This is a genomic window from Agrobacterium leguminum, from assembly GCF_005144435.2.
GTDB lineage: Bacteria > Pseudomonadota > Alphaproteobacteria > Rhizobiales > Rhizobiaceae > Agrobacterium > Agrobacterium leguminum.
On sequence record NZ_CP120212.1, the window covers coordinates 1,951,015 to 2,064,219 of the forward strand.

The 113,205-nt window shown below is 60.8% G+C and carries 102 protein-coding genes (1 of these 102 only partly in view); 57 read left to right on the top strand and 45 right to left on the bottom strand.

Features of this window, described 5'->3' with window-relative positions; genetic code table 11:
• Positions 1 to 123: 123 nt before the first annotated feature.
• The 14 genes from CFBP4996_RS23480 to CFBP4996_RS23545 all read left to right on the top strand — a co-directional run bounded on the left by CFBP4996_RS23480 (position 124) and on the right by CFBP4996_RS23545 (position 14,806).
• Positions 124 to 831, top strand: a complete 708-nt coding sequence (locus CFBP4996_RS23480; protein ID WP_080853601.1) for a phosphoribosyltransferase — start codon at positions 124 to 126, stop codon at positions 829 to 831.
• 207 nt (positions 832 to 1,038) lie between these two features.
• Positions 1,039 to 2,094, top strand: coding sequence for a dipeptidase (locus CFBP4996_RS23485; protein WP_035263351.1), 1,056 nt, complete (start codon positions 1,039 to 1,041; stop codon positions 2,092 to 2,094).
• A gap of 49 nt (positions 2,095 to 2,143) precedes the next feature.
• The gene (locus CFBP4996_RS23490; protein ID WP_003523144.1) at positions 2,144 to 3,784 is read left to right on the top strand and encodes an ABC transporter substrate-binding protein; all 1,641 of its coding nucleotides are present in this window, start codon (positions 2,144 to 2,146) and stop codon (positions 3,782 to 3,784) included.
• An 18-nt stretch (positions 3,785 to 3,802) separates the two neighbouring features.
• On the top strand, positions 3,803 to 4,870 hold the full coding sequence (locus CFBP4996_RS23495) for an ABC transporter permease (protein ID WP_080853600.1): 1,068 nt from the start codon (positions 3,803 to 3,805) through the stop codon (positions 4,868 to 4,870).
• Complete coding sequence (locus CFBP4996_RS23500; RefSeq protein ID WP_065117720.1) at positions 4,867 to 5,799, top strand: ABC transporter permease; 933 nt, start codon at positions 4,867 to 4,869, stop codon at positions 5,797 to 5,799. The genes CFBP4996_RS23495 and CFBP4996_RS23500 overlap by 4 nt, the downstream gene beginning before the upstream one ends.
• The gene (locus CFBP4996_RS23505; protein WP_080853599.1) at positions 5,796 to 6,632 is read left to right on the top strand and encodes an ABC transporter ATP-binding protein; all 837 of its coding nucleotides are present in this window, start codon (positions 5,796 to 5,798) and stop codon (positions 6,630 to 6,632) included. Before CFBP4996_RS23500 ends, CFBP4996_RS23505 begins: the two co-directional genes overlap by 4 nt.
• On the top strand, positions 6,629 to 7,378 hold the full coding sequence (locus CFBP4996_RS23510; RefSeq protein WP_080853598.1) for an ABC transporter ATP-binding protein: 750 nt from the start codon (positions 6,629 to 6,631) through the stop codon (positions 7,376 to 7,378). The genes CFBP4996_RS23505 and CFBP4996_RS23510 overlap by 4 nt, the downstream gene beginning before the upstream one ends.
• A gap of 258 nt (positions 7,379 to 7,636) precedes the next feature.
• On the top strand, positions 7,637 to 8,539 hold the full coding sequence (locus CFBP4996_RS23515; protein WP_080853597.1) for a LysR family transcriptional regulator: 903 nt from the start codon (positions 7,637 to 7,639) through the stop codon (positions 8,537 to 8,539).
• A 180-nt stretch (positions 8,540 to 8,719) separates the two neighbouring features.
• Positions 8,720 to 10,255, top strand: coding sequence for an ABC transporter substrate-binding protein (locus CFBP4996_RS23520; protein ID WP_080854796.1), 1,536 nt, complete (start codon positions 8,720 to 8,722; stop codon positions 10,253 to 10,255).
• 246 nt (positions 10,256 to 10,501) lie between these two features.
• The gene (locus CFBP4996_RS23525) at positions 10,502 to 11,452 is read left to right on the top strand and encodes an ABC transporter permease (RefSeq protein ID WP_080853596.1); all 951 of its coding nucleotides are present in this window, start codon (positions 10,502 to 10,504) and stop codon (positions 11,450 to 11,452) included.
• The gene (locus tag CFBP4996_RS23530; protein WP_003499034.1) at positions 11,449 to 12,270 is read left to right on the top strand and encodes an ABC transporter permease; all 822 of its coding nucleotides are present in this window, start codon (positions 11,449 to 11,451) and stop codon (positions 12,268 to 12,270) included. The genes CFBP4996_RS23525 and CFBP4996_RS23530 overlap by 4 nt, the downstream gene beginning before the upstream one ends.
• A gap of 53 nt (positions 12,271 to 12,323) precedes the next feature.
• Positions 12,324 to 13,721 (top strand): amidase, encoded by a 1,398-nt coding sequence (locus CFBP4996_RS23535; protein ID WP_080853595.1) that lies wholly within the window; start codon positions 12,324 to 12,326, stop codon positions 13,719 to 13,721.
• A 97-nt stretch (positions 13,722 to 13,818) separates the two neighbouring features.
• Complete coding sequence (locus tag CFBP4996_RS23540; RefSeq protein ID WP_162936027.1) at positions 13,819 to 14,385, top strand: DJ-1/PfpI family protein; 567 nt, start codon at positions 13,819 to 13,821, stop codon at positions 14,383 to 14,385.
• A 70-nt stretch (positions 14,386 to 14,455) separates the two neighbouring features.
• Positions 14,456 to 14,806 carry a ribbon-helix-helix domain-containing protein gene (locus CFBP4996_RS23545; RefSeq protein ID WP_080853594.1) on the top strand — a complete coding sequence of 117 codons (351 nt, stop codon included), beginning with the start codon at positions 14,456 to 14,458 and terminating at the stop codon, positions 14,804 to 14,806.
• 162 nt (positions 14,807 to 14,968) lie between these two features.
• Here the strand turns inward: CFBP4996_RS23545 and CFBP4996_RS23550 are convergent, their stop codons facing one another.
• The 3 genes from CFBP4996_RS23550 to CFBP4996_RS23560 form a co-directional block, all read right to left on the bottom strand.
• Positions 14,969 to 15,889, bottom strand: coding sequence for an ABC transporter permease (locus CFBP4996_RS23550; RefSeq protein ID WP_080853593.1), 921 nt, complete (start codon positions 15,887 to 15,889; stop codon positions 14,969 to 14,971).
• Positions 15,882 to 16,892, bottom strand: coding sequence for an ABC transporter permease (locus CFBP4996_RS23555; RefSeq protein WP_020813216.1), 1,011 nt, complete (start codon positions 16,890 to 16,892; stop codon positions 15,882 to 15,884). Before CFBP4996_RS23555 ends, CFBP4996_RS23550 begins: the two co-directional genes overlap by 8 nt.
• 143 nt (positions 16,893 to 17,035) lie before the next feature.
• Positions 17,036 to 18,745 (bottom strand): peptide ABC transporter substrate-binding protein, encoded by a 1,710-nt coding sequence (locus CFBP4996_RS23560; RefSeq protein WP_080853592.1) that lies wholly within the window; start codon positions 18,743 to 18,745, stop codon positions 17,036 to 17,038.
• A gap of 305 nt (positions 18,746 to 19,050) precedes the next feature.
• Between CFBP4996_RS23560 and CFBP4996_RS23565 the strand changes: the two genes are divergently transcribed.
• From CFBP4996_RS23565 to CFBP4996_RS23615, 11 genes are all read left to right on the top strand, one after another.
• Positions 19,051 to 20,214, top strand: a complete 1,164-nt coding sequence (locus CFBP4996_RS23565; protein WP_080853591.1) for a M20 aminoacylase family protein — start codon at positions 19,051 to 19,053, stop codon at positions 20,212 to 20,214.
• A gap of 48 nt (positions 20,215 to 20,262) precedes the next feature.
• On the top strand, positions 20,263 to 22,113 hold the full coding sequence (locus tag CFBP4996_RS23570; RefSeq protein WP_065655299.1) for an ABC transporter ATP-binding protein: 1,851 nt from the start codon (positions 20,263 to 20,265) through the stop codon (positions 22,111 to 22,113).
• A gap of 306 nt (positions 22,114 to 22,419) precedes the next feature.
• Positions 22,420 to 23,373, top strand: a complete 954-nt coding sequence (locus tag CFBP4996_RS23575) for a sugar-binding transcriptional regulator (protein ID WP_003524928.1) — start codon at positions 22,420 to 22,422, stop codon at positions 23,371 to 23,373.
• Positions 23,374 to 23,517: 144 nt separating this feature from the next.
• Positions 23,518 to 24,831, top strand: a complete 1,314-nt coding sequence (locus CFBP4996_RS23580) for an ABC transporter substrate-binding protein (protein ID WP_003524929.1) — start codon at positions 23,518 to 23,520, stop codon at positions 24,829 to 24,831.
• 174 nt (positions 24,832 to 25,005) lie between these two features.
• A complete protein-coding gene (locus CFBP4996_RS23585; protein WP_046800893.1) occupies positions 25,006 to 25,878 on the top strand; it encodes a carbohydrate ABC transporter permease in 873 nt (290 codons plus the stop codon).
• Between the two features lie 12 nt (positions 25,879 to 25,890).
• Positions 25,891 to 26,715: a carbohydrate ABC transporter permease gene (locus CFBP4996_RS23590; RefSeq protein ID WP_080853590.1), complete on the top strand. Its 825-nt coding sequence runs from the start codon at positions 25,891 to 25,893 to the stop codon at positions 26,713 to 26,715.
• A 12-nt stretch (positions 26,716 to 26,727) separates the two neighbouring features.
• Positions 26,728 to 27,726 (top strand): ABC transporter ATP-binding protein, encoded by a 999-nt coding sequence (locus tag CFBP4996_RS23595; RefSeq protein ID WP_080853589.1) that lies wholly within the window; start codon positions 26,728 to 26,730, stop codon positions 27,724 to 27,726.
• Positions 27,723 to 28,499, top strand: coding sequence for an L-iditol 2-dehydrogenase (locus CFBP4996_RS23600; protein WP_080853588.1), 777 nt, complete (start codon positions 27,723 to 27,725; stop codon positions 28,497 to 28,499). Before CFBP4996_RS23595 ends, CFBP4996_RS23600 begins: the two co-directional genes overlap by 4 nt.
• A gap of 61 nt (positions 28,500 to 28,560) precedes the next feature.
• Positions 28,561 to 30,045: a mannitol dehydrogenase family protein gene (locus CFBP4996_RS23605; protein ID WP_080853587.1), complete on the top strand. Its 1,485-nt coding sequence runs from the start codon at positions 28,561 to 28,563 to the stop codon at positions 30,043 to 30,045.
• Positions 30,046 to 30,052: 7 nt separating this feature from the next.
• Positions 30,053 to 30,772, top strand: a complete 720-nt coding sequence (locus CFBP4996_RS23610; RefSeq protein WP_080853586.1) for an HAD family hydrolase — start codon at positions 30,053 to 30,055, stop codon at positions 30,770 to 30,772.
• Positions 30,773 to 30,832: 60 nt separating this feature from the next.
• On the top strand, positions 30,833 to 32,407 hold the full coding sequence (locus tag CFBP4996_RS23615; protein ID WP_162936026.1) for an FGGY-family carbohydrate kinase: 1,575 nt from the start codon (positions 30,833 to 30,835) through the stop codon (positions 32,405 to 32,407).
• 213 nt (positions 32,408 to 32,620) lie between these two features.
• Here CFBP4996_RS23615 and CFBP4996_RS23620 read toward each other — a convergent pair whose 3' ends face one another.
• Positions 32,621 to 33,454 (bottom strand): MurR/RpiR family transcriptional regulator, encoded by an 834-nt coding sequence (locus CFBP4996_RS23620; RefSeq protein WP_080853584.1) that lies wholly within the window; start codon positions 33,452 to 33,454, stop codon positions 32,621 to 32,623.
• 298 nt (positions 33,455 to 33,752) lie between these two features.
• Between CFBP4996_RS23620 and CFBP4996_RS23625 the strand changes: the two genes are divergently transcribed.
• Positions 33,753 to 34,490 (top strand): sulfate transporter family protein, encoded by a 738-nt coding sequence (locus CFBP4996_RS23625; protein WP_080853583.1) that lies wholly within the window; start codon positions 33,753 to 33,755, stop codon positions 34,488 to 34,490.
• Here the strand turns inward: CFBP4996_RS23625 and nth are convergent.
• Positions 34,452 to 35,234: an endonuclease III gene (gene nth / locus CFBP4996_RS23630; protein ID WP_080853582.1), complete on the bottom strand. Its 783-nt coding sequence runs from the start codon at positions 35,232 to 35,234 to the stop codon at positions 34,452 to 34,454. The two genes, CFBP4996_RS23625 and nth, sit on opposite strands and share 39 nt — an antisense overlap.
• A gap of 37 nt (positions 35,235 to 35,271) precedes the next feature.
• On the opposite strand from nth, the gene CFBP4996_RS23635 reads away from it, so the two are divergent.
• Together CFBP4996_RS23635 and CFBP4996_RS23640 are read left to right on the top strand one after the other, a co-directional pair.
• A complete protein-coding gene (locus CFBP4996_RS23635) occupies positions 35,272 to 35,754 on the top strand; it encodes a DUF2244 domain-containing protein (protein WP_003523126.1) in 483 nt (160 codons plus the stop codon).
• A 267-nt stretch (positions 35,755 to 36,021) separates the two neighbouring features.
• Entirely contained in the window at positions 36,022 to 36,894 is an 873-nt protein-coding gene (locus CFBP4996_RS23640; protein ID WP_080839795.1) for a methylated-DNA--[protein]-cysteine S-methyltransferase, read from the top strand.
• A 152-nt stretch (positions 36,895 to 37,046) separates the two neighbouring features.
• Here the strand turns inward: CFBP4996_RS23640 and CFBP4996_RS23645 are convergent, their stop codons facing one another.
• A complete protein-coding gene (locus tag CFBP4996_RS23645) occupies positions 37,047 to 38,045 on the bottom strand; it encodes a sugar-binding transcriptional regulator (RefSeq protein WP_080853581.1) in 999 nt (332 codons plus the stop codon).
• Between the two features lie 194 nt (positions 38,046 to 38,239).
• Here CFBP4996_RS23645 and tal point away from each other — a divergent pair, with 194 nt between their 5' ends.
• The gene (gene tal, locus CFBP4996_RS23650; protein WP_003523123.1) at positions 38,240 to 39,205 is read left to right on the top strand and encodes a transaldolase; all 966 of its coding nucleotides are present in this window, start codon (positions 38,240 to 38,242) and stop codon (positions 39,203 to 39,205) included.
• A 105-nt stretch (positions 39,206 to 39,310) separates the two neighbouring features.
• Here tal and CFBP4996_RS23655 read toward each other — a convergent pair whose 3' ends face one another.
• A complete protein-coding gene (locus CFBP4996_RS23655) occupies positions 39,311 to 40,084 on the bottom strand; it encodes an IclR family transcriptional regulator (protein WP_080853580.1) in 774 nt (257 codons plus the stop codon).
• A 199-nt stretch (positions 40,085 to 40,283) separates the two neighbouring features.
• Here CFBP4996_RS23655 and CFBP4996_RS23660 point away from each other — a divergent pair, with 199 nt between their 5' ends.
• A complete protein-coding gene (locus CFBP4996_RS23660; protein WP_080820621.1) occupies positions 40,284 to 41,015 on the top strand; it encodes an SDR family oxidoreductase in 732 nt (243 codons plus the stop codon).
• Between the two features lie 57 nt (positions 41,016 to 41,072).
• On the opposite strand, the gene CFBP4996_RS23665 is transcribed toward CFBP4996_RS23660, so the two are convergent.
• The 5 genes from CFBP4996_RS23665 to CFBP4996_RS23685 all read right to left on the bottom strand — a co-directional run bounded on the left by CFBP4996_RS23665 (position 41,073) and on the right by CFBP4996_RS23685 (position 44,945).
• A complete protein-coding gene (locus CFBP4996_RS23665; RefSeq protein ID WP_003499086.1) occupies positions 41,073 to 41,246 on the bottom strand; it encodes a DUF1328 domain-containing protein in 174 nt (57 codons plus the stop codon).
• Between the two features lie 211 nt (positions 41,247 to 41,457).
• On the bottom strand, positions 41,458 to 42,312 hold the full coding sequence (locus CFBP4996_RS23670; RefSeq protein ID WP_080853579.1) for a metal ABC transporter permease: 855 nt from the start codon (positions 42,310 to 42,312) through the stop codon (positions 41,458 to 41,460).
• On the bottom strand, positions 42,309 to 43,169 hold the full coding sequence (locus tag CFBP4996_RS23675; RefSeq protein WP_035260059.1) for a metal ABC transporter permease: 861 nt from the start codon (positions 43,167 to 43,169) through the stop codon (positions 42,309 to 42,311). The genes CFBP4996_RS23670 and CFBP4996_RS23675 overlap by 4 nt, the downstream gene beginning before the upstream one ends.
• Positions 43,150 to 44,058: a manganese/iron ABC transporter ATP-binding protein gene (locus CFBP4996_RS23680; protein WP_003523118.1), complete on the bottom strand. Its 909-nt coding sequence runs from the start codon at positions 44,056 to 44,058 to the stop codon at positions 43,150 to 43,152. The genes CFBP4996_RS23675 and CFBP4996_RS23680 overlap by 20 nt, the downstream gene beginning before the upstream one ends.
• Positions 44,055 to 44,945 carry a metal ABC transporter substrate-binding protein gene (locus CFBP4996_RS23685; RefSeq protein ID WP_162936025.1) on the bottom strand — a complete coding sequence of 297 codons (891 nt, stop codon included), beginning with the start codon at positions 44,943 to 44,945 and terminating at the stop codon, positions 44,055 to 44,057. The genes CFBP4996_RS23680 and CFBP4996_RS23685 overlap by 4 nt, the downstream gene beginning before the upstream one ends.
• A 284-nt stretch (positions 44,946 to 45,229) precedes the next feature.
• Between CFBP4996_RS23685 and CFBP4996_RS23690 the strand changes: the two genes are divergently transcribed.
• On the top strand, positions 45,230 to 46,162 hold the full coding sequence (locus CFBP4996_RS23690) for a hypothetical protein (RefSeq protein ID WP_233283610.1): 933 nt from the start codon (positions 45,230 to 45,232) through the stop codon (positions 46,160 to 46,162).
• A gap of 54 nt (positions 46,163 to 46,216) precedes the next feature.
• Here the strand turns inward: CFBP4996_RS23690 and CFBP4996_RS23695 are convergent, their stop codons facing one another.
• The 7 genes from CFBP4996_RS23695 to CFBP4996_RS23730 form a co-directional block, all read right to left on the bottom strand.
• Positions 46,217 to 47,956 carry a patatin-like phospholipase family protein gene (locus CFBP4996_RS23695; protein WP_080853577.1) on the bottom strand — a complete coding sequence of 580 codons (1,740 nt, stop codon included), beginning with the start codon at positions 47,954 to 47,956 and terminating at the stop codon, positions 46,217 to 46,219.
• A 306-nt stretch (positions 47,957 to 48,262) separates the two neighbouring features.
• Positions 48,263 to 49,762 carry a lysine--tRNA ligase gene (gene lysS / locus CFBP4996_RS23700; RefSeq protein WP_059759522.1) on the bottom strand — a complete coding sequence of 500 codons (1,500 nt, stop codon included), beginning with the start codon at positions 49,760 to 49,762 and terminating at the stop codon, positions 48,263 to 48,265.
• 251 nt (positions 49,763 to 50,013) lie between these two features.
• The gene (gene gltX / locus CFBP4996_RS23710; protein WP_080854793.1) at positions 50,014 to 51,471 is read right to left on the bottom strand and encodes a glutamate--tRNA ligase; all 1,458 of its coding nucleotides are present in this window, start codon (positions 51,469 to 51,471) and stop codon (positions 50,014 to 50,016) included.
• 212 nt (positions 51,472 to 51,683) lie between these two features.
• Positions 51,684 to 53,456: an SLC13 family permease gene (locus CFBP4996_RS23715; RefSeq protein ID WP_080853576.1), complete on the bottom strand. Its 1,773-nt coding sequence runs from the start codon at positions 53,454 to 53,456 to the stop codon at positions 51,684 to 51,686.
• Positions 53,457 to 53,570: 114 nt separating this feature from the next.
• On the bottom strand, positions 53,571 to 54,059 hold the full coding sequence (locus tag CFBP4996_RS23720; protein WP_233283609.1) for a hypothetical protein: 489 nt from the start codon (positions 54,057 to 54,059) through the stop codon (positions 53,571 to 53,573).
• A 29-nt stretch (positions 54,060 to 54,088) separates the two neighbouring features.
• Positions 54,089 to 54,835, bottom strand: a complete 747-nt coding sequence (locus tag CFBP4996_RS23725; protein ID WP_080853574.1) for a TerC family protein — start codon at positions 54,833 to 54,835, stop codon at positions 54,089 to 54,091.
• Positions 54,836 to 54,998: 163 nt separating this feature from the next.
• Complete coding sequence (locus CFBP4996_RS23730; protein ID WP_059758536.1) at positions 54,999 to 55,685, bottom strand: TetR/AcrR family transcriptional regulator; 687 nt, start codon at positions 55,683 to 55,685, stop codon at positions 54,999 to 55,001.
• A gap of 160 nt (positions 55,686 to 55,845) precedes the next feature.
• Between CFBP4996_RS23730 and CFBP4996_RS23735 the strand changes: the two genes are divergently transcribed.
• The 11 genes from CFBP4996_RS23735 to CFBP4996_RS23785 all read left to right on the top strand — a co-directional run bounded on the left by CFBP4996_RS23735 (position 55,846) and on the right by CFBP4996_RS23785 (position 71,590).
• A complete protein-coding gene (locus CFBP4996_RS23735; RefSeq protein WP_080853573.1) occupies positions 55,846 to 57,060 on the top strand; it encodes an HlyD family secretion protein in 1,215 nt (404 codons plus the stop codon).
• 34 nt (positions 57,061 to 57,094) lie between these two features.
• Positions 57,095 to 58,678, top strand: coding sequence for a DHA2 family efflux MFS transporter permease subunit (locus CFBP4996_RS23740; protein WP_003520997.1), 1,584 nt, complete (start codon positions 57,095 to 57,097; stop codon positions 58,676 to 58,678).
• Positions 58,679 to 59,019: 341 nt separating this feature from the next.
• The gene (locus tag CFBP4996_RS23745) at positions 59,020 to 60,042 is read left to right on the top strand and encodes a LacI family DNA-binding transcriptional regulator (protein WP_020812145.1); all 1,023 of its coding nucleotides are present in this window, start codon (positions 59,020 to 59,022) and stop codon (positions 60,040 to 60,042) included.
• 104 nt (positions 60,043 to 60,146) lie between these two features.
• On the top strand, positions 60,147 to 61,601 hold the full coding sequence (gene xylB, locus CFBP4996_RS23750; RefSeq protein ID WP_080853572.1) for a xylulokinase: 1,455 nt from the start codon (positions 60,147 to 60,149) through the stop codon (positions 61,599 to 61,601).
• Positions 61,602 to 61,805: 204 nt separating this feature from the next.
• The gene (xylA, locus tag CFBP4996_RS23755) at positions 61,806 to 63,116 is read left to right on the top strand and encodes a xylose isomerase (protein ID WP_080853571.1); all 1,311 of its coding nucleotides are present in this window, start codon (positions 61,806 to 61,808) and stop codon (positions 63,114 to 63,116) included.
• Between the two features lie 725 nt (positions 63,117 to 63,841).
• Positions 63,842 to 65,221, top strand: coding sequence for a GH1 family beta-glucosidase (locus CFBP4996_RS23760; protein WP_080853570.1), 1,380 nt, complete (start codon positions 63,842 to 63,844; stop codon positions 65,219 to 65,221).
• A gap of 368 nt (positions 65,222 to 65,589) precedes the next feature.
• Entirely contained in the window at positions 65,590 to 66,219 is a 630-nt protein-coding gene (locus CFBP4996_RS23765; protein WP_080853569.1) for an NAD(P)H-dependent oxidoreductase, read from the top strand.
• A gap of 367 nt (positions 66,220 to 66,586) precedes the next feature.
• Complete coding sequence (locus CFBP4996_RS23770) at positions 66,587 to 67,627, top strand: methionine ABC transporter ATP-binding protein (protein ID WP_004433400.1); 1,041 nt, start codon at positions 66,587 to 66,589, stop codon at positions 67,625 to 67,627.
• Positions 67,617 to 68,285, top strand: a complete 669-nt coding sequence (locus tag CFBP4996_RS23775; RefSeq protein WP_004433403.1) for a methionine ABC transporter permease — start codon at positions 67,617 to 67,619, stop codon at positions 68,283 to 68,285. The genes CFBP4996_RS23770 and CFBP4996_RS23775 overlap by 11 nt, the downstream gene beginning before the upstream one ends.
• A 33-nt stretch (positions 68,286 to 68,318) precedes the next feature.
• A complete protein-coding gene (locus CFBP4996_RS23780) occupies positions 68,319 to 69,098 on the top strand; it encodes a MetQ/NlpA family ABC transporter substrate-binding protein (RefSeq protein ID WP_080853568.1) in 780 nt (259 codons plus the stop codon).
• Positions 69,099 to 69,346: 248 nt separating this feature from the next.
• The gene (locus tag CFBP4996_RS23785; RefSeq protein ID WP_020812150.1) at positions 69,347 to 71,590 is read left to right on the top strand and encodes a putative bifunctional diguanylate cyclase/phosphodiesterase; all 2,244 of its coding nucleotides are present in this window, start codon (positions 69,347 to 69,349) and stop codon (positions 71,588 to 71,590) included.
• A 131-nt stretch (positions 71,591 to 71,721) separates the two neighbouring features.
• Here the strand turns inward: CFBP4996_RS23785 and trhO are convergent, their stop codons facing one another.
• The 3 genes from trhO to CFBP4996_RS23800 all read right to left on the bottom strand — a co-directional run bounded on the left by trhO (position 71,722) and on the right by CFBP4996_RS23800 (position 74,336).
• Positions 71,722 to 72,666, bottom strand: a complete 945-nt coding sequence (gene trhO / locus CFBP4996_RS23790) for an oxygen-dependent tRNA uridine(34) hydroxylase TrhO (RefSeq protein ID WP_080853567.1) — start codon at positions 72,664 to 72,666, stop codon at positions 71,722 to 71,724.
• Positions 72,667 to 72,940: 274 nt separating this feature from the next.
• A complete protein-coding gene (locus CFBP4996_RS23795; RefSeq protein ID WP_080853566.1) occupies positions 72,941 to 73,849 on the bottom strand; it encodes a CHAD domain-containing protein in 909 nt (302 codons plus the stop codon).
• Positions 73,833 to 74,336, bottom strand: a complete 504-nt coding sequence (locus tag CFBP4996_RS23800) for a CYTH domain-containing protein (RefSeq protein WP_080853565.1) — start codon at positions 74,334 to 74,336, stop codon at positions 73,833 to 73,835. The genes CFBP4996_RS23795 and CFBP4996_RS23800 overlap by 17 nt, the downstream gene beginning before the upstream one ends.
• 171 nt (positions 74,337 to 74,507) lie before the next feature.
• On the opposite strand from CFBP4996_RS23800, the gene CFBP4996_RS23805 reads away from it, so the two are divergent.
• From CFBP4996_RS23805 to CFBP4996_RS23820, 4 genes are all read left to right on the top strand, one after another.
• On the top strand, positions 74,508 to 75,146 hold the full coding sequence (locus CFBP4996_RS23805) for a 2-dehydro-3-deoxy-phosphogluconate aldolase (RefSeq protein WP_080853564.1): 639 nt from the start codon (positions 74,508 to 74,510) through the stop codon (positions 75,144 to 75,146).
• A gap of 108 nt (positions 75,147 to 75,254) precedes the next feature.
• Entirely contained in the window at positions 75,255 to 75,950 is a 696-nt protein-coding gene (locus tag CFBP4996_RS23810; protein WP_080853563.1) for a tellurite resistance TerB family protein, read from the top strand.
• Between the two features lie 274 nt (positions 75,951 to 76,224).
• Positions 76,225 to 76,917: a GNAT family N-acetyltransferase gene (locus CFBP4996_RS23815; RefSeq protein ID WP_065655370.1), complete on the top strand. Its 693-nt coding sequence runs from the start codon at positions 76,225 to 76,227 to the stop codon at positions 76,915 to 76,917.
• Complete coding sequence (locus CFBP4996_RS23820) at positions 76,904 to 77,164, top strand: hypothetical protein (RefSeq protein WP_080853562.1); 261 nt, start codon at positions 76,904 to 76,906, stop codon at positions 77,162 to 77,164. The genes CFBP4996_RS23815 and CFBP4996_RS23820 overlap by 14 nt, the downstream gene beginning before the upstream one ends.
• Here CFBP4996_RS23820 and CFBP4996_RS23825 read toward each other — a convergent pair.
• The 3 genes from CFBP4996_RS23825 to CFBP4996_RS23835 all read right to left on the bottom strand — a co-directional run bounded on the left by CFBP4996_RS23825 (position 77,161) and on the right by CFBP4996_RS23835 (position 80,131).
• Positions 77,161 to 78,210: a nickel/cobalt transporter gene (locus CFBP4996_RS23825; protein WP_080853561.1), complete on the bottom strand. Its 1,050-nt coding sequence runs from the start codon at positions 78,208 to 78,210 to the stop codon at positions 77,161 to 77,163. The two genes, CFBP4996_RS23820 and CFBP4996_RS23825, sit on opposite strands and share 4 nt — an antisense overlap.
• Entirely contained in the window at positions 78,204 to 78,845 is a 642-nt protein-coding gene (locus CFBP4996_RS23830) for a DUF1007 family protein (RefSeq protein ID WP_161987894.1), read from the bottom strand. The genes CFBP4996_RS23825 and CFBP4996_RS23830 overlap by 7 nt, the downstream gene beginning before the upstream one ends.
• A 107-nt stretch (positions 78,846 to 78,952) precedes the next feature.
• Positions 78,953 to 80,131, bottom strand: a complete 1,179-nt coding sequence (locus CFBP4996_RS23835) for a hypothetical protein (RefSeq protein WP_080853559.1) — start codon at positions 80,129 to 80,131, stop codon at positions 78,953 to 78,955.
• A gap of 270 nt (positions 80,132 to 80,401) precedes the next feature.
• Between CFBP4996_RS23835 and CFBP4996_RS23840 the strand changes: the two genes are divergently transcribed.
• The 4 genes from CFBP4996_RS23840 to CFBP4996_RS23855 all read left to right on the top strand — a co-directional run bounded on the left by CFBP4996_RS23840 (position 80,402) and on the right by CFBP4996_RS23855 (position 83,946).
• Complete coding sequence (locus tag CFBP4996_RS23840) at positions 80,402 to 80,689, top strand: hypothetical protein (RefSeq protein WP_004433441.1); 288 nt, start codon at positions 80,402 to 80,404, stop codon at positions 80,687 to 80,689.
• A 524-nt stretch (positions 80,690 to 81,213) separates the two neighbouring features.
• Positions 81,214 to 81,861 carry an outer membrane protein gene (locus tag CFBP4996_RS23845; protein ID WP_080853558.1) on the top strand — a complete coding sequence of 216 codons (648 nt, stop codon included), beginning with the start codon at positions 81,214 to 81,216 and terminating at the stop codon, positions 81,859 to 81,861.
• Between the two features lie 327 nt (positions 81,862 to 82,188).
• On the top strand, positions 82,189 to 83,370 hold the full coding sequence (locus tag CFBP4996_RS23850; protein WP_080853557.1) for an MFS transporter: 1,182 nt from the start codon (positions 82,189 to 82,191) through the stop codon (positions 83,368 to 83,370).
• A 150-nt stretch (positions 83,371 to 83,520) separates the two neighbouring features.
• Complete coding sequence (locus CFBP4996_RS23855) at positions 83,521 to 83,946, top strand: DUF7674 family protein (protein WP_080853556.1); 426 nt, start codon at positions 83,521 to 83,523, stop codon at positions 83,944 to 83,946.
• A gap of 60 nt (positions 83,947 to 84,006) precedes the next feature.
• On the opposite strand, the gene CFBP4996_RS23860 is transcribed toward CFBP4996_RS23855, so the two are convergent.
• The 3 genes from CFBP4996_RS23860 to CFBP4996_RS23870 all read right to left on the bottom strand — a co-directional run bounded on the left by CFBP4996_RS23860 (position 84,007) and on the right by CFBP4996_RS23870 (position 87,312).
• Positions 84,007 to 84,999 carry a WD40 repeat domain-containing protein gene (locus CFBP4996_RS23860; RefSeq protein ID WP_080853555.1) on the bottom strand — a complete coding sequence of 331 codons (993 nt, stop codon included), beginning with the start codon at positions 84,997 to 84,999 and terminating at the stop codon, positions 84,007 to 84,009.
• Between the two features lie 280 nt (positions 85,000 to 85,279).
• Complete coding sequence (locus tag CFBP4996_RS23865; protein WP_137396293.1) at positions 85,280 to 86,398, bottom strand: CobW family GTP-binding protein; 1,119 nt, start codon at positions 86,396 to 86,398, stop codon at positions 85,280 to 85,282.
• Between the two features lie 113 nt (positions 86,399 to 86,511).
• Positions 86,512 to 87,312, bottom strand: a complete 801-nt coding sequence (locus CFBP4996_RS23870) for a creatininase family protein (RefSeq protein ID WP_080853554.1) — start codon at positions 87,310 to 87,312, stop codon at positions 86,512 to 86,514.
• A 79-nt stretch (positions 87,313 to 87,391) separates the two neighbouring features.
• Here CFBP4996_RS23870 and CFBP4996_RS23875 point away from each other — a divergent pair, with 79 nt between their 5' ends.
• The 3 genes from CFBP4996_RS23875 (at position 87,392) to CFBP4996_RS23885 (ending at position 90,377) form a co-directional block, all read left to right on the top strand.
• On the top strand, positions 87,392 to 87,901 hold the full coding sequence (locus CFBP4996_RS23875) for a MarR family winged helix-turn-helix transcriptional regulator (RefSeq protein WP_035263256.1): 510 nt from the start codon (positions 87,392 to 87,394) through the stop codon (positions 87,899 to 87,901).
• Between the two features lie 134 nt (positions 87,902 to 88,035).
• The gene (locus CFBP4996_RS23880) at positions 88,036 to 89,058 is read left to right on the top strand and encodes a LacI family DNA-binding transcriptional regulator (RefSeq protein ID WP_003505469.1); all 1,023 of its coding nucleotides are present in this window, start codon (positions 88,036 to 88,038) and stop codon (positions 89,056 to 89,058) included.
• Between the two features lie 356 nt (positions 89,059 to 89,414).
• Positions 89,415 to 90,377: a 2-hydroxyacid dehydrogenase gene (locus CFBP4996_RS23885; protein WP_080853553.1), complete on the top strand. Its 963-nt coding sequence runs from the start codon at positions 89,415 to 89,417 to the stop codon at positions 90,375 to 90,377.
• A gap of 161 nt (positions 90,378 to 90,538) precedes the next feature.
• Here the strand turns inward: CFBP4996_RS23885 and CFBP4996_RS23890 are convergent, their stop codons facing one another.
• From CFBP4996_RS23890 to CFBP4996_RS23915, 6 genes are all read right to left on the bottom strand, one after another.
• Positions 90,539 to 91,666, bottom strand: coding sequence for a Gfo/Idh/MocA family protein (locus CFBP4996_RS23890; RefSeq protein ID WP_080853552.1), 1,128 nt, complete (start codon positions 91,664 to 91,666; stop codon positions 90,539 to 90,541).
• A gap of 189 nt (positions 91,667 to 91,855) precedes the next feature.
• Entirely contained in the window at positions 91,856 to 92,668 is an 813-nt protein-coding gene (gene iolB, locus CFBP4996_RS23895; protein WP_080853551.1) for a 5-deoxy-glucuronate isomerase, read from the bottom strand.
• A 229-nt stretch (positions 92,669 to 92,897) separates the two neighbouring features.
• Positions 92,898 to 93,806 carry a myo-inosose-2 dehydratase gene (gene iolE / locus CFBP4996_RS23900; protein WP_065116994.1) on the bottom strand — a complete coding sequence of 303 codons (909 nt, stop codon included), beginning with the start codon at positions 93,804 to 93,806 and terminating at the stop codon, positions 92,898 to 92,900.
• Between the two features lies 1 nt (position 93,807).
• Positions 93,808 to 95,634, bottom strand: coding sequence for a 3D-(3,5/4)-trihydroxycyclohexane-1,2-dione acylhydrolase (decyclizing) (iolD, locus tag CFBP4996_RS23905; protein ID WP_080853550.1), 1,827 nt, complete (start codon positions 95,632 to 95,634; stop codon positions 93,808 to 93,810).
• A complete protein-coding gene (locus tag CFBP4996_RS23910) occupies positions 95,631 to 97,547 on the bottom strand; it encodes a bifunctional 5-dehydro-2-deoxygluconokinase/5-dehydro-2-deoxyphosphogluconate aldolase (RefSeq protein WP_080853549.1) in 1,917 nt (638 codons plus the stop codon). Before CFBP4996_RS23910 ends, iolD begins: the two co-directional genes overlap by 4 nt.
• A gap of 208 nt (positions 97,548 to 97,755) precedes the next feature.
• Positions 97,756 to 98,571, bottom strand: coding sequence for a MurR/RpiR family transcriptional regulator (locus tag CFBP4996_RS23915; protein ID WP_003519830.1), 816 nt, complete (start codon positions 98,569 to 98,571; stop codon positions 97,756 to 97,758).
• Positions 98,572 to 98,882: 311 nt separating this feature from the next.
• On the opposite strand from CFBP4996_RS23915, the gene CFBP4996_RS23920 reads away from it, so the two are divergent.
• The gene (locus CFBP4996_RS23920; RefSeq protein ID WP_080853548.1) at positions 98,883 to 99,173 is read left to right on the top strand and encodes a GIY-YIG nuclease family protein; all 291 of its coding nucleotides are present in this window, start codon (positions 98,883 to 98,885) and stop codon (positions 99,171 to 99,173) included.
• A gap of 173 nt (positions 99,174 to 99,346) precedes the next feature.
• On the opposite strand, the gene CFBP4996_RS23925 is transcribed toward CFBP4996_RS23920, so the two are convergent.
• The 5 genes from CFBP4996_RS23925 to CFBP4996_RS23945 all read right to left on the bottom strand — a co-directional run bounded on the left by CFBP4996_RS23925 (position 99,347) and on the right by CFBP4996_RS23945 (position 103,938).
• Positions 99,347 to 100,063 (bottom strand): ABC transporter ATP-binding protein, encoded by a 717-nt coding sequence (locus tag CFBP4996_RS23925; RefSeq protein WP_080853547.1) that lies wholly within the window; start codon positions 100,061 to 100,063, stop codon positions 99,347 to 99,349.
• Positions 100,044 to 100,808: an ABC transporter ATP-binding protein gene (locus CFBP4996_RS23930; RefSeq protein ID WP_080853546.1), complete on the bottom strand. Its 765-nt coding sequence runs from the start codon at positions 100,806 to 100,808 to the stop codon at positions 100,044 to 100,046. The genes CFBP4996_RS23925 and CFBP4996_RS23930 overlap by 20 nt, the downstream gene beginning before the upstream one ends.
• Entirely contained in the window at positions 100,805 to 101,812 is a 1,008-nt protein-coding gene (locus CFBP4996_RS23935; RefSeq protein ID WP_020809644.1) for a branched-chain amino acid ABC transporter permease, read from the bottom strand. The genes CFBP4996_RS23930 and CFBP4996_RS23935 overlap by 4 nt, the downstream gene beginning before the upstream one ends.
• A 1-nt stretch (position 101,813) precedes the next feature.
• Complete coding sequence (locus tag CFBP4996_RS23940; RefSeq protein ID WP_003519826.1) at positions 101,814 to 102,677, bottom strand: branched-chain amino acid ABC transporter permease; 864 nt, start codon at positions 102,675 to 102,677, stop codon at positions 101,814 to 101,816.
• A gap of 88 nt (positions 102,678 to 102,765) precedes the next feature.
• Positions 102,766 to 103,938 carry an ABC transporter substrate-binding protein gene (locus tag CFBP4996_RS23945; protein ID WP_080853545.1) on the bottom strand — a complete coding sequence of 391 codons (1,173 nt, stop codon included), beginning with the start codon at positions 103,936 to 103,938 and terminating at the stop codon, positions 102,766 to 102,768.
• 377 nt (positions 103,939 to 104,315) lie between these two features.
• On the opposite strand from CFBP4996_RS23945, the gene CFBP4996_RS23950 reads away from it, so the two are divergent.
• Positions 104,316 to 104,687 (top strand): hypothetical protein, encoded by a 372-nt coding sequence (locus CFBP4996_RS23950; protein WP_035263262.1) that lies wholly within the window; start codon positions 104,316 to 104,318, stop codon positions 104,685 to 104,687.
• A gap of 27 nt (positions 104,688 to 104,714) precedes the next feature.
• Here CFBP4996_RS23950 and CFBP4996_RS23955 read toward each other — a convergent pair whose 3' ends face one another.
• From CFBP4996_RS23955 to CFBP4996_RS23975, 5 genes are all read right to left on the bottom strand, one after another.
• A complete protein-coding gene (locus tag CFBP4996_RS23955; RefSeq protein WP_080853544.1) occupies positions 104,715 to 106,448 on the bottom strand; it encodes a M14 family metallopeptidase in 1,734 nt (577 codons plus the stop codon).
• 5 nt (positions 106,449 to 106,453) lie between these two features.
• Positions 106,454 to 107,302: an ABC transporter permease gene (locus tag CFBP4996_RS23960; RefSeq protein ID WP_020811984.1), complete on the bottom strand. Its 849-nt coding sequence runs from the start codon at positions 107,300 to 107,302 to the stop codon at positions 106,454 to 106,456.
• 6 nt (positions 107,303 to 107,308) lie between these two features.
• Positions 107,309 to 108,232 (bottom strand): ABC transporter permease, encoded by a 924-nt coding sequence (locus CFBP4996_RS23965; protein ID WP_035263266.1) that lies wholly within the window; start codon positions 108,230 to 108,232, stop codon positions 107,309 to 107,311.
• A gap of 76 nt (positions 108,233 to 108,308) precedes the next feature.
• Positions 108,309 to 109,844, bottom strand: coding sequence for an ABC transporter substrate-binding protein (locus CFBP4996_RS23970; protein ID WP_080853543.1), 1,536 nt, complete (start codon positions 109,842 to 109,844; stop codon positions 108,309 to 108,311).
• Positions 109,845 to 109,885: 41 nt separating this feature from the next.
• On the bottom strand, positions 109,886 to 111,706 hold the full coding sequence (locus CFBP4996_RS23975; protein ID WP_137396292.1) for an ABC transporter ATP-binding protein: 1,821 nt from the start codon (positions 111,704 to 111,706) through the stop codon (positions 109,886 to 109,888).
• A gap of 15 nt (positions 111,707 to 111,721) precedes the next feature.
• Here CFBP4996_RS23975 and CFBP4996_RS23980 point away from each other — a divergent pair, with 15 nt between their 5' ends.
• Together CFBP4996_RS23980 and CFBP4996_RS23985 are read left to right on the top strand one after the other, a co-directional pair.
• Positions 111,722 to 112,132: a hypothetical protein gene (locus tag CFBP4996_RS23980; protein WP_162936022.1), complete on the top strand. Its 411-nt coding sequence runs from the start codon at positions 111,722 to 111,724 to the stop codon at positions 112,130 to 112,132.
• Positions 112,133 to 112,192: 60 nt separating this feature from the next.
• The gene (locus CFBP4996_RS23985; protein ID WP_080853542.1) at positions 112,193 to 112,495 is read left to right on the top strand and encodes a putative quinol monooxygenase; all 303 of its coding nucleotides are present in this window, start codon (positions 112,193 to 112,195) and stop codon (positions 112,493 to 112,495) included.
• A 63-nt stretch (positions 112,496 to 112,558) separates the two neighbouring features.
• Here CFBP4996_RS23985 and CFBP4996_RS23990 read toward each other — a convergent pair whose 3' ends face one another.
• Positions 112,559 to 113,205, bottom strand: the 3' portion of a protein-coding gene (locus CFBP4996_RS23990) for a bifunctional sugar phosphate isomerase/epimerase/4-hydroxyphenylpyruvate dioxygenase family protein (protein ID WP_080854792.1). Its footprint extends 1,255 nt past the window's final position; only the last 647 of its 1,902 coding nucleotides appear in the window; the start codon falls outside the window, past its right edge; it ends in the stop codon at positions 112,559 to 112,561.

A 113,205-nucleotide genomic window follows, 5' to 3' on the forward strand; every position in this document is an offset into this window, starting at 1 on the left:
AAGCCAATGAAATGAACCCGCAGCGTCTCTGTGGTTGCTAAAATGACTGATCTGCCGAACGGGATTGGCATGGCCGAAAACCGCCTCCGCCTTGCGCCATCCCGGTTCTGAAAGGAAAAACCGATGCCGTCATCCGCATCGCCTGCCGCCCATTCCCCCGCCGCGCCGCATGAGTTCTGGCAGGAGATCCATCCGCGCCGCAGCTTCGAAACGGCAGGCCCGCATTCCGCCTTCTTTCCGGCGGAGCTGGATGACGGAAGGCAGATATGTCTGCCGATAAGGCCGCTGGCGGATGGCGAACATGCGCTCGCCTCGCTCATCGTCAATCAGGCCTCTTTTGAGGTGCTCGAGGCGCTGGCGGCCGACCTTGCCGCACAGCTTCTTCCCTTCAAGCCCGATGTCGTCATCGGCCTGCCGACGCTGGGGCTGACGCTCGCCGCCGCCGTCGCCCGGCATCTCGGCCATTCCCGTTACGTGCCGCTCGGCACCTCGCGCAAATTCTGGTATCTGGAGGAATTGTCGGTGCCGATGTCCTCCATCACCACAAGGCAGGAAAAACGGCTCTATATCGATCCGCGCATGCTGCCGCTCATCGAGAACCGTCGGGTGGCGCTGGTGGATGACGTGATCTCCAGCGGCAGCTCAATCATATCGGGTCTTTCGCTTCTCGCCGCCTCCGGCATTCGGCCCGCCGTCATCGGCGCGGCCATGCTGCAATCGGATCGCTGGCGGGAAAAAATCGCCGCTTTCGGGCCGGAATGGCCGGAGCGGGTGAGGGGTGTTTTTTCAACGCCGCTGCTCACGAAAGCGGAAGGCGGCTGGCGCGCCTGACGAAGCGCAAATTCCGGCAAAAGGCAAGTGGTGATAATTTCACCGCTGCCTAATTTGTGTCTTGCGAAGCTCGAAGAGATCGTCCTAAGATCGCCTCCGACAGACAATAGCGGTCGGCAAACAATGCGCCGGTTTGCTTTCGCGCGGTGTCATCCCGGCGTCTGCCCGCCCCCGTTTTGTTCTTTCCGATGACTGGAATTTCTTCCCATGCACGCAGTGTTCGACGGTCATAATGATGTGCTGCTTCGGTTGTGGCGCAACAGCAAGGCCGGTGCCGATCCGGTGGCCGAATTCAGGAACGGTACACGGGAAGGCCATATAGACGGTCCGCGTGCGAGGGCAGGCGGTCTCGGCGGCGGCATCTGCGCGATCTATATTCCCTCCGGCGATCTCATCCTTCAGGAACCGGATGAAAGCGGCCATTACAACACGCCGCTCGCCTCCCCACTGGAGCGCCAGCCTTCGCTCGATATCGCCATGGAAAAGGCGGCGATTGCGCTGAGGCTCGACCGCGCCGGCGCGTGGCGGCTTTGCCGCTCCACGGCCGATATCCGCAAGGCCTTTGCCGAGGATATCTTCGCCGCCGTGCTGCATATGGAAGGCTGTGAGGCGATCGGGGCCGATCTCGATGCGCTGGAGGTGTTTTACGCCGCCGGCCTGCGCTCGCTCGGCCCGGTCTGGAGCCGGCACAATATCTTCGGTCACGGCGTTCCGTTCTCTTATCCCATGTCTCCCGATACGGCGCCCGGCCTCACCGACGCCGGTTTTGCGCTGGTGAAGGAATGCAACAGGCTCGGCATTCTCATCGATCTCGCGCATATCACCGAAAAAGGCTTCTGGGATGTGGCGAAGACCACCAACCAGCCGCTGATCGCCAGCCATTCCAATGCGCATGCGCTTACCCCCGTGGCCCGCAATCTCACCGACAGGCAGATGGATGCCATCAAGGAGAGCGGCGGGCTGGTGGGTCTCAATTACGCTGTCACCATGCTGCGCGCGGATGCGCGCGACATTGCCGATACGCCGCTTTCCGACATGGTGCGCCATATCGATTACATGGTGGAGCGCATGGGCATCGATTGCGTGGCGCTGGGATCGGACTTCGACGGTGCGACGATACCCGTCGGCGTTGCCGATGCGAGCGGCAATCACAATCTGGTTGCGGCGCTGAAATCGGCGGGCTACGGTGATGGAGAACTTGCTAAAATATGCCGGGAAAACTGGCTGCGTGTTTTGTCTGAGGCCTGGCACGAGGCGGCCTGAGAAGAGCTGAAGCGAACCAAATCAAGCTTATAACAAAAGGGGAGATCCTATGATCAAATCGCTCAACAAATCCATGCGTATTCTCAGCACCAGCGCCGCTTTGTCGCTGATGATGCTGGCGGCGCCCCATGCTTTTGCCGCAACGCCGGCCGATACGCTGGTCGAAGGTTTCGCCATCGACGACATCATCACGCTCGATCCGGGCGAGGCTTTCGAACTTTCCGCCGCCGAAGTCACCGGCAATACCTACAGCAAGCTGGTTTCCATCGATCTCAACGACACGTCCAAGGTGATCGGCGATCTGGCCGAAAGCTGGACGACGTCCGAGGACGGCCTGACTTATACGTTCAAGCTGAAATCCGGCCTGAAATTCGCGTCGGGCAATCCGGTCACGGCCGATGATGTGGCCTTCTCCTTCGAACGTGCCGTGAAGCTCGACAAGTCGCCGGCATTCCTGCTGACGCAGTTCGGCCTCAGCGGTGATAACGTCACCGAAAAGGCGAAGGCTGCGGATGCGAACACCTTCGTTCTGACGGTCGACAAGCCCTATGCGCCGAGCTTCGTGCTGAACGTGCTGACCGCAACCGTCGCTTCGGTGGTCGACAAGAAATTCGTGACGGAAAAGGCCAAGTCGGTCACGCCGAGCGCCGATTACAAATACGACACGGATTTCGGCAACGAGTTCCTGAAGACCGGTTATGCCGGTTCCGGCCCCTACAAGATCCTCGGCTGGAAGGCCAACGAGGCGGTGATCCTCGAAGCCAACCCGAATTATTACGGCGAGAAGCCGAAGCTGAAGCGTGTGGTCTATCGCCACATGAAGGAAAGCTCGGGCCAGCGCCTGGCACTTGAGAACGGCGATATCGACGTTGCCCGCAACCTTGAGCCGGGCGACATGGAAGCCGTTTCCAAGAAGGAAGGCCTTGCCGTCACTTCCGCGCCGAAGGGCACCGTCTATTATTTCAGCCTCAACCAGAAGAACGAGAACCTGAAGAAGCCCGAGGTCATCGAAGCCTTCAAATATCTCGTGGACTACGACGCCATCGGCGCGACGATCATCAAGGGCATCGGCGAAGTTCACCAGACCTTCCTGCCGAAGGGCCAGCTCGGCGCGCTTGACGAGAACCCCTATAAGCTCGACGTCGCCAAGGCGAAGGAGCTTCTGGCCAAGGCCGGCCTGAAGGACGGCTTTACTGTGTCCATGGATGTGCGCAACACCCAGCCGGTGACCGGCATTGCCGAAAGCGTGCAGCAGACGCTGGCGCAGGCCGGCATCAAGCTGGAAATCATTCCCGGCGACGGCAAGCAGACGCTGACCAAATATCGCGCCCGCACGCATGATATCTATATCGGTCAGTGGGGTTCGGACTATTTCGACCCGAACTCGAATGCGGAAACCTTCACCATCAACTACGACAATTCCGATGAGGGCAAGAACAAGACGCTCGCCTGGCGCAATGCCTGGGACGTTCCTGATCTGACCAAGGAAACCCAGTCGGCGCTTCTGGAGAAGGACAGCGCCAAGCGCGCCGCCATCTATGAAAACCTGCAGAAGGAAGTTTTGGCGAAGGGTCCCTTCGTCATCATCTTCCAGCAGACGGAAGTGGCGGGATATTCCGCCAAGCTGAAGGGCCTGAAGCTCGGACCGAGCTTCGACACCAACTTCGTCTACACCATTTCCAAGGAATGATCCGGAAGGATCGGTCTCTTGAGCATGGTTGAAACCAACAGCAGGGCGAGGCACGGCAAACGCCGTGCCAATGCCCGCGTGAAAGCCGTTCTCGGCTTCGCCGTCACCGTCATCACCACCTTTCTGGGGCTGATGGCGGTCACATTCTTCATTGGCCGCGTCGTGCCGATCGATCCCGCGCTGGCGATCGTCGGCGACCGTGCGCCTGCGCATGTGGTCGAGCGGGTGCGTGAGCAGCTCGGCCTCAACCTGCCGCTCTGGCAGCAGTTCTTCCTTTATCTGAAACAGGCGCTATCGGGCGATTTCGGCACCTCCGTCCTCACCACCAATCCGGTGATGGAGGATATCAAGCGGGTGTTTCCGGCGACGATAGAACTCGCCACGCTCGGCACCATCATCGGCGCCGTCTTCGGCATTCCCCTCGGCGTGCTTGCCGCCGTCAAGCGTGGCAGCTTTGCCGACCAGGTCGTGCGCGTCATCGGCCTCATCGGTTATTCCGTGCCGATCTTCTGGCTCGGCCTTCTGGCGCTGCTGGTGTTTTACGCCCGGCTGCAATGGGTCGCTTATCCCGGCCGCATGGATATCGTTTATGAATTCACCTTCACGCCGGTCACGGGCTTCTTCCTGCTCGACGCGATCTGGCAGCGGCAATGGGACGTGTTGTGGGATCTCTTCCGCCACATCATCCTGCCCGCCTGTCTGCTCGGCTATTTTTCGCTGGCCTATATCAGCCGCATGACGCGCTCCTTCATGCTGAACGAGCTTAGCCAGGAATATATCGTCGCGGCCCGTGCCAAGGGGCTTTCGGAAACTCGCATCATCTGGTTCCACGCGCTGCGCAACGCCGCCGTGCCGCTGGTGACCGTGATTGCACTCTCTTATGCCGGTCTGCTCGAAGGTTCGGTGCTGACCGAAACCATCTTCGCCTGGCCGGGGCTCGGCCTCTACATCACCAATTCCCTGCAGAATGCGGATATGAACGCCGTTCTTGGCGGCACGATCGTGATCGGCGCCATCTTCGTCGGCATCAATCTCTTCTCCGATCTGCTTTACCGGACGCTCGATCCAAGGACGCGCAGCCGATGACCCTTTCGACCGATACGATCAAACCCTATAGCCGCGAATGGCTGCTCTCCGACCGGCCGGCCTCGCGCAAGCAGGCGCGGCTTGGCCGCGCCTATGTCATCTGGCGGCGCTTTTCGGAAAACCGTCTGGCGCTGCTTGGGCTCGGTATCATCATCGCGCTGCTGTTCGTGGCGCTGTTTGCCGATGTTCTGGCCCCGCATAACCCGGTGCAGGGCGATCTGCGCAATGCCCGGCTTTTGCCGCCCGGCACGGAAGGTTATCTGCTTGGCACCGACGATCAGGGCCGCGATATTCTCTCGCGCCTCATCCACGGTTCGAGGCTGACGCTTTTCGTCGTGCTTCTGGTCGCCATCATCGCAGCCCCCGTCGGCCTCATCGTCGGCACGGTTTCCGGTTATGCCGGCGGCTGGGTGGATGCGGTTTTGATGCGCATCACCGATATCTTCCTTGCCTTTCCGAAGCTCGTCCTGGCGCTGGCGCTGGTCGCGGCGCTTGGGCCGGGCATCGAAAACGCGGTGCTCGCCATCGCGCTTACCTCATGGCCGCCCTATGCGCGCATCGCACGCGCCGAAACCATGACCTTCCGCAATTCCGATTTCATCGCGGCGGTCAAACTCATGGGTGCGTCGCCCTTCCGCATCGTGCTGAAACACGTTATGCCGCTCTGCCTGTCGTCGCTCATCGTGCGCGTGACGCTGGATATGGCCGGCATCATCCTCACTGCCGCCGGTCTCGGCTTCCTCGGTCTTGGCGCACAGCCGCCGCTGCCGGAATGGGGTGCGATGATCGCTTCCGGCCGCCGCTTCATCCTCGATCAATGGTGGGTCGCGGCCATGCCCGGCGTGGCGATCCTCATCGTCAGCCTCGGTTTTAATCTTCTGGGCGATGGCCTGCGCGATGCGCTCGATCCCAAGGAGGCGGGCCAATGAGCGCGCCGCTTCTGACCGTAGAGAACCTGCGCGTCTCCTTTCCCACCCGCACCGGGCTGGTGGAGGCGGTGCGCGGTGTTTCTTTCACACTCGGCCGCGAGCGTCTCGGCATCGTCGGCGAATCCGGCTCGGGCAAATCGCAGACCGGCCGTGCCATCATGGGGCTGACCCCGAAAAACGCGCGCATCGAGGCCGATGCGCTGCGCTTCGGCGATATCGATCTGCTGCGGGCTTCGGCAAAAGAGCGGCGGATCATGCGCGGCAAGCGCATGGCCATGATCCTGCAGGACCCGAAATATTCGCTGAACCCGGTCATGCCGATCGGTCGCCAGATCATGGAAACGCTGCGCACCCATGAAAATATCGGCTCCAGCGAGGCGCGCCAGCGCACGCTCGCCATGCTCGAAGCCGTGCAGATACGCGATCCCGGGCGCGTCTTCGATCTTTACCCGCACGAGGTTTCGGGCGGCATGGGCCAGCGTGTGATGATCGCCATGATGCTGGTCTGCGGCCCGGAACTGCTGATCGCCGATGAGCCGACTTCGGCGCTCGATGTGACGGTTCAGCTCGAAGTGCTCGACATCCTCGACAAGCTGGTGCGCGACCGTGGCATGGGGCTGATCTTCGTCAGCCACGATCTGCGGCTGGTATCGTCTTTCTGCGACCGTGTTCTCGTCATGTATGCCGGCAAGGTGGTGGAAGAGCTGTCTTCCGCCAATCTGAAGGAAGCGAAACATCCCTATACGCAGGGCCTGCTGAACTGCCTGCCCGAAATCGGCGGCCACCGGCATCCGCTGCCGGTTCTGGAACGCAAGCCGGAGTGGCGCGCATGAGTTCAGTTCTTTCCGTTCGCGACATGGTGGTCGATTTCGACGGTTACATCGCGCTCGACAGCGTCAGCATCGATGTGGCCGAGGGTGAATCCTTCGGCATTGTCGGCGAATCCGGTTCCGGCAAGTCGACGCTGCTGCGCGCCATTGCCGGCCTCAACCATTTCGATGAAGGCTCCTTGATGGTGGCCGGGCGCTCCTATTCCGGCAAGCGCCGCGACAAGAGCTTTTATAGCGATGTGCAGATGGTGTTTCAGGACCCCTATGGCTCGCTTCACCCGCGCCAGACGGTGGATGCGCTGCTGCTCGAACCGCTGGTCATCCACGGTCTGGATAATCGCGAGCAGCGCATTGCCCGGGCATTGGACGAGGTGGGCCTCGGCACCGGCTTCCGCTTCCGTTATTCGCACCAGCTTTCCGGCGGCCAGCGCCAGCGCATCGCCATTGCGCGTGCGCTGATCGTCGAGCCGAAAATCCTGCTGCTGGATGAGCCGACTTCGGCCCTCGACGCCTCCATTCAGGCGGAAATCCTCAACCTGCTGGAACAGGCGCGCAAGGACCGTAACCTGACCTTCGTCATGGTCAGCCACGATCTCGGTGTCATCAGCCATATGTGCGATCGCCTTGCGGTGATGAAAAGCGGCAAGGTGGTGGAAATGTTGCAGGCGGAGGCGCTGGAAAGCCGGGAATTCAGCGCGGATTATACAAGGCAGCTGCTGGTGGCGAGCGAGGGCTTCAAGCGCGCGTGATGGCGCGAGGGTGCCTCCTTTTTCTTCTCCCCGAGGGGGAGAAGATGGCCCGAAGGGGCAGATGAGGGGGCAAGCTCTCCGCATATCTCTGCCGTCGCCCCCTCATCCCGCTGCCGCGGACTTCTCCCCGGCGGGAAGAAGAAACAAGCGGCGAGCTTTGCTTTCTCGAGCGATCTTCCCGCGTGAAGTATTTTCTCGCGACGCTGCGATGATATGGTGAGCCCCCACACCGGCCCATCCGAACAAGGTACCCACCCCATGCAACTGCGCGCATTGATGTATTTCGACGAACTGGTCCGCACCAATTCCATGCGCGCCGCGGCGGAAAACCTGAATGTTGCGCCGACAGCGGTGAGCCGCCAGATCGAAAACCTCGAATATTATTTCGGCTCGCCACTGGTGGAGCGTTCCAGCCGCGGCGTGAAGCTCACGGCGGCAGGTGAATTGCTCGCCGCCCGCGCCGGCAAGACGCTGCGGGAACTCGACCATGTGCACCAGCTCATTGACGACCTAAAGGGCCTGCAGCGCGGCCGCGTCACGGTCTATGCCAATGGCGCGACGGTGGCGAACCTTCTGGCGCCGGTGCTGGCGCAGTTCAGCCTGAAATATCCGAAACTACGTTTCGAGGTGCATATTACCAGCGCCCGGCAGGCAATGGAGGCGCTGGGTGCTGCGGAAGCCGATCTGGTCGTCAGCCTGTTCGCGCCGAAGGTTTCCGGCGTAAAAGTGCGCTCCCGCACCCGTATCAGCTACGACGCGATCTTTCCGGCCGGCCATGCGCTTGCCGGGCAGACGGAAGTCTCGCTCAAAGAACTGGCCAGCCTGCCGCTCGCCCTGCCGGACAAGAGTTTTGCCGCGCGTCAGGCTTTCGACACGCTGTTTGCCGATGCGGGCATCGAGCTTGATCCCGTCTTCATCACCAGCTCTTTGGAAATGCTGAAGGAACTGGTGCTGGGCCACGCCGCCGCCACGCTTCTGCCGGCGCTTTCGGTGGCGCGGGAAATCCGCAGCGGGCAGATGGTCGCCGTTCCGCTTGCCGGCAAGAAGGGTATCCATACCCAGATCGATCTCTGCGTTGCGCCCGACCGGCAATTGTCCTTCGCCGCCTCCAAGCTCGCCGATTTCATCGAGCGCTTCATGCGCGAGGCGACGGCGGGGTAAGCGAGACGGTTGGCAATCTGCCCGGAAGGTTGATTTCCATCCGCATTTCCGTGTAGCCATTTTAGCTACACGGAGCACACAAAAATCGAGATTGTGTGTGCGCCTGCAACATGACACTCTTTTTGCAACGGGCGGTCTTCCGAGGGCAAAAATGCCCCGGCCGCCAGACAGGGGACAATGATGCCACGCACTTATCTTTCGCAGGCGGCAACGCTTTCGCGCCGTACCGCGCTCTGCCTCGCAATGGGCACGGCGCTCTGGCTGCCGCTTTCGGCAACGGTTGCCGAAGCCGCGCCGAAAACCGCGCTGACGCTTGGCATGGCCGTCGAGCCGGCCGGTCTCGATCCGACCATTGCCGCCCCCGTCGCCATCGGCCAGGTCGCCTGGCAGAATGTCTTCGAAGGTCTGGTGAAGATCGACCGAGAAGGCAAGGTGAAGCCGCAGCTTGCCGAAAGCTGGGAGATTTCTGCTGATGGGAAGACCTATACGTTCAAGCTGCGCAAGGGCGTGACCTTCCATGATGGCGAGGCTTTCGATTCCTCTGTCGCGAAATTTTCGCTGGATCGGGCGCGTGGCGAAAGCTCGGTCAATCCGCAAAAACGCTTCTTTGCCGCCATCGACAGTATCGAGACGCCGGATGCAACAACGCTGGTGCTGAAGCTAAAGCAACCGGCCGGCAGCCTTCTCTACTGGCTGGGCTGGCCGGCCTCCGTGATGGTTGCGCCGAAAAGCGCGGAGAATAACCGCACCACTCCTGTCGGCACCGGCCCATTTAAATTCGTGAACTGGGCCAAGGGCGACAAGGTCGAGCTGCAGAGGAACGACGCCTATTGGGACAAGGCCGTGGCGGTGAAGCTCGACAAGGCGACCTTCCGTTTCGTCTCCGATCCGCAGGCGCAGGCCGCCGCACTGAAATCCGGCGATATCGATGCCTTCCCAGAATTCGGCGCGCCGGAACTGATGACCTCCTTCGATGGCGACGCGCGCCTCGGCACCTTCGTCGGCAATACCGAGTTGAAGGTCGTGGCCGGCATGAACAATGCCCGCAAGCCCTTCGATGACAAGCGCGTGCGTCAGGCGCTGATGATGGCTGTGGATCGCGGCACTGTCATTGAAGGCGCCTGGTCCGGCTTCGGCACGGCCATCGGCAGCCATTACACCCCGAATGACCGCGGCTATATCGATACGACCGGGGTACATCCTTACGATATCGACAAGGCCAAGGCGCTGCTTGCCGAAGCCGGTTATCCGGATGGTTTCAGCTTCACCATCAAAGCCCCGCAAATGGCCTATGCCCAGCGCACCTCGCAAATCCTGCAGGCGATGTTTGCCGAAATCGGCGTGACCATGACCATCGAGACCACCGAGTTTCCGGCGAAATGGGTGGCGGATGTTCTTAAAGGCGCGGATTACGACATGACCATCGTTGCCCATGCCGAGCCGATGGATATCGATATCTACGCGCGCGACCCCTATTATTTCAATTACAAGAACCCGACCTTCAACGAGGTCGTGGCGAATGTCGAAAAGACGGCGGATGCCGGCGAGCAGGAAAAGCTCTATGGCGAAGCCCAGAAAATCCTCGCGGAAGATGTACCCGCCCTTTATCTTTTCGTCATGCCGAAACTCGGCGTCTGGGACAGGAAGGTGAAGGGGCTTTGGGAAAACGAGCCCATTCCCTCGAATGTGCTGACGGATGTGCATTGGGAAGAATAGGGTTTGTTGTGAGGGGTAGGGCGCAGTTTCCCCATCCACCTCATTCCTGTGCTTGTCACAGGAATCCAGCCAGCCCAAGTCCTTGGGCTGAAAGGAGTCTCTCCGCCGCGCGGACGCGCGTCGGCTGGATCCCTGTGACATCCTCGGGCTTGTTCCGGGGAACAGGGATGAGGGAAGAGTGTGCGGGATGATAACAAATCTCTCCACGATATCCGGCTACAAAACAAAGCAAGGAGAAGATGCCAGATGTTAGCCGTCCTCATCCGGCGTCTTTTAAGCCTCGTCATCACCCTGTTTGCCGTTTCCCTCATCATCTATGTCGTCATGGGCCTGCTGCCGGGCGATCCGGCGGCCATCATGCTTGGAACCTCGGCGAGCCCCGATACGCTGGCCGCCCTGCAGAAGCAGATGGGCCTCGATCAGCCGCTGCCGCTGCGTTATCTCCACTGGCTGGCCGGCGTGTTTCATGGCGATCTCGGGCAATCCTATACCTATGGCGTGCCGGTGGCGGGCCTGATCCTGGAGCGGCTGGCCGTTACCCTGCCGCTTGCGCTGCTGGCCGTCTGCCTGTCTGTCACTATTGCCATTCCGCTCGGCGTGGCGGCGGCGCGGAGCCGCAACGGGGCGCTGGATTTTGCAGCCGGGCTGTTTTCGCATGTGGGCATTGCCGTGCCCGGTTTCTGGGTCGGGCTGCTGCTCATCATCGTCTTTTCCACCACGCTCGGCTGGATGCCGGCCGGCGGTTTTCCCGGCTGGACGCCGAGCTTTTCAGCGGGTCTCACGGCGCTCATCCTTCCGGCGGTGGCGCTGGCGCTGTCGCAGGCCGGTGTTCTCACCCGCGTTTGCCGCTCCGCCGTGCTGGAAGTGATGAACGAGGATTTCGTGCGCACCGCGCGGGCCAAGGGCCTGAGCGAGCGGGTGGCGCTGTGGCGGCATGCGGTGCCGAATGCGATGATACCTGTCGTCACCATGATCGGCCTGCAATTCACCTTCCTCATTGCCGGCGCGGTGCTGGTGGAAAATGTCTTCAACCTGCCGGGTCTCGGGCGGCTTGCCTATCAGGCGCTCACCCAGCGCGATATCGTCGTCATGCAATCCGTCGTGCTGTTTTTCTCGGCGCTGGTGATCGTCATGAATTTCGTGGTCGATATCGCCTATCTCTTCATCGATCCGAGACTGCGGGCAGGTGCGCGATGATGCGATTGATCCGCCGCCGCCCCGCCTTTGCCGTCGGCATCGCCGTCACGGTCTTTCTGGTCGCAGTCGCCCTGCTGTCGCTGGTCTGGACGCCGGTGTCCCCCACCAAGATGCAGATCGTCCAGAAGCTGAAATCGCCCTTCGTTTATGGCGGCCTCGGCACGGATCATTTCGGCCGCGACGTGTTGTCGATGCTGATGGCCGGTGCGTGGAACTCGCTGTCCACCTCCATCGCCGCCGTCGCCATCGGTGCATTTATCGGCACGACCATCGGCGTTGCGGTTGCGGCGCTGCGCGGTTTCACCGAAACCGTGGTCATGCGCATCTGCGACATCATCTTCGCCGTGCCGCCCATCCTGTCGGCGATGATGCTCGGCGCTTTCATCGGCACGGGCCGTTTCACCGCCATCATCGCCATCGCCACCTTCATGGTGCCGGTCTTTGCCCGGCTGACGCTGGGGGCGGCGTTGCAGATATGGTCGCGGGAATATGTCACCGCCGCCACCAGCATCGGCCAGAACCGCGCCAAGATCACGCTTTTCCACATCGTGCCGAATATTTCCAACCAGATCATCGTGCAGGTGACGATCCAGCTCGGTCTTGCGATATTGACGGAAGCAGGCCTTTCTTTCCTCGGTCTCGGCATGCCGCCGCCCGCCGCCACCTGGGGGCGGATGCTGGCCGATGCCCAGACCTACCTTGGCACAGCACCCTGGCTCGCCATCATGCCCGGCCTTGCGATTGCGCTCGCCGTTTTCGGCCTCAATCTTCTGGGCGATGGCCTGCGCGACCTGCTGGACCCGCGCGATACCAGCTGACCGTTTCAAGCCGATATCGCCCTTATTTCCTGTTTTTCTGACGAGACGATGCCATGACCGATCTCATAGACCTCAACACGCTTGAAATCCTGGCGCTTTACCGGGACAGGAAGCTTTCGCCATCGGAATATTGGCAGGCGGTGGAGGCGCGTATCGATGCTTTCGAACCGGTGGTGAACGCGCTTTACGCCTATGATCCGGAAGATGCACGCAGGCAGGCGCTGGCCTCGACGGAACGTTGGCAAAAGGGCGAAACGCTCGGGGCTCTCGATGGCATTCCGGTCTCGCTGAAGGAATTGATCGCCACGAAAGGCCATCCCGTGCCGCTTGGCACCAAAGCGGTGGAACTGGTGCCTGCGGTTGAGGACGCGCCGGTGGCCGCCCGCTGCCGGGAGGATGGCGCGATTATTTACGCTAAGACCACCTGCCCGGATTACGGCATGCTTTCCTCCGGCCTTTCCAGTTTCCACAAGCTCAGCCGCAATCCGTGGGACCCCACCCAGAACCCCGGCGGCTCCAGCGCCGGCGCGGCTTCGGCAGGCGCTGCGGGTTACGGCACGCTGCATATCGGCACGGATATTGGCGGCTCGGTGCGGTTGCCGGCGGGCTGGACCGGCCTGTTCGGTTTCAAGCCAAGCCAGGGCCGCATCCCGGTCGATCCCTATTATACCGGCCGCTGCGCCGGACCGATGACCCGCACCGTTGCCGACGCCGCCTATGCCATGGCGACGCTTTCCCGTCCCGACTGGCGCGATGGCACATCGCTGCCGCCCAACGATATCAACTGGATGAACCTCGATATTAATGTAAAGGGCCTGAAAATCGGCCTGATGCTGGATGCTGGCTGCGGCCTGCCGCTGGACGAAGAGGTGCGCGACGCCGTGCTCTCCGCCGCGAAACTGTTCGAGGCGGCTGGCGCCATCGTCATCCCGGTCGAGCCGGTGCTGACACGCGAGATGCTGGACGGGCTGGACGATTTCTGGCGGGCGAAGTTCTGGGGCGACATGGCGGCGCTGAGCGCGGACCGCCGTGCCGCGATCCTTCCCTATATTCATGAATGGGCACAGAAGGGGGCGGATATTTCCGGCGCGCGCGCCGTTTTCGGTTTCAACCAGACCATGGAAATGCGTAAGGCTTGCGGGCACTTGATGCAGTCCGTTGATGCGGTGATTTCACCCGTCAATCCCATCGTGTCCTATCCGGCCGACTGGGCCTCGCCCACCAATGATCCCGAACTTCCCTTCGAACATATCGCCTTCACGGTGCCGTGGAACATGTCGGAACAGCCGGCCTCCTCGATCAATTGCGGCTTCTCCAGATCGGGAATGCCCATCGGCTTGCAGATCGTCGGGCCGCGTTACGAGGATCTGTTCGTGCTGAAGCTTTCAAAGACCTTCGAGAACTGGGGCGGCGGTGTGAGACGCTGGCCGCAGCCGCCGCAGGCCCGCTGATTCCAGCTTTATCGACCCTGTAGTATTGCCATAATACCCGCATCTCGATCCCGCCTGTTAGGGTGCCCAAAGGCATTCGAAAACGGGAGGAGCAGACATGCCGAAGAAGATTTTGATGATCGCCGGCGATTTCGCCGAGGACTATGAGACCATGGTGCCGTTCCAGACACTGCTCGCGGTCGGCCACACGGTGCACGCCGTCTGCCCGGGCAAGAAGGCGGGCCAGACCATTGCCACGGCCATCCATGATTTCGAGGGCGACCAGACCTATTCGGAAAAACGCGGCCATAATTTCGCGCTCAACGCCACCTTCGCCGATATCAAGGTTGCGGATTACGATGCGCTGGTTATTCCGGGCGGCCGTGCGCCGGAATATCTGCGGCTCAACGCGGATGTGCTTTCGGCGGTGAAACATTTCTTCGAGGCCAACAAGCCGGTGGCCGCCGTCTGCCATGGCGCGCAATTGCTCGCGGCTGCGGGCGTCTTGAAGGGCCGCACCTGCTCGGCCTATCCCGCCTGCCGCCCGGAGGTGGAACTGGCGGGCGGCACCTATGCCGATATCGCCATCGATGCGGCGGTTACCGACGGCAAGCTGGTGACGGCGCCCGCATGGCCGGCGCATCCGGCCTGGCTTTCGCAATTCATGGCCGTGCTCGGCAAATAAGACCTGCGAAACGGGGCTTTTTCCGGCCCCGTTTTCCGCCTATCTTTCAGGCGTGGTGAGGGAGGAAACCATGTGCAAGCTTTTCATCAAGGCAGACCCGACGCTTTGGGAAAGCCATACGCGGTCGCTCAGGATCGATGGCATGGTCACCAGCGTGCGGCTTGAAAACTTCTTCTGGTCGACGCTGGACGAGATCGCGCGGCGCGACGGCATGAACAGCGTGCAGCTCATCGCCAAGCTCTATAATGAATCGATCGATGCCGGGCACGATCTCGGCAATTTCACCTCGTTCCTGCGGGTCTGCTGCGGGCGTTATCTGGCGCTTCAGCTTTCCGGCGATATTCCGGCACGCAGCGATATTCCGATTGCGGCGCTGGATGCGGACAGCATTCTCGATGCGGAAAAGGTGAATTATCACTAGGGCGCGTCCCGCTTTTTGCGCCGCGATACCCTCAACCTCATTCCTGTGCTTGTCACAGGAATCCAGCCGACGCGCGTCCGCGCGGCGGGAAGAGTCCTTTCAGCCCAAGGACTTGGGCTGGCTGGATCCCTGTGACGAGCACAGGGATGAGGGAGAGAGCGTTTAGCTCTTCAGCGCCCTTGGATCGAGCGCATCGCGCACAGCATCACCGATATAGTTGACGCTCAGAACCGTCAGCGAGATCGCCAGCCCCGGCCACAGCACGCGCGAGGGCGTCAGCTGCAGGAAGTTGGCACCATCGAACAGCAGCCGTCCCCAGGTCGGGAAATCGGAGGGGAAGCCGAGGCCGAGGAAGGACAGCGCGGATTCCGTGATGATGGCGGCGGCGATGCCGAGCGTGGCCGAGACCATGATCGAGCTCAGCACATTCGGCAGGATGTGCCTGAGGATGATACGGTATTCGCGCATGCCGCTCGATTTCGCCGCCATGATGAATTCCTGGCTTTTGATCGTCAGCACGTCGCCGCGCACGATACGGGCCGTATGCATCCAGCTGGTTATCCCGATCACGAAGACGATCAGGATGAAGATGCCGGTTTCCGGCCCGAAGGCGGCGCGCAGCGTATCGCGAAACAGCATCAGGATGACGAGCAGCAGCGGCAAAAGCGGCAACGCCAGGAACAGGTCGGTCAGCCGCATCAGCGGGCCGTCCAGCCTGCGAAAATAGCCAGACAGCACGCCCACCAGCGTTCCGAGAAACAGCGCCAGCAGCATGGCGGTGATGCCGACGGCAAGCGAGATGCGCCCGCCGGCCAGAACCTGCGCCAGCATGTCCTTACCGAGATTATCGGTACCGAAGGGATGCGCCCATGACGGCCACTGGTTGCGCGCCTTCACATTGATGGCGTTGGGCGCAACGGTGTGGATATAGGGGCCGACATAGACCGCAAGCAGGATGAAGACGAAAACGAAGAGGCCCGCCACGCCGCCCTTGTGAACGCGGAACTGTTTCCAGATATCGGCAAGGGCGGATTGCGTGGGGGTGGCCGCAACCGTCGGCGCTGCGATGGTGGCGTCAGTCATAGCGGATCCTCGGGTCGAGAATGCCGTACAGCACGTCGGCAATCAGGTTGAAGAGCACGATAAGCACCGCGAAAATGAAGGTGAGCGTCTGCACCAGCGGAATATCCGCGCCCTGAACGGCGGTGATCAGCAATTGGCCAAGCCCGTTCACGCGGAAGATTTGCTCGGTGATGATGGCGCCGGAAAAGATCGTCGGCACGCCGAGCGCAATCACCGTCACCACCGGGATCAGGCTGTTGCGCAGCACGTGGATGAGCAGGACGGATTTTTCCTTCACGCCCTTGGCGCGCGCGGTGCGCACATAATCCTGATGCAGATTGTCGAGCATCGAGGCGCGCACGAAGCGGCTGATCTGCGAGACATTGTAGAGCGTCAGCACCAGAACCGGCAGGAACATCTGCTTCACCTGCGCCACGAAACTTCCCCAGTCGGTCACCTGAAGGTTGGTGTCGTAAACGGAAGGGAACCATTGCAGGTAGGAGCTGAAGATGACCACCAGCAGCACGCCGGTAAAGAAGGTCGGCACCGAATAACCGACCATCGAAACGAAGGTGCCGATCTGGTCGAAGATCGAATATTGCTTGTAGGCGGAGATGACGCCGATCGGGATCGCCAGCAGCGCGCCGAAGAGATAGGCGAGGCCCACCACCCACAGTGTCTGCGGCATGCGCTGGATGACGAGATCGACCACCGGGCTGCGTGTTGCCCAGGAGAGCACCCGCATGCGGCTGCCATCGCCGATCTGCCAGCCGGTCAGCCTTTCAATGAGGTTCAGCGGTTCGTTGATGAAGAATTGCTGCAGCCACATCAGGTAACGGATGAAGAAGGGCTGGTCGAGGCCGAGCGAGGCGCGGATTTGCTCGCGCACTTCCGGCGGGATGGTGAGCGGCAGGTCGCCGGTCGGGTCGTTCGGCGCAAGATCGAGCAGCGCGAAGATGACGAAGCTGATGACGAGCAGCGTCGGTACGGCAAAGGCAAGCCGCCGGAGCGTAAAGGTAAACATCTGAAACTCTCCAGACCCAGAGCGCGGCAGGACGAAAAATGGGAGCGTTTTCGCCTTAACGCGGCAAATGTGTCTTCAGATCATGGTCCAGGGGCATGCAGAAGGCCGGCCTCTCCGGGGGGAGAAGCCGGCGCATCTGCGTGTTACTTCTTGCGGGACCAGTCCGCGACGTTCCAGAGTTCCGAATCCCAGGCATTCATGCGAACGCCTTCCAGCGTCAGCGAATGCGAGGAAACGCTGCCGCGGTGGATGAGCGGAATATGCGCGCCTTCCTCCGTCAGCATGTCGTTGAGCTGCTTGGAAATCTCCGCGCGCTTGGCAAGCTCGGCGGTCTTGGAGAGTTCACCCACCAGCTTGTCGAATTCCGGGTTGCAATAACGCGGAATATTCTGGCCCTGCCAGCCGTTTTCCGGGGCCGGAATCTTGTCGCACAGCCATTCCGCCAGATATTTTTCCGGGTCCGTGCCGTCGAAATTGTTGGTGTACATTTCGACGTCGGCATAAAATTTCTGGAAAGTATCCGGGCTTGCCGGGTCGCCGCCGAAGAAGACCGAGGCGCTGACATTGCGCAGTTCGGAGGCAACGCCGATCTGCGACCACATGTCCTTCACCAGTTCCTGCGTGGCCTGGCGAACCGAGTTGGTGGAGGTCTGGTAGAGGAAGGAGAGCTTCACGCCATCCTTGGCGCGGATGCCATCGGCGCCCTTCACCCAGCCGGCATCGTCCAGCAGCTTGTTTGCGCCTTCCACATCCTGCTTCAGGCACCAGCTGTCATTCTTGGTGGAAGCGACGGCTTCCGGAGCCGGCACGATGTTGCAGGTCGGTTTGCCCGCTTCGCCATAACCCGCTTCGTCGATGACATCGCGGTCGATGGCGAGCGACAATGCACGGCGCACGGCGGGATCGGAAAGGGCAGGGTGCGGGCCGGCCTGCTTGGTGGAGCGCTTGTCGCCCAGCGAAGGATCGGCATTGTACCAGTTGAGATTGATACGCTCGACCTGGGTGCCGAAGGCTGTCTCAAGCTTGCCCTTACCGGCGGCCACCATGGTCGCGAGGATTTCCGGCTCCACCTGCATGTTCCAGGCATAGTCGAATTCGCCGGTTTCAAGAACGGCGCGCGCGGCGGAAGCGGCATCGCCACCGCCCTTAAGGGTCGCCGTGGCGAAGGCGGGCTTGGCGGGGTCGCGGTAATTGGTGTTGGCGACGAAGCTGATCACGTCATTCGGCTTGAAATCCTTGACCACGAAGGGGCCGGTGCCGATGGGACCGAAATTGGCGGATGTGCAGCCGGGCGCGGCAGCGCCGACGCATTTTTCAAACTGCTTCTTCTGGATGACCGGCGACTGCGCGCCGACAAATGCGGAATAGGGGTAGGGTTTCGGTTCGGTGAAGCTGACCTTGACGGTGTGGGCGTCGACGGCCTCGACATTCTTCACGCCCTCATATTGCGCCGCCTGCGCGCAGCCGCCATCCGGTGCGGTGCAATATTTCCAGGTGAAAATAACGTCCTCGGCGGTGAGCGGCGTGCCATCCGACCACTTGACGTCGCTTTTCAGCTTCCAGGTCATGCTGAGCAGATCCTTCGCGACGCCGCCATTGTCGATCGTCGGAATTTCGGTGACCAGCATCGGCACCAGCTCGCCCTTTTCGTCGTAGCGCGCCAGCGGCTCAATCACCATGGACGAGCTGTAGACTTCCTTCGTGCCACCGGAAAGATAAGGATTAAGTGTCGATACTGCTTGCCAGAACAGGATTTTCAGTTCGCCGTCACTGCCACGCTCGGCATGGGCGGCAGAGCCTGCCAGGGCCATGGCCGCCACCGTGCTGGCAAAGAGAACGCTGCGCTTCTTCATTGTCGTTTTCCCCTTTTTGGATTTTATCTATTTGAATGTTTGACGCTTTTCCCGTCGTCATGTGCAAGGTCTGTTATTCTAAGTATTTGACTTTGCTAAGGAATATTCCTCCATTCCCGATGATGCTATTGTCAGTTTTTTTGAAAAGCAAGTCCCAATGTTCCTTTGATGAACAAAATTTGAGCCATTCAGTTTTGGGCCTATTTTTCGCTCATGCAGCAAATTTCATGCTTGCAAAACGAGAAATTCCAAACGCAATATGGCGTCCGACAACCCGGCGGGGAACAAAAAAAGGGAAAAAGAGAATGCCGATATTGAACCGTGTGGCTGAAATGCAGGAAGAAGTTGCCGGCTGGAGGCGCCATCTGCATGAACACCCGGAGCTGCTTTACGATGTCTACGAAACATCGAAATTCGTGGCCGAAAAACTCAAATCCTTCGGCTGCGATGTGGTCGAGACCGGCATCGGCAAGACCGGCGTGGTCGGCATCATCAAGGGCCGGCACGGGGATGGCCCGACCATCGGTTTCCGCTCCGACATGGACGCGCTGCCGATCCTCGAGACGAGCGGCAAGCCCTGGGCTTCGAAGACGCCGGGCAAGGCCCATTCCTGCGGTCATGACGGGCACACCGCCATGCTTCTGGGCGCGGCGCAATATCTGTCCGAGACCCGCAATTTCAAGGGCTCCGTGGCGGTGATCTTCCAGCCGGCGGAAGAGGGCGGCGCGGGCGCGCTCGCCATGCTGAACGACGGCATGATGGAGAAATTCGGCATTTCGCAGGTCTATGGCATGCATAACGAGCCGGGCATTCCGGTCGGCAATTTCGCCATCCGCAAGGGATCGACCATGGCGGCGGCGGATAGTTTCGAAATCGTCATCACCGGCAAGGGCAGCCATGCGGCCGCCCCGCATCTTTCCATCGATCCGGTGCTGACCTCGGCGCATGTCATCATCGCCCTGCAATCCATCGTCTCGCGGGAGACGGACCCGTTGAAATCGCTGGTCGTCACCGTCGCCACCACCCATGGCGGCACGGCCGTCAATGTCATTCCCGGTGCGGTGACGCTGACGGGAACGGTGCGCACGCTCTTGCCGGAAACCCGCGATTTCGCCGAAAAGCGCCTGAAGGAAGTGGCGACCGCCACCGCCATGGCGCATGGCGCCACCGTGGAGGTGAAATATCATCGCGGTTATCCCGTCACCTTCAACCACAGTGACGAGACCGAATTCGCGACCGGCGTTGCAATGGGCGTGGCCGGTGCGAACGCCGTCAACACCAATCCGAACCCGCATATGGGGGCGGAGGATTTCTCCTACATGCTGGAAGCGCGCCCCGGCGCCTTCATCTTCATCGGCAATGGCGATACCGCCGGGCTGCACAATGCGGCTTATGATTTCAACGACGATGCGCTGCCTTACGGCATCAGCTACTGGGTTTCGATGGCCGAAACCGCACTTGCTGCGTAAGACATCCGGCGGCCTTCATGGCCGCCTTTTGCTTTTCAGGAGATCGGCATGCTTTTGGCGGCGACGTCCATGGAACAGACCGGCGGTTCGGTAAGCCCGGTTTTATCGGTTCAGAATCTCACCACATCCTTCCGCGTCGATGGCGGCTGGAAATCCGTGGTCCGCAATATGAGTTTCGAGATCGCACCGCGCGAAACGGTGGCGATCGTCGGCGAAAGCGGCTCGGGCAAAAGCGTCACCTCGCTCTCCATCATGCGGCTCCTCGATAAAAAGACGAGCCGCATCGAAGGCAAGGTCATGCTCGGCGGGCGCGACCTGCTGGCGCTGCCGGAAGAGGAGATGCGCAAGGTTCGCGGCAAGGACATTTCGATGATCTTCCAGGAGCCGATGACCAGCCTCAATCCGATCTTCCCGATCGGCAAGCAGATCGCCGAGGCGCTGACCGTGCATCAGGATATTTCCTCTTCCGCCGCGCGCGCCGAGGTTATCCGCCTGCTTGAAAAGGTCCGTATTCCCAATGCGAAGAACCGTTTCGACGATTATCCGCACCAATTTTCCGGCGGCATGCGCCAGCGCGTGATGATCGCCATGGCGCTCGCCTCCAAACCGAAGCTGCTGATCGCCGACGAGCCGACGACGGCGCTTGATGTGACGATCCAGGGCCAGATTCTCGACCTCATCAAGACGCTGCAGGAAGAGGAAGGCATGTCGGTCCTGTTCATCACCCATGATATGGGCGTGGTGGCGGAAGTCTCGGACCGCACCATCGTCATGTTCCGCGGCGATGTGGTGGAAACCGGCACCACCGACGACATCTTCCATCGCGGCCGCCATCCTTATACGCGGGCGCTGCTTTCGGCGGTGCCGAAGCTCGGCTCGATGAAGGAGAGGGTGCTGCCGGCCCGTTTCCCGATCATCGATATCAAGACCGGCGAAAGCCAGCCCGTCGCGGAGGTGAAGGACACGGTCTCCGGCGGCCGAACGCCCATTCTTTCGGTCAAGGACCTCACCACCCGTTTCGATATCCGCACCGGCCTTTTCGGCCGCAAATCCGGCGCCGTGCATGCGGTGGAAAAGGTCTCCTTCGATCTCGCCGAGGGCGAAACCCTGTCTCTCGTCGGCGAATCGGGCTGCGGCAAGTCCACCACGGGCCGCTCCATCACCCGGCTGATCGAGCCGACATCCGGCAATGTCATGCTCGATGGTTACGAGGTGCTGAAGCTCGACAAGACGACGCTGCGCACCATGCGCCGCAGCGTGCAGATGATCTTCCAGGATCCCTTCGCCTCGCTCGATCCGCGCATGAGCATCGGCACGGCGATCATGGAGCCCTTTATCGAGCATCGCCTCGGAACCAAGCAGCAGGCCCGCGAAAAGGCGGCCGATCTTCTGGAAAAGGTGGGCCTCAGCCCGGATATGATGCGGCGCTTCCCGCATGAATTTTCCGGCGGCCAGCGCCAGCGCATCGCCATTGCCCGCTCGCTGATGCTCGACCCCAAGGTCATCGTCGCCGATGAGGCGGTCTCGGCGCTCGATGTGTCCATCAAGGCGCAGGTCTGCAATCTGCTGCTCGACCTGCAACAGAGCCTCAACCTCGCTTTCCTGTTCATCAGCCATGACATGGCGGTGGTGGAGCGCGTCAGCCATCGTGTGGCGGTGATGTATCTCGGCGAAATCGTGGAAATCGGGCCTCGCGCGGCGGTTTTCGACAATCCGCAGCATCCCTATACGAAAAAGCTGATGTCCGCCGTTCCGGTGCCAGACCCGGCGCGGCGGCAGATTCGGCGCAATATGGCGACCGACGAGATCAAAAGCCCGATCCGGCCGGTGGACTATGTGCCGCCGCAGCGCCACTACCGCGAGGTTTCCGCAGGGCATCTGGTGCAGGAAGCGGCTTGATTGATTGGCGCTGGCTTCGGGCTGAGCGCTGGTAAGGGACCGAGTGGGTGCCGCGCATTTCTTCTCCCCGTGGGGGAGAAGGTCGCGGCAGCGGGATGAGGGGGCAAGTTCTCCGTATATCGCTAACGTTTCCCCCTCATCCGACCCTTCGGGCCACCTTCTCCCCCTCGGGGAGAAGAAACACGCCGCACCGCCACGCCAGATGATTTTAGGCCCACTGAGTGCTCTCTTCCGCATCCCCCGTTTGACAGCCGACGCAAAAAAATGCCAGCAAATGCGCAAGCATAATTCTTAAAGGGCGGCGGCATGGCCAGACGAAACGACGCACATGGACGGCTGGATGATGCGGCCCGTGCCGGCTGGCTGTATTATGTCGCCGGCCGCACGCAGGATGAGATCGCCGCCGCCATGGGCATTTCCCGGCAATCGGCGCAGCGCCTGGTGTCGCTTGCCGTCGCCGAACGGCTGATCAAGGTCCGGCTCGATCACCCTATCGCCGCCTGTCTCGAAAAAGCCGAACGGCTGAAGGAGAAATTCGACCTGAAATATATCGAGGTGGTGCCGAGCGATCCGGCCGGCGTCTCCTCCACTGTCGGCATTGCCGAGGCCGGCGCGGCGGAAATCGAGCGCTGGCTGAAGAATGCCGATCCCATCGTGCTCGCCATCGGCACCGGCCGTACCTTGAAGGCCGCTGTTGATCAACTGCCGCCGATGGAGTGCCCGCAGCACCGTATCGTGTCGCTGACGGGCAATATCGGGCCGGATGGCTCGGCCGCCTATTATAACGTCATCTTCAGCATGGCCGATGCCATCAAGGCGCGGCATTTCCCAATGCCGCTGCCGGTCCTGTGCTCTTCTGCGGAAGAGCGCGAATTGCTGCACGACCAGTCCATGGTGCGCTCCACGCTGGCGCTGGGTTCTGCGGCCAATGTCACCTTCGTCGGTGTCGGCGAACTCGGCGAGAACGCACCGCTCTGCGTCGATGGTTTCCTCGGCGTGGATGAGATGAAGGCCCTGATGGCAAGCGGGGCGGTCGGCGAGATTTGCGGCTGGATGTATGATGCCAATGGCCGCATTCTCGAGCATTCCGTCAATGAGCGCGTCGCCTCCGTTCCCATCCCTTCAAGAGAAACCTGCACCGTCATCGGCATGGCGCAGGGCGCACGCAAGAACGCCTCGATTCTGGCGGCGCTGAGGGGCGGTCTGCTGAACGGCCTCATCACCGATGAAGTCACAAGCGAATATTTGCTCACTCACTGAGCAAAAATTAAACACATAAAATCAATAGCTTGGTTTTCCCATGTGCGTCGCAGCACAGGATGTCGCTTGACTTTTTTGCTGATGAGGTGAGTAAATGCCCTAGAGCAAAGCGAATGCTCATCATTTTTCTTCTGGGAGGAAGATATGACATTGAAGACCATTTTGCTGGGCGCATGCTCGGCACTCGCCTTTTCGACCCTTGCTTCCGCCGAGACGCTGACCATCGCGACCGTGAACAACGGCGACATGATCCGCATGCAGGGTCTGACCTCGGACTTCACCACCAAGAACCCCGACATCAAGGTCGAGTGGGTGACGCTTGAAGAAAACGTCCTGCGTGAGCGCGTGACGACCGATATCGCCACCAATGGCGGCCAATACGACATCATGACCATCGGTAACTACGAAGTGCCGATCTGGGCCAAGCAGGGCTGGCTGCTGCCGCTCGAGAAGCTCGGCGACAAATATGACGTCGACGATCTGCTGCCGGCGATCCGCGGCGGCCTCTCCAGCGAAGGCAAGCTTTACGCCGCGCCCTTCTATGGCGAATCCGCCATGATCATGTATCGCAAGGACCTGTTCGAAAAAGCCGGCCTGAAGATGCCCGATAGCCCGACCTGGGAATTCATCGGCGACGCCGCCCGAAAGATTACCGACCGCAAGGCCGATATCAACGGCATCTGCCTGCGCGGCAAGGCCGGCTGGGGCGAAAACATGGCCTTTATCAGCGCGCTGACCAACTCCTTCGGCGGCCGCTGGTTCGATGAAAACTGGAAACCGCAGTTCGATCAGCCGGAATGGAAGAGCTCGCTGCAATTCTACGTCGATCTGATGAAGGATGCCGGTCCGTCGGGCGCATCCTCCAACGGCTTCAACGAAAACCTGACGCTGTTCCAGCAGGGCAAATGCGGCATGTGGATCGACGCTACGGTGGCTGCTTCCTTCGTCTCCAACCCGAAGGATTCCACCGTTGCCGACAAGGTCGGTTACGCCATCTTCCCGACCCATGGCGAGCTGAAGAACCACGGCAACTGGCTGTGGTCGTGGAACCTCGCGATCCCGAAGAGCTCGCAGAAGGCGGAAGCGGCCGAGAAGTTCATCTCCTGGGCGACCAGCAAGGAATATACCGAGCTCGTCGCCTCCAAGGAAGGTTGGGCAAACGTGCCTCCGGGCACCCGCACCTCGCTTTACAAGAATGCCGAGTATGAAAAGGCCGCCGCCTTCGCCAAGCCGACGCTTGCCGCGATGGATGCCGCCGATATCACCAAGCCGACCGTAAAGCCCGTGCCTTATACGGGTGGCCAGTTCGTGGCGATCCCTGAATTCCAGGCGCTCGGCACCACGGTCGGTCAGCTGTTCTCGGCGGTCGTTGCCGGTCAGTCCAGCGTTGACGATGCGCTTGCGGGCGCCCAGTCGACAGCAACGCGTGAAATGACCCGCGCCGGTTACATCAAGTAATCCTCCCGAAGATCGCTGTCCGGCGCCAATGCCGGGCAGCGAACCTTGGGGACGGCAAGCCGCCGATCTGTACGGCGGCGTTTAAGCCCTTCAAATCAAAACAAGAATGAGCCGGTTCTTCCGGATATGCCGGGCGCATGTCGTGACGCCCAGGCCCAAGGGGAGGTGAGTGCAATGGCAACCCGAAACACGAGCGGATTAGCGCGGGTAATGCTTGCGCCATCGGTGCTGTTATTGCTGGTGTGGATGATCGTGCCTCTGGCGATGACCCTTTGGTTCTCGTTCCAGAACTACAATCTCCTCAACCCGGCCAATGTCAGCTTCGCCGGTCTGTTCAATTACCAGTATTTCTATACCGACCCGGCCTTCTTCCAGTCGATCTGGAACACGCTTTTGATCGTCGGCGGCGTCCTTCTGATCACCGTCATCGGCGGCATCGCCATTGCGCTTCTGCTCGACAATGACATTTTCGGCCAGGGCATCGTGCGCATCATGATCATCTCGCCCTTCTTCGTCATGCCGCCGGTGGCCGCATTGGTGTGGAAGAACATGATCATGCATCCGGGTTACGGCGTGCTTGCCGATCTCTCCCGCTTCTTCGGTCTGCAGCCGGTCGACTGGTTTGCGCAGTTTCCGCTGCTCTCCATCATCATCATCGTCGCCTGGCAATGGCTGCCCTTTGCGACGCTGATCCTCTTGACCGCCCTGCAGTCGCTCGATGGCGAACAGAAGGAAGCGGCCGAGATGGATGGCGCCAACTTCGTCAACCGCTTCGTCTATCTGACCCTGCCGCATCTGTCGCGCGCCATCACCGTCGTCATTCTGATCCAGACGATCTTCCTGCTCGGCGTCTATGCGGAAATCCTCGTCACCACCAATGGCGGACCGGGTTATGCCTCCACCAACCTCGCCTTCCTCATCTATCGCACGGCGCTCCTCGGTTACGACGTCGGCGGCGCTTCGGCCGGCGGCATCATCGCCGTCATCCTCGCCAATATCGTCGCCATCTTCCTGATGCGCGCCGTCGGCAAGAACCTCGACCGGTAAGGGGGAAACATCATGGCCCGCAAGACAACCACACGTGCGAAGATCGGCTTTTCCATCGCGGCCTGGGCCGTGGCGCTCCTGCTGTTCTTCCCGATCCTCTATGCCTTCCTCACCTCGATCAAGACCGAGCCCGAGGCAATCGCCGGCTTCAGCCTCATTCCCTCGGGCACGCTTGAGAATTACGTGACGGTCCAGACCCAGCGCGATTACTTCAAGCCGTTCATGAACTCGGTGGTGCTGTCGCTCGGCTCGACGATCATTGCGCTGATCATCGCCATTCCCGCCGCCTGGGCCATGGCGTTCTCGCCGACCAAACGCACCAAGGACATTTTGATGTGGATGCTCTCCACCAAGATGATGCCGGCGGTCGCCGTGCTGGTGCCGATCTATCTGCTCTTCCGCAATGCCGGCCTGCTCGATACCCGCATCGGGCTGACCGTCATGCTCACCTTCATCAACCTGCCGATCGTCATCTGGATGCTCTACACTTACTTTCGGGAAATCCCCGGCGAGATCCTCGAAGCCGCCCGCATGGATGGCGCATCCTTGTGGAACGAGATCGTGCATGTGCTGACGCCGATGGCGGTGCCGGGCATTGCCTCGACGCTGCTGCTCAACGTCATCCTTGCCTGGAACGAAGCCTTCTGGACGATCCGGCTGACGACCACCAATGCAGCCCCGCTGACGGCCTTCATCGCCTCCTTCTCCTCACCGCAGGGGCTGTTCTGGGCAAAACTCTCGGCCGCCTCGATGATGGCGATCGCCCCCATTCTCGTCATCGGCTGGTTCTCGCAGAAGCAACTCGTGCGTGGCCTGACCTTCGGCGCCGTGAAATAAGGAACGACAAACATGGGCAGCATTTCCCTTCAGAACGTGTCCAAGCTCTTCGGTGAGGCGAAAGTCATCCCGTCGATCGATCTCGATATCAACGACGGCGAGTTCGTCGTCTTCGTCGGTCCCTCCGGCTGCGGCAAGTCCACGCTTTTGCGCCTGATTGCCGGGCTGGAAGACGTCTCCGGCGGCAAGATCGTCATCGACGGCAAGGATGTCACCGAAAAGGCGCCGGCCGAGCGCGGCCTTGCCATGGTGTTCCAGTCCTATGCGCTTTATCCGCATATGAGTGTCAGGAACAACATCGCCTTCCCGCTGAAGATGGCCAAGCTCGACAAGGCGATCATCGATAAAAAGGTGGAAGACGCCGCCCGCGTGCTGAACCTCACCGATTATCTCGAGCGCCGGCCCTCGCAGCTGTCGGGCGGCCAGCGCCAGCGTGTCGCCATCGGCCGCGCCATCGTGCGCGAACCTTCCGCCTTCCTGTTCGACGAACCGCTTTCCAACCTCGATGCGGCGCTGCGCGGCACCATGCGGCTGGAAATCTCCGAGCTGCACAACACGCTGAAGACGACGATGATCTATGTCACCCACGACCAGGTCGAGGCCATGACCATGGCCGACAAGATCGTCGTGCTCAACCGCGGCAATATCGAGCAGGTCGGTTCGCCGATGGAGCTTTACCGCTCCCCCGCCAACCTCTTCGTCGCCGGCTTCATCGGCTCGCCGCGCATGAACCTGGTGACCGGCGATTACGCCCGCCAAAAGGGCGCCACCACCGCCGGTGTGCGGCCGGAGCATCTGGTGCTGTCGAAGGAAAGCGGGCTGTGGCAGGGCAAGGTGACCGTCGCCGAACATCTCGGATCGGATACCTTTCTGCATCTCGAGGTCGACGGTATCGGGCCGATCACCGCCCGCACGGACGGCGAGTTCGAATGCAGGCACGGCGATACCGTGTTCATCACCCCGGACGAGACCAAGATACACAGGTTTGATGAGAAGGGTATCGCACTATGACGGGAAGACTGGAGGGCAAATCCGCGCTGATAACCGGCTCGGCGCGCGGCATCGGCCGCGCCTTCGCTGAAGCCTATCTGCGCGAGGGTGCGACGGTTGCCATCGCCGATATCGATTTCGAGCGGGCGAGCAAGACCGCCCGCGAGATCGGTGAGAACGCCTATGCCGTCGAACTCGATGTGACCAAACAGCATTCCATCGACACCGCCATCCGCACCGTGGAAGGCCAGGCGGGCGGGCTCGATATCCTCATCAACAATGCCGCACTCTTTGACCTCGCACCGATTGTCGAGATCAAACGCGAGAGCTACGAAAGACTGTTTTCGATCAACGTGTCCGGCACGCTGTTCATGATGCAGGCCGCCGCAAAAACAATGATCGCTCGGGGAAAAGGCGGCAAGATCATCAACATGGCAAGCCAGGCGGGCCGGCGCGGCGAGGCCTTGGTGGCGGTTTATTGCGCCACCAAGGCCGCCGTCATCAGCCTCACCCAATCGGCGGGGCTCGATCTCATCAGGCACGGCATCAACGTCAACGCGATTGCGCCGGGCGTGGTCGATGGCGAACACTGGGACGGCGTGGATGCGCTGTTTGCGAAATATGAAAACCGCCCCGCCGGTGAAAAGAAGCGGCTGGTCGGGGAGGCCGTGCCCTTCGGCCGCATGGGCCGTGCCGAAGACCTGACCGGCATGGCGATCTTCCTTGCCTCCGATGAGGCCGAATACATCGTCGCCCAGACCTATAATGTCGATGGCGGCAACTGGATGAGCTGAGTATCGGGCGCCTGCCGCCCGGCCTTGGCACGAACAACGTTTCCCCTTCGAGGATCGTGACATGACATGCAAACTCTCCCTCGCAACGCTTGACGACGCCAGAAAAACCGCGGCTGTTCCGGCCTATTCCCGGGCCGATCTTTCCGCCGGCATCGTGCATTTCGGCGTTGGCAATTTCCACCGCGCCCATCAGGCGGTTTATCTGGATGACCTCTTCAACACGGGCGCGGACCATGACTTCGCCATCATCGGCGCGGGCGTTCTGCCGTCAGATGCGGTGATGCGCGAAAAGCTTGCCGCGCAGGATTTCCTGACGACGGTGGTGGAGCAGGACAATAACCGCACCGGCGCGCGCGTCACCGGGCCGATGATCGACATTCTGAAGGTTGGCGATACAAAGGCCATCATCGATACGCTCTCCGATCCGAAAATCCGCATCGTCTCGATGACGATTACCGAGGGCGGGTATTTTATCGATGCTTCCGGTTCCTTCAATCCGCAGCATCCGGCCATTGCCGAGGACGGCAAGAACCCGGCTTCGCCGAAAACCGTGTTCGGCCTCATCGTCGCCGGGCTGAAGGCACGGCGGGACAAGGGGCTGCAACCCTTCACCGTCATGTCCTGCGACAACATTCCGCATAATGGCAAAGTCACCAAAAATGCCGTGGTCGGGCTGGCGGCCCTGTCCGATCCGGCCTTTGCCAACTGGATCGGCGAAAATGTCGCTTTCCCCAACTCCATGGTCGACCGCATTACGCCTGCTACCGGCGAGCGCGAACGCAATATCGCCCGCGACGATTTCGGCATCGAGGACAACTGGCCGGTCTTCTGCGAGGAGTTCAAGCAATGGGTGATGGAGGATAATTTTCCCGCCGGTCGCCCGGCGCTGGAAAAAGCCGGCGTGCAGTTCGTCAAAGATGTTGCGCCCTATGAGCACATGAAAATCCGCATCCTCAATGGCGGCCATGCGGCAATTGCCTATCCGGCGGCGCTGCTCGACATTCATTTCGTGCATGAGGCGATGGAACATCCGCTGATCCGGGCATTTCTGGCAAAGCTTGAAAATGAAGAGATCATCCCGGTCATTCCGCCGGTTCCCGATACGAATCTCGCCGATTATTTCGCCCTGATCGAGCGGCGTTTCCTCAATCCGAAGATCGGCGACACGATTCCGCGTCTGGCGCAGGACGGTTCCAACCGCCAGCCGAAATTCATCTTGCCATCCACCGCCGACCGGCTGGCGCGCGGCGAGGATATCGTCGGCCTTTCGCTGGTTTCGGCGCTGTGGTGCCGTTATTTCCAGGGCACCTCCGACAGCGGCAAGGAAATCGCCTTCAACGATGCCAGCGCCGAGCGGCTGCAAGCGGCGGCGATCAATGCCAAGGACGATCCGATGGCCTTCCTCGCGCTTGAGGATATCTTCGGAACGGTTGCCGAATCGGAGCTTTTCCGTAAACGCTTTGCCCATGCATTGAAGACGCTGTGGCAAGAAGGCACGGCGAAGACCTTGCAGCTTTATCTGGATGACAAGCTGGCTGAAAAGTGACCATGAGATGGAAGACGAGACCGGGCCCCTTTTGATTTTCGATTGCGACGGCGTTCTCGTCGATAGCGAGCCGGTCTCCATCTCCGTCCTTCTCGATATGCTCTCCCATCTCGGCGTGACGATGGGGGAGGAAGAGGCCTATGAGCGCTTTCTCGGCCGCAGCGTCGCCAGCATGACGGCGACGCTGTTTGAGGATTACGGTGTCGAAACCGACATCGATTTTCTCAACCATATGCGGGCGACGCTGTTTGAGCGTTTCCGCACCGAGCTTCGGCCGATCGACGGCATTGGCGAAACGCTGGACAGGCTCCTGCCGCTGCGGCGCTGCGTTGCTTCCTCAAGCCAGCCGGAACGCATCCGTTATTCGCTGGGGCTGACCGGCCTGATCGACAAATTCGAACCGCATGTCTTCAGCGCCACCATGGTAAAAAACGGCAAGCCGGCGCCGGATCTTTTTCTTCATGCGGCGCGCGAAATGGGCGTCGATCCGCGTCACTGCATCGTGATCGAGGACAGCCCGGCCGGCATTGCCGCGGCAAAGGCCGCGGGTATGGGCGTTTTTGCCTTTACCGGCGGTTCGCATGCGCGCTTTCCCGCATTCCGTGAAAAGATCGCCGGGCTTGGCGCGGATGTGGTGTTTGACGCCATGCCGGATTTGGTCCAACTTGTCCGTAGCTATGTGGGGAAGGGCGGTTTTGACGGCCAAATGGAACGTGATGCGGGCTGAAGCAGATTTTGCCCGCCGCCGTCGCCGGGTCGTTGCGCAAGGGATGGAATTGCAGTCTTGATGCGTCAAAATCTCGTCGCTGTCGATGTCGGCACCGCCAGCGCCCGGGCCGGCATTTTCGATCCGGCCGGCCGGCTTCTTGCCCGCTCCACCCATCCCATCCTGATGCGGAGGCCGCAGGAAAACCACGCCGAGCACGATTCCACCGACATATGGAACGCGGTCTGCATCGTGGTGAGGGCAGCGCTTGCCGAGGCCGGTGTTTCACCGCAAAGCGTCGCCGCCATCGGTTTCGACGCCACCTGCTCGCTGGTCATCCGCGATGGGCGGGGTGAGCCGGTTTCGGTTTCCGTTACCGGGGAGGATCGGTTCGACACCATCGTCTGGCTCGATCACCGGGCAATCGACGAGGCCGACCGGCTGACGGCATCCGGCCACCGGGTGCTGGATTTTGCCGGCAACAGCGTCTCGCCGGAAATGCAGATGCCGAAGCTGATGTGGCTGAAGACGCATATGCCGGCAAGCTGGTCGCGCATGTCCTTCGCCTTCGATCTGGCGGATTTCCTGACGTGGAGGGCGACCGGTTCAGCGCAGCGCTCAAATTGCACGCAGACGGCGAAGTGGAATTTTCTGGCGCAGGAAAATCCCGGCTGGCAGGCGGATTATCTGGAACTGGCTGGCCTTGCCGATCTGAAAGAGCGGGCGGGATTGCCCGAAACCACGGTAATGCCGGGTGATAGCATCGGCCCGCTTTCGCCCGAAGCGGCCGCCGAACTGGGTCTCGATATCGGTTGCCAGGTGGCGGCGGGCATGATCGACGCCTATGCCGGCGCGCTCGGTGCGTTGGGCGGCTGCCTGTCTGCGGATGTGGGCCGGCATGTGGCGCTGATCGCCGGTACATCGAGCTGCCTTGTCGCCATGTCGGAGCGGCAGATGCCCGGCCACAGCCTCTGGGGTCCCTATTGGCAGGCGATCCTGCCGGGTCACTGGCTGGTGGAGGGCGGGCAATCGGCCACCGGCGCGCTGCTCGACCATATCGTGCGCATGCATGCGGCTGGCGGTGAGCCGGATACGGCGCTGCATGCCCGCATCGTTGCGCGGGTAACGGAATTGCGCGCGCTTGAGGGCGAGGCCTTCGCCGAGCGGCTGCATGTGCTGCCGGATTTCCACGGCAACCGCTCGCCGCTTGCCGATCCCCATGCCGTCGGCGTCATTAGCGGGCTGACTTTGGATACGTCTTTCGACAGTCTCTGCCGTCTTTACTGGCGCACGGCCGTCGCCATTGCGCTCGGCGCGCGCCATGTGCTCGATGCGATGGAGCGTTTCGGTTATGCGGTGGAAAGCCTGCACGTTACCGGCGGGCACGTGAAGAACCCGCTGCTGATGGAGCTTTATGCCGATGTGACGGGCAAGCGCATCGTCGTTCCCGCCACCGCCGATGCGGTGCTGCTCGGCACGGCGATGACGGCGGCGACGGCCGGCGGGGTGCATGCGAACCTTGCGGCAGCAGGGGCCGCCATGTATCCGGGCAATGCGGAAATATCAGGCAATCCGGCGCGTGGCCCCCGTTATGAGCGGGATTATCGCCGTTTTCTCGCCATGCACCGCCATCGCCAGGAACTGGAAAGCCTTTGACTTTCTAAAGGCCAATGGCTGGCTTCGACGGATGCCGCTCATTTCTTCTCCCCGCCGGGGAGAAGGTGGCCCGAAGGGCCGGATGAGGGGGAACGCCAGCGATAAAACGCACTCTAGCCCCTTCATCCCGCTGCCGCGACCTTCTCCCCGACGAGGAGAAAAAACGAGCGGTAACCACTCGATCTCTCTGCCCCGTATTGCCGCCAAGCGCAATTAGCTGCGCAGCGCGCGTTTCAGGGCCGTGAGGTTCTTTGCCCTTGCCCTGCCGCTGTCATCGGCGCTGGCGCCAAGCGCACAGAGGGTGAATTCCAGCAGGGAGACCAGTTGCAGCAGGCCCTGGCCGCCATTCTGCGCCTGCGGCATGGCAAGGCAGAGATCGGCGCTTTCCGGTCCCCATTCATAAAAGCGTGTGGTGATCAGCAATGTCCTGTAGCCGCTCTTGCGCGCCATTGCCGACAGGCGTTGCAGGGGCGACAGGGCGCCGCCGCAATCCATGATGACGAGCAGCGCCTGCGCGGGGTCGAAATCCCACAGGGCGACATAGGCCGCGCTGTCGCTGCCGAGATAATGGATATGGCCCCGGCTCTCCAGAAGCCGCCCGTAAAAATGCCGCCCGGCATCGAGACCTTCCGGAGAGGTTGCCAGAAAAACATTGCCCGCCGTGGCGATCTCGTTCATGGCGACCCGCCAGACCGATTGGGTGGTCATGTCGAAAGCGGTCTGGATGGCCTGAATCTGCTGCGACAGAAGCTGCGAAAACGGGTTGGAATGGCGTTCGCCGCCTTCGGCCATGGCGGGCTGGTCCGCGCCGGCCGTTTCTTCGGCATGGCGCAGATCGGCGCGTATATCGCTGAATTGCCGGTATCCCAGCGAGCGCAGGAAACGGCCGACCGTCATCGGACTGAGGCTGAGCTTGGCGGCCAGCGTCTGCGCCGTCTCGAACGGCAATTCGTCCAGATGTTCGATCAGATATTTGGCGATCTTGCGCTCTGAAGGGGTGCCTGCCTTCATGGCGCGCGTAAGGTTCAACAGCAGCTTTTCCACCAACGCCTCATTCTTTTATCTTTATTGAACGATGATGCATGCGCGCGCGCAAACGAGCGTGCGAACCGCAATTTGACGGTGGGGGATAGCTTTTCCGGCCTTGTCCTCCACCGGACCGGAATGCGAAATGTAATAGGTATATTATTATATTTTAGAGATACCTTTTATTCAAGAGAAATTCCATCTGCGGTTTAAATCCAGCCATTTGGCATCTTTCCGTCCGTCTTGCAGAGTGGGCGGGCAGCGCTTATCTCTCGTCTGGTAAGTGTGTTTCAACGCGAAAGGCGTCGAGGAGTTCCGGATGATTTTTGATGCGGCGAGGCTTGCCTTCCACAATCTCTTTGCCGCCGAAACCCGGTCGGTCTTCTGGAAGGTTCTGGGGCTCACGCTTCTCGTGCTTGCGGCGCTGTGGTTCGCCATCCGCTCGATCTTCATTTATTTTGCCCTGCCGTGGGTGGATACGCTGATCCCCGGCGTACCGGACTGGGCGGGCTGGCTGACTTTCGTTTTCGCCATTTTCGCCGGCATCGGGCTGGCGCTGGCGCTCGCGCTGCTCATTTCGCCGGTCACCGCCGTCATTGCCGGCCTGTTTCTCGACGATGTCGCCGAAGTGGTTGAGAAAAAGAACTATCCGAACGATCCACCGGGCAAGGCGATGCCGGTCGGCGAGGCCGTTCTGTCGTCCATCAAGTTCTTCGGTGTCGTCATTGCCGGCAACCTTGTCGCGCTGTTGCTGCTTCTGGTGCCGGGTATCAATCTTATCGCGTTTTTCCTGGTGAACGGCTATCTGCTCGGCCGGGAATTCTTCGAATTCGCGGCGATGCGTTTCCGCTCGCCCGCCGAAGCGAGGTTGTTCCGTTCAAAACACCGCACCACCGTCTTCATGGCCGGGCTGGTGATCGCGGCCTTCCTGGCGGTGCCGTTCCTCAACCTGTTGACGCCGCTTTTTGCCGCCTCGATGATGGTGCATCTGCACAAGGCCGTCAGCCGGCGCGATCCATCATTCGCCGCTGGCCGCACCGAACAGCTGCGCGGGTAATTCCACCAGCGGCGCTGGAATATCGAAGGTCTTTTCCGGCGATTTGCAGATATCGGCAATCACGCAGCGCTCGCATTCCGGTTTGCGCGCCTTGCAGCAATAACGCCCATGCAGGATCAGCCAGTGATGGGCGTGGAACAGATATTGTTCTGGAATGATGCGGATCAGCCGGTCTTCAACCTCGTCAGGGGTTTTGCCCGGCGCAAGACAGAGCCGGTTGGCAATGCGGAAGACGTGGGTATCCACCGCAAGCGTGGGCACGCCGAAGGCCATGGACATCACCACATTGGCCGTCTTGCGGCCCACACCCGGCAGTGTCACCAGCTCCTCGCGGGTTTTCGGCACCTCGCCGCCGAAATTGTCGATCAGCATCTGCGACAGGGCGATGACGTTTTTCGCCTTGTTGCGGTAAAGCCCGATGGTCTTGATATAACCGATCAGTTCTTCCTCGCCGAGCGCCAGCATCTTTTCCGGCGTATCGGCCACCTTGAACAGCGCGCGTGTGGCCCGGTTCACGCCCACATCGGTCGCCTGCGCGGAAAGCGCCACGGCCACCAGCAGGGTAAAGGGATTGGTATGTTCCAGCTCGCCTTTCGGCTCCGGTCGCTGAATGGAAAAACGCCGGAAAATCTCGGTGAGCTCGTCCTTGGAATAGGCCGTTTTCACCCGCGCCGGCTTGCGCGCGGATGCCGGATTTGACTTTTTCAATGTTTGGGTGCTGGATCGTTTTTTGGCGACTGTCATGGACTATCTATAGCCAGCCCGCCCTGAGGAAAGCAACGTGGATACGCTCAACGACCAGCCGATTTTCGCGGCGGAACTCGTTCCGCACCGTTCGCTTGGCAGAAGGGGTTTCCGGCTGCTCCTGCTTTTCTCCGGCCTGGCCTGCCTTGTCTATGGCGGCTTTTTCCTCGCCACCGGGGCATGGCCGGTCGGCCTGTTCTTCGGGCTGGATTTTCTGCTGCTTTATGCCGCCTTTCGCGCCAATTATCGGGCGGCGAAAGCGCGGGAAGAGGTCAGCGTCTCGCGCACCAGCCTCTCGATCCGCAAATTCTCTCCCGCCGGGCGGATGGTGGAACATCGCTTCAATCCCTTCTGGGCGCGCTTCAGGGTGAGGCGGCACGATGAGATCGGCATCGTCTCCATGCATGTGACGGGTGAAGGCCGGGCGACCGATATCGGTTCGTTTCTCAATCCGGATGACCGGGAAAGTTTCGCCAAGGCTTTCGGCGGTGCGCTGGCGACTGTGCGGCGGCGGATGTGAGCGGATCAGAAGGTTGTCGTGGCGCGGTGGTCTCTTTCCCTCATCCCTGTGCTCGTCACAGGGATCCAGCCAGCCCAAGTCTTTGGGCTGAAAAGAGTCCCTCGCCACGCGGACGCGTGTCGGCTGGATTCCTGTGACAAGCACAGGAATGAGGGTGCGTGGGTGTTCCGGCTAACGAACATTCCTTGCGTATCGTAATGCCGCGCAAGAAACGGGTGGAGACGAAGTCGCTTTAATGGTTTTCTCTTACCCGTTAGGAGATTTGCGATGAACGCCAATATTACGCTGAACGAAGATATCACCCCCATCGGAACGGATTACGACACGGTGCGCGGGGTTATCGAGCTTTTGACGCTGGATTATCGCGAGCAGCCCTCCCTCGAAGCCATTGCCGCAGAGCTCGGCCAGTCGCCGACGCAATTGCAGAAGACCTTCACCCGCTGGGCCGGTCTTTCGCCCAAGGCATTCCTGCAGGCCGTGACGCTCGATCATGCCAAGCGGCTGTTGCGCGAAGAGGATTTGCCGCTGCTGGAAACCTCAATCGAGGTCGGCATGTCTGGGCCGGGACGCCTGCACGATCTGTTCGTCACCCATGAGGCCATGTCTCCCGGCGAATGGAAGGCCAAGGGCGGAGGGCTGACGATCCGTTACGGTTTCCACACCTCGCCCTTCGGGCTTGCGCTGGTCATGGTGACAGATCGTGGCCTTGCCGGCTGCGCCTTTGCCGATCCGGGTGAGGAAAGGGCCTGTTTCGAGGACATGGCCGGCCGCTGGCCGAATGCCGATTATGTCGAGGATCGCGAAGCGACGGCACCCTACGCCGCGCGCATCTTCGACCCGTCCATGTGGTCGGCGGACAGGCCGCTGCGTGTCGTGCTGCTCGGCACGGATTTTCAGGTACGGGTCTGGGAAAGCCTCCTGAAAATCCCGATGGGCCGCGCGGTTACCTATTCGCACATCGCCTGCGATATCGGCCAGCCCACCGCGTCGCGTGCGGTCGGTGCTGCCGTCGGCGCCAACCCGGTCTCCTTCGTCGTTCCCTGCCATCGCGCCGTCGGTAAAAGCGGGGCTCTGACGGGCTATCACTGGGGCCTGACCCGCAAGCGGGCGATGCTCGGTTGGGAAACGGGGAAGGTGTGACGCCGGTTTCCCTCATCCCTGTGCTTGTCACAGGGATCCAGCCAACCCAAGTCCTTGGGTTGAAAAGACTCTTCCCGTCGCGCAGACGCGCGCCGACTGGATTCCTGTGACAAGCACAGGAATGAGGGCGGGCCTAAATCGACTGACGAAGCCTAAACCAGCTCCATCAACGCCAGCGCCGCCGCCTCGTCTGTTATCAGCGTATTGCAGCCGATCCGCTTGATCGTGGCGCGGATGGCGATGGCGCGGTGGGCGCCGCCGGAGGCCAGCACGATGTGTTTGGCCTTGCGCAGCGTATCGAGATCGATTGCCATGGCGCGCTGGTTGATCGGGTGATCGACCGAGCGACCTTCGGCATCGATGAAATTGAACATGGTGTCGCAGACGCAGCCGGCATCGATGAGTTCCTGCAGCGTCGCCTTGGAAATGAAACCCTCCGACAGCGAGGTCGAATGCGGCCCGATATCGCCGCAGGAGACGATGGCGAGATCGAGCGTTTCGGCGAGATCGTAAAGCGTCGCAAGCCCGCATTTTTCGATCAGCGCCCGTTTGGTCTCAACCGAATCCACCAGCAGCGGCGCAAGGAACATGTAACATTCCGCCCCGAGCGCGCTTGCCAGCCGCCAGGTGTAATCGAGCGGGTTGGTCTGGTGCACGGCGACGATACCGCCGAGCAGCGAGACGACCTTGCAATTTTCCCGGCGCGGCGGGCGGAAGCTGGAAAGCGAGGCGGTCATGGTGCGGCCCCAGCCGACGCCGATGGTGGCCTCGTTCGGCACCGCTTCGGAGAGGAATTGCCCGAGCGCCAGCCCGACCGCCTTGGCCGTGCCTTCGGCATTCGTCTTATCCGGGGATGGGCCGGGGGAAGGGATGATCACCGCCTCGTCCAGCCCATAAGCCGCCTCCAGCCGGCCGGCCAGCTCGACGAAGTCCTCGATGCCTTCGTTGATCCATATCTGTACTTCGGAGCGTTTCATCGCCTCGTCCAGCAGGCGGATGACGGTGGAGCGGCTGATGCCGAGTTTTTCTGCGACGTCTTTCTGCGTCATGCCCTGATTATAATAGAGCCATGCGGCGCGCAGCCGCAGAGACGCCGCTTCCGAATAGGCCGTATGGGTTTCTCTTCTCAGTTTCGCCACGGTTTCCGCCATTCTTTATTAGCGGCCGAGTATCGCAGGCGTGAAACTTATGTCAATTGCGATGCGCAAATGTCTTGACTTTCGACCTTGCCGCTTGCGATAGTCGGAGCCGGACAAACCGCGATTTCGGCCTTGGGCGCACCCTTGGTGCGGGAACGAAATGACGGCAGAGCAAGTTTTCAAGAGATCATGAAGGATCATTCGATATGACGTCCAAACTCGAACAACTTCGCGCCATCACCACGGTCGTTGCCGATACCGGCGATATCGAGGCGGTTGCGCGCCTGAAGCCGGTGGATTGCACCACCAACCCCACCATCGTTCTGAAGGCGCTCGGCACACCGGCCTTTGCCGATGCGGTGAAGGAAGCCGTCGCCTGGGGCAAGAAGCAGGGCGGCCAGTCCGACGCCGTCGTCGCTGCCGTTGCCGACCGTCTTGCCATTTCCGTCGGTGCGGCCCTTGCCGGCCTCGTTCCCGGCCGTGTGTCGACCGAAGTCGATGCCGACCTCTCCTTCGATACGCAAGCCTCCATCACCAAGGCGCGCCACATTATCGCCGCCTATAAGGAGCGCGGCATCGAGCGTGAACGCATCCTCATCAAGCTCGCCTCCACCTGGGAAGGCATCAAGGCTGCCGAAGTTCTCCAGTCCGAAGGCATCGACTGCAACCTGACCCTGCTCTTCTCTCAGGCCCAGGCGATTGCCTGCGCCGAAGCCAAGGTCTTCCTCATCTCGCCCTTCGTCGGCCGTATTCTCGACTGGTACAAGAAGTCCACCGGTGAGACCTACACCGCCGAAACCGATCCGGGCGTCGTTTCGGTGCGCAGCATCTACAATTACTACAAGGCCAATGGCATCAGCACCGTCGTCATGGGCGCCTCCTTCCGCAATGTCGGCGAAATCGAAGCGCTGGCCGGTTGCGACCGCCTGACGATCAGCCCGGCACTGCTGGAAGAGCTGGACAAGGACAGCGGCAAGCTGGAGCGCAAGCTTTCGCCCGACAATATCAAGGCAGAGCCGCTGCAGTCGCTCGACGAAAAGGCATTCCGCTGGGCGCTCAACGAAGATGCGATGGCCACCGAGAAGCTCTCGGAAGGCATCCGCCTCTTCGCCAAGGATCTGGTGACGCTGCGCGAAATGGTCCGCAAGGAACTGACGCTGGCTGCGGCCTGATACAAAAAGGGGGAACCATCCACGTTCCCCCACGTTTAAGAGATATAAATCTCCAGTCACTCAAAACGCGATCGGGTCCCTGCCGGTCGCGTTTTTTTGTGCGTTTCAGGAATTTCCGTTTCCCGTCGCCACTTCGGAAATCCGTTTTGCCGCCTCGCGGATCAGGGCTTCACAGGTCTCGCGTGTCGGGGCCTTGCCGCCGAGCGGCGTGATATAGGGGCAGGTGATGACGGCAAGCGCCGTACCGTCCAGCGTCAGCACCGGGGCGGAAATATTGCGTACGCCGGCGGTCTGAAGGCTGTCCATGGATTCGAAACCGTTTTTGCGCACCTCCGCCAGCCGCCCGGCAAGGTCCGGCGGCACGGTTTCGCCGCCGCCGCGCACCTGTTCGGTTATCATGATCTGGCGCTGCGCTTCCGTCTGGAAGGCCAGAAGCACATGGCCGGAGCCGGTGTGGAACAGGCTCATCTGCGCGCCGACCCGCATGGACATGGCCCAATAGGTGGATGATTCCTGCTGGGCGATGACGACGACGCTGCCGCGATCATAAACCGCCAGATGACAGGCCTGCTCGGCGCTTGCCGAAAAATCGCGCATGACCGGTGCGGCGAAAGAAACCAGCCGGCGGATCGGCGCGTGGAAATGCGCCAGCCCGAACATCTTCAGCGTCAATGAGAAGCGGTCGCCGTCAAGCCGCTGCACATAGCCGCGGCGCACCAGCCGGTCCAGCATGCGATAAAGCTCGTTCGGGCTTTTGCCGATAGACTTGGCGATCTCGATCTGCGTCAGCCCGCCATCGGTGCGGGCCAGAAGTTCGAGAATGTCCAGACCCTTGTCGAGGGCGGGAGCGCGATATCTTTCGCTGTCGTCGTCGGTCATCTGGCCTCGATAGTGTTTTGCGCGGTCGCCGGGTGGGCAGCCTGAAAATATGGTTGCCCGATAGCCGACATCGACGCAAGTTTGCTTGACGCCATATGAATACCGCGTTTACATATGAATTGTCGATCCATATTTGAGATCATCGAAATTCAGCGGTCCGGTCCCCGAAGGGCGGACGGGCCTTAGCGGGAGGCTATTCATGGTGCAGGATTTTAACGGCCGGACAGTGGTGATCACCGCCGCCGGTCAGGGTATCGGCCGGGCGGCGGCAGAGCGGTTCGTCTCGCTCGGCGCGCGCGTCATCGCCACCGATATCAATGAGCAGGCGCTTTCGACGCTGAAGGGTGCGGAAACCCGGGTTCTGAACGTGCTGGATGGCGATGGCGTCAAAGACTTCGCCGCCGATATCGGCCATGCGGACGTGCTGTTCAACTGCGCGGGTTTCGTTCATTCCGGCACCATCCTCGAATGCGAAGAAAAGGATTGGGATTTTTCCTTCGATCTCAACGCCAAGGCTATGTATCGCACCTGCCGCGCCTTCCTGCCCGGCATGCTGGAAAAGGGCAAGGGCGCAATCGTCAACATGTCCTCCGTCGCTTCCAGTGTGAAGGGCGTGCCGAACCGTTTCGCCTATACCGCCTCCAAGGCGGCCGTGGTGGGTCTGACCAAGGCGATTGCGGCCGATTTCGTCACCAGGGGCATTCGCTGCAACGCCATCTGCCCCGGCACGGTCGATAGCCCGTCCCTGCATGACCGCCTGCGCGCCACCGGCAATTACGAACAGGCGCTGGCCGATTTCATCGCCCGCCAACCGATGGGCCGTATCGCCACGCCGGAAGAAATCGCAGCGCTGGTTACCTATCTCGCTTCGGACGAGGCAGGTTTCACCACCGGCCAGATTCACGTCATTGATGGCGGCTGGACTGGCTGAATCTTTTTAAGGGAGAGAGGAGAGGCGACCGGCGTGAAAACCGGCCGCCTTTTTCGTTCAGACGACGGCGCTTCCGGCCATCAGTGCAAGCACGAGGAAGACCAGGAAGATCACCACGGCGATGAAGAACAGGATTCGGGCCACGCCCGCCGCGGCTGCCGAAATGCCGGTAAAGCCGAATACGCCCGCGATCAAAGAGATAACAAAGAAAATAAGAGCCCACTTCAGCATGGCGCTTCCCCTTTTGCATAATTTTCCCGAGCCCGCCGCCCCGCGACAGGCTCGGTAAAATGACGCGCAAAAGGCGAAAATGTTCCATACGCCCGCAAAAATCGTTGTTTTAGAGTGTTTTCGCTTTTCTTCGAATAGCGAAAACACTCTAACTCTTTGTTTTGGCGCATTTCCGGATGGAAAACCGGGCTCCACTTTTCCTGGAAAAGCTCTAGAAACCCGTTTCACGCGCCGCATCGATCCGGCGGGCATGCCAGATGGTGCGAATGAAGGTGGCGACGAAAGCAAGGCTCATGAACATGACGATGGTGGGAGCCGGCGCGCTGTCGATGAGGAAGCTCAGCCATATGCCTGCCAGCGATGAGGTTATCGCCACCGCAATGGCCACCAGCAGCATGGCGGAAAAACGCCGGGTCAGCAGGAAGGCGATTGCGCCCGGCGCGACCAGCATGGCGACCGAGAGGATGATGCCCACTGCCTTCAGCGCCCCGACGACGGTGAGCGACAGAACCATCAGCAGGCCATAATGCAGGATACGCACCGGCAGGCCGATGGCTTTCGCATGCTGCGCGTCGAAGGCGTTGACCAGCAGATCCTTGCGCAGAATGCCGAGAAACAGCGTGGCGAAAAGTGCGATCAGGCCCGTCTCCAGCATATCCGACGGCGCAATGCCCAGCATGTCGCCGAAGAGAATGTGGTCGAGATGCACATCGCTCTGCACCTTCACATAAAGCACCAGCCCCAGCCCGAACATGCCGGAAAAGACGATGCCGAGCACCGTGTCTTCCTTGATGCGGCTGTTTTCCTTGATGAAACCGGTGCCGAGCGCGCAGATCATGCCGGCGATGAAAGCGCCGATGGAAAGCGGGATGTTGACGATATAGGCCAGCACCACGCCGGGCAGCACGGCGTGGGAAACCGCATCGCCCATCAGCGACCAGCCCTTCAGCACCAGAAGACAGGAGAGCATCGCCATGGGAACCGCGATCATCAAAGTGATCACGAAGGCATATTGCATGAAGGGCAGCTGAAACGGCAGCATGGCGAGTTCGAGATATTCGCTCATGGCGTTTCCCCCAGCGCCTTGCGGGCCTTGGCCCTGGAGGCGAGAAGCCCGTGCTTGGGCGCAAAGACAAAAGCGGCAAGGAAGATCGCGGTCTGCAGCACAACGATGACGCCGCCGGTCGCGCCATCGAGAAAATAGCTGAGATAAGCGCCGACGAAGCTGGTGGCCGCGCCGATGATGAGGCTCATCAGGATCAGCCGCTCGAAACGGTCAGTCAAGAGATAGGCGGTGGCGCCGGGCGTCACCACCATGGCGACGACGAGGAATGCCCCGACGGTCTGAAGGGCGGCAACCGTGGAAGCGGCCAGCAGGGTGAAGAAGATCACCTTCAGCACTTCCGGCTTCAGCCCCACGGTGCGGGCGTGGTTCTCATCGAAGAACACCACCATGAAGTCACGCCATTTCAGTGCCAGCACGATGAGGCTGATGCCGCCGATCAGCGCGAGCTGGATGGTGTCTTCGGCGGTGATCGCCAGAATATTGCCGAGCACGATGGTCTGGATATTCACCGAGGTGGGCGAGAGCGACACCATGAACAGGCCAAGCCCGAAAAACGAGGTGAAGATCAGCCCGATGATCGCGTCTTCCTTCAGCCGCGTCTTCTGGTTCAGGAACAGCATGGAACCGGCCGCAAGCCCGCCAGAAAGGAACGCGCCGAGCGAAAAGGGCAGGCCCAGCATATAGGCGCCCGCCACACCCGGAACGATGGCATGGGAAAGCGCATCGCCGATCAGCGACCAGCCCTTCAGCATCAGATAGGCCGAGAGAAAACCGCAGACGCCGCCCACCAGTGCGCTGACCCAGATGGCGTTCAGCATATAACCGTAAGTGAAGGGCTCAAGAAGGCTGTTTATCATCGACTTTTTCTTTCGGAGCCTCAGGATCGCGCCCGTTCTGGCCATTCTTGCCGTAAATCACGAAAGGTCGCTCGTCATCGGTAATGACCTTCACCCGGCGCGGATCGGCGTCGTTATGCAGGTCTGCCCCGCCAAGCACGAAGTGGCGCAGGCTGCCGCCGAAGGCTTTTTGCAGGTTCTCCTCGTTGAAGGTATCCGCCGTCTTGCCCGATGCCAGCACCGTGCCCTTGACGAAGACGGCGCGGTCACAGAATTCCGGCACGCTGCCGAGATTATGGGTGGAGACCAGCATGACCCGGCCCTCGTCGCGCAGCGCCTTCAAAAGTGCGACGATCTGCTCTTCCGTCGTCACGTCGACACCGGTGAAAGGCTCGTCCAGCAGGATGACCTGACCCTCCTGCGCCAGCGCGCGGGCCAGAAACACCCGCTTCTTCTGCCCGCCGGAGAGTTCGCCGATCTGGCGTTTGCGATAATCGAGCATGTTGACGCGTTTCAGCGCCTCTTCGACCATGTGATGGTCTCGTTTCGAGGGGATGCGCAGGAAATTCATGTGGCCGTAACGACCCATCATCACCACATCCTCCACCAGCACCGGAAAGCTCCAGTCCACTTCTTCGGCCTGCGGCACATAAGCGACGAGGTTTTTCCTGAGCGCTTCCTTCACCGGCAGGTCGAAGATCGAGACTGAACCGGCGGCCAGCGGCACGAAACCCATGATGGCCTTGAAAATCGTGGACTTGCCGGCGCCATTGACGCCGACAAGTGCAGTGATCGTTCCGCGGGGGATGGAAAAGCTGGCATTTCTTAATGCGGTGTGGCCGTTTCGATAGGTCACTGTCGCATTTTGAACCGTCAGGCCGCCGCCTGATTTTTTACTGCCCATTCTCATGAAGACAGCCCCTTGGCGATGGTTTCGCTGGTTACACGCAGGAGGTCCAGATAGGTCGGAACCGGGCCGTCCGCCTCGCTCAGCGAGTCCACATAGAGGATGCCGCCATAGGCCGCGCCGGTTTCCTTGGCCACCTGCTGGGCGGGATCGGCGGAAACCGTGCTTTCGCTGAATATGACGTGGATATTGTGCTCGCGCATGGCGTCGATCACGCCGCGCACCTGCTGCGGTGTGCCCTGGCTGTCGGCATTGACCGGCCACAGGAACAGTTCCTTCAGGCCGAAATCGCGGGCGAGATAAGAAAACGCGCCTTCGCTCGTTACCAACCAGCGCTTGTATTCAGGCAGAACGGAAAGCGTGTCGCGGATCGGCTGTACGGTGGCTCTGATCTTGTCCGAATAGGCCTTGGCATTGGCGGCATAGACATCGGCATGGGCGGGGTCGATCTCGGTCAGGCCCTTGCGGATATTTTCCACGTAGATCAAGGCGTTATCGGGGGACATCCAGGCGTGCGGATTGGGTTTGCCCTGATAGGCGCCGCCGCTGATCGCCATGGGTTCCACGCCTTCGCTCACCGTCACGCTTGGCACGCCGGAAAGATTGGCCAGGAACTTTTCGAACCACAATTCCAGATTGAGGCCATTGCGAAGCACCAGATCGGCCTTGCGGGCTTTGAGAATATCGCGCGGTGTCGGCTGGTAGTTGTGAATTTCAGCGCCCGGCTTGGTAATGCTTTCCACCTCGGCCGCATCGCCCGCCACATTGCGCGCCATGTCGGCGATGATGGTGAAGGTCGTCACGACGGTCGGTTTTTCCTGAGCGAGGGCGACGCCGGGAAGAAAAAGCGAAAAAGCGAAAATGGCGTGGCGGATTTTATGGAAGTTCACGGGGCTCACCAGATTTTGTTGCGATTAATTCGCAATACCATCTGTTATAAAATCACGCTTGTCAACGCTATTGCAAATCATTCGCAAATTAGCGCATTTCGCAAATGTCCGAAAATGGTGCGTTTTTGCCGGTGTTGCGCCGGCGGGATTAAACTTTTTTCAATGAGAAAGCGGCACTATCGCAAGGCTCGGACAGCGTGGTCCGGAGCTTGTCCCGCGTGTGTTCCTCATCCTTCGAGCCACGTTTTGGGGTGAGGGCGTAAGACGGGGTACTTGATGTCAGGATGTTGCGGGTGAAAGCTGTATTCGGACGAATGCGGTTTTCGCGCAAGCTCGTTATGATTGGAGGCGGGATCCTGCTTTTGGCGGGTGCGACCGGCTCTGCTGCCGTGTTTATCGGCAGCGAGCGGCTGCTCGGCCCATCCTATGCCTCCACCAACGGGCTTTCCTGCGACTCGGTCCAGACGGTCAATATCCGCAAGAACGGTTCCTTATGGATCCGCAAATTCATTCGCACCCAGGGCGGTGACGGCACAGAGCGGCTGAAGACTGCGCTTCGTGTCGCAAGGGCGGTTTACGACAAGCAGAAACCCGATCTGGTTCAGGTCTCCGTGCTCGACAAGAACGGTCCGCAGCTGCGCTCGGAAATGCGTGGCCGTGCCATTGCCGCACAGGTGGTTTTCATTCCCGATCCGGCAAAAATTCCCGAAGGCGCGGATGCCCATCGTTATTCGGCCTTTTATTACGATGGCGCCGCCAATGCCAGCGGCCAGTTTTACGGGTTGCGTATCGATCTGCCGCTGGAAGATGCGGAGGCGCTGGCGGCAGGCCTCAGCGATTCGGCCGATTGTGCGACCCCGGCTCTCGATGGCGGTTCTGAAGGCCATGAAGCAAAACCCGCGAAAAGTGCGACGGGACACGGCGAAACCAAAGATGACGGCGCGGGCGGCCACGGCGGCGCGCCGGCGGAAACCAGGGACGGCGGAGCGGCCCATGGCGAAACCCCATCTCCCGAAGCGCATGGCGAACCGGCTGCCGACGAACTTCTGACCTCGACGCCGGAAGCCGATGGCGGCAGCATCTTCAGCCTGTCCTATCTGAAATCGCTGATCTTCGGCAAAGGCTCGACAACCGCACAGGCGGCGGAAGAAAAGCCGGCCGCCGAAAATGCGCCGGCGGAAGAACCCGGTTCGGAGAAAAAGGCCGCGAGCCACTAAGCGGGCGAGGGCGGTTTCTCTCCCCGAATCCTTCCGGGGCTCGCATCTGACGTGTCAGATATCCGGCCCGATCCGCAGGCGGCCAGCCGGATTTGGAAATTTCTTCCGTTTGTTGACGATTGCCGGAGAGAAACTCTGCGACAGGGCGACAAAGGCGGCAATGCGGGCGATCAGCTTTTCCCGATCACCCTTTGTCACGGCTTCGTAACTCTCGATCTCGTCGATATAGCCCGTCAGCCAGTCTTGATATTTGCCTTCGTTCCACAGCCGCTCAGTCGCAAACACCGTGTCTTCCAGCCGATCATAGGCAACAAGCGTCCGTCGCCAGCGATGCTCGTCGAAATCCAGCGCGCCGTTGGCGAAGAGCGATCCGACCTCGAGGCCGTAGCTCATCAGCTTCGCAGAGCGTTCCGGCGGCATGGTGAGGTTCAGCCCGCCTTCCTCTTCGTTGAGGAAAACGCGGGCGATGCGTTCTCTCTGGCCCGGCATGGTGGCGAGCGACTGATCCTGCCAGTCTTTCGCCGAGCTGAGGATGCTGCCGAGAAAGCCGCTCATTTTTTCCATCTTGTGAACGGGCACGCCGATCCCTTCGCCCGCCGCCTGCGGGATCGTAACGCGCTTGCCGCTACTTGCGATGGATTTCGGCAATTCATCGAGGCTAAGCGCGAAAGTGGGGCGCGACGGAAGCAGGGCATCGAAAAGATGAATGGGGAAGTTGCTGCTGATGCCGCCATCGGAGAACCAGATTTTCGCCTTCATGACGGGCCGTGCTTTGCCGCCGAGACGCTGCACGATATCCAGCGTGCCGCGATCGTTGGTATAGGCCGGAATGGCCTTGAACAGCACCGGGAAGCTCAGGCTCATGCGCGTTGCGATGATGACCGGCAACTGGGCGGGCTCCGGAAAAGCCTTGAGTTCGGGAAAGGGGCCGCCCGGTGTTGCGATCTGCTTCAGCCAGTTCATCACGGCAACGGGAAAGAGCTGGCTCCATTCCGCCGGGTCGTAAGCCACCATGAGACTGGTGGTCGGAAGCGTGTGCGGCCGCCGCATCGACAGGTTCGTCGTGACCATCTTCAGGTTGATGACCGGCTTCTCCGGCTCCGCGCCGATGAGATCGCCGAAGGTCAGCGGTGGCGCGGTTGCGGCGTCGCTGCCGAAAGCGATGTCCTGGATCGATGCGTGAAGCCATTCCGTGAGGCCCGGAACCTCGGCATCGGAAACCGTTAGTCCCGAGCAGAAGCCGAAGCCGTCTCTTGGCAGCCGGTAGAAAACCAGCCACAGGATCTGGCCGAGGATGCCGGCCAGCATTCCCACCAATCCGCCGAGAACCGACCCGGCCCAACCGCCGCCCAGAACCCACAAGGCGCCGGCGCCGATGACAATGCCAGCTATGGCTGCCAGCGGAAAAGCCAGGAGCAAGCCCAAAACCTTGCCCGGCCAGCCGCCGGCCTGCGCCCACAGCAGGTAACGCATCAGCGGGCGAAAACGGCGCTGCGGCTGGAAAAGCCTGTCCAGAATGGTGGGTATCGTGTCGCAATGAGCCTGCAGGCGGGTGAAGCCATTCGGATCGTTTCTGACCGTGCGGGAATATTCCGCCGCTGCCGCAAAGGCGGCGGCAATCGCCCCGGCCGATGTGCCGCCTATCGAGCGGAAGCGATACCGGCGCGCCAGTTCCAGAACCGCATAGGGATAAACGACGCCGGAGGTGATGCCGCCTTTCATCACCACGTCGCATTCCTTTTCAGGTGCGGCGAACATATCGGGCTGGTATTTGGGAAGCTCATTCTCGGGCATGCGTATCTCCCCCGGCGGCTCCTGATCGAAAGCCGTCAAACACAATGCGAATGATGGAGAATGGGTATCACAAGTTGAGGCGATATCGCCAGTATATTCTACTGAAAGTTAAATAAACTTATGCGATCCGTTCGCTGAAAGCCGGGTAGTTACTTGCGAGCGTCTATCTATGGAGAGGAAAACCGACAGACAAGTGGGGCGAAACCTCGCCACACTCTCCGACGTCAAGAAAATACGCCCCTTCGCCACTAGCGAGAAAATCGGGGAGCGGGAGGCGGCCGCGAGGCCGCCCCTGGTTTCGTCCGATCAGTCCGCCTTGTTGCGGCGGGCCGGGAAGAGGATGACGTCGCGGATCGAGGGCGCGTTGGTCAGAAGCATGATCAGGCGGTCGACGCCGATGCCGAGGCCGCCGGCGGGCGGCATGCCCTGGTCGATGGCGTCGAGGAACTCGTCGTCCAGCTGCTTGTCCTTTTCGCCGCGGGCGTGCGCCTGTTCCAGTTGTTCCACCATGCGGCGGCGCTGTTCTTCCGGATCGTTGAGTTCGGAGAAGGCGTTGCCCACTTCCCAGGCGTTGCAATAGCTTTCGAAACGCTCGACGAGGCGCGGCTCACCCGGCACTTCCTTGGCGAAGGGCGAGATGTCCTTCGGGAAATGCGTGACGTGGCTCGGCTGGATCAGCGTGCCTTCCACCTTTTCTTCAAAGATGAAGGCAAGGCATTCGCCCCAGGTCCAGTCCTTCTCCACCGCAAAACCGGCGGCCTTGGCAGCGGCACGGGCTTCTTCGTCGGTCTTGATGGCAAGGAAGTCGATACCGGTCGCTTCCTTCACCGCATCAGGCATAGGCACGCGCTTGAACGGGCCCTTGAAGGAGATCGTCTGGCCCTGGAATTCAACTTCGGTCGTGCCGTGCAGGGCAATTGCCAGCGTCTCGAACAGCCGCTCCACGAGACCCATGATGTCTTCGTAGTCGGCATAGGCCCAGTAGCACTCCATCATGGTGAATTCAGGATTGTGCCGTGTGGAAACGCCTTCGTTGCGGAAGTTGCGGTTGATTTCGAAGACCTTGTCGGTGAGGCCCGAAACCAGCGTGCGCTTCAGGAACAGTTCCGGCGCGATGCGCAGATACATGTCCATCTTCAGCGTGTTGTGGAAGGTCTTGAACGGATCGGCCGTCGCGCCGCCATAGATGGTCTGCAGCATCGGCGTTTCCACTTCGAGGAAGCCTTCGGCCTCCATGAAGCGGCGGATGCCGGAGAGAATCTTCGAGCGCTGCAGGAAGCGCAGCTTGGATTCCTCGTTGGAGAGGATATCGAGATGGCGCTTGCGGTAACGCAGCTCGATGTCGGAGACGCCGTGCCACTTTTCGGGCATCGGCAGCAGCGACTTCGTCAGCATGGTGATTTCTTCGGCATTGATCGTCAGCTCGCCGCGCTTGGTGCGGCGCACCTTGCCGGTCACGCCGATGATGTCGCCGATATCGATCATCGGCAAAAGGTTGCGCGCCGCTTCCGGCGTCGTATCCTTGTGGGAGAAGATCTGCACCTTGCCCGAGGCGTCATGGATATCCATGAACATGCCGGAATTGCGCGAGGAATAAACGCGTCCGGCCACCGTCACCGTATCGCCGGTTTCGACGTCGGCTTCGATATCGGCGTATTTTTCCGCCAGCTCCGCATTGGTCAGCGTGCGGTGGAAATGCGCCGGATAGACATCGCCGATCTGCTCGCGCAGCAGCGCGAGTTTCTGGCGGCGCACTTCGGTGGCGTCGGAGGAGAGGGCGGTGGTTTCGGTCGTCTTGTCGTTCATCGTATTCGCCTTCAGAGGGCTTGTTCGTTGCAATTACCCTTTGCGCTCGGGGCTTACCCCCCTCTGCCCTGCCGGGCATCTCCCCCTCAAGGGGGGAGATCGACAAGCGGCGGGCACCTTGCCCATGGAACGAGCGGGTGCGGCACCTGATCTCCCCCCTTGAGGGGGAGATGCCCGGCAGGGCAGAGGGGGGTAAGCCCCAAGCAAAGGGGTATATTCAGTATGCCGGCGTCACCGCCAGCACATAACTATCAGCTTCCGCTGCCCACCATCGTGGCCACGACGGCAATCGCCATCTTCAAACGCTGGCGCACAACGGAGCGGCCGAGCAGCGCCATCGAGTCAAACAGCGGCAGCGAGCGCGAGGAACCGGACATGGCCACAAACAGCGGCGGCGTCACGACGCGCAGCTTCTTGCCCGTGCGTTCGGCGACATCGCGCAGTTCGGCCTCGATCGCTTCCACATTCCAGTCCGGCATCTTCTCGAGGTCGGCGGCAACGGTGGTGAGGATTTCGTGGATTTCCTCGGGTTTGCTCTTGAGACCCGCGAAGGAAGCCGGCGTCAGGCCGACATCGCTCGCCAGCAGGAAGCCGGCAAGGTTCGGCAATTCGCCGAGTCTGGAAATGCGGCTCTGGGCAAGCTTCAGGCCTTCGGTGAGGCGGGCATTTTCCATCGCCCATTCCAGCGTGCGGGCAATGAATTCTTCCGGCGACAGCTTCTCGCGCAGCCAGCGGCCGTTCAGCCAGTCCAGCTTCTGGATGTCGAAGATCGCGCCGGCCTTGGACAGTGCTTCCGGATCGAACTTCGCCGCCAGCTCGTCCATGGTCAGAAGTTCTTCGCCTTCGGCGATCTGGATGAAGAACAGGCCGAGGAAGTTCATCAGCGCTTCCGGCAGGTAACCGAGCGCGGAATAATAGGAGATCGAGGTCGGGTTCTTGCGCTTGGAAAGCTTCGACTTGTCGGCGTTGCGCATCAGCGAAAGATGCATGAACGTGGGCTGGTCCCAGCCGAAATAACGGTAAAGCAGAATGTGCTTGGGCACGGATGCCAGCCATTCTTCGCCGCGCGCCACATGGGTGATCTTCATCAGATGGTCGTCGATGACGTTGGCCATGTGATAGGTCGGCATGCCGTCGGCCTTGATCAGCACCTGCATATCGACCGAATCCCACGGGATCGAAACATCGCCATAAACGCCGTCATGGAAATCGCACGAGCCTTCGGTCGGGATTTTCATGCGCACGACGTTGGCTTCGCCGGCGGCGACGCGGGCGGTGACTTCCTCGGCCTTGAGGTTAAGGCAGTGGCCGTCATATTTCGGCGGCTTGCCGGCGGCGCGCTGCGCCTCGCGCATTTCTTCCAGCCGCTCGGGCGTGCAGAAACAGCGGAAGGCATGGCCTTTTTCCAGCAGCTCTTCGGCATAGGGCCAGTACATGGCCTTGCGTTCCGACTGGCGGTAGGGACCGTAAGGGCCGCCGACGTCCGGGCCTTCCGACCAGGTCAGCCCGGTCCAGCGCAGGGCTTCCAGCACTTTCTGCTCATATTCGAGGGTCGAGCGGGTGGCGTCGGTATCCTCGATGCGCAGGATGAACTCGCCGCCATGTTTCTTGGCGAAGAGATAGTTGAACAGCGCGATATAGGCGGTGCCGACATGCGGCTCGCCGGTGGGGGAAGGTGCGATGCGGACGCGAACGCCGGAAGTGGTCATGAAATTCACTCGTCGTGACGTGGCAGTGACATCGGGGCGGTTTCACCCGTCTGTCACGATGTTTTCGTTTGGATGCGGCAGGAAATCATGTTGGAAGACGCAATGAAAGCGCCTTTTGCACATTCCCGTTCGGCTTCGGCTTAGGCCATATTCTGCCGCAGGCGTCAAGGAAATACGAAGCCCGCGCTGGTTCAGCGTCCCAGCTGCGAGTCCTAGCTCACTGGCCAGACATAAAGCAGCATGGGAATGCTGGCGATGACGATCATGATCGACAGCGGCAGGCCAAGGCGCGGATAGTCGCTGAAGCGATAACCGCCGGGGCCCATGACCAGCGTATTGCACTGGTGGCCGATGGGGGTGAGGAAATCGCAGCCCGCGCCGATCGCCACCGCCATCAGGAAGGCCTCCGGCCGGAAACCGAGCGTGGTGGCGAAACCGGCGGCGATGGGGGCCATGACCAGCACGGTGGCGGCATTGTTAAGAAAGGGCGTTACCGCCATGGCGGTGAGCAGGATCATGCCGAGCGCCGCAAAGGGCGGCAATCCCTGCGCGGCGTGGCCAAGCCAGGCGGCGATCAGTTCGCTGGCTCCGCTGGTGCGGAGCGAGTCGCTGACGGGAATGAGGGCGGCGAGCATGACGAGGATAGGCCCGTCGATGGATTTATAGACCTCGGTGAGCGGTATCGCGCCGACGACGATCATCATGAAGGCGGCGGCAAAAAAGGCGACGGAGACCGGCACCAGCCCGCTGCCGGCGGCGATCATGGCGGCGGCGAGCACGATGACGGGCAGAAGCGCGCGGCGCTGCACGCCCAGCAGGATTTCCCGCTGCGCCAGCGGCAAGAGCGAAAATTCCTGCAGCACCTGCGGCAGGTTCTTGCGGCTGCCCTGCAGAAGAATGACGTCGCCCGCCTGCAATGTCAGCTCGGAGAGCCGCTGGCTGACGCGCTGGCCCCGCCGGCTGACGGCGATCAGATTGACGCCGCGCGTATAGGAGAGCGAAAGCTCACGCGCGGAAATGCCGCTCAGCACCGATTCATTGCTGATGACCGCTTCCATGGAGATGAGATCGGCGGTTTTCTGGCCGTTCTCCGTCAGCGGCTTGCCGGAAAGCAGCAGCTTCGCCTGCGAGACAATGCGGTCCAACCCCTCCGGGCTGCCTTCGAGAAGAATCGTGTCGCCCGCCTTCAGCGTCACGTCGGGGAAGGGGGAGATGCGTCGCGGTCCGCGCAGGATGGTGCTGGCGATCACATCGCCGTCGGCCTGTTTCAGCAATTCGCGCAGGGGCTTCTCCGCATGGGTGCTGTCGGCGGGCAGGGTGGCTTCCGCCGTATAGGCGGACTGGTCGAGAATATCCTCCACCGATGCCTGCTGGCGGTTGCGCACCGGCAGCAGCCGGTAACCGAAGGTCAGGAAGACGATGCCGATGACGGTCAGCCCCGCGCCGACGGGGGTGAAGTCGAACATCGAAAAACTCTGCCCGGTCATCTCCTCGCGCAGCCGCGAGACAACGATGTTGGGCGAGGTGCCGATCTGCGTCATCAACCCGCCCAGCAGGGCGGCGAAGGCCATGGGCATCAGATAATAGGAGACCGGGCTACCGGATTTGCGGGCGAACTGGAAGGCGACCGGCATCATGATGGCGAGCGCGCCGATATTCTTGATGAAGGCCGACATGACGGCGACGACGATCATCAGGAAGGCGAGCTGCAGGCTCTTGGAGTGCATTTCGGGGAAATATTTCTTGATCGTCATATCGACGATGCCCGACCGCGCCACCGCCGAGCTGACCACCAGCGCGCTGCCGACGATGATGACGATATCGTCGGAAAAGCCGGAAAAAGCTTTTTCGAAAGGCACGACGCCGAGCGCCACCGCCACGAGCAGCGCACTGCAGGCGACGACATCGTAACGCAGCCTGTCCCAGATGAACGCGACCATCATTCCGGCGATGACGGTGAAGGCGAGGATCTGGTCTGTCGTCATCTGGGCGGGTTACTTTCGCATGCGGGGAGATGGAATCGTATCTGCTTTTTTGTAAGGAACGTATCCATCAACGCAAGTGCGCAACGGGAGTTCCTCCCGCAGGCGCATATCGTTTCATTGCATGAAAAAACTGTCGATATAACCCGCTGCCCGGTCAGAGATGCCGACGATCTTGTCTGTCGCCTGGCGGTAAAGCTTGAAATTGAGCTCGGTTCCGGGCTGCCCGTCGTCCCAGTCACGGAAGTCGCGAAGTTCCGCACGACCCAGCGGACGCAGAGCAGTTGCGGTTCGTTTTATGGTGAGATCGACCCGGGGTGTCTGTCGCGCGATGCCGGGTTTGCGGGCAACTGCTTGGGCGCTTTTCACCGTGCCGCGCGCGATGAGGCCATGCCCGCCCTCATTTTCACTGGCAAACAGAAAAACGGTGTCGCCTTCCGTTATGGTCTTGCCGCCATACATGGTTTTTTGCGCGGCGAATGCGAAGGTTTCCGCGTCGGGATTCGAGATTTCCGCTTTGATGACGAAAGCCATGTTCTCTTCCCCTCCGGGCGGTGCGGGATGTCGACACCGCTTTGTCCGGTTTTGGTAGCGCAAGGCCCGCATGTGGCGGGCCCTGCAAGTCGTCGCAGCCGTCACTGCGGCTGTTTTTTCTTTCGCCTCGCATTGCGGGCCAGCATGTTGAGCAGTTCCACCAGCGCCGAGAACGCCATGGCGGCATAGACGTAGCCCTTCGGAACATGGAAGCCCATGCCTTCGGCGATCAGCGTCGTGCCGATCATCATCAGGAAGGCGAGCGCCAGCATGACGATGGTGGGGTTGCGCTCGATGAAGTTGGCGAGCGGCGTTGCGGCCAGCAGCATGACGGTGACGGCCACGATGACCGCGACGATCATGATCGGCAGATGCGGCGTCATACCGACGGCGGTGATGATGCTGTCCACCGAGAAGACGAGGTCGAGCAGCAGGATCTGGCCGATGGCGGCGCCGAAATTCATGCCCACGGGGCCGCCCACCATGTCTTCCTTGTGGTCTTCCGGGTCGACATTGTGGTGGATTTCCTTGGTGGCCTTCCACATCAGGAAAAGACCGCCGGCGATCAGGATCATGTCCTTCCAGGAGAAGGCGTGGCCGAAGAGTTCGAAGACCGGCGTGGTGAGCTGCACGATCCATGCGACGGTGCCGAGCAGGCCGAGACGCATGACGAGCGCAAGGCCTATACCGATCTTGCGGGCTTTTTCGCGCTGTTCGGGCGGCAGCTTGTTGGTGAGGATGGAGATGAAGATCAGGTTGTCGATGCCGAGCACGACCTCCATGACGATCAGCGTGACGAGCGCCACCCAGGCGGCGGGGTCAGATAGAAGAGGGAGAATGGACTCCATCAGGTAGGTTTTCCTTTCAGCAACAAAGCCAGCCGAAACATTCGGTGGGTGGAATTTATAGCGCAATACGCGAGAAACAAGGAGTTGATGGCTCCGGGGCGCAAGATTTCATCGAAATTTCGCGCAGACCGCGTATTGGCGTTCACGCCGTTGCTGAATGATTTCAGGCCTTGTCGGTTCCGTAGGCGGCCATGAATACCTTGATGGCGCTGGCGATCACCCGGTCCAGTTCTTCTTCCGGAACCGGGCCTTCGATCTCTCCGAACAGGCGCAGCTTGAAGAAGGTGCCGGTGGAAAGCTCGATATATTGCCGGGCGGCCAGCTCCACGTCATCGACCTTCAGATGGCCGAGCGCGACGTGGTGCTCGATAAAATCCTGAAGCACGGTGCGGACATTGTTGGGTGCGGCGATGAAGAAGCGCTGCGCCAGCTTCGGCATGCGGTCGATGACGCCGATGACCGAGCGCATGGCCGGGATCATCTCCGAACAGATCATCTTGTTGGCGAAGGCCTTGCCGAACTGTCTCAGCCCGTCGCGCACCTCTTCGGTGCCGGCCAGAATATTGCGCATCGAGGTGGCGAATTCCTGCCGGTGGTGATCGACCAGCGCCGCGAACAGATCCTCCTTGTTGGAGAAATAGACATAGATCGTGCCCTTAGAAACGCCCGCCTCGCGCGTGATGTCGTTCATGCTGGCCGCATCGAAACCCTTGCGCTTGAACACACGCCAGGCGCCCGCCAGAATCTGCTCGCGTTTGGCCGGGTCTTCACCCGCCGCAAAACGCCCGGCGGCATTGCCCGGACAGCCCGTTTCCGTTTCCGTCTCCATATCCCTGTCTTCACCTGCCATCGCTACCGTCTCTTAGCATCGCAATGGCGTAAAAAAAATTAACCGAACGTCGAACCAATCGGTTCGATAACACTTGATATGTGTCAGGAAAGAGATTATGTCAATCGAACCGAACGGTTCAGTTCGAAAAACTTTCTTCAATTTATCACGGTAAGCTCCCATGTCGGCCCAGAAGAATAGCGCGGTTCGCGCCGTCAACGATGCGGAAGAGGCGGATATTTCCGCCAAGGCCGAGACCTCTCCGGCAAAGCCGGCCGAGGCCGCGCCGCAGCAGCAGCCCCAGACCATTGCTGCGCCGAAGCAGAAGAAGCGTTCCAAGCTTCTGCCGGTCATCGCCGTTGCCCTTCTCGCCGGCGCCGGCTGGTACGGTTACAACTGGTGGGTTGACGGCCGCTTCATGGTGTCGACGGACGACGCCTATATAGAAGGCGATATCGCCGTCATCGCACCGAAGGTTTCGGGATATGTCGCCAAGGTGAACGTGGTCGAGAACCAGGAAGTCAAGGCGGGCGATCCGCTGGTGACGCTGGACGACGGCGATTATCGCATCGCGCTCGATCAGGCCGAAGCCCAGATCCGCACCGAAGAACTGTCGCTGAAGCGCATCGATGCGCAGATCGTCGGCGGCGAAGCTTCGCTGGAACAGGCCGTCGCCCAGAAGGGTGCGCTGGATGCCGCCCTTCGCGGTGCCGAAATCACCCAGAAGCGCGCCAGCGAACTGCAGGCGAAGGATGTCGGCACGGTTGCCGCTTCCGACAATGCGCAGGTCGCGCTCGATCAGGCCAAGGCGAATGTCGTGGCCGGCGATGCCGCCATCTCCTCGGCCAAGGCCAATGTGGAACTCCTGCGCGCCCAGCGCGAGGAAGCCGAAAGCACGATCCGTTCGCTGCAGCTTTCCCGCGACAAGGCCGCCCGCGATCTTTCCTTCACGGTTCTGAAGGCGCCCTATGACGGCGTCATCGGCAATCTGGCGGTTCAGAACGGCGATCTGGTTTCGGTCGGCAAGCGTCTGGCTTCGCTGGTGCCGATGAACGAGCTTTATATCGACGCCAATTTCAAGGAAACGCAGCTTGCCCGCGTCGTGCCCGGTTCGAAGGTGCGCGTGCATGTCGACGCCTTTGACGATGCGACGATCGAGGGCACGGTGCAGTCGATTTCGCCCGGCTCGGGCTCGGTCTTCTCCATGCTGCCGCCAGAAAATGCGACCGGCAACTTCACCAAGGTCATCCAGCGCGTGCCGGTGCGCATCGTCTTCTCCAAGGAAGACCTTGCAAAGCACAATCTGCGCGCCGGCCTCAGCGTCGTTGTCGACGTCGATACCCGCACGGCGCCGGAAACCACGAAAACGGCGCAAGTTAACCCGGAAGCCAAGTAAGGCGCATCGCTGATGCGCCGTTGAGGTCAAGATCATGGCGGCTACGGTTGTCGGTACGGGCGGGGCGTCCATCCCCGCCGATCCCCCGATGGACAGGCGCAGGCTCATCGCCTTCTTCGCGATGGTCTTCGGCATGTTCATGTCCATCCTCGACATTCAGATTGTCTCCGCCTCGCTGGCGGAAATCCAGGCGGGTCTCGGCGCGGGTTCCGATGAGATCGCCTGGGTGCAGACCTCCTATCTGATCGCCGAAGTCATCATGATCCCGCTGTCGGGCACGCTGGCGCGCATTCTCTCCACGCGCGTGCTCTTCGCCACCTGCGCGGCCGGCTTCACCATATCGAGCGCGCTCTGCGCCACAGCCACAAATATCGACCAGATGATCGTCTACCGCGCGATCCAGGGCTTTATCGGCGGCGGCATGATCCCCTCCGTCTTCGCCGCCGCCTTCACGATCTTCCCGCCCTCGAAGCGTTCGGTCGTGTCACCGATCATCGGTCTCGTCGCCACGCTTGCGCCCACCATCGGCCCGACGGTCGGCGGTTATCTCTCCAATGCCTTTTCCTGGCACTGGCTGTTCCTCGTCAACATCATCCCCGGCATCATCGTCACCATCCTCACCTGGAGCCTGATCGATTTCGACAAGCCGGAAAAGTCGCTCTGGAAGAAGTTCGACTGGTGGGGGCTGATCTCCATGGCCGTCTTCCTCGGCTCGCTGGAATATGTGCTGGAAGAGGGCAACAACAAGGACTGGTTCAACGACGAGCATATCGTCATGGGAACGGTCGCCATGGTCATCGGCGCGGTCGTGTTCTTCTGGCGCGCCTTCAAGGTGGAATTCCCTGTCGTCGATATCCGCGCCTTCGCCGACCGCAACTTCTCCATCGGCTCGCTGTTTTCCTTCGTCATGGGCATCGGGCTTTACGGGCTGACCTATCTTTACCCGCTCTATCTCGGCCGGGTGCGCGGTTACGATGCGCTGATGATCGGCGAGACCATGTTCGTCTCCGGTCTTGCCATGTTCTTCACCGCGCCGATTGCCGGCAAGGTCTCCACCAAGCTCGATCCGCGGGCGATGATGGCCATCGGCTTCATCAGCTTCGGCTGCGGCACGTGGATCATGACGCATGTGACGACCGACTGGGATTTCTACGAGCTGCTGATCCCGCAGATCCTGCGCGGTTTCGGCCTGATGATGTGCATGGTGCCGATCAACAACATCGCGCTCGGCACCCTGCCGCCGGCCCGCATCCGCAATGCGTCCGGCCTGTTCAACCTTACCCGTAACCTCGGCGGCGCGGTCGGTCTTGCCATCATCAACACCATGCTGTCGCAGCGCACGGACGACCATTATGTGCGGCTGGCCGAACATGTGAGCTATTCCAATCCGCAGGCGCTGGAATGGCTGAACAGTGTCGGCGCCAACTACGATTCCTACGGGCTGGACGGCGCCTCCGTCGCCGTCAAGAAACTGGTCGGCATGGTCTCGCAGCAGGCATGGATATTGGCCTTCGCGGATGTGTTCTTCGCGCTGACGCTGTTGTTCTCGAGCCTGATCTTCATGACCGTGCTGATCCAGAAACCCAAGGCAGCGCCGCCGCCAGACGCGGCGCACTAACAAGAATCCCCTCCCATCCACCGCAGAGCTGGGGCCGTCGGAAATGACGGCCCCTTTTTTGTTTTGAATATGGAGCGAGCGAGGGCGGCATATTTCTTCTCCCCGCCGGGGAGAAGTCCGCGGCAGCGGGATGAGGGGGCAAGGGTAGAGATATTCGGGGAGCTTGCCCCCTCATCCGACCCTTCGGGCCACCTTCTCCCCCTCGGGGAGAAGAAACGCGCGGCACCGTTTCGCGAAGAGCCGCCAACCCGACACCGCCTTTTCTTGAAATATGAGGTACGTACATCATTTTTCAGTTTACCTCGACCGCAAAGCTGGATATGCAAGGGAAGGGAGGAGCCATGAAGCCGACAGTTCACGATATCGCCGAGCGGGCGGGCGTCAGTCTCGCCACCATCGACCGGGTGCTGAACATGCGCCCCGGCGTGCATGCGGCAACGCGGGCACGGGTGGAGGCGGCCATTGCCGAGCTTGGTTACGTGCGCGATATCGCGGCCGCCAATCTGGCCAAGGGCCGCAATTATTCGCTGGTCTTCATCCTGCCGGGCAATGACAATTCCTTCATGGCAACATTGCGCGCCGAAGTGCGGGCCGCAGCGGCACGGGCGCATCTGGAGCGCACGGCGATCCGCGTCATCGAGGTGCCGCCGTTCAATGCCACAGCGCTGACGGAGGCTCTGGAAGTCGCGCGGCGGGAAAAGCCCTCGGGCGTCGCCTTCGTCGCCACCGATTCCGAAGATGTGGCGGAAGCCGCCGACCGGCTGGCCGAAGACGGCATCGCCACGGTGACGCTGGTGTCCGATCTTTCCGGTTCGCGGCGGGATCATTATGCCGGCGTGGACAACGTCGCGGCCGGGCGCACGGCGGCGAGCCTGATGGGACGTTTTCTCTCCGGGCGTGGCGGCGATGTCGCGGTTGTCGCCGGCTCCATGCTGGTGCGCGACCATCGCGAACGTCTGGAAGGATTTCGCGCCGTCATCGAGACCGAATTTCCGCAATTGCGGCTGCTGCCGGTGCTGGAGGGCAGGGACGATCCGCTGACCGTCGAGACGCTGGTGCGCAAGGCGCTCGGCAATGCCGCGCTCTCCGGCATCTACAGCCTCGGCGCGGGCAATCGCGGCCTCATCCGGGCGCTTGGCGCGGCAGAGGGCGAAAGAGCGCTTTCGGTCATCGCCCATGAGCTGACGGAAAACACCGCCAATGCGCTGCGGGAAGGGCTGCTGGACGCCGTGCTCAACCAGGATGCCGGCCACGAGGTGCGCAGCGCCATCCGCGTGTTGAAGGCGCGGGCCGACGGTCTGCCCGTCATCGCCGCGCAGGAACGTATCCGTATCGACATATTCCTCAGGGACAATCTGCCCTGATGAGAGCATTTCCAGGAAAAGTGGCCGCCGGTTTCCCGTCCGGAATGCGGTGACTTTTAAAAAACGCTGAAAGCGGCGCATGGCGCGCCGGAATGGAGAAATACATGTATCTCGGTCTCGATCTTGGCACATCCGGCGTCAAAGCCCTGCTGATGGACGGCGATCAGAAAATCATCGGCTCGGCCAACGGCTCGCTGGACGTTTCGCGCCCGCATCACGGCTGGTCGGAACAGGATCCGGCCGACTGGATTGCCGCCACGAAAACCGCCGTTGCCGGCCTGAAGCAGAAGTTTCCGAAGGAGCTTGCCGCCGTCAAGGGCATCGGCCTTTCCGGCCAGATGCATGGCGCAACGCTGATCGATGCGGCCGGCAAGGTGCTGCGTCCCTGCATCCTGTGGAACGACACGCGCTCTTATGCCGAGGCCGCCGCGCTGGATGCCGATCCATGCTTCCGCAAGATCACCGGCAACATCGTCTTCCCCGGCTTCACCGCGCCGAAACTTGCCTGGGTGGAGAAGAACGAACCTGAAATCTTCGCGAAAGTGGCCAAGGTGTTGCTGCCGAAGGATTATCTGCGTCTGTGGCTGACGGGCGACTATATCTCCGAAATGTCGGATTCCGCCGGCACCTCCTGGCTCGATACCGGCGCACGCAAATGGTCTTCCGAGCTTCTTGCCGCCACCGGGCTGGATGCAAAACACATGCCGTCGCTGGTGGAAGGCACGGATGAGGCGGGCGTGCTGCGCGCCGAACTTGGCTCCGAATGGGGCATTTCCGGCCGCACCGTCGTTGCCGGCGGCGCGGGCGACAATGCCGCTTCCGCCTGCGGCATGGGCACGGTGAAGGAAGGCCATGCCTTCGTCTCGCTCGGCACATCCGGCGTGCTTTTCGCCGCCAATGCATCTTACCTGCCGAAGCCGGAAAGCGCCGTGCACGCCTTCTGCCATGCGCTGCCCAATACCTGGCACCAGATGGGCGTCATCCTTTCCGCCACCGATGCGCTGAACTGGTATTCGCGCCTCACCGGCCAATCCGCCGCCGATCTGACCGGCGAGCTGGGCGAGACGCTGCTTGCACCAACCGGTGTCACCTTCGCGCCCTATCTCTCCGGCGAGCGCACACCGCACAACGACGCCGCCATTCGCGGCTCCTTCATCGGCCTTTCGCATGAAAGCGACCGCAAGGCGCTGACCCAGGCGGTGCTGGAAGGCGTGACTTTCGCCATCCGTGACAATCTCGAAGCGCTGAAGTCGGCCGGCACGTCCATCTCCCGCGTCACCGCCATCGGCGGCGGTTCGCGCTCGGCCTATTGGCTGGCCTCCATCGCCACCTCGCTCGGTGTGCCCGTCGATATTCCGGCCGAGGGCGATTTCGGCGCCGCCTTCGGCGCGGCCCGCCTCGGCCTCATTGCCGCGACCGGCGCCGATCCGGTGGCGGTCTGCTCGCAGCCGGAAACGGCGCGGACCATCGAGCCGGTGGCGGCGCTGGCCGGTGCCTATGAGGAGGCTTACCGGCGCTATCATGCGCTTTATCCGGCTATTCGGGCGCTTTCGCATTGAGGTGTTGAGGGTGTGGCTACCCCCCTCTGTCCTGCCGGACATCTCCCCCACAAGGGGGGAGATCGACAAGCGGCGGACACCTCGCCCATGGAACGAGCGAGTACGGCATCTGATCTCCCCCCTTGTGGGGGAGATGTCCGGCAGGACAGAGGGGGGTAGCCACACCCTCCGGCATTTCATCTAAACCCACCAAGGAGGATCACCATGAGCACAGGTTTTTTCGGCGATATTGCCAAGATCAAATATGAAGGCCCCGACAGCACCAACCCGCTGGCCTTCCGTCATTACAACCCCGACGAAATCGTCGCCGGCAAGCGCATGGAAGATCACCTGCGCTTCGCGGTGGCCTATTGGCACACCTTCACCTGGCCGGGCGGCGACCCCTTCGGCGGCCAGACTTTCCTGCGCCCATGGTTCGAAGATACAATGCAGGCGGCGAAACTGAAGGCGGATGTGGCTTTCGAATTCTTCTCGCTGCTCGGTTCGCCGTTCTACTGCTTCCACGACGCCGATGTGCGCCCGGAAGGCCGGAACTTCGCGGAGAATACCAAGAACCTCAACGAGATCGTTGATTATTTTGCCCAAAAACAGGCCGATACCGGTGTGAAGCTCCTTTGGGGCACGGCGAACCTCTTCTCCAACCGCCGCTTCATGTCGGGTGCTGCCACCAATCCGGACCCGGATGTTTTCGCTTTCTCCGCCGCGACCGTGAAGACCTGCATGGACGCCACCAAGAAACTCGGCGGCGCGAACTATGTTCTGTGGGGCGGCCGCGAAGGTTACGAGACCCTGCTCAACACCGATCTGTCGCGTGAACTCGACCAGCTCGGCCGCTTCCTCAATCTGGTGGTGGAATATAAATACAAGATCGGCTTCGAAGGCACGATCCTGATCGAGCCGAAGCCGCAGGAGCCGACCAAGCACCAGTATGACTACGACGTCGCCACCGTTTACGCCTTCCTGCAGAAGAACGGTCTGGAAAAGGAAGTGAAGGTCAATATCGAGCAGGGCCATGCCATTCTCGCCGGCCACTCCTTCGAGCATGAACTGGCCATGGCCAATGCCTTCGGCATTTTCGGCTCCATCGACATGAACCGCAACGATTACCAGTCCGGCTGGGATACCGACCAGTTCCCCAACAACGTGCCGGAAATGGCGCTCGCTTATTACCATGTTCTGGCCGGCGGCGGTTTCAAGAACGGCGGCACCAACTTCGATTCCAAGCTGCGCCGCCAGTCGCTCGATCCGCAGGACCTGCTGATCGGCCATATCGGCGGCATGGATTGCTGCGCCCGCGGCCTGAAGGCGGCGGCGAAGATGATCGAGGACGGCGCGCTGTCGAAGCCGCTTGCGGAGCGTTACGCCGGGTGGGATTCGGCTGAAGCCCAGAAGATGCTGCGCGGCGAGTTGAAGCTGGAAGAGATCGCCGCCCTGGTAGAGCGCGAGGATATCAATCCCGAGCCGAAGTCCGGCCGTCAGGAATATCTCGAAAACGTGGTCAATCGTTACGTTTGATGCGGGCAATAAGGGGCAACGGGAGCGTCGCCCCCTCATCGCCTCGCTTCGCTCCGGCACTTCTCCCCGGCGGGGAGAAGAACAAGCGGGGTACTTCTTGCCCGAAATGGCGCGGGAGCCGCACATTTCTTCTCCCCGCCGGGGAGAAGGTGGCCCGAAGGGCCGGATGAGGGGGCCTGCTCTCCTCCTCAATAAAGCGCGGACAATTTTTCTCCGTCCTTCTTTTCCTTACAGCCACTTATCCCGAAACATTTCCCCTTCCATCCCCATCAGCCCATTTGGCCGCATCATTCCTCCCGCAACCGGAACGGAAGGGCGATACGCGTGGCGCCTTTCGCGAAATGGAGGCCGGCATCGACAAGCATGGTTCTGGCAGACCGTGTTTCGGAAAGGCATTCCGCCGGGCCAGAGGCGGGAAGGACCGATCCGATAGGTGCCGTGAAAAGGCTGTGACCGATGGCCTGCCGTGGCGGCCCTGATGATGCGGCCCGGTGAATGCAACGACTTCCACCACCTCCCATCTTCCACCCGCATTCGCCGGGTCGATGCCTCGCGCCGCCGGCAAACCGCTGCGGCGGCAATCCCCATGCAAAGCGCTTTGGACTTGTTAACTGCGCATCCTGAAACGTTGTAGATTCCTGCCGATGCGACTGTACCTGCCGGCCGACATGGTCTAAACCGCTGCTGATCTTTTCACGCTCGATGGACAGAGAAGGGCCTCGTAGATGACCGATCCCAAAACGCTAGCCGCCCGTTTCCCCGGCGATTTCCTGTTCGGCGTCGCGACCGCCTCTTTCCAGATCGAAGGCTCCACGAAGGCGGATGGCCGCAAGCCCTCCATCTGGGACGCCTTCTGCAATATGCCGGGCCATGTCTTCGAGCGTCACAATGGCGATATTGCCTGCGATCATTATAATCGCTGGGAGCAGGATCTCGATCTCATCAAGGACATGGGTGTCGAGGCCTATCGTTTCTCTATCGCCTGGCCGCGCATCATTCCGGATGGTTTCGGGCCGATCAACGAGAAGGGGCTGGATTTCTACGACCGCCTCGTCGATGGCTGCAAGGCGCGCGGCATCAAGACCTATGCGACGCTTTACCATTGGGACCTGCCGCTGACGCTGATGGGCGATGGCGGCTGGGCCTCGCGCTCCACTGCGCACGCCTTCCAGCGATACGCCAAGACCGTGATGGCCCGCCTGGGTGACCGGCTGGATGCGGTGGCGACCTTCAACGAGCCCTGGTGCGCGGTGTGGCTCAGCCATCTCTATGGCATTCATGCGCCGGGCGAGCGCAACATGGAGGCAGCCCTTGCCGCCATGCATCACATCAATCTCGCCCATGGTTTCGGCGTGGAAGCCTCCCGCCATGTCGCGCCGAAAGTGCCGGTGGGGCTGGTGCTGAACGCCCATTCCGTCATCCCGGCTTCCGATAGCGAGGCCGATCTCAAGGCCGCCGAACGGGCCTTCCAGTTCCACAACGGCGCGTTTTTCGATCCGGTCTTCAAGGGTGAATATCCGGCCGAGATGATGGAGGCGCTGGGAAGCCGCATGCCGGTGGTGGAGGCGGAAGACCTTTCCATCATTAGCCAGAAACTCGACTGGTGGGGCCTGAATTATTACACGCCGATGCGCGTTGCCGACGATGCGACACCGGGCGCGGAATTCCCCGCCACGACACCGGCCCCGGCAGTCAGCGATGTGAAGACCGATATCGGCTGGGAGGTCTATGCCCCGGCGCTCCAGTCGCTGGTGGAAACGCTCTATAAACGTTACGACCTGCCGGATTGCTACATCACCGAAAACGGCGCCTGCTATAATATGGGCGTCGAAAACGGCGAGGTGGATGACCAGCCGCGTCTCGACTATTACGCCGAACATCTCGGCATCGTCGCCGATCTCATCCGCGAGGGTTATCCGATGCGCGGTTATTTCGCCTGGAGCCTGATGGATAATTTCGAATGGGCTGAGGGCTATCGCATGCGCTTCGGTCTCGTGCATGTGGATTACGACACGCAGGTGCGGACGCTGAAGAACAGCGGCAAATGGTACAGCGCGCTGGCTTCGGGCTTTCCGAAGGGCAATCACGGTTTGGTGAAGCCGTAACGGTCACCTCCCTCATCCCTGTGCTTGTCACAGGGATCCAGCCAGCCCAAGTCCTTGGGCTGAAAAGAGTCTTTCCGCCACGCAGACGCGTGTCGGCTGGATTCCTGTGACGAGCACAGGAATGAGGGTTGGCGGACGGCCGTGCATGAACTTTACGCGCCGCATCCGGTAGCAGGCGACGTGTCAGCGCCCGCCGCAATAAAGTTCTCCCCCCTTATTATCAGTTTTCCAAACTTTTTTATCGGTTACCCCGCGGTGCCTGCTTGCGCGCGCCGTCCTGCCCCCTATGTCAGACGGGCTACGAAGGCGTAGCACCCGTTCTGGCGTCCAAGGGGCAGGGCGGGTTGGTCCTCCCAGGGAAAACGAACATGCTTATCGAAAAACTCAACTGGCGTTACGCCACCAAGAAAATGGATCCTTCCAAGGCCGTGTCGGAAGACAAGGTCGAGCGCATTGTCGAGGCGGCGCGGCTTGCCCCCACCTCCAGCGGCCTTCAGCCCTTCGAGGTGATCGTCGTCACCGATCCCGAAGTGCGCGCCAAGATCCGCGAGATCGCCTGGAACCAGGCGCAGGTCACCGACGGTTCGCATCTGCTGGTCTTTGCGGCATGGGACAATTACACCGAAGAGCGGATCAACCGCATGTTCGATCTGGTCAACGAAGAACGTGGCATCAAAAATGAAGGCTGGGAAGCCTATCGCCAGATGCTGCTTTCCACCTATCCGCAGCGCGAGCAGCAGGTGAATTTCGAACATGCCGCCCGTCAGGCCTATATCGGCTTCGGCATGGCCGTGGCGCAGGCCGCTTTCGAGGGCGTGGATTCCACCCCGATGGAAGGCTTCGACCCGGCAAAGCTCGATGAAATCCTCGGCCTGCGCGAGAAGGGCCTGCGCTCCGTCACCATCCTGCCGCTCGGTTATCGCCAGCCGGAAGGCGACTGGCTGGTGAACCTGAAGAAGGTGCGCCGGCCGGCCGATGAATTCGTCAGCCGCGTCTGATTTCTCCCAATCGCGAAAGCTTGACTGCCGCAGGGCCGCCTACGCGGCTTTGCGGTAGATTTTTCCTCTCTTTTCAGATAATTGAAAAAACATCCCTGTTAAAAGGTGGCGTGTGCGGGCAAGTATGCGCCATCGAATTGCCGATCCCCGGCATTTCTGAGTGAAAGCCTGACGAAATGACCCGGAAAATCAGCTGTCATCGAATGTGCCCGAAGGCTGCATGAAGAGAGCGGTTCAGCACCGCAACAGGATTTTTTGAGACCCGATCCGTCACGCATTCCCAGAGTTTACAATGAGTTTTCCATCCAGCGCGGCATCCCCCGCGCGCCAAGAACAGGCGGTCCCTGAAGGGTCGGCAAAGGAGCCTATGGTCACGTTTGAAGGCGTGACCAAGACCTTTGGCGGCGCCGGCGGCAAGCCCGGTTTCGCAGCCCTTGCCGGTATCGACTACGTCGTGCCGAAAGGCTCCATCACCGGCATCATCGGCCGCTCCGGTGCCGGCAAATCCACGCTCATCCGCCTCGCCAACGGCCTTGAAAAGCCCTCGACCGGCCGCGTGGTCGTCGATGGCGTCGATGTCGCGGCGCTCGATGAAAAGAGCCTGCGCACGCTGCGCCGTTCCGTCGGCATGATCTTCCAGCACTTCAACCTTTTGTCCTCGCGCACCGCTTTCGACAATGTGGCCCTGCCGCTCGAAATCGCCGGCATGGGCAAGAAGGAGATCGAAACCCGCGTTGCGCCGCTGCTCGATCTCGTCGGCCTTTCCGACAAGGCCAATCGTTATCCGGCGGAACTCTCCGGCGGCCAGAAGCAGCGTGTCGGCATTGCCCGTGCGCTCGCCACCCAGCCGAAGCTGCTCCTTTCTGACGAGGCGACATCGGCGCTCGATCCGGAAACGACGCAGTCCATTCTCGAACTGCTGAAGCGCATCAATGCCGAGCTGGGGCTTACCGTGCTGCTCATCACCCACGAGATGGAGGTGGTGAAGACCATCGCCTCGCAGGTGGCGGTCATCGACAGGGGCCTGATCGTCGAGCAAGGCACGACCTTCGATATCTTCACCGCACCGAAACATGAGACCACCCGCAGCCTGCTGTCGTCCTCGGTCGGCGTGAAGCTGCCGCACTGGGTCACTTCGGGCCTGAAACCGCAGGCGGCGGAAGGCGACCGCGTTCTGGTGCGCCTCGTGTTCTTCGGCGAGACGGCCTTCCAGCCGCTGACGGCGCGCCTCGTTGCCGAAATCGGCCCGGACGTGAACATCCTTGCCGGCACCATCGAGGAAATTTCCGGCCAGCCCTTCGGCTCGCTGGTCGTCTCCTATCCGGCCTCGGCGGATGTCACCGCCCGCGCCAATCGCTTTTATGCTGAGACCGGTCTTCACACGGAGGTGCTCGGTTATGTCGCCTGATATGCTGTTCAGCCTTCTCTCCAAGGGCCTGTTGCAAACGCTGCACATGGTCGCCGTTGCTGGCATCGTCGGCTCGCTGATCGGCGTGCCCATGGGCGTTTTCCTTGCCACCAGCGGCAAGGGCGAGCTGTTTCCGGCGCCGATGACCAACCGGATCCTCGGCCTCGTCGTGAACGCCGCGCGCTCCACGCCCTTCATCATTCTGGTGGTGGCGATCATTCCTTTCACCCGCCTCGTCGCCGGCACTTCCATCGGCACCAGCGCGGCCATCGTGCCGCTGACGGTCGCGACCGTGCCCTTCATCGCAAGGCTGGTGGAAGCGGCGATCCGCGAGGTGGACAAGGGCCTGATCGAGGCCGCCCGCGCCATGGGCGCCACGCCGCTGCAGATCGTGACCAAGGTTCTGCTCGCCGAAGCCAAGCCCGGCATCACGCTGGCGCTGACGCTCACGCTGGTCAGCCTCATCGGTTATTCGGCCATGGTCGGCGCGGTCGGCGGCGGCGGGCTGGGCGATCTCGGCATCCGCTACGGGTACCAACGCTTCATGCCGGATGTGATGCTGGTCGTGGTTCTGGTGCTCATCGTGCTGGTGCAGCTGGTGCAGAGCGCCGGCGACAGGCTGGCTCGCAGCTTCGACAAGCGGACCCGGAAGAATTAACTGCGTTTATAATAACAACCCAAGGAGACACCCATGAAGAAACTCATTCTCGCGGCCTCGCTCGCCGCTCTCTTCACCGCCGGTCAGGCGCTGGCCGAGACCATCAAGATCGGCGTAACCCCCGCCGAGCACGCGCAGATCATGGAGCAGGTGAAGAAGATCGCGGCCGCCAAGGGTCTCGATATCGATATCGTCGAATTCTCCGACTATGTCGTGCCGAACCAGGCGCTGGCCGATGGCGAGCTGCAGGCCAACTCCTTCCAGCACCAGCCTTACCTCGACAACCAGATCGCTGACCGCAAGTTCGATCTCGTCAGCGTCGGCACCACCATCACCACCCCGATGGGCGTTTATTCGAAGAAGGTGAAGAACCTCGACGAGCTGAAGGACGGCGCAACCGTCGGCATTCCGAACGACCCGACCAATGGCGGCCGCGCGCTGCTGGTTCTCGCTTCCAAGGGCGTGCTCAAGGTCAAGGAAGAAGCCGGCCTCAAGGTAACGCCTGCCGACATCACCGAAAACCCGAAGAACATCCAGATCGTCGAACTCGACGCCGCCCAGCTGCCGCGCTCGCTTGAAGATACCGACGCTTCGGTCATCAACACCAACTATGCGACGGCTGCCGGCCTGAACCCGAAGAAGGACGCCATCGCCATCGAAAGCGAAAAGTCCCCTTACGCGAACGTCATCGCCGTTCGTGCGCAGGACAAGGACAAGCCGTGGGTGAAGACGCTGGTTGAATCCTACCAGAGCCCGGAAGTGAAGGCCTTCATTCTGGAAAAGTACAACGGCACGGTCATCCCGTCCTGGTAAGCCGCTCCAGCACTAGATCAGACCGGGATGGCGAAAACCGCTTACATTTTTCGCCATCCCGGTCTAAAAAAATCACGACCTCTCCCGTTCGCGGGGGAGGTTTTTTCTTTTCCTGACGGACGCAAATCCGCCTTCCATGAAAAACCCGGGGCATTTCAGGGAAGGATTTTTCAGCGCCTCTGCCAGACTGTCGTTTTATACCCGTAGTTTTTTGGGGCGGGGCCACAATGCGGCTTAACCGCTTTTGAATGTTTCCTTCGGAAGATGATGCTTTCGAAGGGGATTTTATGCGGATTGCGCCGCGCAACATTGGGGACTATTTGCCGGTCGGGCGCAGAACCGCCGTGGGCGTCGTATTGTCCACCTTCGCGCTGGTGCTTATCATCGTCACCGCGCTGGTTTTATCCGCTTTGAGCCAGGTCCGGGAAAAGGCCAACCTGCTCGATAATGCCCGTTCGCGTGAGACGACGGCGGGCGCCCTCGTCACTTTTCGCGAACAGCTCGGCGCGACGCTGAACGACTACGCCGCCTGGGACGACGCCGCCGAATATGTCTATGCCCCTGATCGTTTCGACTGGGTGGCAAGCAATTATGGCGAGATGACGGTCAATAACGATCTCTTCGATACTGCCGTGGTCATCGATGAGGACGGCAAGGTCCGCATGGCCTATCAGGACGGCAAGCCGGTGGCATGGAAGCCGGACGCCTATTTTGCCGGCGGCCTCCGGGAAATGATCGAGCGCGTGCGTTCCATGCGTCCGGGCATCACCTCGCAGGTGACCGGTTTCGTCAAGACCCGAGATGGTATCGCCGCCGCGGGCGTCGCGCTCGTGCGGCTGAAGTCCGGGGCGCTGCCGCCGGTCGGTGCGGAGCGGCGTTACCTGGTTTTCGCCCGTCATCTCAAGCAGGCGACGGTGGACAAGCTTGCCCGCAATTACGTCATCGACGGTCTGGAACTGCAATATGGCGACGGGCCTGCCGCCAACCATGTGGATATCGTCAATCCGCTGGGGGAGGTGCTGGCCCGGCTCGTCTGGCGCTCGCACCTGCCGGGAGACGTCAGCTTTCATGAGGCGCGTCCGGTCGTCTTTACCGCGCTTGGCATTGCCGGCACGTTTTTTCTGGTGCTGCTCATCATCGGTTCGGCCACGCTCGACCGCCTGAAGGCGGATGAGGCGGCGGCGCGGGAGGAGGCGCTGCGTGACCGGCTGAGCGGGCTCAGCAACCGCGCCGGGCTCTTCGCCAGGCTGAACCGCATGGTCGACAGGGGTCGCCATGACAAGACGGATATCAAGCTGCTCTATCTCGATCTCGACGGTTTCAAGGAAATCAACGATTCCTACGGCCATGCCGCCGGCGACCGGCTGATCAAGGGCGTGGCGGCGGCGCTGAGAGTGCTGGTGCCGGAAGGCGCGGTGCTGGCGCGGCTCGGCGGCGACGAATTCGCCATCGCCATTCAGGGCAACGACGTCTGGGCCGAAGGCCGCAAACTGTGTCTGGCGCTTCTGGAACTCTTTACCGAGCCTTTCAGCATCGGTGAAAGGGTGGCGAGCATCGGCTGCAGCATAGGCACCTCGGTTTCCCGCGCTGGCGATATCAATGGCGAGGAGTTGCTGCGGCGTGCCGATATGGCCATGTATCAGGCCAAGGAGAACGGACGCGGGCGTTACGTTTCCTATGAGCTGAAGATGGATGCGCTGCGCGAGGAAAAGCTGCAGCTCGAAGCCGATCTTCGCTCCGCCATTCTGAACGACGAGATACAGGTGGTCTATCAGCCGGTCGTCAGCGCCGCCACGCGTTGTATTACCGGCGTGGAGGCGCTGGCCCGCTGGCAGCGGCCGGGATATGGCTTCGTGCCGCCGGATATCTTCATCGCCGCTGCCGAAACCAGCGGCCTTATCGACCGGCTCGGCCTTCTCGTCCTGCACAAGGCCTGCGAGACGGCGCAGCAATGGCCGTCCATTAAGCTCTCGGTGAATATCTCTCCCGTGCAGTTCCGCAATCCGGCCTTCTCCGGCCACGTGGCCGATATTCTCGATGCGACGCAGACGCCGCCCGAAAGGCTGCGGCTGGAAATGACGGAAGGTTATTTCATCCAGCATCCGGAACGGGCGAGTGCGGCCATCGACAAGCTGAAGCAGCTTGGCCTGCATATAGCGCTCGACGATTTCGGCGCCGGCTTCGCCAGCGTCGGTTATCTGCGCCGCTTCGGTTTCGACCGCATGAAGATCGACCGTTCGCTGATCATGGCGCTCGACAAGGGCGGCCGGTCGCTGGAAATGCTGCAGGCCACCGTGGCGCTGGCAAAGTCGCTCGATATTCCGGTGACGGCCGAAGGCGTGGAAACGGAAGAGCAGGCGGCCATCCTGCATCTGTGCGGCTGCGATGAGTTGCAGGGTTACCTGTTCTCGAAACCGGTTGCGGCGGAAGAGATCACCGCCATGCTGGACGGGCAGGACGCACCGCTCTTTGCGTTGCGGGCAGGGGCGTGAGGCTGATTGCTTCCACCCATTCTTGATCACCTGAAGGTGCGGCCCATTTCTTCTCCCCGACGGGGAGAAGAAACACGCGGCGCCCGCTCAAACAAACCCCAACCGTTATGCAGTCCGATAGCCGACGGGGATTACCGCCCCAGATGCCGCTCGCCGCGCTTCTTTGCCAGTTCGATCTGCTGCTGCCGGTCGCGGAAACGCTGGCGATCCTCTTCGCTGCGGTCATCGTAGCAGCTCGGGCAGGACACGCCTTCCTCGAATTTGGGGGATAGGCGCACTTCCGGCGTAATCGGGTTGCGGCAGGCGTGGCAGAGCTGGTGGTCGCCTTCGGCAAGGCCGTGCACCACCGAGACGCGCTCGTCGAACACGAAGCAGGCGCCTTCCCACAGGCTTTCTTCTTCCGGCACTTCTTCCAGATATTTCAGGATGCCGCCCTTGAGGTGATAGACCTCGTCGAAACCCTGTTCCTTCATGAAGGCGGTGGCCTTTTCGCAGCGAATGCCGCCGGTGCAATACATGGCGATCTTCGGCTTGTTGTGCAGACCGGGATTGTTCTTCACCCAGTCGGGAAATTCGCGGAAGGTTTTCGTCTGCGGATCGACCGCGCCCTTGAAGACGCCGATGGCGGTCTCGTAATCGTTGCGGGTGTCGATGACGATCGTATCCGGATCGGAGATCAGCTCGTTCCAGTCGCGCGGGTCGACATAGGTGCCGACGATGCGGTTCGGATCGATATCCGGCACGCCCATGGTGACGATCTCTTTCTTGAGCTTCACCTTCAGTCGCACGAAAGGCATGTGCGAGGCGCGGCTTTCCTTGTGCTCCAGCGCGGCGAATTCCGGCTGGGCGCGCAGGAAGGAGAGCACGGCATGGATGCCCGCATCCGGCCCGGCAATGGTGCCGTTGATACCTTCGGCGGCAAGCAGCAGCGTGCCCTTGACGCCGTTTTCCTGGCAGAGCGCAAACAACGGCTCGCGCAGGCTCTCGAACCGCGGCAGGCGGGCGAAATGATAAAGCGCGGCCACAAGGAAATCACCAGAGACTTCCGGGCGGGGGAGAATGGTCGTGTCGGTCATGGGCGCTGAAATACAGCGACGGCGGCCGCAAAGCAATATTTATCAGCGGTTCCGGGTATTTTGAAAATCGTCAAATATCTGCCGGAGTGGGGCAAATGGGAGGCGCTTCGTGCCTCAAATCCGACATTGGCGAAAGCGCAAGACCTGTCTTCCGTCATCCTTGGGCCTGTCCCAAGGATCTAATCACGTCGCGCAAAATCGAAACGTTGTAGATCCTCGGGACAGGCCCGAGGATGACGCCGAGCCCGGCGGGACGTTTCACGCCGTCTCCAGCCTATTTCGCCGCCTGCCGCCACAACAGGCCGACGATGCGGCTTTCGGTGCGGGCGGATTCGGAAAACACCTCGTTTGCCAGCGCAAGGCCTTCCGTGCGCAGCGCCTGCTGCCTCTCGATGATCGCGTCGAGCAGCAGGGCCAGCCGCTCGCCATTACCGAAACGCTCCGGCTCGCGGTCGGCGACGGCGGTGAGAACCGAGAGATCGTGCTCGTGGCCGAGAATATCCACCAGCCGCTTGGTATCGGCCCGCTTGGCGCGCATGGCGGAAGGCCAGAGCCGGCGCATCAGGCCAAGATGCATCCAATAGGCCTGCCCGGACTTGCGCAATTCATGGAAATGCTCGACGTCGGCCTGCTCGTGACAATCGGTGAGCGCCTTGCGCGCCGTTTTCCTCTGTTTCGCCCAGGCGCTTCTGAGCAGCCGGGCGGTGTCTTTCAACTCATCCGGCAGCGACAGATCCTCGAGCTTCCTGCGCGCTTCCCCGCAGCCGGCGATGGCGGCGGCAATGGCCTCGTCGAGACCGGCCTCATGTTCTATGGCGTCGTCGCGGCGTGCGCGCAGCATCGCGGTGATCGACCGCAGCGCTTCGCCCTGCGCGTCTGAGCGCGCGAAGGCCTCGAGATATTCCGCCGTCTCCACCAGCGCCGTCGCGTCCCGCGCAAAGGCGAGGGAGCGGGCGATATCGCGAATACGGGCGTTTTCCTCACGGCCGAAATCCGGCGCCGCCTTGCGGATGAGGCGATAGAGGGCGCGCAGCCGCTTGAACCGCTTGCGGGCGTCATGCACGGCCTCGTGCGATCCGGACGGCTGGTCGCGAAGGATCGTGACCGTATCGTCGATCAGCTCCAGCCCGGCCCGACGGATTTCATTGTCGAAGGGCTTTTTCGGATCAATTCTGAAGGGCATCCGGCAGGTCTCCGTTCGGACAGTCCATATTCCGGCAGTCCATGGCGAGCGACTGGTTGGAGAAGCGCTTGTCTCCGGTGACTTCCCTGCCCAGCCAGGACGGCAGATCGGGATCGGCATTCTCGTCGTTCATTTCCACTTCCGCCACCACCAGACCGTGATATTTCCCTTCGAAAACATCCACTTCCCAGGTGAAACCGCCATGATCGACGGTGTGGCGGGTTTTTTCGATCACCACGCCCGGCGCGCTCGCCATCAGCTCTTCGGCGTCCTTGAGGGGTATGGAATATTCATATTCGTCGCGAACAAGCGCGCTTGCGCCGATCTTGATGGTCAAGGTCGCATCGCGCCGGTCGACGATCCTGACCCGGACCGAGCGATTTTCCATCGAGGCGACATATGCCTGCCGGAAAGCCATGCTATGCGTGACCTCATTGCGCCATTCACCGCCTGCAACAAGAAACTTCCGTTCAATTTCCTTGGCCATGCTGTCTCCGCGAACTGGGGCGCCAGATTATCGCAATATGATAGTGTGATGAAGCGAATTGATTGAAGTATCTGGATAAAAATGCGGCTGGCGCGCCTCGACATGAAAGCCGAGGCAGGCTAATCGATAGACGGAATTTCAATCGTTTCAATTGCGCAAGGGAGGCTCATCTTGGCCCAGGACTCCGAAAAACTGCTCTCCATCCTCAAGCTCCAGCCGGTCGTGCCGGTGCTGATCGTGGATGACGCCGCTTCCGCCGTGCCGCTCGCACGCGCTTTGGTCGCAGGCGGCCTGAAGGCAATTGAGATCACCATGCGCACGCCGGCAGCATTGGATGCCATCCGCGCGGTTGCAGCCGAAGTGGAGGGCGCGAATGTCGGCGCGGGCACCATTCTCAATGCCAGGGATTTCGAAGCGGCGGCGGAAGCCGGCTCCACCTTCATCGTCAGCCCCGGCATCAATAAAAGCGTGCTGGAAGCCGCGCGTGGTTCCAAAGTACCGCTGCTTCCGGGTGCTGCCACAGCCAGCGAAGTCATGGCGCTGCGCGACGAGGGTTACAAGGTGCTGAAGTTCTTCCCGGCCGAACAGGCCGGCGGCGCGCCTTATCTCAAGGCGCTGTCTTCGCCGCTCGCCGGCACGATCTTCTGCCCGACCGGCAGCGTGTCGCTCAAGAACGCCAATGACTATCTCTCCCTGCCGAACGTCGTCTGCGTCGGCGGTTCCTGGGTCGCCCCGCGCGAACTGGTGGCGACGGGTGACTGGGCGGGCATCACCAAGCTTGCCGCTGAAGCCGCCGCACTGCGCGCCTGATTTGCATCCTGTCAAACCCGTTCACGAAGGCGTGAGCGGGTTTGACATTTGTATTCGGCCCACGGCTTCCTATCTCCCCTGTAGATTTGACCTCTACAGGAGATTTTGATGTTCGACGCCAAGAAGCTTCTTGAACAATTCCTCGGCTCGCAGGTGCCGGGCCTTTCGGGAAGCGTCCGTGACAGAGCCGGGCAGGCCGCCGATATCGCCAAGAACAATCCTCTGAAGGCCGGCGCGCTCGCCGCCGCCATTCTGGGCACCAAGACCGGCCGCAAGCTCGCCGGCAATGTCGCCACCATCGGCGGCGTGGCCGCCATCGCGGGCCTCGGTTACCTCGCCTACAAGAATTACAAGTCCGGCCAGGCGCCTGAAGCCGCGCCGAAACCCGAGCCGGAGCTTCTCGCCCCGCCCGCCGATTCCGCCTTCCACCCGCAATCGCCCGCCCTTTCCAATGATTTTGCGCTGAAGCTTATCCAGGCGATGATCGCCGCCGCCAAGGCGGACGGCCATATCGATGAGAAGGAGCGCGCCAATATCATGGACAAGGTGCAGGTCTCCGGCCTTGATAGCGAAGCCGAGCGGTTCCTCGAAAAGGAACTGGCCGATCCGCTCGACATCGACGCGCTGGTGGTTGCCGCCCGCACGGAAGAGCAGAAGGTGGAGCTTTACACCGCCTCGCGGCTTGCCATCGAGGCCGATACGCGGGCGGAGCGGGGGTATCTCGATCTTCTGGCAGGGCGGCTTGGGTTGCCGGATGCGCTGGTGGACCATATCGAGGCGACGGTGGTGGCGGCGAAGGTTTGAGGTTAGCCTCGGAGGCTGTAGCTCACCCCCTCTGCCCTGCCGGGCATCTCCCCCTCAAGGGGGAGATCGACCCGACGCGATCTCTCGGCCATCTTCAACGTTGCGAGTGAGCGAGCGTCTCCCTCTGGCTGATCTCCCCCCTTGAGGGGGAGATGCCCGGCAGGGCAGAGGGGGGTGAACCACACCCACCAACGCCACCGCATCCCACCCCACATGCACTGTTGTCATCCCGCCCCGCTTGCCCTAATCCTTCTCCCAGCAAATGGGGAAGAGAATGCGCGATCTGAGTGATTTCAAGGGATGTCCGCCGCCGCAGCCGGTGGTTTTGAAGGGCCGTTACGTGACGGCGGAGCCGTTCGATCGCGAAAAACATCTCGCAAGGCTCTGGGCCGCACTTGGCGGCGAGGGCGTGAATGCGCTGCTCAAATATTTCCCGCAAAGCGCCTTTCCCGATGCCGACGCTTTCGGCGACTGGCTCGTCGGCGCGGGGCAGAAGCTCAACTGGGTCACGCTGGTCTTCGTTGAAAACGCCACCGGCGATATCGTCGGCATGGCGAGCTATATGCGGCCCGATCCCGCCAATGGCGTGGTCGAGGTCGGCTCCGTCGCCCATGGCGCGAAAATGAAGCGCTCGCCTCTTTCCACCGAGGCGCATTACCTGATGGCGAAACATGTTTTCGAGGATCTGGGGTATCGCCGTTACGAGTGGAAATGCCACAATGAAAACGAGCCCTCCAAGATCACGGCGAAGCGTTATGGCTTCACCTTCGAGGGCGTCTTCCGTCAGCATATGATCTCGAAGGGGCAAAATCGCGATACGGCGTGGTTTTCCATGATCGACGGCGAATGGCCGCTGATCGGCAAGGCCTTCGAAGCCTGGCTTGCGCCGGAGAATTTTGCGGCCGATGGCGCGCAGAAGCGCAAGCTTGAGGATATCCGTGCGGAGTTTGCCGATGCCATTGCCTGAAAACCCGGCGCCTGAAAAGCCGGCGCCTGAAACGCCGCGCCCAGGCAAGAAGGATTGGTCTCCGGCCATCGCCGCCGCCCTCATCATTGTCGGTTTCGGGCTGGTCTTCTTTGTGATGCCGAAGATCATGCTGTGGCTGGGCGATTATTCGCCCTGGCTCGCCGCTGCCTTCGGCACGGTGGCAGTGCTGTGTTTCTTCCTGCTGTTCTGGCTGCGTGCGCGTTACCAGCGTCGCCGTGACGGTTAGAGCTTAAGCGACGCGCCGAGCAGCAACAGTCCCATGATGAGCACGAACAGCGCACCGGCGATCTCGATCGCATGGCTAATGCCGGCTGCCCTGCGGCTGCCGGGGCCAGCGAAACGCACGGCGAGGCCTTTTGCCGAGACGGCCATGATGGCGAGCAGCGATACCGTTATGGCGGTGCCGAGCGACATGGCGAGGACGGAGAGCACGCCGCCGAGATAAAGCCCGTTCAGAAGCGCGAAGCTCATGACGATGATCGCGCCCGAGCAGGGCCTGAGCCCCACGGCGATGATGGCGGACCATGCCTCGTGCAGGCTGAAGTTCTTGCCCTTCAGCAGCATCGGATCCGGCGCATGGGATTTACCGCAGGCGGCGCAGAGATCGCCCGTGCCATCATGGTCGTGATCGGCAAAAACCGGCTTGCCCTGAAACCGGAGGCCTGTGCCCATGCCGGTGGTTCTGCCGGCGGCGGTTTCTCCTGCCGGCGCGAAAACCGCGACAGGCTCGCGCCGGATACGCAGCGACCAGAGTTTTCGCACCAGCAGCCAGGCGCCGAACAGCGCCACCATGGCGAAGCTGGCGATCTCCATCGCCTGCGTGGCCTTCGTCATGGTGATGGAGGTGCCGCGCAGCACCAGCCAGGCCGCGCCGACGAGGCCGACGGCGACCGCACCCTGAATGAGCGCCGAGACGAAGGAAATGAGAATGCCGCGTTTAAGCTGCGTCTCATTGGCGATCATATAGGACGAAATGACCGCCTTGCCGTGGCCGGGGCCGGCGGCGTGGAAAACGCCATAAGCGAAGGAGAGGCCGATCAGCGAGCTGAGCGCCCAGCCATCCTCGCGCATGGCCTTCAACGCCCCGGTCAGCGCACGGTAGAACATCTGCTGGTGCACGTTGATCCATTGCATCAGCGGCGCGAAGGGGCCGCCGACGGAAAAGGAAGGCTCGGCCGAGCCGATGCCGAGCGGCGATTGCGCATGGGCCGCACCGGCCACGGCAATGAGGCCGATGGCGACGGCGAAGAGGCCGGCCCTGCGGCTCAGCATGAGACCTCCAGCCGGGTGGCGAAGAGCTTGGTCATGTCGGTGCCGGTCGGATCGTTGAAGAAGGCGTCGGTGAGCGTACCCTGGTTCTGCGAGATCACCTCGTCGGGATCGGGACGGACGACATGATGCTTGCAGGCATTCAGATCCTTACCCTGCGTGGCGATATCGCCGTCCTTGGCGAAATCGATCGCCGTATACATGGTCGGATCCCAGGCGCCGAAGCTGAGCTTGCCCTTGACGGCCAGAGGCTTGGTCGGCTTCACGGAGAAGAACATCAGGATCTGCTGATCCTTGTAGTCCACGTGAATGGCCTCGGGCTTCCCAAATTCCACCGGTTTTCCATTGGCGGTGATGAAGGTGTAGTAGGAATATTCGGCGAGCGATTCGAGCACGGTATTGCCGATTTCGGCCAGTTCGTCCTTATCGAGCTTCAGGTCGCTGTTCTTGTCGTAGTCCATCACCACGCTTGCCGAGAACATCTCGTCGAAACGCCAGATGTTGCGCACTTCCTGAACGGTGCCGTTCGGCCCCTCGACGATTTCCATGCGGGCTTCGGCAAAGATATGCGGATGCGCCGCTGCGGCGACGGGAACGCAGGCAAGGCCGGCTGCGAGGAGCAAAAAGCGTCTGTTCATTATCCCGTCTGTCCTGCCTTCGAATCTGGAAGGCCTGACTCTAGCAGAAATTGGGACCGAATTTCGACCTGATGCGTCCGATCCTTCGCGCGGGCCGACACTAAATTTCAGAAGGTGCCGCTGAAACGCGAGGTGATGCTGGAGCCGCTATAGGCAAGATCGGTATCGCGCTCGCCATGCAGCAGGCGGTTGAACTCCACCTCCAGCTTGCTGTTCTTGCCGGTATCGAAGGAAAGCGTCGCGACCAGCCGGCGCTCGCTGGTATCGTAATTATAATAGATCCAGTCCTTGTGGACCCGGTGCAGCGCAAGATCGAGCCCCACCTTTTCGGTGAGCCTGCTTTTCACGACGAATTGAAAGCGGCGATGGAATTCGGCAATCGGGTCATCCGGGTCGAAAAGCGCATAGTCCTGCGAAAAGCCCGCGCCGAAGGCGATGCGATCGGTGGCCTTCACCTCGGCCTCGGCCCGCAGATAGGGGCGGGTGCGCTTTACCTTGTCGCTGATCTCATCGCCGGAAATGGATGTGAAGCCCGCTTCGGCCAGAACCGCGAAACGGTCGGAGAACCTGTAACCATAGGCCAGAGAACCTCGCAGCGTGTTGGCCGGGAAACGTTCATATTTTTCCTGCTGCCCTTCCGGCACGGCGATACGGTCGTAAGCAAGCGTCAGCCCGGCCTCACCGCCGCCGAGCGATCGTGCATGTTCCGCTTTCAGCGATAAAAGCGCCTCATTCGCTTCCAGTCGGGTGGGCAGGAAATAGGCCGGGCGGAACCGCGCCTTGCCTTTCATCAGGCTGGCGAGGCTTGCCGTCAGCGTGTTCTTGCCGCCAAGGGCGAGGATGCCGAGCTGGGAAGACGCCTCCAGCTTGTGATCCAGCTGCCGGTAACCAATGTCTTCTTCCGGCAGGTGCAGAAAAATATCGCCGGCATCGCTGCGGGTGCCGCGCAGCTCAAGGGCCCATTCCAGCTTTTCGGAGAATCGTTTCGTCAGCCCCAGTGCCGCGATGGTGTTATGTTCATTGGCGAAACGATAACGGGGCAGGCGAACCTCTTCTTGCTCGAGCGAATAACGCAGCTCAGCCCCTTCCAGCGCGATCTTGCCATTGAGCCCGAAGCCGGCGCGCAGCGAAATCGCGCTCAGCCGGTTGGTGTCGGCGAAATAATTGCTGTCATAGGCAATGCCGGATTTATAGGTGACATTGTGCTCATCGGCCTTTTCCCCCGCCCGCGCGCCACAGGCGCAGGCAAGCCCGAGAACAAGCGCGATATATCCCCCCACCCGCATTCGCATCTCCGGTCTCTAATTAAGCAATATCTTATATTTGGATGGTTAATAAAGTTTCCCGCACCGCTTTACTGTCGCGATACAGGCGCCGACCGGCATTGTTTGAACAAGGGGCGGAAGTGCGAAGATGCGGTATGTAAAATTTTATTAAAATCACAAGTATTAGTGTTAATCGTTTATTGTAATATTAGCCTTTGCTTGAATTAGAATCCTCTAAATATACAGTTCAGTTACGCCAGATGGCGTGATCAAACAAAAGAGGAGAGAGAAATGATTGCAAAGTTCGCTTGTGTAGCCGCTATTCTTACTGTCGCTTCCGTTGGTCAGGCCAATGCGGGCGGTCTTCTGGGAGGCATCCTGTCCGGCAACAGCAACAAGGGCGGCGCCCTTGTCGTCGTCTCGCCGAGCATCGATCTCGGTGTCAGCGGCATCCTGTCCAATAACGGGATTCTGAACGGCAACAAGACCGGTATCCTGAACGGTGTGCTGAACGGCAACAAGACGTCCGTCGATGTCATCGACAACAAGAATGACGGCGGCAAAAAGCGCCGCCACTAACTGAAACGTGGAACGGGATGGCGAAACCATCGGGCTTTCCTCCATCCCGCTCCAACGCAACAGCTCGAAAATCATCAGGGATTTTCGACGCAGACGATGCGCGCAGCGCATAAGCCGGCAATGATCCTCGAGTTGCGTGTGTTTGACGCATGGCGTTTCCGGCAAGAACAAACGGCGCATCGCATGACTGGAAGAGGGCCTCGCGGCCCTCTTTTTTTATTCTGGATGATCCATCAGCGCCTTATTTCCGCCGATCCGTGACCGCTTCGGAAAGGGGCGTGCGCCGGCGTATTTATATTTGTGTATTCTAATTTTTATCTATGTAATAAATAGGATTATAAAGTATAAATTTGATTTATGTTTTAAAATACTCTCAATTTTGCTGCTGTTGTTACTTGCTTTTAACTTTTGGATGTTTCAATTAACGCGTGCCCCCGACTCGCCATTTGTGATTGTGATTTCGGTGGCGGGTATGTTCGCGGCTCGCATTTCGGCGGGTAAGGAAGTTTTGAAGGAGCTATTTCATGTTGAAACAATCATTTCTCGCGCTCGCCGCGCTCGGCGTTCTTTCCGGCGCAGCCATTGCTGCCGATGCCGTCAGCGACGTTCCGGCAGCACCTGTCGTCAACGATGCCGCGCCTGCCTTCTCCTGGGACGGTTTTTACGCCGGTGTTTCGGGCGGCTATGGCTGGAACCGGTTGAAAACGACTGAAGACGGTGAGACCGACAAGCATAGTTTCGATGGCGCTCGCTTTGCGGGCTTTGCCGGTTACAATGCCGAAGTCGCGCCGTCCGTCATTCTCGGTGTCGAGGGTGATCTCGGTTATGCCTGGGGCAAAAAGACGATCAACCTCAGCAAGGTTTCCTCGGGCCTGAACGGCTCCGCGCGTCTGCGTGCCGGCTATGCCGTCGACCGCGCCCTGATCTACACCGCCGGTGGTTACACCGCGACGGACAGCGAGATCAAGACGCCCTTCGGCAATACCAGCAAGATGCTGAATGGCTGGACGATTGGCGCCGGCATCGATTACGCCTTCACCGACAACGTATTCGGCCGTCTCGAATATCGTTACAACGATTTCGGCAAGGAAACCTACACTGTCCAGGGCATTTCCGCCGATGGAAAGCTCAGCGAACATGTCGTCAGCGTCGGTCTTGGCGTGAAGTTCTGATCTGCGGATTTTCGTTTCCGGAGAGGGTCGCCCATCTTTATGGCGGCCTTATCGGGGGCGACAGTCCGACACATATCGATCCATAACCTGCCCGGCGGCGAGAACATCGCCGGGCAGGTGCTTCTAATTGAGTGACACGGGCTTACGGTTGAGAGCTTGCGTCCAGCCTCAGGGCGGCAGCCATGCCCGGCATAAAAGAAGCGGCTTCACCTTTAACCGGCAATGAAACCGCATCCGGCTTTCCAAGCGGGCTTGAACCACAGGCCGTTTTGGTGTGATGGTGGTCGCCGTCATCTCGTCCCGCCTCCCAGCCTTCAGTCGATTCCCATGCTACAGAAAAGCACTTTGCCGGGCGCTTTCGATCGTCAGGCCTATATGATCGCCCTGCTGGTTTTTATTGCCGGCAGCACCAATGCGGCTGTTGTGCCGTTTATCGGTTTTTACATCATCCAGGTGCTCGGCCATCCGCCGGCCACCGTCGGTTTTTACAGCGTGACGGCGGCGCTGGCTTCGATTGTCGCCAGCCGTGTTTATGGCGAGCGTGTCGATGCCGGGGTGCGGGTGAGGCCGCTGTTGATGCTTTCCGTGTGCGGCGCTTTTGTCGCGGCCGCGGCGGCGAGTTTCGGGCATCTGGCGCTGCTGGTGGCGATAACGGCGACCGGCATGGGGCTTTCCAATGCCGCCAGCACGCTCATTTTCAGTTACGGCCGGTATCATGGCCGGGTGAAGGCGCTGGATACGGCCGCCTATAATGCCTTCCTGCGAACGATGGTGTCGCTGGCGTGGATGCTGCTTCCCGCCGCCGCCTATCTGATATTCGATCTTGCCGGCGCGAAGGCCGTGTTCGTGAATGCCATGCTGATGGCGGTCATCTGGGGCGGGCTTGCCCTTGCGGTCGTGCCGCGCGACCAGACCAGCCCGATGGAGCGGCGACAGGCGGGTGACGACGATACAGGGCGCAACCTGCCGCTGCTTCTGGCGGCGGCCGCCAGCTTCTGCATGTCTTTTGCCCATGCTCTCTGCGCCTCGGCCCTGCCGGTGTTTCTGGTGCGGGAGGTCGGCCTGCCGGATTACGTGCCGGGCCTGTCGCTCAGCGTCAAATGCGCCATGGAGGTTCTGTTCATCCTGCTTGCGCCGCGAATGATGCGCCGCTTCAGCGCCCGCCTGCTTCTGGGCGTTTCAGCGGTAATGGCCATCGTCGCCTTCAATGTCATCGCCTCGGTCACCACATTGCCGGCCATGATCGCGGGTGCGGCGCTGGAAGGCGCCTATTACGGCCTTTGCGCCGGCACTTGCCTTACCTTCGTGCAGGGCTTTGCGCGCGGTCGCACGGCCCGGGCGACGGCGCTCTACATGAACTCCATTTTCCTCGCCGCGCTTTTTGCGGTGCCGCTGATGGGGTTCGTGTCGCAATATGCAAGTTTCGGCGTCTCGATCCGGCTCGCTTCGGTTGGCGCGGGCGCGGCCTTGCTGCTCTTGTTTCTGACGCGGCGGCAGGTGGGGGAGTAGGGCGTTCCGGCTGAGGTTGCCGGCGCTCTTGTGCAAAGGATTGTCCGGCCGCGATATCTCGGACAACCCTCATTGCTGTGATAAGCACAAGAATGAGGGAAGTGAGATTGGCCACGGTGCAACGTGGGGCTCAGAAGAGGAAAAAACGTTATGTCCGGGAACAATGTCAACGCACTTTCGGTCGAGTTCGATCGCTCGAATATGTTTGAGCCGCTTTTGCAGGCTGACCCATCCTTTCGTGAAAAGTGGGAGGCATTCCAGGAGGAATACCGATCTGAGGACGAGTTGCCACTTTACTTGGCACTGTCAGAGCTTGCACGTCATCTAATTCGGGATTTGGAGACGGGTAACACGCATCGATTTGACGCGGTCTTTGATGTTGTCGAACGCTGGCACATCAAGGGCGACCCATATGTTAAAGAGGCGGCTACAGTAGGTCTCCTCGAAGATTTACAGAATGGACATTTGCATCGCAAAACTCGCTCTGACGATTTTCGTCCATGGCTGCAGCCGGAAACTCTCGGATGGTGGAATAAGGTCCATGAATTCTGGGCTACAGGAAAGCTGATAATTTGAGGCCTTGGGATCAGGTCATTATGAGTCCGCGCCCTAGCTCGCCACGTGACCGAGCAGCCCTCAAGCCGAAATATCGATGATCCCGCAATCCCCCGCTTCCGAAGCAAAGGCGAGCAGCTTGCCGGTGGCGCTCCAGTCCATGCCGGTGATGGCGCCCTTGCCGGGGCGGCGCAGCAGGGCTTCCTTGCCATCGGCAAGGCGCACGCCGAGGATCATGCCGTCGATGAAGCCGATGGCGAGCACATCTTCCACCGGATGGAAGGCGACATTGGTGACCATGATGTTGGCGCGGCTGCCGAGTTCTTCCGGGGCCTTGCCCATCGGGCCGTCCTTGCCGGCAAACGGCCAGACGATGGCGGCCGGCGCGCCGGAAGAGGCGAGCCATTTGCCCTTTGCCGACCAGGACACGGATTTGACCTTGGCGGGATAACCCGTCATGCGCATGTGGCGCGCTTCCATGCCGCCCTTGGTGGCTTCCATCTTCCAGCCGTGCAGGGCGTTTTCCTGCATGGTGGTGACCAGGAACTTGCCATCGGGCGAGAAGGTGACGCCGGTATGCGCACCCTTCCATTCCAGATCGACGGGGTCGCCGGCGGTCGCCACCCAGTGCAGCGTCACACCGTTATAACGGGCCACCGCAATGCGCAGGCCCTTGGGCGCGAAGGCGATGGCCTCCACCGTGCGCTCTTCCTTGAATTCCTTGACCGTGCCGTCCGACAGCCGGACGAAACTGGATTTGCCGACACCATAAGCGACGGCCTTCTGCGGCCCGCCGGCAACGATGCCCACCCATTTGCGCGGCACGTTGGCGATTTCGCTGATGCTGCCGTCATGGCCAATGCGCAGCACGCGCCCGTCTTCACCGCCGGAAAGCAGGGTGGCGCTATAAGGGTCGCGCACACAGGTCAGAAGCCCGTCATGCGCCTCAGTCACCTTCTCGCCGCCATCCAGCCGGTGAATGGTGCCGGCGGCGGTGGCAAACAGGGGAATGTCGCCGAGAAAATGGGTCGAGACCACGTGGCCTTCGATATCAAGCGGGGCAACAGTCGGCATGGGGCATCGGTCTTTCGTATCTGTGTCGGATTGGCGGGGGCGTTGCTCCCGCTCGCTGGCATGGTTCTAGAGCATTTCCGGCAAAAGCGGAACCGCTTTACATCCCTTCAACCTCATTCCTGTGCTTGTCACAGGAATCCAGCCGACGCGCGTCTGCGCGGCGAGAAAGGCTCCTTCAGCCCAAGGACTTGGGCTGGCTGGATCTCTGTGACAAGCACAGAGATGAGGGAAGATAACGATCATACCCCGGCTCAGAGCCGGGGTGACGGAGGGATAAGGATCAGGCCGTCGCGAGGCAGGCGTTGAAGCTCTTTTCCAGCTTCTCACGATCCAGTTCGCGGCCGATGAAGACGAGGCGGCTTTCGCGTTTTTCGTCTTCCTTCCACGGGCGCTGGTGGTCGCCCTCGATGATCATGTGCACGCCCTGCACCACGTAACGTTCCGCATCGCCCTTGAAGGCGATGATGCCCTTGAGGCGCAGAATGTTCGGGCCGTCGGTCTGGGTGACCTTCTGGATCCATGGGAAGAACCGCTCGGGGTTCATCTCGCCGCCGCGCAGCGAGACCGACTGCACCGTCACGTCATGGATCGGCGAAACCGCGCCATGGTGGTGGTGATCGTGGCCATGGTCATGATCGTGGTGATGATGCCCGTGATCGTGGTCATGGTCATGATGATGGTGGTCATGATCGTGGTGGTGATGGTCGCAATCGGGGCCGCAGACGTGGTCGTCATGGCCGTGCTCGAGGAAATGCGGATCGTTTTCCAGTGCGCGTTCCAGATTGAAGGCGCCTTGATCGAGAACCCGGGCGAGATCGACGCCGGAACGGGTGGTCTTGTAGATGCGCGCGGAAGGATTGATGGCGCGCACGATATCCTCGATGCGGGCGACTTCCTCCGGCGAAACGAGATCGGTCTTGTTGACGACGACGACATCGGCAAAGGCGATCTGGTCTTCGGCTTCGCGGCTGTCCTTCAGGCGCAGCGGCAGGTGCTTGGCGTCAACGAGGGCAACGACGGCGTCAAGCTCGGTCTTGGCGCGCACGTCGTCATCCATGAAGAAGGTCTGGGCGACGGGAACCGGATCGGCAAGGCCTGTCGTCTCGACGATGATACCGTCGAAACGGCCGGGCCGGCGCATCAGGCCTTCCACGACGCGGATCAGGTCGCCGCGCACCGTGCAGCACACGCAGCCATTGTTCATCTCATAGATTTCTTCATCGGACTCGACGATCAGATCGTTGTCGATGCCGATCTCGCCGAATTCATTGACGATGACAGCGTATTTCTTGCCGTGGTTCTCGGAGAGAATGCGGTTGAGAAGCGTCGTTTTGCCGGCGCCGAGATATCCCGTCAGGACGGTGACTGGAATGGGCTTGGCTGTTGCTGTTTCGGTCATGGAAAACCCCGCGTGGAGAGAGGCCGTCAGGCCTCAGGAAGATGTGTCGTCGTCCATATAGGCGCGACGTCCTGGCAGTTCAAAGAGATTTTGGCCGAATTCAGCCATGTCGCTCAAATTTTGTTATGAAATAACGTTATGTCAAAAGCGTGGACATCTTCAAGCAGTTCGACAAGGCCTTTTACGGCGTGGGAAATCAGCCTTTCGCCCTTTTCCGCGGCGGCGGCGGCGGCGTTTCCGGCAACGCCGTCGGGGTTCAGATCGCTCATCAGCCAGCCGAAGGCATGCGGACCATAAGCGCGCAGGTGTTTGAAGCGGCTGGCGAAATCGCTCTGGCGGGAGGGAAAGTTCGCGGCCTTCTGCATCGCCACGCGTTCGGGATGAAGCGCCAGCATGACCGATGTTTCGATATCGCCGCCATGAATGTCGACCGCCTTGTCCTCCGGCTTCACGATATCGGCCGGTACGCCGAAACGGGTCCAGCTTGTGGCGACCGCCAGCATGCCGAAACGGGCGCGGGCCTCGGTGGCGACGACGGTCATCAGCGGTGAATTGCCGCCATGGGCGTTCAGCATCACGAATTTGCGCACGCCCTTTTTATATTCCGCTTCGGCGATGCCGAGCCAGCGCTCGATAGCCTCATCGTAACGCAAGGTCTTCGTGCCCGGCACATTCATGTGTTCGATGGAATAGCCGACCGGTTCCACCGGCAGGAAGGAAACGGGCAGACGGGCGGGCAGGGCGGCGGCGAGACGGGCGGCGATGCCTTCGGCAATCAGCGTATCGGTCTCGAACGGCAGGTGCGGCCCATGCTGTTCATGCGCGCCGAGCGGCAGCACGGAAATTGCAGCTGTTGCGCGAAGATGCGGGTCTGTTACGTTTTCGTCGTGATAATGCGTGTATGAGTTTGGCATATGGCAGTCCGCGCGTGCATTCGTTAAGGATTTCCAGCAACATATATCGGTTCCGCCACAGGGTAAAAGGCACTCGCATATGAGCAAGGACAAAACCGGGCATAAGGACAAAAGCGCCAAGAAGGAAAAGGGCGGCAAGAAAGTAAAGGACGCCAAAAAACGGGATGAGAATTTCAACCCCGAGGAACTGGCGCAATCCATCACCCAGGCGGCCCGTTCCATGCGCACGGCGCTGAGCCACAGCCTTGCCGAAAGCGGGCTTTATGCGGGCCAAGACGGCGTTATCCTGGCGCTGGCGCAGGAAGGCAGTCTCACGCCGGGGCAGATCGCCCAGAAACTCGGCGTCAAGGCGCCCACCATGACGCGCACCATCGGCCGCATGGAAGCCCAGGGCTTCGTGGAACGCAGCGGCGACGACGAGGATGGCCGCGTGACGCTGGTGAAGCTGACGGAAGCGGGTTTGAAAAGCGTCGAACACATCAATGTTTCCATCGCCAATTGCGGCGCAAGAGCCGTCGAGGGGCTTTCGGCCAAGGATGTGCGCAACATCGTTAAACTCTTGAAGGCGATAGACGCCAATCTTCAATAATTTTTGCTGAAATTTTTAAAAGAACCATCTGTTTTGTGGGTATTCCTTAAACGGGTTGCGGATTTTGTTTAAATTGTTTAATTGCAATTTAAACGGAGCCATCCGTCATTGACACGCGTTTGGGGAGGAATGCCGTGGCCCAAAAGGTCAAACTGTCCACGATTGCCGAAAGCCTCGGTCTTTCGACCGCCACCATTTCTCTTGCATTGCGCGACAGCCCGCTGGTCGCTGCCGATACGCGGGACAAGATCAAGGAACAGGCGCGGGCGCTGGGTTATATCTATAACCGCCGCGCCGCCAGCCTGCGCACCTCGCGTTCCGGCATCGTCGGCGTGGTATTCCATGATGTGATGAACCCGTTTTACGGGGAAATTCTGAAAGCCATCGAAAGCGAGCTGGACCGCAGCCGCCAGACCTTCATTCTCTCCAACCACTACGATTCGGTGGAAAAACAGCGCACCTTCATCGAAACGCTGCTGCAGCTCGGCTCGGACGGCATCATCATGTCGCCCGCCATCGGCACGCCGATCGAGGATATGACGCTTGCCGAGGAAAACGGCATGCCCGCCATTCTGGTGGCCCGTTCGATGGATGGCGTCGACATGCCGACCTATCGCGGCGACGACAGCTATGGCATTTCGCTCGCCACCAACCACCTGATCAGCCTCGGCCACCGCACCATCGCCATGGTTGGCGGCACCGACCAGACCTCGACCGGCCGTGACCGTTACCAGGGTTATGTCAATGCGCTGCGCAAGGCCGGCATCGAGGTCGATCCGAACCTGCGCATTCCGGGCCCGCGCTCCAAACAGGGCGGTTTCGAGGCTGCCGTGCATTTCCTCTCCCTGCCGCAGAAGCCGACCGCCGCCGTCTGCTGGAACGATCTCGTCGCCATCGGTCTCATGAACGGCATTTCCCGCGCCGGTCTGGTGCCGGGAGTCGATATTTCCGTCACCGGCTATGACGATCTGGAAGAGGCGGCCATCGCCACGCCGGCGCTGACCACCGTTTCCAACGGTCAGGCCGAGGTGGGGCGCTTGGCGGCCCGCGCGCTGCTGGACCGGCTGGCGGGCAGCCACGAGCCTGACGGCATTCACCTCATCAAGCCGGAAATGCGCATCCGGCAATCGACCGGGCCGGTGCGGCCGCGGGTGTGAGTATATCGCCCGGGAGCATGGATGCGGCAGGCTTCCTGTTCCTGGTTGTTCGCGATGTTCCCTTCTTCCATTCCGGCCTTGAGCCGGAATCCAGCCACCGCGTGTCTACGCGGTGAAAAAGACTCTCTCAGCCCAAAGACTTGGGCTGGCTGGATGCCGGATCCAGTCCGGCATGACGGTGAGGGCGCTTAAAAAAATCGGCATGAAACTTCCGTCTGCCCCCATAGCATCCCCTTATTGCCCTTTTCACGGCCGTCTTTGTTTGAAAGGATCGCCGTCCAGAGGAGTGGGATGGCGGAAGGTTCGCCTGAAACCCGCTCCGGCTATCGGAATGTTATCAGGAGGAATATCCGCTCATGTCTGACAAAAAGGCCGTCGTTCTCGTTCCCGGCAAGATAAACCCGCGCGTTCTCGAACGCCTCGAAGGCAAGGTCGAGATCGTGGCCGTGCCTGCCGGTGCTGAGCCGGTTCTGCCTGATGGTGCGGCGGAGCGCGTCAATGCCATCGCCGTTTCCGGCGTCGTCAACGCAAAGTGGATCGATGCGCTGCCGAAGCTCGAGATCATCGCCAATTTCGGCGTGGGTTATGATGGCGTCGACGCCAAACATGCGGCCACACGCGGCATCGTGGTGACGAACACGCCTGATGTGCTGAACGACGAAGTGGCCGATACGACGATTGCGCTTTTGATCAACACCGTGCGCCGGCTCTATCAGGCCGAGACCTGGTTGCGCGATGGCAAATGGGTTGGTGAAGGCCCCTTTGCGCTGTCGCCGTTTTCGCTGCGCGGCCGCAAGGTCGGCCTGTTCGGCATGGGCCGCATCGGGCAGGAAATCGCCAAGCGGCTGGAGCCTTTCAAGGTGGAGATCGGATACCACACCCGCAGCAAGCGGGATGGCCTCCCTTACACCCATTACGGCTCGTTGAAGGAGATGGCGGAAGCGGTCGATATATTGATCTGCATCGTGCCGGGCACGCCGGAAACGCACAAGGCGATCAACGCCGAAATCCTGACGGCGCTTGGACCTGAGGGCGTGTTCATCAATGTCGGGCGCGGTTCCAGCGTCGATGAAGATGCGCTTCTGCAGGCGCTTAAGAGCGGTACTGTGGGTGCTGCCGGTCTCGACGTGTTCTATGCCGAGCCGAAAGTGCCGGAAGCCTTCCTGTCGCTGCCGAATGTCTCCCTGCTGCCGCATGTCGCTTCCGCCTCGATCCCGACGCGCAACGCCATGGCCGATCTGGTGGCTGACAACATTCTCGGCTGGTTCAGGGACGGCAAGGTGCTGACGCCGGTGCCGGAAACGCCGGTCAAGGGGTAATACTTTACCGCCACACACCGTCACCCCGGACTTGATCCGGGGTCCAGCATGATCAAGTCTTTGATCATAAAAGACTCCTGTCACGGCGCAGACGCGCCGTGGCTGGATGCCGGATCAAGTCCGGCATGACGGAGGAGACGTTTTCGCCCTTTGTGGGCGTTCTATTCCGCAATCTCCGTGCTTCCCACCCAGCGCCCTTCGGCAAACGACCGGGCCATGGCGTGGATGCTGCGCTCGATCTTCAGCCCTTCCTCGAAATCGATGATGTGGGCCTTTTTTCCCTCGATTGCCGCCATCAGTTCCCGGCATTCGATCACCTTCAGATCGTTGAAGCCGAGGCCGTGGCCGGGGGCGGGGATGAAGCGGTCATAGGGCTTGTGGTGCGGCGCGGTGAGGACTGTTCTGAAACCCTGTTCCTCCGGGCGTCCATCCGTGGTGTAAAGCTGGAACTCGTTCATCCGCTCCTGATCGAACAGGATCGAGCCGGTGGAGCCATAAATCTGGATGGCGATGCGACCCTTGCGGCCCCAGGCGGAACGGTTGGCGATGAGCACGGCGGAAATGCCGCCTTCGAGCTTCAACAGCACGCTGGCAAGATCATGCGTCTCGACGGCGCGGTCGCCGCCGCTGGCAAGCGGGCGGGTTTCGTAAGGCTTCACCATGTCGGTGATGGCGCTTTCGGCATGGCCGAAGAGGGCGAAGAGCAGCGACAGCGGGTGCACGGCGAAATCGTCCAGCGCGCCATAACCGGAGGAAGCTTCGCTCTTCCAGTAGAAGGGCTGGGTGGCATCCGCCATGAAGTCCTCGTCCATTTCGGCGCGGACATGATAGACCTTGCCGATGGCGCCTTCGTCGATCAGGCGGCGGATATGGCGAATGACGGGGTTCTGGATGTAGTTGTAGCCCATCGCCGCGGCCTTGCCGGAACGGCGGGCCGCGTCGCGCATCTTCACCGCGTCAGTAAAGGCCGGAGCCATCGGCTTTTCACACCAGACATGCTTGCCGGCCTCAAGGGCGGCAATGGCCATTTCCGGGTGGAAGGCATTTGGTGTGGTGACCGAGATGACGTCGATCTCGGGGTCGGAAAGCAGGTCGCGCCAGTTGCCTGTCGAGCGGGCAAAGCCGAACTCGGCGGCTTTCTTCGCGGCAAGCTCGGGATTGACTTCCGCGAGCGTCACAAGGCGGGGACGCTCCACATCGCCGAAGACGCTGGTGACATTGTTCCACGCCAGCGCGTGGCATTTGCCCATGTAACCGGTGCCGATAAGGCCCACGCCAAGAGCGGCCATGGTATTCTCCTCCCGAGAGTTTAGATTCAAATGGCTTGCGTTTTCCTCTCCTCATTCCTGTGCTTGTCACAGGAATCCAGCCGACACGCGTCTGCGTGGCGGGAAGAGTCCTTTCAGCCCAAAGACTTGGGCTGGCTGGATCCCTGTGACAAGCACAGGGATGAGGCGTGCGCTGTGTACGTTGGCGGCTTAAGGATTATCCCGTTTGAAAATCCAGTCATGATCGGGATGGTTCTTGAAGCGCCATTTGCGCATCGGCCCGGCCATCACGTTCAGATAATACATCTCATAGCCATAGGGCGCGCCGCAGGGGTGGTGGCCCTTGGGCACCAGCACGACATCGCCGTCCGACACCGCCATGGTTTCGTCCAGCGAACCGTCTTCGGTAAAGACGCGCTGGAAGCCGAAACCCTGCGCCGGGTTGAGGCGATGATAATAGGTCTCTTCCAGATAGGTCATGTTGGGGTAATTATCCTCATCATGCCGGTGCGGCGGATAGGAGGACCAGTTGCCGGATGGCGTGAAGACTTCCGTTACCAGCAGGCTGTCGGCCACATCGCGTTCTTCCATGGCGATGGGGAAGATGTAACGCGTATTGGCGCCCTTGCCACGCTCGGTCAGCTGGACGCCATTGGGACCGATCTGCTGCGCCTCGCGGCTGCCTTTTTCGCCGGGCGCGGTGCAGACGCCGACGGTGCAGTCGGTCGTGGCGGTCAGCGACCATTCGGAGCCGGCCGGAACATAAACGCAATGCGGCGGCTTGCGCTCGAACACATTCATGCGGTCGCCGAGTTCACCGAAGTCCTTACCGCCTGCGGAAATCGTCGCCTTGCCTTCGACCAGCACGAGGATGACTTCGGTATCGCCGGTGCTTTCCGCCGCCGTCTCGCCCGTCTTCAGGCGGTAGAGGCCGAAACCGACATAACCCCAATCCGCGCTTTGGGGCGTGATATCATGCACCTTGCCGCTGGTCGCGACCGGCTTGCGCAGAAGTGAGGTCATGGTGGTGTTCCTTTTTTGGTGAGTAGTTCAATTTATCGGGCGGCTATTCCCGCGTTTCCCTCATCCCTGTGCTTGTCACAGGGATCCAGCCAGCCCAAGTCCTTGGGCTGAGAGGAGTCTTTCCGCCGCGCGGCGGCTGGATTCCTGTGACAAGCACAGGAATGAGGGAGGAGGGGTTGCACCGGAACATACGATTCTAGGACGTATGGACGAATGCCCTCCGCTCAATTCAAGCAGCCTGAGCTTTGTCCAGCCCTGCTTCGCGCGCAAAAGCCTTCAGCGATTTCAGTCCAAGGCTCTGATATTCGAACGGGTTGCGCACGTCAGGGTCCTGTTCGGCCTCGATCACCAGCCAGCCGCTGTAACCATGCTCGGCCGCCACCTTCAGCACCGGCGGGAAGTTGACGCCGCCTTCGCTGTCGCCGGGAACGGTGAACACGCCGCGGCGCACGCCTTCGAGGAAGGAGAGCCGCTCACCCCGAACTTGATCGGCAATGGCAGGACGCACATTCTTGGCATGGATATGGCCGACGCGGCCCATGTATTTCTGCGCGACGCGCACGGGATCGCCGCCGCCGAACAGGCAATGGCCGGTATCGAGCAGCAGATGCGTCTTCGGACCGGTGTGCTTCATCAGGAGGTCGATTTCCTCTTCGCTCTCCACCACCGTACCCATGTGGTGGTGATAAACGAGGGTGATGCCCTGTTCTGCGGCAAAGGCGGCCAGCGCCTCGACGCCCGCGCCGAATTTGGCCCAATCCTCGGCCGCAAGGCGCGGACGGTCGACCAGCGCCTTGTTGTCATCGCCATGGATGGCGTTGGAGGTCTCGCAGACGATGATGACCTTCGAGCCCATGGCCTTCAAGAGATCAAGCGCCGGCTGCATCGCCTTCTTTTCGGATTCGATGTCGTCGGTCAGAAGGTTCAGCGAATGCCAGCCGGAGACGAAAGAGAGGCCGCGCGGCGAAAGCACGCCCTTCAGGCCTTCCGGCTCCGTTGGGAACTTGTGGCCTTTTTCGATGCCGTCGAAACCGATTTTGGCGGTTTCATCGAGGCATTGTTCCAGGCTGATATGCGCGCCCAGCGTGCGGTCGTCGTCGTTGGACCAGGCAATCGGGTTGGTACCGTAACGGATCATCTTACTGTCTTTCCTTGAGATGGTTTTCATAACGGGCGCGGGCCGGGCCGATTTCGGCGCGGTCGGAAACTTCAGGCACCGCGACATCCCACCAGTGACCGCCGGCCTGCGGGGTCGGATAGGGGTCGGTATCGATGACGATGACGGTGGTGCGGCTGGATGCGCGGGCGGCGGCAAGCGCCTCTTCCAGCTCGGTTATGGTGGAAACCTTGCGTGCATCCGCACCCATCGACCCGGCATGGGCCACGAAATCGATGGCAATCGGGTTGACGTTGGTGTGGGCGTAGAGGTTGTTGAACTCCGCGCCGCCGGTTTCCATCTGCAGGCGGTTGATGCAGCCGTAACCCCTGTTGTCGGTGATGACGAGCGTGATCTTCACGCCCATGGCAACCGAGGTCGCAAGCTCGGAATTCATCATCATGTAGGAGCCGTCGCCGACCATGACGATTACGTCCCGGTCCGGTTCCGCCATCTTGATGCCGAGGCCGCCGGCCACTTCATAGCCCATGCAGGAGAAGCCGTATTCCATGTGATAGGAGAGCGGCAGCCTGGATTTCCACAGCTGGTGAAGCTCGCCCGGCATGGTGCCTGCGGCGCACATGACGACGGTATTGTCACGCGACTGGCGCTGCACCGCGCCGATGACCTGCATGTCTGTCGGCAGGCTGTTGGCGTGGTCCTCACCAGGTGCCGCCGTATCGGCATCGGCCTTTTCGAACCATGCCGCCTTCAGGCCGGCATCCGGCGCCGCAAAACGGTGGCTGCCGAGGGCGGCCGACAATTTCTCAAGCCCGATCTTCGCATCCGCCGTCAGGCTGATCGCATCGTGCTTGGCGCTGTCATAGGGCTGAACGTTAAGCGCCAGGATTTTGCGGTTCGGGTTCTTGAACAGCGCCCAGGAGCCGGTGGTGAAATCCTGAAAACGGGTGCCGACGCCGAAAACCAGATCGGCCTTTTCGCTGATGATATTGGCGCTTTCCGCACCGGTAACGCCGACGGGACCGAAATTGAGATCGTGATCCCAGGCCAATGCCGATTTGCCGGCCTGCGTTTCGACGACCGGAATGGAGTGGGTTTCGGCAAAGCGCTTCAGCGTTTCGGTTGCGCCGGCAAAATGCACGCCGCCACCGGCAACGATGATGGGGTTCTTCGCCGCCTTGAGCGCAGCGACGGCTTCATCGAATTCCGCCACGTCCGGTTCCGGGCGGCGCTGACGCCAGACGCGCTTTTCGAAGAAGCTCTCGGGGTAATCATAGGCTTCCGCCTGCACATCCTGGCAGAAGGCGAGCGTGACAGGGCCGCAATCGGCCGGGTCCGTCATGGTGCGCATGGCGCGGGGAAGGGCTGTCAGCAATTGTTCCGGCCGCATGATGCGGTCGAAATAACGGCTGACCGGGCGGAAGCAGTCATTCACCGTCATCGTGCCATCGCCGAAATCTTCGAGCTGCTGCAGCACGGGATCGGGGCCGCGATTGGCGAAGACGTCGCCGGGGATCAACAGCACTGGCAGGCGGTTGACATGCGCAAGCGCTGCCGCCGTTACCATGTTGGCGGCACCGGGGCCGATGGAGGAAGTGACCGCCATGGCGCGGCGGCGGCGCAGCTGCTTCGAATAGGCGATGGCCGCATGGGCCATGGATTGCTCGTTCTGGCCGCGATAGGTCGGCAGTTCGTCGCGGATGCCATAAAGCGCCTCGCCGATGCCGGCGACATTGCCATGGCCGAAAATGGCCCACATGCCGGCGATATAGGTTTCGCCATGTTCATTCATCTGCGCTGCCAGGTAACGAACCATGGCCTGCGCAGCCGTCAATCTGATTGTCTTCACGCTGCCTCTCCCTTTTTGGCGCGCGCCTCATCCCAAATGCGGCACAGGCTGGTATAGCGCTGCGCCATATCCCTGACCGCTTCCTCATCGGTCATCCTGCCGCCGAGCCAGCTGCGGGCGGCATCCGCAAAAATCGTGCGGCCAACGGCGAAACCTTTGACCAGATCGAAACCGGCGGCAAGGCGGAAGCTCTCCTCCAGCTCGCTTTGCGGTGCGTCGAGACCGAGAACGACGATGCCCCGCACGTAAGGATCGTTGCGATGCACGGCGTCGCAGGCGTTTTTCCACGCAGCACGGGTCTTCATCGGCTCCAGCTTCCACCAGTCGGGATAGACGCCGATCTCGTAAAAGCGCTCGATGATGCGGGCGGCGGTCAAATCGTCGGTCGGGCCGACCTTGGAGGGAATGACCTCCAGCAGCATTTCCAGCCGGTTGCGGCGTGTCGCCTGGAACAGACGCATAACCGTCTCTTCCTGCGTGGCGCGCATCTCATCCGTATCGTCGGGATGATAGAAACACAGAACCTTGACGACATTTTCAAGCGGCCATTCGGAAAGACCGCCGAAATCCTTGCCGAGATCGGGTTCCAGCGTCAGCGGGCGCGAGCCCGGCCATTCCACCGGGCGGCCGATCCAGAGGCCCGAGCCGCTGGCGGCAAACAGGGCGTCACGGCCGAGACGACCGTCGCAGAGAATGCCGTAACCCGGCCTGTCGCCGGCAACATGCTGTGCAGCCTGAAGGCAGAGTTTCTTGAAAGCGCCGATCTGCTCGTGCTTGACGCCAAGCTCGTCGGCGATGGCTTCCAGCTGCATGCGGTGGTCGAAGGCGAAGACGCGCATCGTGTCCCAGTCGCCCTTGCGGTTGGTCGACCAGTGCACCTGCTCCAGCGCCTCGTCCTTGCGCAGCGCCCTGTTGCGAATGCCGGCCTTGAAGAAATATTGCAGTTCTTCCCAGCTCGGATAGGCCGGCGTGCAGCCATGGCGGGAGACGGCGAAGGCGCCGCAGGCATTGGCGTATTTCAGCGTCGTCGGCCAGTCTTCGCCGCGCAGCCAGCCACGGAACAGCCCGGCCATGAAGCCATCGCCCGCACCCAGAACGTTGAAGACCTCGATCGGGAAACCTTCGCCCGTCTCGCCATCATCGAGGCTGGCAGGAATTTCACCGGCGAAAACCGAAGCACCCATCGGCCCGCGCTTGCACACCAGCGTCGCATTCGAGACCTTGCGCACGGCGTTGAGTGCCGTCAGCGTATCAGTGGAGCCGCCGGCAATGTGGAATTCTTCCTCGGTGCCGACGATCAGATCGAAGAGATGCAGGGTGGATTGCAGCTTGGCGGTGACCTTCTGCGATTCGACGAAACGGCTTTCGCCATCGCCATGGCCGGCCACACCCCAGAGATTTGGGCGGTAATCGATATCGAGTGCGGTCTTCGCGCCATTTTCGCGGGCGAGTTTCAGCGCCTTCAGCACGGCCGCTTCCGTCTTCGGGTGCGACAGATGCGTGCCGGTGGCGCAGACGCAGCCTGCCTCGGCAATGAAGGCGGGATCGATGTCGTCTTCGCTGAGCGCCATGTCGGCGCAGTTTTCGCGATAGAAGATCAGCGGGAACTGGTTCTGGTCGCGAATGCCGAGCAGCACCAGCGCGGTCAGCCGCTCCGGATCGGTCTTTACGCCGCGCACGTCGACGCCTTCGCGCACCAGCTGTTCGCGGATGAAGCGGCCCATATGCTCATCGCCGACGCGGGTGATGACGGCGCTGTTGAGCCCGAGGCGGGCAGCGCCGGCTGCGATATTGGTGGGAGAGCCGCCGATATATTTGGCAAAGGAGGCCATGTCCTCCAGACGGCCGCCGACCTGCGAACCGTACAGATCGACAGACGAGCGCCCGATCGTGATGAGATCAAGTTTTTTCAAAAGGTTCCTCCTTAGCACCGCACCTCGGTACGGTCTGCCTCACATGTCTGGAGCGGCATTCAGGCGACGATCGCCCGCATCTTTCGCCATCCCGCTCCGATGAGCCTCCTCCGCTCATTTTCCTTCGTCACGAGACGGACGATTATGGAATGCCCGTTTCATGGATTTGGATCATAAATTCTATTTTTTTCGTTTTCAATAAAAATATTCAGGCTGTTTTGCGAGTTCCCACAGCCACGGCCAGCGTAATGGCCAGACAGAGCGTGGCGGAAAGCGAGCGGAATGCGCCGAAATCGATCTCGGTGACGGTCAGCAGCGTCGCACCGGATTTCCGCAGCGGATTGACGGCGGAATCGGAAAGCGCCACGACCGGAATACCGTTGGCGCGGGCGTTTTCCGCCAGCTCCAGCGTTTCGGCGGAATAGGGAGAAAAGGTGATCGCTATCAGCGCGTCGTCACGGGAAATGGCGCTGATATTGCCGAGCCCGCCGACCGCACTGTGCAGAACCGCCGGCACCTTCATCTTCTCGAAGGCGTAAGCGAGATAGCTGGCAATGGGGAAAGAGCGCCGCAGACCGATGATATGCACGGTGCGCGCCTTCGCCAGCGCCGAAACCGCCTCGTCAAGCTGGCGGGTATCGACCGATTTCAGCAGCATTTCCAGCGAGGAACGGCCGGCCTCCACGAATTCGGCAAGCAGGCCGGATGCGCTTTCATCGCCCTTCTCCCGCAGATGATCGAGTCGCGTCGCATAATCCGGCCAACCGCCGACATAGGAATCGCGGAACAGCCGCTGCATTTCCGAAAAGCCGGAGAAGCCCATGATCTGGCAAAAACGCATGAAGGCAGAAGGCTGTACGCCAGCCCCTTCCGCCATTTCGGCGACGGTGGAAACGGCGATGCGATCCTGATTGGAAGCGACATAATCGGCGCATTGCCGCAATCGTTTCGGCAAACCCTCCGCGACCTGGAGCAGCCGCTCCTCAAAAGCCTTTACGGATTCTGGCGCCTCGATTGCCGTCATTGTCGTTCCTTTGTGCAGACTGAAATCGTGTGCACTTTAACTGCAGTGGAATTTTTATTCCATTGGGTTTTTTAAGGTATGAATGATGGATGGGATTTGGTGCAGGAATGACCAGCATACTCTCCTCATCCCTGTTCCCCGGAACAAGCCCGAGGATGTCACAGGGATCCAGCCGCCGCGCGTCCGCGCGGCGAGGGGAGTCCTTCCAGCCCAAGGACTTGGGCTGACTGGATTCCTGTGACGAGCACAGGAATGAGGGGAGCGCGGGTTTTCCCTTGTGAAGTAATCGAGAAAGATGCACGTTCATTTACATGAAGGGTTACGTTTATATTTTAGCATCCAAACGAAACGGCACGCTCTATACTGGTGTGACGAAGGATTTGCCGAACAGGATTTTCGAACATCAGAATGAACTAACACCCGGCTTTACTTCGCGATATGGCGTGAAGATGCTCGTGTGGTTCGAGGAATACGACCTGTTGACGAGCGCTATTACGCGCGAAAAAACAATCAAGAAATGGCCGCGGCAATGGAAGCTCAATCTGATTGAAAGCACCAATCCGGATTGGGATGATATATCCGCTCATCTGCATGGCCTGTGACCCACGCCTTATGACCAAGCCACTGACGGTCACCACACACTCACCTCATCCCTGTGCTTGTCACAGGGATCCAGCCGACGCGCGTCTGCGCGGCGAGAGAGTCCTTCCAGTCCAAGGACTTGGGCTGGCTGGATTCCTGTGACAAGCACAGGAATGAGGGTGGTGGTGGGGACTCAATGAAGCCCGCCAACCCCAAGATGCGTATCGATAATATCCGGGTTTTCCGCAAGGTCGCTGGATGGCCCCTCCCAGACAATGCGGCCGCGTTCCATGATGATGGCGTGGTCGGCGAAGTCGATGGCCATCTGGATGCGCTGTTCGACGAGGAGAATGGTCATTTCACCGGATTGCGCCAGTTTGGAGAAGGCGGCCATCAGCTCTTCGCAGATGACGGGGGCGAGGCCTTCGAGCGGTTCGTCGAGGAGCAGCACGCGCGGCTGGCCGAGAATCGTGCGGGCGGTGGAGAGCATTTGCTGTTCGCCGCCGGAGAGTTGCGAGCCGAGATTGCGGCGGCGCTCTTTGAGGCGCGGAAACAGCGTGTAGGCTTCCTCGATGGCCGATTTCGGCCGGGTCTTGAGGCCGACGAACAGGTTTTCCTCAACGGTGAGCGTCGGGAACACATCCCGCGTTTGCGGCACGTAACCGAGGCCGGCTTTGGCGCGGGCGGCACTTGGCAAGGCGGTAATGTCCTGCCCACCGAGGCGGATATCGCCGGAAAAGCGTTTCGTCTGGCCGGCCAGCGTGGCGAAGAGGCTGGTCTTGCCGACGCCGTTGCGGCCGAGCACGGCAAAACGTGAGCCCGACGGCACGGAAAGCGACAGGCCTTCGATAACCCTTGTCGGGCCATAACCGGCGGTGAGGTTGACGATTTCAAGCGGCGCTGCGGGCATCGGCGTAACTTCCCAGATAGGCTTGGCGGACTTCCGCATTGCTGGTGACGTCTTCAGGCGAACCGTCGAAGATGACCGCGCCTGCGGCGAGTACCACCACACGTTTGGCGAAACGGAAGACCAGATCCATGTCGTGCTCGATCATCAGGATCGCGAGATCGGCCGGCAGCCGGTCGAGCGCCTGTTCGATGCGCGCGGTTTCCGTGGAAGGCACGCCGGCGGCCGGTTCGTCGAGCAACAGGATTTTTGGGCGAAGCGCCATGGCAAGCGCGATCTCGATCAGCCGCTGCTGGCCATAGGCGATTTCGCGTACCCTTGTTTCGGCGAGTGCAAGAAGGCCAAGCGCACCGAGAATATCGCGGGCTTCGCTCATGACCGCAGGCATGGCGCGGTAACGGCCGAAAATCCGGCCCGTCTTGCCTTCGCGCTGGAGAATGGCAAGCGCCACGTGTTCCTCCGGCGTCATGTCCTGAAACAGCCGTGTGACCTGGAAGGAGCGGACGAGGCCGCGTTTCACCCGCTGGCTGGCGCTGAGGCCGGTCACGTCTTCGCCGGCGATGCGCACAGTGCCAGCCGAGGGCTTGATATTGCCGGTGACGAGATTGACGAAGGTGGTCTTGCCGGCGCCATTGGGGCCGATCAGCACCGTGCGGTCTCCCGGCGAAAGCGACAGCGAGACATTGTTGGTGACGACGAGGCCGCCAAAATTTTTCTTGAGGCCGGAGACTTCGAAAATGGCGCTCATTTGCGACCTCCACGGATGCGCGCAATGATCTGCTCACCCGCACCATAAAGCCCGCGCGGCGCAAAAAGCACGACGGCAATCAGCAGCAGGCCGACAATGGTGAGCCAGTGGAACGGATTGGCGGCGGAAACGACATCTTCGAACCACATGAAGGTAACGGTGCCGATCAGCGCGCCGTAAAGCGAACCCGCGCCGCCGAGCACCAGCATGACCAGCGCTTCGGCCGAAAGCGTGAAGCTGAGGCTGTCGAGGCCGACGACCTGGGTGGAGATGGCATTCAGCGCACCGCCAATGCCGGCGACGATGCCCGATATGACGAACATCTTCAAGATCGTGCCGTTGACGGCGCCGCCCATGGCCTGAATGCGGATGCTGTCCTGTTTGACGCCGCGGCACAACATGCCAAAGGGCGAGTTGACCACGACCCTGAGGGCGAGGAAGACGACAAGCAGCAGACAGACGCCGTAAATATAGGCGGTGCGGCCGAAAAGATCGAATTCGAAGGTGCCGAACAACGCGTCCGGGGAGACGCCGGCAAGCCCGTCGCTGCCGCCCGTCCAGCCCGATGCCTTGTTGGCAGCCTCGTGGAACAGGTGGATGACGGCGATGGAAAGAACGAGCTGCGGCAGGCCGTGGGCGCGCAAGAGAACCGTGCCGGAGACCAGCCCGGCGACGCCGCCCGCAGCCGCGCCGATCACGGTCATCAGCAGCGGATCGGTAATCTCGAAATGGGCGGCGGCAATGCCGGCGGCATAGGCGCCCGCGCCGAAGAGCGCGGCATGGCCAAGCGTGGCGACGCCGCAATAGCCGGTGACGAGATCGATCGACAGCACGAGCAGCGCAATGGCGATGATGCGGGTCAGAAGCGCCAGATTATCCGGGAACAGATAATAACCGGCAATCGCGGCGATAATGATGAGGAGCGGCCCCGCAAGCGTGCGCAGCGGTGAGCGCGCCTTCGGGATCTCTGCCGTTTCAGTCACGTCGTTCATGAGCACCGCCATCTCATTTCGCCCTTCCGAGAAGGCCGCGCGGGAACAGCGTGATGATCACGATGACCGCCAGGTAAAAGAAGAATTCGCCATATTCGGGCGCGAGATAGCGCCCGGTCGTATCGATGGCGCCGAGTAGCAGGCAGGCGATCAGCGCGCCGGGAATGGAGCCCGCGCCGCCGACCGAGACCACCACGAGGAAGGTCACCATGTAGCGCAGCGCATAATAGGGTTCGACCGGCAGTAGTTCCGCGCCGATGACGCCGCCCATGGCGGCAAGGCCAACGGCGATGGCGAAGCTGACGGCATAGATAACCTCGGTGCGAACGCCGAGTGCGGCCGCCATGGCGGCGTTGTCGACAGCAGCGCGCAGCTTGATGCCGAAGGCGGTCTTTTCGAAGGTGAACCACAATGCACCCGCCACGGCAAGACCGCAGGCAATGGCAAAGATGCGATGCGTGGCGATGGTGCGGAAGCCGAGATCGGTGGGGCCGGCCAGTTGCTGCGGTAGCGGAATGGTCTTCAGCGTCGGGCCGAAGACGAAATTGGCGATGCCGATGATGCAAAACGTGATGCCGATGGTCATCAGCACCTGCGTTAGTTCCGGTGCGCCATAGATGCGACGATAGAGAAAACGCTCAAGCGGAATGGCAATGACGATGGTGCCGACGATGGCGACGAGGATCGCCACGGCATAACCGAGACCGAGGCCGTGGGCGGCGTAGGAGGCGAGGTAACCGCCGATCATGGCGAAGGCGCCATGCGCCAGATTGACCACCCGCATCAGCCCCATCGTCACCGAAAGGCCGATGGAGATGATGAACAGGACCATGCCATAGGCAAGCGCATCGACAAGGATGCTGAAGACCGTCTGCATGCTGAAAAGCTCCTCCCGGTGCTGCAATACCCATCCGGGCCGGAACCGGGCCGCGACGGGCGGCCCGGAACGTCTTTACGAGCCGCTGTTATTTCGCGGCGGCGAGGCCCGGATCGCCCTGTTTTTCGAAAGTCTGGACTTCCTTGTTGTAATAATTGCCGTCATCGCCCTTGGCCACTTCGCGCAGATAGATGTTCTGCGTGATGTGGCGGCTTTCCGGATCGATGCTGACAGGGCCGCGCGGGCTTGTCCAGGAAAGGCCCTTCACCGCATCCACCGCCTTTTCCGCGTCCTGTTTGCCGCCGGTGGCCTCGATCATCTTGCTGATGACATACATGCCGTCAAAGGCGCCGACGGAAGGGAAGGAGAGTTCCTTCGGGTTGCCGATCGCCTTGGCGGCGGCCTCCACGAAGGTCTTGTTCTCAGGCGAATCATGCGAGACGGCGTAGTGGAAGGTCGTCTGCATGCCGAGTGCGGCTTCGCCGAGCGCCGGCAGGTCGGATTCCTGCGTCAGATCGCCCGGTGCGAAGAGCTTGACGCCTGCGGATTTCAGGCCGTTATCGTTGAAGGCCTTGACGAAGCCGAGCGTGGTCGGGCCCGACGGCAGGAAGGCGAAGACGCCCTGCGCGCCGGAATCCTTCACGCGCTGCATGATCGGGCTGAAATCATTGGTGGAAAGCGGCATGCGGATGGTTTCCACCACCTCGCCGCCGGCGGCGGTGAAGGCCGCCTTGAAGGCGTTTTCGGCATCGACGCCGGGGCCATAATCGCTGACCAGCGAGATGACCTTTTTCACGCCGCCATCAAAGGCCACCTTGGCGATGGGGGTGGAGGTCTGCCAGGTGGTGAACGAGGTGCGCACCACATAGGGGCTTTTCGTGACGATGGCCGAAGTGGCGGCATTCATGATGACCATCGGCACATTGCCCTGCTTCAGCAAAGGCGTGACGGCCATGGCGTCGGGGGTGAAATAGAAGCCGGCGAGATATTGCACGCCTTCCTTCACCACCAGTTCCTGCGCCAGCGCCTTGGACTGCGCCGGATCGGCCTGCGGCACATCGCGATAGACGACCTCGACCGTATCGTCGCCGACCTTGTTGCCGTGAAGCGCGAACCAGGCATCGATGCCGGCCTTGAAGTTCTTGCCCTGCAGCGCGAAGGGGCCGGAGAACGGACCGACCACGCCGACCTTGATGGTCTCGGCATAAGCGGCAGTACTGAAGCAGATGGCCGCGATGGCGGCGGTGATCCGTAATTTCATGATTTCCTCCCAATTGATCCGTGGCTCCCATCCACCGATCCAGACTGCCAGATTGATGAGTGCGGTGGCCAAAGTAAAATGAAATAAGGGGGGTGATAAATAACCTGACGGTTATCAATACCCGTCTCACAGGGTTCGTCTTATGCGAGATCGCACAATAGTGATCATCCCGTGATTCTCAATGTATAGCGCCGCCGCAGCCATCACGACCGGTGTTTTTACGGCACGTGGTATCGAAATGCTTCGTCATGAAAACCAGCTTTTGTGACATGTTTCGAAAACGACGGTCATACCCGCGCAAGCCTCGTGCCTTAACCAGTTCTAAGGGGATTGTTTGTAGCCTCGCGAAGCATATTGTGAACTTTATTTGGTGTCTGATGGGCGAATATCAAAATAGAGTTGTTGAGTTGATGCGAGATCGCGTTGGCGAAAGTATACTCAACAATAAGATCGAGCGCCGCGAAGCATTTCTTCGCAAGGCGCTGGCGCTGTATCACGTCATGGGCGGAGACGCGCAAGGCATGCACGCTGCGGTGGAGGATGTGGTCAACCTGCAAAAGCCGAGTGTCGATGTCGCTATTGGCGACGTGATGCATGAGCTGGCGGCAATCGGTCACGTTGCCGATCTTGATATTATTCAGGCCGGGTACAACAAGCTTGATGCCGCTAATCTGCATATTCTGAGCAAGGGCAAGAGGCTTTTGCAGAAGCAGCGGGACCAAAAACTCGCCGGCACGGCGGGAAAATAGGCCGCCCATCGAGGGCGGCCTGCAATATCAGGCCACTTCCCCGACGAGAATCTCCTGCCAGGCATCATAGGCGGAGAGAACCGTTTCCATCTGCGCGGTGTGGCCGGTGATGAAATCGTTGCCGTAGATCGTCTCGTCGGGATATTCGGTGATCAGCGTCATCGGCACGGTGTGGCGGTCGTCGACGGAGGACAGGCACGGGAAGCCGTTGATGATGCGGAAACCGGTTTCGCCGGCGTGGATTTCATAAAGCGCGATCTGTCGGTTGTTGTAATCGAGCAGGCCGGGAATCGCGCCGAGATGGCGGGTCACCCGGTCGAGCAGGGCTTCGGCCTGCCTTTCCCAGTCCGCATGGTGGCGGATGATGAGGAAGAACCCCTTCGGTAGCGTCCACATGGCGAAATTGCGCGGTACATAGCCGGAAAGCGGCCGGGTCCATTCATGGGATGGATAACCGTGCAGGTTCACATGCAGGCTGGCGCCGCTCATTTCCTGCGCCCTGAAACGGATTGCCTTCTCGTTGAGATGGACGCCCGAATTCTCCCGCGTGCGATATTCGAGATCGTCGCCGAGCGCCGTGTAACGCGCCGCGTGATGCATGTGGCGCGGATTGTCGGCTCTCAGCCGTTGATGCAGGGCGTAACCGTCAGGATTTTCCAGCGGCGAAATGGTGAAATGTGCGCCCCTGCGCTCTGCGAGTTTGCGGGCCGCACGGATGGCGCCGACGATGCCTGTGGTCTCGTTGGGATGCTGGCCGCCGCTGATCATCACCGCGGCATCGCTGCCGGCGACATAACGGGCGGCAAGAATGCGGCCGGAACGGGAGCGGGCCTCGAAGGCTTCGCCGCCGATTTCTTCAAGCAGTTTCGCGAGCTGGCCTGCCGCAACCGGTTCGCTGGCAGTATCGATCGGCTGTTCACGGCCATCGAGAAAAGCTGTGGTGAGCGTGCGGGCCTCGATGCGGACGGAGACTTCGCCTTGGCTTTTCACGATTTCCGGCACGATCTGGCCGGGCTTCAGGCCCCGGTCGCCCAGCGGCCGGCCGGATTTCTTCTGGAAGAACTCCAAAAGCGAGAAATAGAAATCCTCATGCAGGGCTTCGCGCAGGCTGACGACCTCATCGCCGAGGGAGAGCGGCAGATCTTCGGCCGGATGCGCGACGCGGATGTTCAGTTCCTCGAAATAGGGCTCTTCATCGCCCCAGCCATGGTTGGCGACGGCATGGATCGCGGCTTCGAAAAGCCGTTCGTAATCCGTCTCCAGCCGCTCGCCCAAAGCGTCGCCGGCAAGCCGGAACCAGCCCGTCGGCGAAACATTGGTTTCGCCGACGATATCCATGTGCACCCGGTTTGGCGCCAGAATCTTCAGGGTTTCCTTCTTGCCGTTGCGGCTCAGGGTAACATCATAGTGGAAGGCGTCGTCTTTTCGGGCGACGAAGTCGATCGTCGCATCGCCCACCAGAGCCGCCAGCGGATAGGCTTCCAGCCGGAAACGATTGGCGGGGGCGTTCGCGTGTACGGGGTAACGCACCTCTATGGTGTCGACGCCATCCAGATTGATCTCTTCCAGAAAGGTGAAGAGAAGTGGCTTGTAGGCGCTGCGGATGCGGGCGCTGACGCCTTTTTTCTTCAGCCGGTTTTCCGCTTCGCGGCGGCTTTTGGCGTCGTCGAAGCTCCATGCCTCGAAGGACCGGCCGGGCTCGGCATTGGCGAGAAGCGCATCCAGCGTGCGTTCGAAAGTATGGTCGAAAATCTGGCTCATCGCTGTTACCTCGAGGTTCTGCCGGTGGGGTCGAGGCTGTCGCGCAGCCAGTCGCCGAGAAGGTTGAGGCCGAGCACCGTCAGAAGGATGGCAAGACCCGGGAAGACGCTGACCCACCATGCTGTCTGCAGATAGGTCCGTCCATCCGCCAGCATGCCGCCCCAGCTCGGAATGGTTGGATCGACGCCGAGGCCGAGGAAGGTGAGGCTGCTTTCCAGCAGGATATTGTTGGCGACATTCAGCGTCATCAGCACGATGACAGGGCCGATGAGGTTCGGCAGCAGGTGCTGAAGAATAATGCGCCAGTCCTTCACGCCGATGGCGCGGGCGGAAAGGATGAACTCCCGCTCTCGCAGTGTCAGTACCGAGCCGCGCACGAGGCGGGCATATTGCACCCATTGCGAGACGATCAGGAGGATGATGGTGTTGGTGAGGCTGCCGCCGACAATGGCGATGAAGGTGATGGCAAGCAGAATGAAGGGCATGGCAAGCTGGATATCGGCAAAGCGCATGACCAGCATATCCCAGAAGCCGCGATAATAACCGGCCACCAGTCCGACAGCGACGCCGAAGATGACCGCGCCGATGACCGAGGTGAAGCCGACCAGCAGCGAAATCTTGCCGCCGGCGACGACACGGGCGAGCACGTCACGCCCCAGCGGATCGGTGCCGAGCGGATGGGCGGCATTGGCAAAGGGCTTGGCAAGGCGCGCCATCAGGTCGATCTTGTCCGCGCCGCCGGGAAACAGCACGTCGGAAAAGACGACGGCAAGGCAGATGACTGTCGTGAGGAAAGCACCGAGGACGAATTCGAGATTGGTGAAGCGCGCGAGACGCGAGGTTTTGGCAGCCATCGTCACTTACTCCGTGCGGATGCGCGGATCGACAAGCCCATAGGCGATATCGACCAGAAGGTTGATGCCGACGATCATCAGCGACAGCACGGTGATGACGGCCTGAAGCACGGGATAATCGCGCGCGCCGACCGCGTCGAAAGCCAGCGTGCCGAGGCCCGGCCAGTTGAAGACACGCTCAATGACGACGATACCGCCGAGCAGCCCGCCGAATTGCAGGCCGAAATAGGTGATGAGCGGAATGGCGCAATTGCGCAGCGCGTGTTTGTAGAGAACCTTGTTTTCGCTGAGACCCTTGGCGCGCGCCACCATGACATATTGCGAGCGCAGCGTATCGAGCATGGCGGTGCGCACGAGGCGGACATTGGTGGCGGTGAGGATGACGCCCATGGTGACGGCGGGCATGATGTAGCTGGCAAAACCGCCCATGCCGCTTGGCGGCAGCCAGCCGAGCGTGATGGAGAATAAGAGCACCAGCATGGTGGCGAGCCAGAAATTCGGGAAGGACAGGCCGACAAGCGAGAAGATGCGGATCACCTGATCGGCCGCCTTGCCGCGCGAGGTCGCCGCCTTGATGCCGAGCGGGATGGAAAGCGCAATCGACACCGCCATGGAGATGAAGGCCAAGAGCAGCGTGGCGGGCAGGGCATCGGCGATGAGGCGCGAGACCGGCGTGCTGCCGGTGAAGCTGCGGCCGAAATCGAGCGTCACGAGGCCCTTCAGGAAGCTGAAATATTGCACGAAGAACGGCCGGTCGGTGCCGAGCGCCGCGCGAATGCGCGCCAGATCGTCTTCCGTCATGCTGCCGCCGCCCTGGAACATGGTGACAGCCGGATCGCCGGTGAGGCGAATGGCGAAGGAAACGAGAAGGGTGATGGCGATGACGACAAAAATCGCCTGCAGCAATCGCTTGATGAGGAAACCGGCCACGTTTTTTACCTTGAAGAGAGACCCGGCCTTGCCCGCATTGCGGCGGGCAAGGTGTGTTGATCAGAAAACAGCCTGATTATTCGACGGTCACGTCGGTCAGCTTCAGGCGGTTATCCGGCGGTGCAACGAAACCCTTGACCCGCTTGTTGATGCCGTAAATGGCATTGGTGTTGTAAAGCGGGATTTCCAGCGCGCGTTCGGCGGTATAGCTGCCGATTTCCTTGAGGATTTTTTCGCGCTCGGCACGGTCGGTCAGCGGACGCTGGGATTCCAGCAGCTTGTCCAGCTTCTCGTCCTTGTCATAGGGGTTCCACTTTTCACCCGAGTGATACATGGAGTAGGCCGTGTTGTCGTAATCGAAGGTCCAGCCGCCCCATTTCTGCTGGAACATCGCGCCGGTCTTGCCCTGCGGGATGATGTCGTTCAGCAGCACGTTGGTTTCATAGGGCTTGATGGTGGCGGTGATGCCGACCATGGAGAGGTAGCTGGAAATGACCTGCGCCACCTCGTTCATCGTCGCGTCATTGCCGCGGATATCGATCTGCAGCGCCGCACCTGCCTTGACGCCGGCTTCCGCGAGCAGCTTCTTGGCACCTTCCGGATCGTAAGGCAGCGGCTTCAGCTCCGGATCGTAACCGAAGGACAGCGCGCTCTGGAAGCTCGCGATTTCGGATGCCTGACCGGCAAGGATCGACTTGACGATGGTGCCGCGATCGACGGCCATGATGATCGCCTTGCGCACTTTCGGATCGGCGGTGATGCCATCACGGGTGTTGAAGCGCAGCGCATCGACGGTCGGGCCGGGAACGCTGACGATCTCAAGCTTGGAATCGCCCTCGATAACCGGAATCATGCCGATCGGGATGGTTGGCGGAATGACGAGATCGACACGGCCGGCCTGCAATTCGGCAACGGCGGTCGCCGGCTCGGCGATGAAGCGATATTCAAGCTCGGAAAGTTTCGGTGCACCGCCCCAGTAATCCGGGTTGGCTTCCAGCTTGATATTGGTCTTCGGTGCGTAGGAAACGAATTTGAATGCACCGGTGCCGACAGGGTTGAGGTTGAAATTGTCCTCGCCCTTTTCCTGAATGTACTTCGGCGGAACGATCATGCCGCCATAACCGGCAAGCTTGGTCAGCAGCACCGGATCCGGCGCCTTCAGCTTCATGTCGACGGTGTAATCGTCGATGACCTCGACGCTTTCAATGGCGACATAGTTGGAGCGCTGCGGGCCCTTGGCACCCTGTTCGCCGAGAAGGCGCTCGAAGGTGAACTTGACGGCGGCGGCGTTGAAGGGCTCGCCATTGTGGAACTTGACGTTCTGGCGCAGCTTGAAGCGGATGCGCTTGCCTTCATCCAGCTCTTCCCAGGATTCGGCAAGGCCGGGCACGACCTTCAGGTCCGGGCCGCGATAGGTCAGGCCATCGAAGATGTTGGTGGCGACAGCCGCCCATTGCACGAGGAAGGTGTCGATCGGATCCCAGCTGCCCGGGTCCTGCGGGCTGGAAATGGTCATCTTGCCGGCGGCAAGAGCCGGTGCGGCGGTAAAGGCCGTGGCGGCCATGGCAAGTGCGACGAACGTTGTCGTCATCCCCTTCTTGATCATTGTCATCTACCTGTTCCTCTTCAGATGGTTGTGGGTCTGGTTGTTATTCAGGCGCTCTTCGCGATGAAGTGGCCCGGATTGATTTCCTCATGGGCGAGAATGGCCGGCTCATCGCCGACACGGCGCACGGGATTGGGAATTTCGCCCTCGATCATGGCGATGCGGCGCTCAATGGTCGGATCGGCGACCGGCACGGCCGAAAGCAGGCGGCGGGTATAATCATGCGTCGGCGTTTCGAAGACCTGCCGGCGGCTGCCCATTTCCATGATTTGGCCGAGATAAAGCACGGCGACGCGGTGGCTCATCTTTTCCACCACCGCCATGTCATGGCTGATGAAGAGATAAGCGAGCCCGCGTTCGGCCTGCAAATCCATGAACAGATTGATGATCTGTGCCTGAATGGAGACATCGAGTGCGGAGAGCGCCTCGTCCGCGATGATGAGCTTCGGATCGGAAGCCAGCGCACGGGCAATGCAGACGCGCTGGCGCTGGCCGCCGGAGAACTCGTGCGGATACCGCGCGGCATGTTCGGAGCTGAGGCCCACACGCTCCAGCAATTCATCCACGCGCCGCTTTACGGCCTTCTGATCGTTGATCAAACCATGGGTGTTGATCGGCTCGGCAATCGAAAAACCGACCGTCTTGCGCGGATCGAGCGAGGCGAAGGGATCCTGGAAGATATATTGCACTTCCTGGCGCATGCGGAAGCGTTCCGCCGCCGACATCTGCGAATAGCTGCGACCATTGAAGGCAATTTCGCCTGATATGGCCGTCTGCAGCTGCTGGATGGTGCGGCCGATGGTGGATTTGCCGGAACCGGATTCGCCCACCAGCGCCAGCGTCTCGCCGGCATGAATATCGAAACTCACCTTCTGCACGGCGCTGCAACGGTGCGTCGCCTTGCCGAACAGGTTCTTGCGGATATCGAAACGCACGAACAGGTCCTTGACCGAAAGAAGCGGCTTCGCGTCATATTTCGCGGTGTTTTGCACGCGCTCCTCGCCGACCACGACCGGCTGGCCGTCCTGCAACACGGTGAGCGGCAGGCGCTTGGGAAACTCTTCGCCTTCCATGCTGCCGAGGCGCGGAACGGCGGAAAGCAGGGCGCGCGTGTAAGGGTGTTGCGGATTGGCGAAGATATCCTTGACCGGACCTTCCTCCACCTTCTTGCCCTTCCACATGACGACGACGTCATCGGCCATTTCCGCCACCACGCCCATGTCATGGGTGATGAAGACCATGCCCATGCCGAGCTTCTTCTGCAGGTCGCGCATGATGTTGAGGATCTGCGCCTGAATGGTGACATCCAGCGCCGTCGTCGGCTCGTCGGCGATCAAAAGCTTTGGCCGACAGGCGAGCGCCATGGCGATCATCACGCGCTGGCGCATGCCGCCGGAAAGCTGGTGCGGATACCGTTTCAGAAGTTCGGCCGCATCGGGCAGGCGCACCATTTCGAGCAGCTTCTGCGCTTCCGCCAGCGCCGCCTGCTTGCTCATTTTCTCATGCAGGACAAGCACTTCGCAGATCTGGTCGCCGATGGTGAACACAGGGTTGAGCGAGGTCATCGGCTCCTGGAAGATCATGGCGATCTCCTTGCCGCGGATCGCGCGCATCTCTTTCTGAGACGCCTTCAGCAAGTCTTTGCCTTCAAACAGGATTTTGCCGGTGGGGTAGGTCGCGCCCATCATGTCGGCAAGGCGCATGGTGGAAAGCGAAGTGACCGATTTTCCCGATCCGGACTCGCCGACGACCGCGACCGTGCGGCCGGGTTCGACGCTGAAGGAGATGTCGTCCACGACGCGGCTATTGCCGAACTCGACGCTCAGGCCTTCGACCGAGAGGAGGGCGTTTGCGGGTGCGGCAGTCATGTCAGCGTCTCCGGCGTGGCCTGCGCGGCAAAGCTGGCGCGGCCATGTGAAAATGAGGAAGGGGAAAATGTCTCGGGCAGGCGCGTGCTGGGCGATGCCATGGGCAAGGACGGGAATGTCGCGAAGAACTGCATGTCTTCAGGCCGCTTTGTCGGCAAAATGCGCATTGGCCGTCGCCCGTGGACACAGCACATTCGATGTCACCGAAGCGCCGCAGGCAACCTCATCGGTACCGGCCGGATGATTTGCGTCGGCCGCAGATTCGACGATGCGCATGTAACTCTAATTCCCCACCCTTGTTTTGCGAAAAAGCTAACAAAACCGAACAATCATGTCCAGAGTGTTGAACAATTTTTGTGTACTGCTCTACAAATACGCAGCTGCACCGATTTTGAGCGCGGATTGCTGAAGAATGTTTCGCAATGATGCGTGTATTCAACGATTATTGTCGCTAAAAACCTTTGAGAAGAACGATGAGGAACGGGAATGCCGGGCATGAACAACAAGGCAGGTGCAGTCAGGCTGAGGGGCTTTTTACGGTGCTTGTCCAGGGATGATGTCGAGCTGGTGCGGCGCCACCTTCCCGAACATCTGCGTCTGACCAGAGCGGAACCCGGCTGTCTTTCCTTCGAGGTGTCCGAGACAGACGATCCCCTGATCTGGCAGGTGGAGGAGCTTTTCGCCGACCGTGCCGCCTTCGATTTCCATCAGCAGCGGACGCGGGCGTCCGAGTGGTTCACGGCGACCTCCGCCATTCCACGCGACTATGAGATAACGACATTGGCGTGAATGAAAACAGGCCGCAGCGGCATTCCTGCCGGCTGCGGCCTGATCGTATTTCGGTGCCGGGAGTTATTCCTTCGGCATGCCGACCGGCGGCGCAAGCCGTCTTTGTGCGGCGATGCGGAAGGGGGCGTTCATCGCGCCATAACCGCCATAGGCTCCGCGCCTTTCGATGATTTCGAAGAAGAAACCTTCCCCGAAGGTTCGGCTGTAGATCTGGAAATATTCGCCATTGTCGTCGCGGTCATAAAGAATGCTCGCGGCCCTGAGCGCATCGGAAAACTCCGGCTCCAACCCGAAACGGGCTTCCAGATCGTCGTAATAATTGCGCGAGATCGGCAGGGCGTGGAAACCGCGCGCCTGCAGGGCTTTTGCGGTGGCGAAGATATCGTCGGAGGCAAACGCGATGTGCTGGATGCTGGTGCCGAAGCCCTCGGCCAGAAATTTGCCGGCGAAAGTCTTGCGATTGTCCGCACCGTTCATTGTCAGGCGGAAATGCGGTGAGGGCACGCTTTCAATCGCCTGGCTGCGCACCAGCCCGCCTGGGTCGACCACATCGACCATCGGCGTGCGCCGCGTCGCAAACAGTGAGGTGTAGAATAAAAGCCAGGTCAGCATTTCATCGTAATGCGTTGTTTGCGCAAGATGATCGATCCGCCTGAGGCCGGCATCGCCTTCCGGCGTTCGGCCTTCCGTCGGCACGAATTCATTGTCCC

What these genes read in the sequence shown, in the direction of transcription:
- CFBP4996_RS23680 (WP_003523118.1), bottom strand. Translation starts at nt 44,058, where the DNA reads ATGAGAATGGGCAGTAAAAAATCAGGCGGCGGCCTGACGGTTCAAAAT.
- CFBP4996_RS23525 (WP_080853596.1), top strand. Translation starts at nt 10,502, where the DNA reads ATGTTAGCCGTCCTCATCCGGCGTCTTTTAAGCCTCGTCATCACCCTG.
- CFBP4996_RS23775 (WP_004433403.1), top strand. Translation starts at nt 67,617, where the DNA reads ATGTCGCCTGATATGCTGTTCAGCCTTCTCTCCAAGGGCCTGTTGCAA.
- CFBP4996_RS23695 (WP_080853577.1), bottom strand. Translation starts at nt 47,956, where the DNA reads ATGCCCGAGAATGAGCTTCCCAAATACCAGCCCGATATGTTCGCCGCA.
- CFBP4996_RS23865 (WP_137396293.1), bottom strand. Translation starts at nt 86,398, where the DNA reads ATGACCGAAACAGCAACAGCCAAGCCCATTCCAGTCACCGTCCTGACG.
- CFBP4996_RS23570 (WP_065655299.1), top strand. Translation starts at nt 20,263, where the DNA reads ATGCTTTTGGCGGCGACGTCCATGGAACAGACCGGCGGTTCGGTAAGC.
- CFBP4996_RS23480 (WP_080853601.1), top strand. Translation starts at nt 124, where the DNA reads ATGCCGTCATCCGCATCGCCTGCCGCCCATTCCCCCGCCGCGCCGCAT.
- CFBP4996_RS23885 (WP_080853553.1), top strand. Translation starts at nt 89,415, where the DNA reads ATGTCTGACAAAAAGGCCGTCGTTCTCGTTCCCGGCAAGATAAACCCG.
- CFBP4996_RS23950 (WP_035263262.1), top strand. Translation starts at nt 104,316, where the DNA reads ATGGGCGAATATCAAAATAGAGTTGTTGAGTTGATGCGAGATCGCGTT.
- CFBP4996_RS23745 (WP_020812145.1), top strand. Translation starts at nt 59,020, where the DNA reads ATGAAGCCGACAGTTCACGATATCGCCGAGCGGGCGGGCGTCAGTCTC.
- xylA (WP_080853571.1), top strand. Translation starts at nt 61,806, where the DNA reads ATGAGCACAGGTTTTTTCGGCGATATTGCCAAGATCAAATATGAAGGC.
- CFBP4996_RS23485 (WP_035263351.1), top strand. Translation starts at nt 1,039, where the DNA reads ATGCACGCAGTGTTCGACGGTCATAATGATGTGCTGCTTCGGTTGTGG.
- CFBP4996_RS23815 (WP_065655370.1), top strand. Translation starts at nt 76,225, where the DNA reads ATGCGCGATCTGAGTGATTTCAAGGGATGTCCGCCGCCGCAGCCGGTG.
- CFBP4996_RS23740 (WP_003520997.1), top strand. Translation starts at nt 57,095, where the DNA reads ATGGCGGCTACGGTTGTCGGTACGGGCGGGGCGTCCATCCCCGCCGAT.
- CFBP4996_RS23645 (WP_080853581.1), bottom strand. Translation starts at nt 38,045, where the DNA reads ATGGCGGAAACCGTGGCGAAACTGAGAAGAGAAACCCATACGGCCTAT.
- CFBP4996_RS23580 (WP_003524929.1), top strand. Translation starts at nt 23,518, where the DNA reads ATGACATTGAAGACCATTTTGCTGGGCGCATGCTCGGCACTCGCCTTT.
- tal (WP_003523123.1), top strand. Translation starts at nt 38,240, where the DNA reads ATGACGTCCAAACTCGAACAACTTCGCGCCATCACCACGGTCGTTGCC.
- CFBP4996_RS23595 (WP_080853589.1), top strand. Translation starts at nt 26,728, where the DNA reads ATGGGCAGCATTTCCCTTCAGAACGTGTCCAAGCTCTTCGGTGAGGCG.
- CFBP4996_RS23575 (WP_003524928.1), top strand. Translation starts at nt 22,420, where the DNA reads ATGGCCAGACGAAACGACGCACATGGACGGCTGGATGATGCGGCCCGT.
- CFBP4996_RS23890 (WP_080853552.1), bottom strand. Translation starts at nt 91,666, where the DNA reads ATGGCCGCTCTTGGCGTGGGCCTTATCGGCACCGGTTACATGGGCAAA.
- CFBP4996_RS23875 (WP_035263256.1), top strand. Translation starts at nt 87,392, where the DNA reads ATGAGCAAGGACAAAACCGGGCATAAGGACAAAAGCGCCAAGAAGGAA.
- xylB (WP_080853572.1), top strand. Translation starts at nt 60,147, where the DNA reads ATGTATCTCGGTCTCGATCTTGGCACATCCGGCGTCAAAGCCCTGCTG.
- lysS (WP_059759522.1), bottom strand. Translation starts at nt 49,762, where the DNA reads ATGAACGACAAGACGACCGAAACCACCGCCCTCTCCTCCGACGCCACC.
- CFBP4996_RS23850 (WP_080853557.1), top strand. Translation starts at nt 82,189, where the DNA reads ATGCTACAGAAAAGCACTTTGCCGGGCGCTTTCGATCGTCAGGCCTAT.
- CFBP4996_RS23735 (WP_080853573.1), top strand. Translation starts at nt 55,846, where the DNA reads ATGTCGGCCCAGAAGAATAGCGCGGTTCGCGCCGTCAACGATGCGGAA.
- CFBP4996_RS23610 (WP_080853586.1), top strand. Translation starts at nt 30,053, where the DNA reads ATGGAAGACGAGACCGGGCCCCTTTTGATTTTCGATTGCGACGGCGTT.
- CFBP4996_RS23855 (WP_080853556.1), top strand. Translation starts at nt 83,521, where the DNA reads ATGTCCGGGAACAATGTCAACGCACTTTCGGTCGAGTTCGATCGCTCG.
- CFBP4996_RS23505 (WP_080853599.1), top strand. Translation starts at nt 5,796, where the DNA reads ATGAGCGCGCCGCTTCTGACCGTAGAGAACCTGCGCGTCTCCTTTCCC.
- CFBP4996_RS23560 (WP_080853592.1), bottom strand. Translation starts at nt 18,745, where the DNA reads ATGAAGAAGCGCAGCGTTCTCTTTGCCAGCACGGTGGCGGCCATGGCC.
- CFBP4996_RS23660 (WP_080820621.1), top strand. Translation starts at nt 40,284, where the DNA reads ATGGTGCAGGATTTTAACGGCCGGACAGTGGTGATCACCGCCGCCGGT.
- CFBP4996_RS23820 (WP_080853562.1), top strand. Translation starts at nt 76,904, where the DNA reads ATGCCATTGCCTGAAAACCCGGCGCCTGAAAAGCCGGCGCCTGAAACG.
- CFBP4996_RS23780 (WP_080853568.1), top strand. Translation starts at nt 68,319, where the DNA reads ATGAAGAAACTCATTCTCGCGGCCTCGCTCGCCGCTCTCTTCACCGCC.
- gltX (WP_080854793.1), bottom strand. Translation starts at nt 51,471, where the DNA reads ATGACCACTTCCGGCGTTCGCGTCCGCATCGCACCTTCCCCCACCGGC.
- nth (WP_080853582.1), bottom strand. Translation starts at nt 35,234, where the DNA reads ATGACAGTCGCCAAAAAACGATCCAGCACCCAAACATTGAAAAAGTCA.
- CFBP4996_RS23920 (WP_080853548.1), top strand. Translation starts at nt 98,883, where the DNA reads ATGAAGGGTTACGTTTATATTTTAGCATCCAAACGAAACGGCACGCTC.
- CFBP4996_RS23835 (WP_080853559.1), bottom strand. Translation starts at nt 80,131, where the DNA reads ATGCGGGTGGGGGGATATATCGCGCTTGTTCTCGGGCTTGCCTGCGCC.
- CFBP4996_RS23725 (WP_080853574.1), bottom strand. Translation starts at nt 54,835, where the DNA reads ATGGAGTCCATTCTCCCTCTTCTATCTGACCCCGCCGCCTGGGTGGCG.
- CFBP4996_RS23955 (WP_080853544.1), bottom strand. Translation starts at nt 106,448, where the DNA reads ATGAGCCAGATTTTCGACCATACTTTCGAACGCACGCTGGATGCGCTT.
- CFBP4996_RS23925 (WP_080853547.1), bottom strand. Translation starts at nt 100,063, where the DNA reads ATGCCCGCAGCGCCGCTTGAAATCGTCAACCTCACCGCCGGTTATGGC.
- CFBP4996_RS23655 (WP_080853580.1), bottom strand. Translation starts at nt 40,084, where the DNA reads ATGACCGACGACGACAGCGAAAGATATCGCGCTCCCGCCCTCGACAAG.
- iolE (WP_065116994.1), bottom strand. Translation starts at nt 93,806, where the DNA reads ATGATCCGTTACGGTACCAACCCGATTGCCTGGTCCAACGACGACGAC.
- CFBP4996_RS23830 (WP_161987894.1), bottom strand. Translation starts at nt 78,845, where the DNA reads ATGAACAGACGCTTTTTGCTCCTCGCAGCCGGCCTTGCCTGCGTTCCC.
- CFBP4996_RS23760 (WP_080853570.1), top strand. Translation starts at nt 63,842, where the DNA reads ATGACCGATCCCAAAACGCTAGCCGCCCGTTTCCCCGGCGATTTCCTG.
- CFBP4996_RS23585 (WP_046800893.1), top strand. Translation starts at nt 25,006, where the DNA reads ATGGCAACCCGAAACACGAGCGGATTAGCGCGGGTAATGCTTGCGCCA.
- CFBP4996_RS23675 (WP_035260059.1), bottom strand. Translation starts at nt 43,169, where the DNA reads ATGATAAACAGCCTTCTTGAGCCCTTCACTTACGGTTATATGCTGAAC.
- CFBP4996_RS23985 (WP_080853542.1), top strand. Translation starts at nt 112,193, where the DNA reads ATGCCGGGCATGAACAACAAGGCAGGTGCAGTCAGGCTGAGGGGCTTT.
- trhO (WP_080853567.1), bottom strand. Translation starts at nt 72,666, where the DNA reads ATGACCGACACGACCATTCTCCCCCGCCCGGAAGTCTCTGGTGATTTC.
- CFBP4996_RS23785 (WP_020812150.1), top strand. Translation starts at nt 69,347, where the DNA reads ATGTTTCCTTCGGAAGATGATGCTTTCGAAGGGGATTTTATGCGGATT.
- CFBP4996_RS23565 (WP_080853591.1), top strand. Translation starts at nt 19,051, where the DNA reads ATGCCGATATTGAACCGTGTGGCTGAAATGCAGGAAGAAGTTGCCGGC.
- CFBP4996_RS23795 (WP_080853566.1), bottom strand. Translation starts at nt 73,849, where the DNA reads ATGCCCTTCAGAATTGATCCGAAAAAGCCCTTCGACAATGAAATCCGT.
- CFBP4996_RS23975 (WP_137396292.1), bottom strand. Translation starts at nt 111,706, where the DNA reads ATGACTGCCGCACCCGCAAACGCCCTCCTCTCGGTCGAAGGCCTGAGC.
- iolB (WP_080853551.1), bottom strand. Translation starts at nt 92,668, where the DNA reads ATGACCTCACTTCTGCGCAAGCCGGTCGCGACCAGCGGCAAGGTGCAT.
- CFBP4996_RS23730 (WP_059758536.1), bottom strand. Translation starts at nt 55,685, where the DNA reads ATGGCAGGTGAAGACAGGGATATGGAGACGGAAACGGAAACGGGCTGT.
- CFBP4996_RS23490 (WP_003523144.1), top strand. Translation starts at nt 2,144, where the DNA reads ATGATCAAATCGCTCAACAAATCCATGCGTATTCTCAGCACCAGCGCC.
- CFBP4996_RS23940 (WP_003519826.1), bottom strand. Translation starts at nt 102,677, where the DNA reads ATGCAGACGGTCTTCAGCATCCTTGTCGATGCGCTTGCCTATGGCATG.
- CFBP4996_RS23840 (WP_004433441.1), top strand. Translation starts at nt 80,402, where the DNA reads ATGATTGCAAAGTTCGCTTGTGTAGCCGCTATTCTTACTGTCGCTTCC.
- CFBP4996_RS23540 (WP_162936027.1), top strand. Translation starts at nt 13,819, where the DNA reads ATGCCGAAGAAGATTTTGATGATCGCCGGCGATTTCGCCGAGGACTAT.
- CFBP4996_RS23715 (WP_080853576.1), bottom strand. Translation starts at nt 53,456, where the DNA reads ATGACGACAGACCAGATCCTCGCCTTCACCGTCATCGCCGGAATGATG.
- CFBP4996_RS23515 (WP_080853597.1), top strand. Translation starts at nt 7,637, where the DNA reads ATGCAACTGCGCGCATTGATGTATTTCGACGAACTGGTCCGCACCAAT.
- CFBP4996_RS23530 (WP_003499034.1), top strand. Translation starts at nt 11,449, where the DNA reads ATGATGCGATTGATCCGCCGCCGCCCCGCCTTTGCCGTCGGCATCGCC.
- CFBP4996_RS23535 (WP_080853595.1), top strand. Translation starts at nt 12,324, where the DNA reads ATGACCGATCTCATAGACCTCAACACGCTTGAAATCCTGGCGCTTTAC.
- CFBP4996_RS23870 (WP_080853554.1), bottom strand. Translation starts at nt 87,312, where the DNA reads ATGCCAAACTCATACACGCATTATCACGACGAAAACGTAACAGACCCG.
- CFBP4996_RS23590 (WP_080853590.1), top strand. Translation starts at nt 25,891, where the DNA reads ATGGCCCGCAAGACAACCACACGTGCGAAGATCGGCTTTTCCATCGCG.
- CFBP4996_RS23810 (WP_080853563.1), top strand. Translation starts at nt 75,255, where the DNA reads ATGTTCGACGCCAAGAAGCTTCTTGAACAATTCCTCGGCTCGCAGGTG.
- CFBP4996_RS23615 (WP_162936026.1), top strand. Translation starts at nt 30,833, where the DNA reads ATGCGTCAAAATCTCGTCGCTGTCGATGTCGGCACCGCCAGCGCCCGG.
- CFBP4996_RS23970 (WP_080853543.1), bottom strand. Translation starts at nt 109,844, where the DNA reads ATGACAATGATCAAGAAGGGGATGACGACAACGTTCGTCGCACTTGCC.
- CFBP4996_RS23510 (WP_080853598.1), top strand. Translation starts at nt 6,629, where the DNA reads ATGAGTTCAGTTCTTTCCGTTCGCGACATGGTGGTCGATTTCGACGGT.
- CFBP4996_RS23520 (WP_080854796.1), top strand. Translation starts at nt 8,720, where the DNA reads ATGCCACGCACTTATCTTTCGCAGGCGGCAACGCTTTCGCGCCGTACC.
- CFBP4996_RS23670 (WP_080853579.1), bottom strand. Translation starts at nt 42,312, where the DNA reads ATGAGCGAATATCTCGAACTCGCCATGCTGCCGTTTCAGCTGCCCTTC.
- CFBP4996_RS23555 (WP_020813216.1), bottom strand. Translation starts at nt 16,892, where the DNA reads ATGTTTACCTTTACGCTCCGGCGGCTTGCCTTTGCCGTACCGACGCTG.
- CFBP4996_RS23640 (WP_080839795.1), top strand. Translation starts at nt 36,022, where the DNA reads ATGAACGCCAATATTACGCTGAACGAAGATATCACCCCCATCGGAACG.
- CFBP4996_RS23500 (WP_065117720.1), top strand. Translation starts at nt 4,867, where the DNA reads ATGACCCTTTCGACCGATACGATCAAACCCTATAGCCGCGAATGGCTG.
- CFBP4996_RS23935 (WP_020809644.1), bottom strand. Translation starts at nt 101,812, where the DNA reads ATGGCGGTGCTCATGAACGACGTGACTGAAACGGCAGAGATCCCGAAG.
- CFBP4996_RS23765 (WP_080853569.1), top strand. Translation starts at nt 65,590, where the DNA reads ATGCTTATCGAAAAACTCAACTGGCGTTACGCCACCAAGAAAATGGAT.
- CFBP4996_RS23825 (WP_080853561.1), bottom strand. Translation starts at nt 78,210, where the DNA reads ATGCTGAGCCGCAGGGCCGGCCTCTTCGCCGTCGCCATCGGCCTCATT.
- CFBP4996_RS23800 (WP_080853565.1), bottom strand. Translation starts at nt 74,336, where the DNA reads ATGGCCAAGGAAATTGAACGGAAGTTTCTTGTTGCAGGCGGTGAATGG.
- CFBP4996_RS23770 (WP_004433400.1), top strand. Translation starts at nt 66,587, where the DNA reads ATGGTCACGTTTGAAGGCGTGACCAAGACCTTTGGCGGCGCCGGCGGC.
- CFBP4996_RS23690 (WP_233283610.1), top strand. Translation starts at nt 45,230, where the DNA reads ATGTTGCGGGTGAAAGCTGTATTCGGACGAATGCGGTTTTCGCGCAAG.
- CFBP4996_RS23945 (WP_080853545.1), bottom strand. Translation starts at nt 103,938, where the DNA reads ATGAAATTACGGATCACCGCCGCCATCGCGGCCATCTGCTTCAGTACT.
- CFBP4996_RS23600 (WP_080853588.1), top strand. Translation starts at nt 27,723, where the DNA reads ATGACGGGAAGACTGGAGGGCAAATCCGCGCTGATAACCGGCTCGGCG.
- CFBP4996_RS23960 (WP_020811984.1), bottom strand. Translation starts at nt 107,302, where the DNA reads ATGGCTGCCAAAACCTCGCGTCTCGCGCGCTTCACCAATCTCGAATTC.
- CFBP4996_RS23915 (WP_003519830.1), bottom strand. Translation starts at nt 98,571, where the DNA reads ATGACGGCAATCGAGGCGCCAGAATCCGTAAAGGCTTTTGAGGAGCGG.
- CFBP4996_RS23625 (WP_080853583.1), top strand. Translation starts at nt 33,753, where the DNA reads ATGATTTTTGATGCGGCGAGGCTTGCCTTCCACAATCTCTTTGCCGCC.
- CFBP4996_RS23545 (WP_080853594.1), top strand. Translation starts at nt 14,456, where the DNA reads ATGTGCAAGCTTTTCATCAAGGCAGACCCGACGCTTTGGGAAAGCCAT.
- CFBP4996_RS23845 (WP_080853558.1), top strand. Translation starts at nt 81,214, where the DNA reads ATGTTGAAACAATCATTTCTCGCGCTCGCCGCGCTCGGCGTTCTTTCC.
- CFBP4996_RS23550 (WP_080853593.1), bottom strand. Translation starts at nt 15,889, where the DNA reads ATGACTGACGCCACCATCGCAGCGCCGACGGTTGCGGCCACCCCCACG.
- CFBP4996_RS23605 (WP_080853587.1), top strand. Translation starts at nt 28,561, where the DNA reads ATGACATGCAAACTCTCCCTCGCAACGCTTGACGACGCCAGAAAAACC.
- CFBP4996_RS23930 (WP_080853546.1), bottom strand. Translation starts at nt 100,808, where the DNA reads ATGAGCGCCATTTTCGAAGTCTCCGGCCTCAAGAAAAATTTTGGCGGC.
- CFBP4996_RS23665 (WP_003499086.1), bottom strand. Translation starts at nt 41,246, where the DNA reads ATGCTGAAGTGGGCTCTTATTTTCTTTGTTATCTCTTTGATCGCGGGC.
- CFBP4996_RS23860 (WP_080853555.1), bottom strand. Translation starts at nt 84,999, where the DNA reads ATGCCGACTGTTGCCCCGCTTGATATCGAAGGCCACGTGGTCTCGACC.
- CFBP4996_RS23720 (WP_233283609.1), bottom strand. Translation starts at nt 54,059, where the DNA reads ATGCGGGCCTTGCGCTACCAAAACCGGACAAAGCGGTGTCGACATCCC.